Annotated in this window: 114 protein-coding genes (2 of these 114 running past the window's edge); 69 read left to right on the top strand and 45 right to left on the bottom strand. The window is 50.7% G+C overall.

Annotation, left to right across the window (positions count from 1 at the left end; all coding sequences use genetic code 11):
* From mnmE to rpmH, 6 genes are all read right to left on the bottom strand, one after another.
* Positions 1-597: the 5' end (the start) of a tRNA uridine-5-carboxymethylaminomethyl(34) synthesis GTPase MnmE gene (gene mnmE, locus SYK_RS16515; RefSeq protein WP_281761369.1), read on the bottom strand. The gene continues 795 nt to the left of window position 1, outside the view; only the first 597 of its 1,392 coding nucleotides appear in the window; the start codon lies at positions 595-597; the stop codon falls past the left edge of the window.
* Between the two features lie 100 nt (positions 598-697).
* Positions 698-1,735, bottom strand: a complete 1,038-nt coding sequence (locus SYK_RS16520) for a Jag family protein (RefSeq protein WP_281761370.1) — start codon at positions 1,733-1,735, stop codon at positions 698-700.
* 45 nt (positions 1,736-1,780) lie between these two features.
* A complete protein-coding gene (gene yidC, locus SYK_RS16525; RefSeq protein WP_281761371.1) occupies positions 1,781-3,433 on the bottom strand; it encodes a membrane protein insertase YidC in 1,653 nt (550 codons plus the stop codon).
* Entirely contained in the window at positions 3,406-3,684 is a 279-nt protein-coding gene (yidD, locus tag SYK_RS16530; RefSeq protein ID WP_353618242.1) for a membrane protein insertion efficiency factor YidD, read from the bottom strand. Before yidD ends, yidC begins: the two co-directional genes overlap by 28 nt.
* A 7-nt stretch (positions 3,685-3,691) precedes the next feature.
* On the bottom strand, positions 3,692-4,063 hold the full coding sequence (rnpA, locus tag SYK_RS16535; RefSeq protein ID WP_353618308.1) for a ribonuclease P protein component: 372 nt from the start codon (positions 4,061-4,063) through the stop codon (positions 3,692-3,694).
* Complete coding sequence (gene rpmH / locus SYK_RS16540) at positions 4,051-4,185, bottom strand: 50S ribosomal protein L34 (RefSeq protein WP_097012604.1); 135 nt, start codon at positions 4,183-4,185, stop codon at positions 4,051-4,053. Before rpmH ends, rnpA begins: the two co-directional genes overlap by 13 nt.
* A gap of 224 nt (positions 4,186-4,409) precedes the next feature.
* Between rpmH and SYK_RS16545 the strand changes: the two genes are divergently transcribed.
* On the top strand, positions 4,410-5,063 hold the full coding sequence (locus SYK_RS16545; RefSeq protein WP_281761372.1) for a lactate utilization protein: 654 nt from the start codon (positions 4,410-4,412) through the stop codon (positions 5,061-5,063).
* Between the two features lie 77 nt (positions 5,064-5,140).
* Complete coding sequence (locus SYK_RS16550) at positions 5,141-5,887, top strand: UPF0280 family protein (protein WP_281761373.1); 747 nt, start codon at positions 5,141-5,143, stop codon at positions 5,885-5,887.
* Here the strand turns inward: SYK_RS16550 and SYK_RS16555 are convergent.
* The 4 genes from SYK_RS16555 to SYK_RS16570 all read right to left on the bottom strand — a co-directional run bounded on the left by SYK_RS16555 (position 5,884) and on the right by SYK_RS16570 (position 9,366).
* Positions 5,884-6,423 carry a GNAT family N-acetyltransferase gene (locus SYK_RS16555; protein ID WP_281761374.1) on the bottom strand — a complete coding sequence of 180 codons (540 nt, stop codon included), beginning with the start codon at positions 6,421-6,423 and terminating at the stop codon, positions 5,884-5,886. The genes SYK_RS16550 and SYK_RS16555 overlap by 4 nt on opposite strands.
* Positions 6,424-6,438: 15 nt before the next feature.
* Complete coding sequence (locus tag SYK_RS16560) at positions 6,439-7,092, bottom strand: Crp/Fnr family transcriptional regulator (protein ID WP_281761375.1); 654 nt, start codon at positions 7,090-7,092, stop codon at positions 6,439-6,441.
* Between the two features lie 65 nt (positions 7,093-7,157).
* Positions 7,158-9,089 (bottom strand): sensor domain-containing diguanylate cyclase, encoded by a 1,932-nt coding sequence (locus SYK_RS16565; RefSeq protein WP_281761376.1) that lies wholly within the window; start codon positions 9,087-9,089, stop codon positions 7,158-7,160.
* The gene (locus SYK_RS16570) at positions 9,067-9,366 is read right to left on the bottom strand and encodes an MTH1187 family thiamine-binding protein (RefSeq protein WP_281761377.1); all 300 of its coding nucleotides are present in this window, start codon (positions 9,364-9,366) and stop codon (positions 9,067-9,069) included. Before SYK_RS16570 ends, SYK_RS16565 begins: the two co-directional genes overlap by 23 nt.
* A 510-nt stretch (positions 9,367-9,876) precedes the next feature.
* Here SYK_RS16570 and SYK_RS16575 point away from each other — a divergent pair.
* The 4 genes from SYK_RS16575 (at position 9,877) to SYK_RS16590 (ending at position 13,697) form a co-directional block, all read left to right on the top strand.
* A complete protein-coding gene (locus tag SYK_RS16575) occupies positions 9,877-10,863 on the top strand; it encodes a hydrogenase small subunit (protein WP_281761378.1) in 987 nt (328 codons plus the stop codon).
* Between the two features lie 67 nt (positions 10,864-10,930).
* Positions 10,931-12,649 (top strand): nickel-dependent hydrogenase large subunit, encoded by a 1,719-nt coding sequence (locus SYK_RS16580; protein ID WP_281761379.1) that lies wholly within the window; start codon positions 10,931-10,933, stop codon positions 12,647-12,649.
* 199 nt (positions 12,650-12,848) lie between these two features.
* Positions 12,849-13,340 carry a hypothetical protein gene (locus tag SYK_RS16585; RefSeq protein WP_281761380.1) on the top strand — a complete coding sequence of 164 codons (492 nt, stop codon included), beginning with the start codon at positions 12,849-12,851 and terminating at the stop codon, positions 13,338-13,340.
* Between the two features lie 24 nt (positions 13,341-13,364).
* Positions 13,365-13,697: a DMT family transporter gene (locus SYK_RS16590; protein WP_353618309.1), complete on the top strand. Its 333-nt coding sequence runs from the start codon at positions 13,365-13,367 to the stop codon at positions 13,695-13,697.
* A 73-nt stretch (positions 13,698-13,770) separates the two neighbouring features.
* On the opposite strand, the gene SYK_RS16595 is transcribed toward SYK_RS16590, so the two are convergent.
* From SYK_RS16595 to icd, 4 genes are all read right to left on the bottom strand, one after another.
* Entirely contained in the window at positions 13,771-14,028 is a 258-nt protein-coding gene (locus SYK_RS16595) for a HypC/HybG/HupF family hydrogenase formation chaperone (RefSeq protein WP_281761382.1), read from the bottom strand.
* A complete protein-coding gene (locus tag SYK_RS16600) occupies positions 13,997-14,551 on the bottom strand; it encodes a HyaD/HybD family hydrogenase maturation endopeptidase (protein WP_281761383.1) in 555 nt (184 codons plus the stop codon). The genes SYK_RS16595 and SYK_RS16600 overlap by 32 nt, the downstream gene beginning before the upstream one ends.
* Before the next feature lie 138 nt (positions 14,552-14,689).
* Entirely contained in the window at positions 14,690-15,787 is a 1,098-nt protein-coding gene (locus SYK_RS16605) for a class I SAM-dependent methyltransferase (protein WP_281761384.1), read from the bottom strand.
* A 144-nt stretch (positions 15,788-15,931) separates the two neighbouring features.
* A complete protein-coding gene (icd, locus tag SYK_RS16610; protein ID WP_281761385.1) occupies positions 15,932-17,074 on the bottom strand; it encodes an NADP-dependent isocitrate dehydrogenase in 1,143 nt (380 codons plus the stop codon).
* A gap of 174 nt (positions 17,075-17,248) precedes the next feature.
* Between icd and SYK_RS16615 the strand changes: the two genes are divergently transcribed.
* Complete coding sequence (locus SYK_RS16615) at positions 17,249-17,962, top strand: SIR2 family NAD-dependent protein deacylase (protein ID WP_281761386.1); 714 nt, start codon at positions 17,249-17,251, stop codon at positions 17,960-17,962.
* Between the two features lie 17 nt (positions 17,963-17,979).
* Here the strand turns inward: SYK_RS16615 and SYK_RS16620 are convergent, their stop codons facing one another.
* On the bottom strand, positions 17,980-19,269 hold the full coding sequence (locus SYK_RS16620) for a sensor domain-containing diguanylate cyclase (RefSeq protein ID WP_281761387.1): 1,290 nt from the start codon (positions 19,267-19,269) through the stop codon (positions 17,980-17,982).
* Between the two features lie 551 nt (positions 19,270-19,820).
* On the opposite strand from SYK_RS16620, the gene SYK_RS16625 reads away from it, so the two are divergent.
* From SYK_RS16625 to SYK_RS16640, 4 genes are all read left to right on the top strand, one after another.
* On the top strand, positions 19,821-21,164 hold the full coding sequence (locus SYK_RS16625; protein ID WP_281761388.1) for a TrpB-like pyridoxal phosphate-dependent enzyme: 1,344 nt from the start codon (positions 19,821-19,823) through the stop codon (positions 21,162-21,164).
* 121 nt (positions 21,165-21,285) lie between these two features.
* On the top strand, positions 21,286-21,753 hold the full coding sequence (locus SYK_RS16630; RefSeq protein WP_281761389.1) for an META domain-containing protein: 468 nt from the start codon (positions 21,286-21,288) through the stop codon (positions 21,751-21,753).
* A 27-nt stretch (positions 21,754-21,780) separates the two neighbouring features.
* Positions 21,781-22,200 carry an META domain-containing protein gene (locus tag SYK_RS16635; protein ID WP_281761390.1) on the top strand — a complete coding sequence of 140 codons (420 nt, stop codon included), beginning with the start codon at positions 21,781-21,783 and terminating at the stop codon, positions 22,198-22,200.
* A 47-nt stretch (positions 22,201-22,247) separates the two neighbouring features.
* A complete protein-coding gene (locus tag SYK_RS16640) occupies positions 22,248-23,459 on the top strand; it encodes a BamA/TamA family outer membrane protein (RefSeq protein ID WP_281761391.1) in 1,212 nt (403 codons plus the stop codon).
* Here the strand turns inward: SYK_RS16640 and SYK_RS16645 are convergent.
* Complete coding sequence (locus tag SYK_RS16645) at positions 23,456-24,553, bottom strand: glycoside hydrolase family 3 protein (protein WP_281761392.1); 1,098 nt, start codon at positions 24,551-24,553, stop codon at positions 23,456-23,458. The genes SYK_RS16640 and SYK_RS16645 overlap by 4 nt on opposite strands.
* A 101-nt stretch (positions 24,554-24,654) precedes the next feature.
* Here SYK_RS16645 and SYK_RS16650 point away from each other — a divergent pair, with 101 nt between their 5' ends.
* From SYK_RS16650 to SYK_RS16670, 5 genes are all read left to right on the top strand, one after another.
* Complete coding sequence (locus SYK_RS16650) at positions 24,655-25,668, top strand: rhomboid family intramembrane serine protease (RefSeq protein WP_281761393.1); 1,014 nt, start codon at positions 24,655-24,657, stop codon at positions 25,666-25,668.
* A gap of 57 nt (positions 25,669-25,725) precedes the next feature.
* A complete protein-coding gene (locus SYK_RS16655; RefSeq protein WP_281761394.1) occupies positions 25,726-26,544 on the top strand; it encodes a metal ABC transporter ATP-binding protein in 819 nt (272 codons plus the stop codon).
* A complete protein-coding gene (locus SYK_RS16660; protein ID WP_281761395.1) occupies positions 26,544-27,344 on the top strand; it encodes a metal ABC transporter permease in 801 nt (266 codons plus the stop codon). Before SYK_RS16655 ends, SYK_RS16660 begins: the two co-directional genes overlap by 1 nt.
* A 108-nt stretch (positions 27,345-27,452) precedes the next feature.
* Entirely contained in the window at positions 27,453-27,659 is a 207-nt protein-coding gene (locus SYK_RS16665; protein ID WP_281761396.1) for a DNA-binding protein, read from the top strand.
* 16 nt (positions 27,660-27,675) lie between these two features.
* Entirely contained in the window at positions 27,676-28,203 is a 528-nt protein-coding gene (locus tag SYK_RS16670) for a hypothetical protein (protein ID WP_281761397.1), read from the top strand.
* A gap of 55 nt (positions 28,204-28,258) precedes the next feature.
* Here the strand turns inward: SYK_RS16670 and SYK_RS16675 are convergent, their stop codons facing one another.
* Positions 28,259-28,570: a zinc ribbon domain-containing protein gene (locus SYK_RS16675; RefSeq protein WP_281761398.1), complete on the bottom strand. Its 312-nt coding sequence runs from the start codon at positions 28,568-28,570 to the stop codon at positions 28,259-28,261.
* A gap of 159 nt (positions 28,571-28,729) precedes the next feature.
* Here SYK_RS16675 and SYK_RS16680 point away from each other — a divergent pair, with 159 nt between their 5' ends.
* Positions 28,730-30,280: a hypothetical protein gene (locus SYK_RS16680; RefSeq protein WP_281761399.1), complete on the top strand. Its 1,551-nt coding sequence runs from the start codon at positions 28,730-28,732 to the stop codon at positions 30,278-30,280.
* Positions 30,281-30,344: 64 nt separating this feature from the next.
* Here the strand turns inward: SYK_RS16680 and purU are convergent, their stop codons facing one another.
* Positions 30,345-31,226 carry a formyltetrahydrofolate deformylase gene (purU, locus tag SYK_RS16685; protein WP_281761400.1) on the bottom strand — a complete coding sequence of 294 codons (882 nt, stop codon included), beginning with the start codon at positions 31,224-31,226 and terminating at the stop codon, positions 30,345-30,347.
* A gap of 212 nt (positions 31,227-31,438) precedes the next feature.
* Between purU and SYK_RS16690 the strand changes: the two genes are divergently transcribed.
* Positions 31,439-32,062, top strand: coding sequence for a D-sedoheptulose 7-phosphate isomerase (locus SYK_RS16690; protein WP_281761401.1), 624 nt, complete (start codon positions 31,439-31,441; stop codon positions 32,060-32,062).
* 59 nt (positions 32,063-32,121) lie between these two features.
* On the opposite strand, the gene SYK_RS16695 is transcribed toward SYK_RS16690, so the two are convergent.
* Positions 32,122-32,502: a hypothetical protein gene (locus SYK_RS16695; RefSeq protein WP_281761402.1), complete on the bottom strand. Its 381-nt coding sequence runs from the start codon at positions 32,500-32,502 to the stop codon at positions 32,122-32,124.
* A gap of 178 nt (positions 32,503-32,680) precedes the next feature.
* On the opposite strand from SYK_RS16695, the gene SYK_RS16700 reads away from it, so the two are divergent.
* Positions 32,681-33,064 carry a hypothetical protein gene (locus SYK_RS16700; RefSeq protein WP_281761403.1) on the top strand — a complete coding sequence of 128 codons (384 nt, stop codon included), beginning with the start codon at positions 32,681-32,683 and terminating at the stop codon, positions 33,062-33,064.
* Positions 33,065-33,074: 10 nt separating this feature from the next.
* Here the strand turns inward: SYK_RS16700 and SYK_RS16705 are convergent, their stop codons facing one another.
* The 3 genes from SYK_RS16705 to SYK_RS16715 form a co-directional block, all read right to left on the bottom strand.
* Positions 33,075-33,668, bottom strand: a complete 594-nt coding sequence (locus SYK_RS16705) for a hypothetical protein (RefSeq protein ID WP_281761404.1) — start codon at positions 33,666-33,668, stop codon at positions 33,075-33,077.
* 477 nt (positions 33,669-34,145) lie between these two features.
* Positions 34,146-36,203, bottom strand: a complete 2,058-nt coding sequence (locus SYK_RS16710; RefSeq protein WP_281761405.1) for a ribonucleoside triphosphate reductase — start codon at positions 36,201-36,203, stop codon at positions 34,146-34,148.
* The gene (locus SYK_RS16715) at positions 36,151-36,834 is read right to left on the bottom strand and encodes an anaerobic ribonucleoside-triphosphate reductase activating protein (RefSeq protein ID WP_281763288.1); all 684 of its coding nucleotides are present in this window, start codon (positions 36,832-36,834) and stop codon (positions 36,151-36,153) included. Before SYK_RS16715 ends, SYK_RS16710 begins: the two co-directional genes overlap by 53 nt.
* Positions 36,835-37,630: 796 nt before the next feature.
* Here SYK_RS16715 and SYK_RS16720 point away from each other — a divergent pair.
* The 4 genes from SYK_RS16720 (at position 37,631) to SYK_RS16735 (ending at position 41,634) form a co-directional block, all read left to right on the top strand.
* Positions 37,631-38,854, top strand: a complete 1,224-nt coding sequence (locus SYK_RS16720) for a metallophosphoesterase (protein WP_281761406.1) — start codon at positions 37,631-37,633, stop codon at positions 38,852-38,854.
* Between the two features lie 137 nt (positions 38,855-38,991).
* Positions 38,992-39,690, top strand: coding sequence for a FadR/GntR family transcriptional regulator (locus SYK_RS16725; RefSeq protein ID WP_281761407.1), 699 nt, complete (start codon positions 38,992-38,994; stop codon positions 39,688-39,690).
* Between the two features lies 1 nt (position 39,691).
* Positions 39,692-40,708, top strand: a complete 1,017-nt coding sequence (locus tag SYK_RS16730; RefSeq protein WP_281761408.1) for an alpha-hydroxy-acid oxidizing protein — start codon at positions 39,692-39,694, stop codon at positions 40,706-40,708.
* Between the two features lie 125 nt (positions 40,709-40,833).
* On the top strand, positions 40,834-41,634 hold the full coding sequence (locus SYK_RS16735; protein ID WP_281761409.1) for a sulfite exporter TauE/SafE family protein: 801 nt from the start codon (positions 40,834-40,836) through the stop codon (positions 41,632-41,634).
* Positions 41,635-41,689: 55 nt separating this feature from the next.
* On the opposite strand, the gene SYK_RS16740 is transcribed toward SYK_RS16735, so the two are convergent.
* The 3 genes from SYK_RS16740 to lpxB are packed head-to-tail and all read right to left on the bottom strand — an operon-like array spanning position 41,690 to position 44,957.
* Positions 41,690-42,013 carry a hypothetical protein gene (locus SYK_RS16740; protein ID WP_281761410.1) on the bottom strand — a complete coding sequence of 108 codons (324 nt, stop codon included), beginning with the start codon at positions 42,011-42,013 and terminating at the stop codon, positions 41,690-41,692.
* Positions 42,014-42,045: 32 nt separating this feature from the next.
* The gene (locus tag SYK_RS16745; RefSeq protein ID WP_281761411.1) at positions 42,046-43,776 is read right to left on the bottom strand and encodes a glycosyltransferase family A protein; all 1,731 of its coding nucleotides are present in this window, start codon (positions 43,774-43,776) and stop codon (positions 42,046-42,048) included.
* Between the two features lie 41 nt (positions 43,777-43,817).
* The gene (gene lpxB / locus SYK_RS16750; protein ID WP_281761412.1) at positions 43,818-44,957 is read right to left on the bottom strand and encodes a lipid-A-disaccharide synthase; all 1,140 of its coding nucleotides are present in this window, start codon (positions 44,955-44,957) and stop codon (positions 43,818-43,820) included.
* A gap of 131 nt (positions 44,958-45,088) precedes the next feature.
* Between lpxB and SYK_RS16755 the strand changes: the two genes are divergently transcribed.
* On the top strand, positions 45,089-46,012 hold the full coding sequence (locus SYK_RS16755; protein WP_281761413.1) for a Gfo/Idh/MocA family protein: 924 nt from the start codon (positions 45,089-45,091) through the stop codon (positions 46,010-46,012).
* A gap of 294 nt (positions 46,013-46,306) precedes the next feature.
* On the opposite strand, the gene SYK_RS16760 is transcribed toward SYK_RS16755, so the two are convergent.
* From SYK_RS16760 to SYK_RS16780, 5 genes are all read right to left on the bottom strand, one after another.
* Entirely contained in the window at positions 46,307-46,939 is a 633-nt protein-coding gene (locus SYK_RS16760) for a BON domain-containing protein (RefSeq protein ID WP_281761414.1), read from the bottom strand.
* Positions 46,940-47,005: 66 nt separating this feature from the next.
* Positions 47,006-48,628: a glycosyltransferase family 39 protein gene (locus tag SYK_RS16765; protein WP_281761415.1), complete on the bottom strand. Its 1,623-nt coding sequence runs from the start codon at positions 48,626-48,628 to the stop codon at positions 47,006-47,008.
* Entirely contained in the window at positions 48,625-49,254 is a 630-nt protein-coding gene (locus SYK_RS16770; RefSeq protein ID WP_281761416.1) for a phosphatase PAP2 family protein, read from the bottom strand. Before SYK_RS16770 ends, SYK_RS16765 begins: the two co-directional genes overlap by 4 nt.
* Positions 49,255-49,312: 58 nt before the next feature.
* Positions 49,313-49,504: a hypothetical protein gene (locus tag SYK_RS16775; protein WP_281761417.1), complete on the bottom strand. Its 192-nt coding sequence runs from the start codon at positions 49,502-49,504 to the stop codon at positions 49,313-49,315.
* Positions 49,505-49,609: 105 nt separating this feature from the next.
* Complete coding sequence (locus SYK_RS16780) at positions 49,610-51,385, bottom strand: motility associated factor glycosyltransferase family protein (RefSeq protein ID WP_281761418.1); 1,776 nt, start codon at positions 51,383-51,385, stop codon at positions 49,610-49,612.
* A gap of 138 nt (positions 51,386-51,523) precedes the next feature.
* Here SYK_RS16780 and SYK_RS16785 point away from each other — a divergent pair, with 138 nt between their 5' ends.
* Positions 51,524-53,803 (top strand): cysteine synthase, encoded by a 2,280-nt coding sequence (locus SYK_RS16785; RefSeq protein ID WP_281761419.1) that lies wholly within the window; start codon positions 51,524-51,526, stop codon positions 53,801-53,803.
* Positions 53,804-54,000: 197 nt separating this feature from the next.
* Here SYK_RS16785 and SYK_RS16790 read toward each other — a convergent pair whose 3' ends face one another.
* Positions 54,001-54,573 carry a DUF6338 family protein gene (locus SYK_RS16790; protein ID WP_281761420.1) on the bottom strand — a complete coding sequence of 191 codons (573 nt, stop codon included), beginning with the start codon at positions 54,571-54,573 and terminating at the stop codon, positions 54,001-54,003.
* Positions 54,574-55,024: 451 nt separating this feature from the next.
* Positions 55,025-56,146 carry a peptide-methionine (R)-S-oxide reductase MsrB gene (gene msrB / locus SYK_RS16795; protein WP_281761421.1) on the bottom strand — a complete coding sequence of 374 codons (1,122 nt, stop codon included), beginning with the start codon at positions 56,144-56,146 and terminating at the stop codon, positions 55,025-55,027.
* Positions 56,147-56,419: 273 nt separating this feature from the next.
* Between msrB and SYK_RS16800 the strand changes: the two genes are divergently transcribed.
* Entirely contained in the window at positions 56,420-56,968 is a 549-nt protein-coding gene (locus SYK_RS16800) for a hypothetical protein (protein WP_281761422.1), read from the top strand.
* A 355-nt stretch (positions 56,969-57,323) separates the two neighbouring features.
* Here the strand turns inward: SYK_RS16800 and SYK_RS16805 are convergent, their stop codons facing one another.
* The 4 genes from SYK_RS16805 to SYK_RS16820 are packed head-to-tail and all read right to left on the bottom strand — an operon-like array spanning position 57,324 to position 62,035.
* Positions 57,324-58,904 (bottom strand): sigma-54-dependent Fis family transcriptional regulator, encoded by a 1,581-nt coding sequence (locus SYK_RS16805; RefSeq protein ID WP_281761423.1) that lies wholly within the window; start codon positions 58,902-58,904, stop codon positions 57,324-57,326.
* An 11-nt stretch (positions 58,905-58,915) separates the two neighbouring features.
* The gene (locus tag SYK_RS16810) at positions 58,916-59,512 is read right to left on the bottom strand and encodes an indolepyruvate oxidoreductase subunit beta (RefSeq protein ID WP_281761424.1); all 597 of its coding nucleotides are present in this window, start codon (positions 59,510-59,512) and stop codon (positions 58,916-58,918) included.
* Position 59,513: 1 nt separating this feature from the next.
* Positions 59,514-61,349, bottom strand: a complete 1,836-nt coding sequence (gene iorA, locus SYK_RS16815; protein ID WP_281761425.1) for an indolepyruvate ferredoxin oxidoreductase subunit alpha — start codon at positions 61,347-61,349, stop codon at positions 59,514-59,516.
* A 32-nt stretch (positions 61,350-61,381) separates the two neighbouring features.
* Complete coding sequence (locus tag SYK_RS16820; RefSeq protein WP_281761426.1) at positions 61,382-62,035, bottom strand: tetratricopeptide repeat protein; 654 nt, start codon at positions 62,033-62,035, stop codon at positions 61,382-61,384.
* A 335-nt stretch (positions 62,036-62,370) separates the two neighbouring features.
* Here SYK_RS16820 and SYK_RS16825 point away from each other — a divergent pair, with 335 nt between their 5' ends.
* Together SYK_RS16825 and SYK_RS16830 are read left to right on the top strand one after the other, a co-directional pair.
* Positions 62,371-63,630: a glutamate-5-semialdehyde dehydrogenase gene (locus tag SYK_RS16825; RefSeq protein WP_281761427.1), complete on the top strand. Its 1,260-nt coding sequence runs from the start codon at positions 62,371-62,373 to the stop codon at positions 63,628-63,630.
* Between the two features lie 198 nt (positions 63,631-63,828).
* Entirely contained in the window at positions 63,829-64,485 is a 657-nt protein-coding gene (locus SYK_RS16830; protein ID WP_281761428.1) for a nicotinate-nicotinamide nucleotide adenylyltransferase, read from the top strand.
* A gap of 56 nt (positions 64,486-64,541) precedes the next feature.
* Here the strand turns inward: SYK_RS16830 and SYK_RS16835 are convergent, their stop codons facing one another.
* Positions 64,542-65,561: a glycosyltransferase family 9 protein gene (locus tag SYK_RS16835; protein ID WP_281761429.1), complete on the bottom strand. Its 1,020-nt coding sequence runs from the start codon at positions 65,559-65,561 to the stop codon at positions 64,542-64,544.
* A gap of 132 nt (positions 65,562-65,693) precedes the next feature.
* On the opposite strand from SYK_RS16835, the gene SYK_RS16840 reads away from it, so the two are divergent.
* From SYK_RS16840 to hisA, 20 genes are all read left to right on the top strand, one after another.
* Positions 65,694-66,752, top strand: coding sequence for a hemolysin family protein (locus tag SYK_RS16840; RefSeq protein ID WP_281761430.1), 1,059 nt, complete (start codon positions 65,694-65,696; stop codon positions 66,750-66,752).
* Between the two features lie 27 nt (positions 66,753-66,779).
* On the top strand, positions 66,780-67,208 hold the full coding sequence (locus SYK_RS16845; RefSeq protein ID WP_281761431.1) for a cytochrome c maturation protein CcmE: 429 nt from the start codon (positions 66,780-66,782) through the stop codon (positions 67,206-67,208).
* 140 nt (positions 67,209-67,348) lie between these two features.
* Positions 67,349-69,247, top strand: coding sequence for a heme lyase CcmF/NrfE family subunit (locus SYK_RS16850; RefSeq protein WP_281761432.1), 1,899 nt, complete (start codon positions 67,349-67,351; stop codon positions 69,245-69,247).
* The gene (gene ccmA, locus SYK_RS16855; protein ID WP_281761433.1) at positions 69,248-69,907 is read left to right on the top strand and encodes a heme ABC exporter ATP-binding protein CcmA; all 660 of its coding nucleotides are present in this window, start codon (positions 69,248-69,250) and stop codon (positions 69,905-69,907) included.
* On the top strand, positions 69,901-70,578 hold the full coding sequence (locus SYK_RS16860; protein ID WP_281761434.1) for a heme exporter protein CcmB: 678 nt from the start codon (positions 69,901-69,903) through the stop codon (positions 70,576-70,578). Before ccmA ends, SYK_RS16860 begins: the two co-directional genes overlap by 7 nt.
* A gap of 2 nt (positions 70,579-70,580) precedes the next feature.
* Positions 70,581-71,246, top strand: a complete 666-nt coding sequence (gene ccsA / locus SYK_RS16865) for a cytochrome c biogenesis protein CcsA (protein ID WP_281761435.1) — start codon at positions 70,581-70,583, stop codon at positions 71,244-71,246.
* Positions 71,247-71,274: 28 nt separating this feature from the next.
* Positions 71,275-71,421 carry a CcmD family protein gene (locus SYK_RS16870; RefSeq protein ID WP_281761436.1) on the top strand — a complete coding sequence of 49 codons (147 nt, stop codon included), beginning with the start codon at positions 71,275-71,277 and terminating at the stop codon, positions 71,419-71,421.
* Entirely contained in the window at positions 71,411-72,040 is a 630-nt protein-coding gene (locus tag SYK_RS16875) for a tetratricopeptide repeat protein (RefSeq protein WP_281761437.1), read from the top strand. Before SYK_RS16870 ends, SYK_RS16875 begins: the two co-directional genes overlap by 11 nt.
* A gap of 190 nt (positions 72,041-72,230) precedes the next feature.
* Complete coding sequence (locus SYK_RS16880) at positions 72,231-73,397, top strand: branched-chain amino acid ABC transporter substrate-binding protein (protein WP_281761438.1); 1,167 nt, start codon at positions 72,231-72,233, stop codon at positions 73,395-73,397.
* 82 nt (positions 73,398-73,479) lie between these two features.
* Positions 73,480-74,382 (top strand): branched-chain amino acid ABC transporter permease, encoded by a 903-nt coding sequence (locus SYK_RS16885; RefSeq protein ID WP_281761439.1) that lies wholly within the window; start codon positions 73,480-73,482, stop codon positions 74,380-74,382.
* Between the two features lie 71 nt (positions 74,383-74,453).
* Positions 74,454-75,725, top strand: coding sequence for an ABC transporter permease subunit (locus tag SYK_RS16890; RefSeq protein WP_281763289.1), 1,272 nt, complete (start codon positions 74,454-74,456; stop codon positions 75,723-75,725).
* Positions 75,718-76,512 (top strand): ABC transporter ATP-binding protein, encoded by a 795-nt coding sequence (locus tag SYK_RS16895; RefSeq protein WP_281761440.1) that lies wholly within the window; start codon positions 75,718-75,720, stop codon positions 76,510-76,512. The genes SYK_RS16890 and SYK_RS16895 overlap by 8 nt, the downstream gene beginning before the upstream one ends.
* A gap of 1 nt (position 76,513) precedes the next feature.
* On the top strand, positions 76,514-77,221 hold the full coding sequence (locus SYK_RS16900; protein WP_281763290.1) for an ABC transporter ATP-binding protein: 708 nt from the start codon (positions 76,514-76,516) through the stop codon (positions 77,219-77,221).
* A 75-nt stretch (positions 77,222-77,296) separates the two neighbouring features.
* Positions 77,297-78,751, top strand: coding sequence for an IMP dehydrogenase (gene guaB / locus SYK_RS16905; protein WP_281761441.1), 1,455 nt, complete (start codon positions 77,297-77,299; stop codon positions 78,749-78,751).
* A 367-nt stretch (positions 78,752-79,118) separates the two neighbouring features.
* A complete protein-coding gene (gene guaA / locus SYK_RS16910) occupies positions 79,119-80,663 on the top strand; it encodes a glutamine-hydrolyzing GMP synthase (RefSeq protein ID WP_281761442.1) in 1,545 nt (514 codons plus the stop codon).
* A gap of 198 nt (positions 80,664-80,861) precedes the next feature.
* Positions 80,862-81,206, top strand: coding sequence for a Sec-independent protein translocase protein TatB (gene tatB, locus SYK_RS16915; RefSeq protein ID WP_281761443.1), 345 nt, complete (start codon positions 80,862-80,864; stop codon positions 81,204-81,206).
* Between the two features lie 291 nt (positions 81,207-81,497).
* Positions 81,498-82,451, top strand: coding sequence for a twin-arginine translocase subunit TatC (gene tatC / locus SYK_RS16920; RefSeq protein ID WP_488663693.1), 954 nt, complete (start codon positions 81,498-81,500; stop codon positions 82,449-82,451).
* A 106-nt stretch (positions 82,452-82,557) separates the two neighbouring features.
* Positions 82,558-83,145 carry an imidazoleglycerol-phosphate dehydratase HisB gene (hisB, locus tag SYK_RS16925; RefSeq protein ID WP_281761445.1) on the top strand — a complete coding sequence of 196 codons (588 nt, stop codon included), beginning with the start codon at positions 82,558-82,560 and terminating at the stop codon, positions 83,143-83,145.
* Positions 83,145-83,795, top strand: a complete 651-nt coding sequence (locus SYK_RS16930; RefSeq protein ID WP_281761446.1) for a hypothetical protein — start codon at positions 83,145-83,147, stop codon at positions 83,793-83,795. Before hisB ends, SYK_RS16930 begins: the two co-directional genes overlap by 1 nt.
* Positions 83,792-84,520, top strand: a complete 729-nt coding sequence (hisA, locus tag SYK_RS16935; protein ID WP_281761447.1) for a 1-(5-phosphoribosyl)-5-[(5-phosphoribosylamino)methylideneamino]imidazole-4-carboxamide isomerase — start codon at positions 83,792-83,794, stop codon at positions 84,518-84,520. The genes SYK_RS16930 and hisA overlap by 4 nt, the downstream gene beginning before the upstream one ends.
* Before the next feature lie 257 nt (positions 84,521-84,777).
* Here the strand turns inward: hisA and SYK_RS16940 are convergent, their stop codons facing one another.
* The 4 genes from SYK_RS16940 to upp all read right to left on the bottom strand — a co-directional run bounded on the left by SYK_RS16940 (position 84,778) and on the right by upp (position 88,741).
* On the bottom strand, positions 84,778-85,617 hold the full coding sequence (locus SYK_RS16940; RefSeq protein ID WP_281761448.1) for a mechanosensitive ion channel family protein: 840 nt from the start codon (positions 85,615-85,617) through the stop codon (positions 84,778-84,780).
* A gap of 94 nt (positions 85,618-85,711) precedes the next feature.
* Positions 85,712-86,467 carry a glycosyltransferase family 2 protein gene (locus SYK_RS16945; RefSeq protein WP_281761449.1) on the bottom strand — a complete coding sequence of 252 codons (756 nt, stop codon included), beginning with the start codon at positions 86,465-86,467 and terminating at the stop codon, positions 85,712-85,714.
* Between the two features lie 147 nt (positions 86,468-86,614).
* Positions 86,615-87,985: a uracil-xanthine permease family protein gene (locus SYK_RS16950; RefSeq protein ID WP_281761450.1), complete on the bottom strand. Its 1,371-nt coding sequence runs from the start codon at positions 87,983-87,985 to the stop codon at positions 86,615-86,617.
* A 129-nt stretch (positions 87,986-88,114) separates the two neighbouring features.
* Entirely contained in the window at positions 88,115-88,741 is a 627-nt protein-coding gene (upp, locus tag SYK_RS16955; RefSeq protein ID WP_281761451.1) for a uracil phosphoribosyltransferase, read from the bottom strand.
* Between the two features lie 196 nt (positions 88,742-88,937).
* Here upp and SYK_RS16960 point away from each other — a divergent pair, with 196 nt between their 5' ends.
* Together SYK_RS16960 and SYK_RS16965 are read left to right on the top strand one after the other, a co-directional pair.
* Positions 88,938-90,596 carry a dephospho-CoA kinase gene (locus tag SYK_RS16960; protein ID WP_281761452.1) on the top strand — a complete coding sequence of 553 codons (1,659 nt, stop codon included), beginning with the start codon at positions 88,938-88,940 and terminating at the stop codon, positions 90,594-90,596.
* Positions 90,593-91,333, top strand: a complete 741-nt coding sequence (locus SYK_RS16965) for a rhomboid family intramembrane serine protease (RefSeq protein ID WP_281761453.1) — start codon at positions 90,593-90,595, stop codon at positions 91,331-91,333. The genes SYK_RS16960 and SYK_RS16965 overlap by 4 nt, the downstream gene beginning before the upstream one ends.
* Positions 91,334-91,359: 26 nt before the next feature.
* Here the strand turns inward: SYK_RS16965 and SYK_RS16970 are convergent, their stop codons facing one another.
* Entirely contained in the window at positions 91,360-91,917 is a 558-nt protein-coding gene (locus SYK_RS16970; RefSeq protein WP_281761454.1) for a BON domain-containing protein, read from the bottom strand.
* A 148-nt stretch (positions 91,918-92,065) separates the two neighbouring features.
* Here SYK_RS16970 and SYK_RS16975 point away from each other — a divergent pair, with 148 nt between their 5' ends.
* From SYK_RS16975 to SYK_RS16995, 5 genes are all read left to right on the top strand, one after another.
* A complete protein-coding gene (locus tag SYK_RS16975) occupies positions 92,066-93,031 on the top strand; it encodes a DnaJ C-terminal domain-containing protein (protein ID WP_281761455.1) in 966 nt (321 codons plus the stop codon).
* A 12-nt stretch (positions 93,032-93,043) separates the two neighbouring features.
* On the top strand, positions 93,044-93,379 hold the full coding sequence (locus SYK_RS16980; RefSeq protein ID WP_281761456.1) for a chaperone modulator CbpM: 336 nt from the start codon (positions 93,044-93,046) through the stop codon (positions 93,377-93,379).
* 31 nt (positions 93,380-93,410) lie between these two features.
* On the top strand, positions 93,411-96,008 hold the full coding sequence (gene clpB / locus SYK_RS16985; protein ID WP_281761457.1) for an ATP-dependent chaperone ClpB: 2,598 nt from the start codon (positions 93,411-93,413) through the stop codon (positions 96,006-96,008).
* A 143-nt stretch (positions 96,009-96,151) separates the two neighbouring features.
* Positions 96,152-97,309 (top strand): multidrug effflux MFS transporter, encoded by a 1,158-nt coding sequence (locus tag SYK_RS16990; protein ID WP_281761458.1) that lies wholly within the window; start codon positions 96,152-96,154, stop codon positions 97,307-97,309.
* A 97-nt stretch (positions 97,310-97,406) separates the two neighbouring features.
* Entirely contained in the window at positions 97,407-98,306 is a 900-nt protein-coding gene (locus tag SYK_RS16995; RefSeq protein WP_281761459.1) for a transporter substrate-binding domain-containing protein, read from the top strand.
* On the opposite strand, the gene SYK_RS17000 is transcribed toward SYK_RS16995, so the two are convergent.
* A complete protein-coding gene (locus tag SYK_RS17000; RefSeq protein WP_281761460.1) occupies positions 98,303-99,283 on the bottom strand; it encodes a YheT family hydrolase in 981 nt (326 codons plus the stop codon). The genes SYK_RS16995 and SYK_RS17000 overlap by 4 nt on opposite strands.
* Before the next feature lie 75 nt (positions 99,284-99,358).
* On the opposite strand from SYK_RS17000, the gene SYK_RS17005 reads away from it, so the two are divergent.
* The 7 genes from SYK_RS17005 (at position 99,359) to mnmA (ending at position 108,615) form a co-directional block, all read left to right on the top strand.
* Positions 99,359-100,621: an aminopeptidase gene (locus tag SYK_RS17005; RefSeq protein ID WP_281761461.1), complete on the top strand. Its 1,263-nt coding sequence runs from the start codon at positions 99,359-99,361 to the stop codon at positions 100,619-100,621.
* A gap of 153 nt (positions 100,622-100,774) precedes the next feature.
* Entirely contained in the window at positions 100,775-101,398 is a 624-nt protein-coding gene (locus tag SYK_RS17010; protein ID WP_281761462.1) for a nucleotide exchange factor GrpE, read from the top strand.
* A gap of 121 nt (positions 101,399-101,519) precedes the next feature.
* Positions 101,520-103,442, top strand: a complete 1,923-nt coding sequence (dnaK, locus tag SYK_RS17015; protein WP_281761463.1) for a molecular chaperone DnaK — start codon at positions 101,520-101,522, stop codon at positions 103,440-103,442.
* Between the two features lie 102 nt (positions 103,443-103,544).
* The gene (locus SYK_RS17020) at positions 103,545-105,620 is read left to right on the top strand and encodes a type 1 periplasmic-binding domain-containing protein (protein WP_281761464.1); all 2,076 of its coding nucleotides are present in this window, start codon (positions 103,545-103,547) and stop codon (positions 105,618-105,620) included.
* A gap of 25 nt (positions 105,621-105,645) precedes the next feature.
* Positions 105,646-105,930: an Asp-tRNA(Asn)/Glu-tRNA(Gln) amidotransferase subunit GatC gene (gatC, locus tag SYK_RS17025; RefSeq protein ID WP_281761465.1), complete on the top strand. Its 285-nt coding sequence runs from the start codon at positions 105,646-105,648 to the stop codon at positions 105,928-105,930.
* Positions 105,931-105,956: 26 nt separating this feature from the next.
* Positions 105,957-107,414, top strand: a complete 1,458-nt coding sequence (gene gatA, locus SYK_RS17030; protein WP_281761466.1) for an Asp-tRNA(Asn)/Glu-tRNA(Gln) amidotransferase subunit GatA — start codon at positions 105,957-105,959, stop codon at positions 107,412-107,414.
* A gap of 160 nt (positions 107,415-107,574) precedes the next feature.
* Positions 107,575-108,615 carry a tRNA 2-thiouridine(34) synthase MnmA gene (gene mnmA, locus SYK_RS17035; RefSeq protein WP_281761467.1) on the top strand — a complete coding sequence of 347 codons (1,041 nt, stop codon included), beginning with the start codon at positions 107,575-107,577 and terminating at the stop codon, positions 108,613-108,615.
* Here mnmA and SYK_RS17040 read toward each other — a convergent pair whose 3' ends face one another.
* Together SYK_RS17040 and SYK_RS17045 are read right to left on the bottom strand one after the other, a co-directional pair.
* A complete protein-coding gene (locus tag SYK_RS17040) occupies positions 108,616-109,173 on the bottom strand; it encodes a tetratricopeptide repeat protein (protein ID WP_281761468.1) in 558 nt (185 codons plus the stop codon).
* Between the two features lie 10 nt (positions 109,174-109,183).
* Positions 109,184-109,675, bottom strand: a complete 492-nt coding sequence (locus SYK_RS17045; protein ID WP_281761469.1) for a tetratricopeptide repeat protein — start codon at positions 109,673-109,675, stop codon at positions 109,184-109,186.
* Positions 109,676-109,731: 56 nt separating this feature from the next.
* On the opposite strand from SYK_RS17045, the gene SYK_RS17050 reads away from it, so the two are divergent.
* The 7 genes in view from SYK_RS17050 to SYK_RS17080 are tightly spaced (at most 44 nt apart) and all read left to right on the top strand, a layout consistent with a single transcriptional unit that may run on beyond the window.
* On the top strand, positions 109,732-111,024 hold the full coding sequence (locus SYK_RS17050; protein WP_281761470.1) for a MiaB/RimO family radical SAM methylthiotransferase: 1,293 nt from the start codon (positions 109,732-109,734) through the stop codon (positions 111,022-111,024).
* The gene (locus SYK_RS17055) at positions 111,021-111,557 is read left to right on the top strand and encodes a DUF4416 family protein (RefSeq protein ID WP_281761471.1); all 537 of its coding nucleotides are present in this window, start codon (positions 111,021-111,023) and stop codon (positions 111,555-111,557) included. Before SYK_RS17050 ends, SYK_RS17055 begins: the two co-directional genes overlap by 4 nt.
* Positions 111,558-111,601: 44 nt before the next feature.
* Complete coding sequence (locus SYK_RS17060; protein WP_281761472.1) at positions 111,602-112,483, top strand: YicC/YloC family endoribonuclease; 882 nt, start codon at positions 111,602-111,604, stop codon at positions 112,481-112,483.
* Between the two features lie 27 nt (positions 112,484-112,510).
* The gene (locus SYK_RS17065) at positions 112,511-112,765 is read left to right on the top strand and encodes a DUF370 domain-containing protein (RefSeq protein ID WP_207264358.1); all 255 of its coding nucleotides are present in this window, start codon (positions 112,511-112,513) and stop codon (positions 112,763-112,765) included.
* Positions 112,766-112,770: 5 nt separating this feature from the next.
* Positions 112,771-113,412: a guanylate kinase gene (gene gmk, locus SYK_RS17070; RefSeq protein ID WP_281761473.1), complete on the top strand. Its 642-nt coding sequence runs from the start codon at positions 112,771-112,773 to the stop codon at positions 113,410-113,412.
* The gene (gene pyrF, locus SYK_RS17075) at positions 113,405-114,109 is read left to right on the top strand and encodes an orotidine-5'-phosphate decarboxylase (protein ID WP_281761474.1); all 705 of its coding nucleotides are present in this window, start codon (positions 113,405-113,407) and stop codon (positions 114,107-114,109) included. Before gmk ends, pyrF begins: the two co-directional genes overlap by 8 nt.
* Before the next feature lie 9 nt (positions 114,110-114,118).
* On the top strand, positions 114,119-114,440 hold the start of the coding sequence (locus tag SYK_RS17080) for a tetratricopeptide repeat protein (RefSeq protein WP_281761475.1). Its footprint extends 578 nt past the window's final position; the window shows 322 of its 900 coding nt (coding positions 1-322); it begins with the start codon at positions 114,119-114,121; the stop codon falls past the right edge of the window.

Raw genomic sequence — 114,440 nt, forward strand, 5'->3', positions numbered from 1 at the left:
GATCAGTTCTTCAGGGGAAAGACATTCGATTTCGTCGTCAGGAAAGTCCACGGCTATGCAAAGTTGAGCACGCAAATATTCCAGTCGAGCCCGGAGGTCGGTAATTTTTTGACCAAGCAGGCCGGAGAGTTTGACTTGAGCCAAATGCATGGCTGCTTTGGTAGGCGCGTGGATCATTTCTGCCACAGCTTCTGCCTGAGAGAGGTCCATGCGTCCGTTCATGAAGGCGCGGTAGGTAAACTCGCCGCGTTCAGCAAGGCGGACACCTTTGTGTAGGATCTCATCCAGCACGGCGGATAGGACGGCCCGACCTCCATGACAGTTGATTTCTACGATGTCTTCACCTGTGTATGAATTGGGTCCGGGCATGAATGCACATAAGACGTCATCCAGTTCATTACCGTTTGCATCAAGCAAGTGACCATAATGAAGGTGATAGGGGATAAAATCCGTGAAGCGTTGGTTTGCGGCTCGGAATAGCGCATTGGCAACGCTTCGGCATTGGCTGCCACTGATACGGATGATGCCCACACCGCCGTCTCCGGGGGGGGTGGCAATAGCGGCAATGGTGTCGTTGGCGAGTCGTGGATCAAGCATGAGGGTGGTTATAGGCCTTTTTTGCGAAAGGCAAAAGAGAAAAGGGCCGCTTTTAAAAGCGGCCCTTTTGAGTTCGTTGTATCTTCGTAACCCAAGATCTTTAGTCGCGTGCGCGGCTTCCGTTCTTGCGGCTCTTCGGTACGATCAGGACGCGTTTCATGGGACCGTCACCCTTGGAGCGGGTGAAGACAGTCTCGTTTTCCTGAAGCGCGAGATGGACCACTCGGCGATGATAGGAAGACAAGGGCTTGGTGGACTGGGTGCGACCCAGGTTGCCAGCTTTTTCTGCCAGATGACATGCAATCTGACGGAGTTTGTCGTCCTGACGTTCGCGGTAGTCACCTGTGTCCACCTGAATGCGGACAGAGGCTTCCATTTTGCGAGAGACGAGGCGATTGACCAGATACTGGATGGAAGAGAGGGTTTGTCCCTCGCGACCGATGATCAGACCGGAATTTTCATCGTCGTCAATGAAGACTTTGACCCGGTCGGATTCAATGGTGACCTGGATGGTCGTTTCGCCGACAATGGGGTCGAGTAGCTTGACCATGACTTCCATGACAGCGGCTTCGAGCACTGTTGGATCGAAGTCGGCCATATTGGCGCGCGGACGTTCTTCGCGTTGCTCACGAGGTTCACGAGGTTTGCGTTCACGAGGCCTGCGGTCACGTTGAGGTCTGTCTTCACGGGGGGAAGCCTGTTTGGGCTTGCGTTCGCGAGGTTTGCGTGCAGGCCGAGGAGCTTCCTCGGAAGGAACCACGTTTCCGTTAATGTCGTTGTAGACTTCTTCTACAATGAGGTTGCCGTTCGGTTCCTCAGATGTTTCTACAACAGGCTTTGGTTTTGGCTTGGGTTTCGCCTTGGGTTGTGCCTTAGGTTTGGGCGCAACGTTAGGCTTTGTTTCGCGTGTGGGTTTGGCCGGCTTCTCTTCGGTGTTGAGAATGTCTGTGGCATTAACCTGAGCGCGAGGGCGGGCATGTACCTTGGCTTTCTTGACACCCATGATGCCGAAGATGCCGCTGGAACCGCCAGCCAGGATTTCGATTTCCAGCCGTTCCCGCTTGAGATTAAAGTAATCGCAAGCAGACTCTATGGCGTCGTCCAGATCCTTGCCCTGGAATTCTTTAAAGTCACTCATTGTGTGTATCCTTCTCAGCCGGGGAAAAAGCCCCCGGAGGCGATGTTAAGCGTCCAGAGTTGCCTTCTTGGTGGATCGGGCGATCATAAGCTGCTGTCCGATGGACAGGAGGTTGTTGAACAACCAGTAAACAACCAGACCTGAAGGGAACTGCAGGAACATGAAGGTGAAGATGAGCGGCATGAACAGCATGATTTTTTGCTGAGTCGGGTCACCGGCACTGGGTGTCATCTTCTGCTGCAGGAACATGGACGCACCCATGATAATGGGTGTGATGTAATACGGGTCCTTGGCGGACAGGTCAGCTAACCATGGCAGGTCGGTAAAAGGCACATGCGCGATAAAGGGTGCGTGCCTGAGTTCGACTGCGCCGAGCAGAGCCTTGTACAGACCGAAGAAAACCGGGATTTGTACGACCATGGGCAGACAACCACCCATTGGATTAACCTTGTACGTTTTATACAGGGCCATGGTTTCCTGGTTGAGACGCTGCTTGTCGTCGCCGTATTTTTCGCGGAGCTTTTGGACCATGGGTTGCAGTTTCTTCATCTGCTCCATGGAACCGTAACTCTTCTGGGACAGAGGCCAGAAGATCAGCTTGATGATAATAGTCAGAATGATGATGGCAACACCGTAGTTACCGATGTAGCCGTAGAAGAAGTTCAGACCGATGAGAAGCGGTTTTGCCAGAACATCGAACCAACCGAAGTTGACGGCATCGGCAAGTTCATTAGGCATCTTGGCGAGCATTTCGCGGTCGGTGGAGCCGATGAAATAGGACGCTTTCAGTGTCTTGGCCACGTTGGGCATGAAAGTGGCCTTGTCAGTGACAGCCATACGGAAGACGTCATCCTGAACGCCTGCGGACAGGGAGGTGTTCTCAGAGCCGGGCAGGACTGCAAACAGGAAGTAGTTGGATTCAATGGCACCCCATTTGAGGTCGCCAGGAGCGGACAGGCCTTTTTCTTTGAGGTCGTCGCGGTCATCCAGTTCTTCGCGGCCATCCTTGGTCAGGTAAGCCACTTTGGTCGGATTGTAACGATCATCCTCGGCGGACATGGATTTGGCCGCTGCTGTGTAGGAGAGAGAACCTTCGACACCGGTAGCTGTCAGATTGGTAATCGTGGTAGATTCTTCAATGAGATAGGTATCTGGGTAGAATGTCAGTATGCGTTCGATACGGAAACCGCCGGACTGGCCGGTAAAGGTCAGCGTCTTGGCTTCGTCGGTGGCGCCGATTGTCACATCATTCCCAGAGAAGGACCACTCGCCGCGTTTCCATGTATGATACTCTTTGTCGTTTTTGGTCAGGATCAGACCGAGAGGACCTTTGGCAAAAGCCTTGCGTCCGATGAGATCGACATTCGGAGAATCCGGTTCAATAGTATCTTTATAGTTTTTGAGAATGAATTGTTCGACGATACCACCCTGAGAATTGAAAACGGCGGTGTAAAGCGGAGTATCCACCGTAACCTTGGTTCCGGTGGTGGGGATGAAATCTGTGGCAGGTGCAGCCTCGGTGGCGGCAGGTTCAGCCTGCTGGGTCAGCGAAGCTGTTTTCTGTTCGGCCTCGGCGGCCTTTTGGGCCATAGTGGCCTGTTCTTCTGCTGAGGGTCCGGTGAAATACTGCCAGCCGAAGATGACGATAAAACTCAGGACCAGGGCAATCACTAAACGGATTTGCTCCTTCTTCTCCATGGGATGATTCTCGCTTTGGTTTTGAAATCTGGCCAAACGGCCGGGACGGGGTCAAAGCCCCCGCTGCAAAAAGGTTGGCAACGAAGGAGACGCCAAAGCGTGAGAAGACCCCCTTTAAATGCGCCGTGCAGAGTAACAGCTTCTTGGGCGTACTCTGAGCACGTCGGATAGAACCTGCATGCCTGTGGCAGCAAGGGGGAGATGAGCTTTTGGTATAACCAAATGAGCGCTAGAAATATTGAGCGCATCATTTCCTCTCTATGAGGCCACCATTTTCGTACGTAAACGTTCAAAAATGGGGGTGAACTCTTCTATGGTGAGAGCGAGTGTCAGCTGCTTGGCCTCAAGGTTCCGCTTGGGAACTACGACAATATCCAGAGGCAATTCAAAATCAAATTGATGCAGTCTGAAATACTCGCGCACCACCCTCTTAATACGGTTTCGCGCTACTGCATGCCCCATCTTTTTACTGACGGTGAGCCCGAGGCGAAGACCGCCATGAGGCTCACCTCGTTTGAGAATGAACAGGATGAAGCTTTTTGTATATTGCTTCTTGCCCTGTTCATAACAAACTGTGAATTCAGGGCTTTTGAGCAGTCGGCGCTCCTTGTTCCAAGCTAGACGGCTAATCTCTTACGCCCTTTGGCGCGGCGGCGACGAAGAACGGCGCGACCGTTTTTGGTGCGGGAGCGCACCAGGAAACCGTGGGTTCTTTTACGACGGCATTTGCTGGGCTGGTAAGTACGTTTCATATCTATATTCTCCTAAAGAGTGAAAAATTGCTGAAAGTCGTGTTGAACGGAAGCATATAACCGCTGCTCGGGTGGCAGTCAAGATCAAATTTTGATCCATGTACCGGCCACCGCTTTCGACTGACCGGGAATTCTGCTACAGGTTTTCTCAACGGAAGGCGAGTAAAAAATTCTCATTTTTTGAATCGTCACATATATTCATTATAATAGCACGGAGAGTTTTTATGGATAAACCGATAGAAAATTTTTGGGATATTAATCTTAGGGAATTGAAGCAGCGGTTGACCAAGAATGGATTTGATGTCTATTTGGCGGACTCGGCAGACTCTGCCAAAAGTATTGTCACCGATGAAATCCTGCCTCAGCTTAAGCCTCAAACCGTATCCTGGGGTGGTTCGTTAACTTTGGCTGCCACTGGACTGCATGAATTTTTACGGGATAGTGACGAGTATGAGTCGTTGGATACTTGGGATAAGTCCCTGTCCAATGAGGACAAAAATGAACGCCGTCGGCAGGCACTGCTGGTTGATTGTTTCTTTTGCGGGACCAATGCCATCACCGAAGATGGGCATCTCGTGAATCTGGATATGATTGGCAACAGGACAGGAGCCATTACTTTCGGTCCTAAAAATGTGGTCATTTTGGTCAGTCGGAATAAACTTGTTCCAGATCTTCAGCGGGCCATGGACCGGATCAAGGAATATGTCGCTCCGGTTAACACCATGCGGCTGGATATGAAGACTCCGTGCGTCAAGGCTGGATACTGTATGGATTGTGATTCTCCTCAACGTATTTGTAATGTATGGACTATTACTGAAAAATCTTTTCCCAAGGGACGAATCAAGGTTGTTTTGATTAATGATGATCTCGGTTTCTAAAAAAGTGTGGATAATGTGTTCGTAACCCTGTTCCTTTACTGTTCCAAATTAGGAACAGTCGTCGGGAGTCGTTGGTAATGGCGGGTCGTCATCTTTCCACAGATCGTATTTATCGTAACCTTGTCCAGCCACATTCTGGTGAGGTGCGTTTTCAGGTTGCTATGGAACAGACAGATCTGCTTGTTGTTGCAGAGTGTGATTTGCAGGAGGACATTGCAGCTTTTGTCAGGAAGGTTCGCGGAGATCTGAAGAATTGGATCATGTTTCATCCAGAGTTCGCGGAGAGCCTTGTGCCGATATCAGTCTCGGAAGATGCGCCTGATATCATTCGGGACATGGCGCAAGCCAGTGCTGTATGCGGTGTCGGCCCCATGGCTGCTGTGGCTGGCGCAATCGCTCAGGCTGTTGGAGACGCATTTGTTGGTCGTAGTCCAAATCTTCTTGTGGAAAATGGTGGTGATACGTACATGCACTCTACGCGTGAGCGTGTGGTGGCTTTGTTATCCGAGCCTGAATCCGGGGCTTCCATCGGGTTGCGGCTTGAGGCGGGCGGATTTCCGACAGCGATTTGTGCTTCTAGCGGCACCATCGGTCATTCCTTGAGCCTGGGGTTGGGGGATCTAGTGGCTGTACGTGCACGTGATGCCCGGTTTGCAGATGCCGCAGCCACGGCCTTGTGCAATGAATTACGGTCAGAGGATGATATGGATCGTGTGCTTAAACGTGCCAAGCAGTTTGCAGAGTATGGTTTGGAGGGCGTATTTGCCCAATATGATCAGAAGGTTGCTGCCTGGGGTGACCTCGAATTGGTGGCGTTGGATTAACGAAGCAATTTGCCGTAAATCCAAAGATCAGTGGTCTTGTCCCATTTTTTGACTACGCCTTTGCGGACGCCTTCCTTGATGAAGCCATTCTTGGTCAGTACACGCTCCGAGGCTGGGTTCCAGCCATATCCCGTAGCCGACAGTTGTTCAATGTCGGTTTCGTCGTGCATGTATGTCACGAGAGCACCAAGAATTTCAGTAGCGATTCCCTGCCCCCAGTATTCCACACCAAGCCAATAGCCGATGACGGCGGTGTGGCTTTGGACGTCTGTTCCGCGAATAGCTCCACATCCACCGACGAGAGTGCCGTCAAGCAGGACGGCGAATTGCCATGTCCCGTTCCCGGTGTCGGTGGTGTTGAACATAATAAAACGTTGCGCGGCCTGGCTGTCGAACGGGTAGGGGAACTTGTATGAGGTGTTCCAGGAAATATCTCGGGTATTTGCAATGGATGAGAGGCGTGAGGCGTCGTCCATGCACCATGAACGGAGAGTGCACCGTTGCGTGTGCACTGTAATGTCGGAAAAGTTAGGCATGATGTGGCCGTTTGGTTATTCCTTTTTTTGCATGACCGCGTGGAGCATTTCTCGTTCGCGGATGCGAATGATGCGGTTGTCGTTAGCGTCACGACCGAGAATAAGCAACCCTTGATCTGCAAGCCCATGGATGTATTGTTCGATTTTTTCCGTGGTGGTCACGAAGGTGTCGGCAAAGGTTTTGATCGTGGGGTTGTATTTTAATTCCATCTTTCCACAAGTCGAGAACAGGTCGAAGATGCGAACGATGCCGAGGCCGATGGAGGGGACTTTCATGGCCTTGCGGGTGGTGGTTTTGAGGCGACTGACCAGAACAGTGATTATCGAGGCGATCACTTTGGGTGAATCGTGCATGAATTCATCCAGATCATCCTTTGTCACCACAACAACTTTGGAGTCTTCAAGGGCGATGGCTGTGGCTGTGCGCACTCCATCATCAAGGAAGAGGGCCATTTCACCGAAAATCGAGATGGGGTTGAGAATTGCGAAAACTTTTTTGTGACTTTCTATTATGCCGGAAATTTCGATTTTGCCTTCAGTTAGAATATAGGCCGCATCTCCTTTGCTTCCTTCATTGAAGACTGCGTTATGCTTGAGCACATTGCGCATCAGGTAATTCCCTCGGGAAACCTGCTTCATTTGGACTGTCTGTTGTGCGATGATGGACACGGAATTGCTCCTCTTTCAATGGCGTTACGTCTTTTTTTTTAGGCTTTTGGTGTTAGGCGTGACAGTTACTCTTTAACGATCGAGTTGCGCCCGGACTCTTTGGCCCTGTAAAGAGCGGCGTCCGCACGTTTGAGAATTCTGGCAACAGTATCATTTTCTTGAATGGAAGCAACGCCTATGCTGACCGTGACGATTAATTTTGCTTCTTCTGTGGGGATAGGCTTGTTGGCCGCAATGGAACGGATGCGTTCCGCTACTTCCATAGCCCGCTCCTCATTTGTCTCAACAAGGATGGCGGCGAATTCTTCACCGCCCAGACGTGCGAAGATATCGCTTTGTCGCAGGTCGGCTCGACAACGTAGGGCAAAGGTGCGCAAGACTTCATCGCCGATAGCATGGCCGTAAGTGTCATTGACTCGTTTGAAATGATCGAGGTCAAACATGAGCACAGCCATGGAGCGATTAAAACGTTGCGTTCTGACAATTTCGTCCCGTGCGATTTGGAAAAAAGCGTGACGGTTGTATGCCCCGGTGAGTTGGTCTCGGGTGGCCATCCGTTCAAGCTTGGCCTCCAAACGACGTTTTTCGGTTACGTCGAGGACAATGGAGTAGTGCAGTTGACGGTTGGCCAGAGATACCGGCCCGGTGAAGACTTCGACGTGACGTTTGGTGCCGTCTTTGAGTGTGTGGCAATGCTTGAAGTAGTTTCGTCGTTCTGTGGTCGCCTTCTGGAGTTCGTTGAACATTTCCTTGTCCGACATGCAGTCCAGGTCGCGGATGGACATGGAGGTCAGTTCTTCATTGGAATATCCATAGTATTGGCAAGCCGCAGGGTTGACGAATTGGATGTTTGAATCCAAGGGGTCATGAAGCAGCATGACCGCTTTGTTGTCTTCAAAAAAAGCTCGATGCAGTTCATCTCGTTCTTTCAATGCCTTTCGAGCTTCCATCTGTGCTGTAACGTCTTGAAGAACACCGTTGAAGGAGTCGTCGGGGTTAATTCTGCCACTCATTTCGACCCAGATGATAGTTCCGTCTTTGCGGAGCAGTCTGGTTTGGAAATTGGAGATCTCCCCTGTGGTGTTGAGTTCAGTCCAGAGTTTTTCTCGATCTGTAATGTCGGCATAATGCAAGTTGGCATTTTCACCGTTCATTTCTTCGACGGATGCGTATCCCATGATTTCTGCGATAGTCTTATTGGCTTCTTTGATAGTGCCGTCAGGACGGACTTGATAAATGCCGACTAGCGCGTTGTCGAAAAGTTGGCGATATCGTTGTTTACTGTCGGCCAAGGCCGCTTCTTTTTGTGAGACATGTCGTATTAATGAATTGTGCGCTGAAATTACTTCGCCGATTTCATCGTTACTTTGCCATGATACCTGAGCCCATTGGCCGGTCCCTTCAGTGGCTCGGATAGCGTGCAGTAACTTTTTGAGCGGGGTGCCGATGGTGGAGTGGTAAGCATATATGCCCGCAATGGTGAAGACGAGAATACTCAGAAAGAAACGTATGGCCTGTCCTGTGATATATTGGCGGAACTGTTTGTCCGCGTCGGCGTAAGAGTAATAGACTTCCAATCTGCCGAGATCAATGCGGCTCCCATCCGGTTGTTGTTTGTATATTTCTTGTTCAATAGTCAGGATCTCGGGATCTTCTTCGGGAAGCACTCCGTATGTAAGGAAGCTGCTGTCCTTCTGGTCGAACAGTTGCGCACCCATCATAGCCGGATTACTGGTAATAGTTCCAAGAGCACTGACCAACTCTTCAGTTTGAAAATTCCACATGAGATCGTCAAGGATTCGACTGAGGGAAGTGGCGAAGACCTCAACGTCGGTATCGATTTCATTTCTGATGTCATGCTGGGTCGTGTATCCGAAGAACAACATTATAAGAAGGGCAGCCGTAAGAAGAGGAGGAAGCGTTCGCGCTAGAAATTTGATGAAGAGTGAGTTGGAATAAGAGGACATAGCGGCCTTACCGTCGTTTGTCTTGGACACTACGCACTTTGTTGGTGAGACCGTTGCTGCGTCCTTTTTTGCAGTCGGCTTTGAAGTTCAGAAAAATACGGTCAGAATCATCTTTGATTTCTTGATAACAGGCATCGACAACCGCCATGACCTCTTCCCATTCTCCTTCAATGGATGTACCCATGGGGCCGAGTTGGTATGACAGCCCGGATTGCTCAATGATGTTAAGCGCTCGTGCTACATATGGACTCAGGCTTTTGTCCCCTTTGTCCATGGGAAAAATGGAAAAATCGATGATGACGCTCATGAAAATCCTTGAAAGTAAAAGTGAAATTTTAAAATTATCAACAGTACTATAGTCTAGGTTCGTGGAGGTGTCCAAGTCAATTATATTTGGAACAACTGTGTTACGGAAAAAGAGATTTGAAACATGGATAAGTCTGTGTGAACGGTTGTGAATTGTTGCACTTATGTCCATTGAGAATATGGGATAAATTGGCTTGCTGTCGGGGTTTTGAGGCTGTTTTTGACTCTCAAAAAGAGTGCTGTCAGAGCATGTAGCGTGCCGATTCGCTTGAAAGTTTTTTACAGTTCCCTATTGATTTTGTTTGTAAACCGCGCTACGAGATTGTTAATTAATTTTTCCGGGGGGTTATAGCACGAACTCGGGAAAAGAGTGTTAAAAGTGCTACGTTTATTGAAAGCGTAGCATAAAAGATGGTTTAGGTCCGAGTTCGGGCGTGTGCCCGACGGTTATGCAAAGAGGATAACGGTGTTCTCACGTCATAACAGACTCATTTTATTACGGAGGTGTTCTATGAAATTTTCCGTAGGTCATGGCAAGGAAGGAGCCGTGGAACGGCTGGAAAAACGCGGTGTCTCTCGCCGTGATTTCATGAAGTTCTGCGGAACCGTGGCCGCAGTGATGGGCATGGGTCCGGCTTTCGCTCCGAAAGTCGCCGAAGCTCTCACAAGTGACAACAGGCCCGACGTCGTTTGGCTGCACAATGCTGAATGTACTGGTTGTTCCGAATCCATTCTGAGGACTGTCGAGCCTTATGTCGATGCCCTTATTCTGGACTACATCTCGCTGAACTACCATGAGACTCTCATGGCAGCAGCGGGCCACGCAGCTGAAAAAGCTCTGTGGGATACCGTCGCTGGCGGCAACTTTGTTGCAGTCATCGAAGGTGGCGTTCCCACCGCTCCGGCTGGAACAGCCATGGAGCCTGGTGCACACGGTAAGGTTGGCGGGCATACAATGCTCGAAAACACTACCAAGGTCGTTGAGGCCGCTGCCGCTACCATTACATACGGTACCTGTGCCGCCTACGGTGGCGTACAGAAAGCCGCTCCGAATCCGACTGCCGCAAAGGGCGTTGGTGAACTGTTCCCCGGTAAGGCCATCATTAACGTGCCTGGCTGTCCGCCGAACCCGTTCTCCCTGGTTGGTACAATCGTGCATTTCCTGACCAAGGGCATCCCGGAACTCGACGATGTCGGCCGTCCGGTACCCTTCTACGGTGAAACCGTGCATGATAACTGCCCCAGGCAGGAGTTCTTTGATAATGACCAGTTTGCACCTTCCTTCGGTTCCGAGGAAGCTCGCAAGGGCTGGTGTCTGCGTAAGCTCGGTTGTCGCGGTCCTGAGACCTACAACAACTGCGCTACAGTCAAGTTCAATCAGTATAACTGGCCTGTCCAGGCTGGCCACCCCTGCATCGGCTGTTCTCAGCCTGATTTCTGGGATGGTGCTGACTGGGATGGCGAAACTCACATGTACGCCGACCTCACCGAACTGTAAGTTCTGTGCGGCGTAACGTTTCGCTTAACTAAAGCAGACAAGTTAGAATTCTTAAGGAGGATACAATATGTCTGGTTGCTCCCCTAAAGCCGCCCCGATGGCGCACGGGAAACACGATGTCGTAGTTGACCCGGTCACTAGGATCGAAGGTCACCTTCGCGTTGAAGCCGTGGTCGAAGACGGCAAAATCGTAGACGTCCGCAGCAGCTCCCAGCTGTTCCGCGGTCTGGAGATCATCCTGAAAGGCCGTGATCCCCGCGATGCCCAGCACTTCACCCAGCGTTCTTGCGGTGTCTGCACTTACGTGCATGCACTCGCATCCATCCGCTGTGTTGACAACGCCGTTGGCGTTGATAAAGAACTGCCCCACAATGCTACTATCATCCGTAACTTGGTGATGGCTGCGCAGTTCATGCATGATCATATCGTGCATTTCTATCATCTGCATGCTCTTGACTTCGTCGATGTAACAGGTTGCCTGTCCGCCGACGTAGACAAGACCGCAGAAATCGCAGTTGCCGTTTCCAAGACTGTCCGTCAGGATCCGAAGATCGTTTCCAGCAAGGAAGACCTTCAGAAGACCAAGGACACCGTTAAGGGCATCGTCGACTCCGGTCGTCTCGGCATCTTCACCAACGCTTACTTCCTCGGTGGCCATCCGGCTTACGTCCTGCCGCCCGAAGTTAACCTGTTGGCTACCAATCACTATCTGAATGCTCTGCACCTGCAGGTCAAGGCCGCTCGTGCCATGGCTGTCTTTGGTGCAAAGAACCCGCATACCCAGTTTACTGTCATGGGCGGCGTGACCTGCTACGAAGGTCTCACCGACAAGTACATCAATGACTTCCTGGCTCTGTACTCTGACATCATGGACTTCATCCTTGATTGTTACATCCCTGACCTCATTGCTGTCGCCAGCTACTACAAAGACTGGGCTTCTATTGGTGGTACTACCAACTTCATGAGCTTCGGCGAATATCCCGCACAGGGCGGCGAAGCCGATCTGAACTCCCGCTATGTCAAGCCGGGCGTTATCATGAACCGTGACTTCACCAACGTGCAGGACTTTGATCCTTCCATGATCGAAGAACACGTCAAGCACTCCTGGTATAAGGAAGATTCTCCGAAGCATCCTTATGCAGGTGTCACTGATCCCATGTACACAAGCCTGGACGACAAGACCAAGTACTCCTGGATGAAGGCTCCTCGCTACAACGGCAAAGCCGTTGAGGTTGGCCCCCTGGCTACTTGCCTCGTTAACTACGGTAAAGGTCAGCCCGAATTCGTCAAGTACACCAACTTCGTACTTGAAAAACTCGGCGTGGGCGCAGAAGCTCTGTTCTCCACTCTCGGTCGTACCGGCGCTCGCGGCATTGAATGCCTCGTAACCGCCCTCAAGACTGGTGATTGGGTCAACGACCTGAAAGAAAACGTTGCCAAGGGCAATATCGACATCTGCAAGGATTGGGATATGCCCGCCGAAGCACAGGGTGTCGGTTACGTCAACGCTCCTCGTGGTGCTCTGAGCCATTGGATGAGCATTAAAGACAGCAAGATCGACAACTTCCAGCTCGTGGTTCCGTCCACCTGGAACCTCGGCCCCCGCTGTGACAATGACATTCCTGGTCCGACTGAAGAAGCTCTGCTGGACAACACACCGATCGCCGATCCGGAACGCCCGGTCGAGATCCTGCGTACCGTCCACTCCTATGACCCCTGCATCGCCTGTGGCGTGCATGTCATTGACAACAAGACCGGTAACGTCAAGAAGTTCCGTATCCTGTAGTCTCTACAGATTCGAACGCACTTATAAGAGAGTTCGGCTTAGGCCGGGCTCTCTTTTTGTCGTATGAATTTCATTTCTGCAATGATGTGAGTGCGTCGAAGAAAGGGACACTTGTAGTGGTGATTCTGATTGGGAGCGTGGTAGGAATTGACCGGCCGGATAAGCTGGGATACGAATTTGGGGCAGAGGGTAGAATCTTATGAGCCGTAGAATGAAAAATGCTTTGCGTTACGTTAAAGCTGCGCCCTGGCCATATATGACCGGGGTGACATCATTACTGTTGGCCATTGGCCTCAAATGGGCAGGGATTATTCATTGGACAACTGGCGATTTCCCGCAGGCCGCTGTTTTTGGCTGGTGGGGAGTGTGCTGGTTGGTGGTTGCAGTATTCGCTTTGGCCGATGGTGTCTCTCGCCATAGGGAATACAAGCGTATCAAGGGGATGTTGCTTAAATACGGTTTTAGCGAACGTATATTGGAACCATTGGCGCGTTCTCGATGCCAGCGGGATGCCGCACTTCACGCCGCTCGTGAGTCTGGACATTACGAACGTGCGAGAGACTATTTTCGTCAGCTTGGCTATCGTTGGTACCACATTCTGCCCGATACTGTCGTTCGTAATCCATTTTCTTTTATCAGCCCGACTTTTCTCCGTACTTCTTTCATGCCCGGCAAAAAAGCTCGGGTATAACTGTCATCATATTCATCGGGATTTATCATGGGATATTTTTGGTTGGCTATTGCCATTGTTTCCGAAGTTACCGCAACATTATTTCTTCCAGCGTGCAAAGGATTTACTCGGGTGTGGCCGAGCCTTGCCTGTGCCACGAGCTACGGGTTGTCTTTCTATTTTCTAAGTTTGGTGCTCAACTCGGTTCCTGTCGGCGTCACATACGCCATCTGGTCTGGTGCTGGCATTGTTCTCGTCGGTATTCTTGGAGCATATTTTTACAAGCAGATCCCTGATGTTCCAGCAATGATTGGTATGGGGCTGATTATTGCTGGTGTAGCAGTTATGAATTTGTTTTCGAAAACAATAAGTCATTAGATAAAAGTGTGAACAATAAAAAAGCCCGGACCATTTATGGTCCGGGCTTTTTCGTGTGGTATAATTCGTCGGTTTACAGCATGTCGTGCTGATATTTTTCGCCACCCATAAGCTCTACCATGTCACGCAGGATTTTTAATGTTTCCTGCGCCTCTTTGGGATCGAGCTTGCGCAGGGCAAAGCCAGCGTGAATGATGATGTAATCACCAATGGTCACTTTTTCGTCCATTAACATGATGGAAGCCTGGACAGTGGTGTTGCCTTCACCCACTTTGCAGGTGGCAACACCGTCAGATATTTCAAGAATTTCGGCTGGTATCGCGAGGCACATAGATTTTCTCCGTTGCAGGGTTCGTCATGGAACGGGACGTATATGTCCCACCGGCTTTTTTTACTTCTTGCAGGACTGCATCAATCACTTCGGGGAGCTTGGTTTCAAGCTCTGGTGACAACGCAGCAGACATGTCTTTGAAGTTAAACGGTTCAATGCCGTAAAGGATGACGTCATCCGGTGTTTCCCCCATGATACTGCAATTCGCTAACGTGTCGAGCAAGTCAGTCTGGTGCATGGAGTTCTTGAAGGCACATGCCTTGTTCAGATTTTCGCCGAGTAGGCGGAAAACTTCACCGGGCTTGCCGTCATTCAGGACGATGTCAACGATGATCAGATAGTCTGAATCCATGATCGGACCCATGAGCCGCAGTCCCAAGGTGCCACCGTCCATGACGGTAACATTGGGGGAAAACTCATACTTCTGTTCAAGTTCCTCAGCAATCCGAACGCCGAAACCTTCATCCGTGTACAGGACATTTCCGACGCCCAGAATGAGAATTTGTTTGTCATTTTTAGGCATGTTTTTCATTTAGTCGACCATATCGATTTTGGCAACACCTAATATGCTTCGACAGGGAAAGTCTGGTGAATTTTATCGTAAAAAAAAGCAGATCCCGGCTTTATGCTGGAACCTGCCAAGTGGGAAAAATGTGAAGTTTTAGCTTCGAGTGGCGTAGTAAAATGTTTTCACGACAGATCCGGGGGAGACCTGAGAACTTTCCACGTTCACTATGCGACCACCCGCCAGTTCGACGACCCGTGTGACCGCTTCGATCGGGATAGCGTGACTTTCACTCCTCGGCCTTTTGGTAGAAGATATTCCGGTTTGAGAAGCGGACTTTTTTACAGGTTGAGGTGTTACTTCTACGGAAAGAGTAATTAAGTCATTGATGGAATCAGTGAGTGGGATGTTGAAATAATTGGTCGGATTCAGGACCAGTTCATAGGTGTCGGGTGTCGGTGGCGATGCAGCTTTGTATTCAAATTCAAGAGATTTTCCCGGTTCGATAAGCGTGGCCGGGACATTGGTATAGCCGTGCATCTGTATCATTTCACCAGTGTTCTGGTTAGCCCAGTGATGCCAAATTCTGGCCGGAGCATTAGTTGTTTTGTTTACACCAATGGGATGGTTGCCAGTGTTGGTTACGCGCACTGGAATTGATACCAGACCCATGTGTTCCATGGCGATTTTGTTGACAGTGCTATCGAGCGAGCAGGCGATGCCTTCAGCCGGATAGGCGTGTGTGGCTGAGGCACTCGGGCAGTGGAAACAGGCGAGGCCCTCAGGACGAAGGATGCGGATAAATTCGGCAATGTATCTGAGCGCTACCTGAGGGTGTATGTGTTGTAATACATGTTCCGTGTATATAAGGTCGTAGCTTTCATCAGGAAAGACTCGCAGGTCATCTGTTTCATTGAGTCGATACACACAGTGTTTGCCGTGTTTGTTGAGTTGTTTGGCCTGTTTGATCATGGATGGGGCAATATCGACCCCCACACAGCAGTCAAAATGTGCGCAAAGGGCTTGTGTCAATCTTCCAACACCACAGCCGAAGTCCAGAGCGGTCAGGCGGCGTTTGGGGAGCCCGTTGTTTTCCATCCAGGTCGAAAGATGGGTGATGCATTGGATGCCTGTTCTGAAAAAATCTCTTTCATCCCACTGGTTATGTTTTTTTTCTGGTGTGGAATAAATAGACCACATAGCGTCTTCTTCACCGAAAGTATTCCAGTTTTCTTGCAATTCTTTGAGGTACACGCCTGTGTCTCCTTATGGTTCCTGTCGTGTGAGAGTGTCTTGCTGCAAAAAATGCATGTACCATGCCAACAGTTTTGTGAATGGATACAAAAAAACCGTCCGATCTTCTGATCGGACGGTTTGGGTATTACGGGAGGAATTTTACTAGAGATTGTTCAGCAGGATATCGCCGAATTCTTGACAGCCGACCTGAGTGGCGCCGTTGATTTGAGCAGCGAGATCCACAGTGACTTTTTTGTCGGTTAATGCTGCTTCCACGGCTTTGTGAATGAGCGCGGCAGCTTCATGCCAACCGATGTGTTCGAGCATCATGGCACCGGACAGGATCAGGGAGCCGGGGTTGGCCATATCCTTGCCTGCGATAGTTGGAGCCGTGCCGTGAGTGGGTTCGAATAAAGCCAGATTATCGCCCATATTAACGCCGGGGGCAAGGCCGAGGCCTCCAACCTGTGCGGCTAGTGCGTCGGAAATGTAGTCGCCGTTAAGGTTGGTAGTAGCGAGTACCGAGTACTGTTCAGGGTACATGAGCGCATTCTGGAACATGGCGTCGGCAATGCGATCCTTGAGGATAACGCCGGCCCCTTTTTCGCCTTCGCGTATGATTTTGCCTGCGTATTCTTCGTCTGCCAATTCATACCCCCAAGCGCGGAAGCCGCCCTCGGTGTATTTCATGATGTTGCCTTTATGAACGAGGGTTACAGACGGTTTGCCTTCGGCAATGGCGTAATCAAGGGCTTTTTTGACGAGACGTTTGGAACCGGCAGGGGTGATGGGCTTGATGCCTATACCTGCGGTGGGGTCAATTTTGGCGCCGAATTCTTCCACCAGAAACTCGATTAACTTCTTGGCTTCCGGGGTGGCGGACTGGTATTCAATACCGGCGTAGACATCCTCGGTGTTTTCGCGGAAAACAACCATGTCAACCAGATCGGGCCGTTTGACAGGGGATTCGATTCCTTTGAAATATTTGATGGGTCGGATGCAGGCATAAAGGTCGAAGACCTGACGCATGGTAACGTTCAGACTGCGGAACCCTTCACCAACGGGAGTGTTGAGCGGGCCTTTCATGGCGAGGTCGGCCTTGGCGAGCGTTTCCATGGTGGCCTTGGGCAGGTGCTCTCCGGTTTCGGCGTAGGCTTTTTCGCCAGCCAGCAAGAGCTGCCAGTCGAGAGCTTTGTCCGAGCCGTAAGCTTTTGCCACGGCGGCGTCGAGAACCGGGCGACCAGCTTTCCATACTTCAGGGCCGATGCCGTCCCCTTCGATGTAATATATAGTTTTTGTTGCCAAAGGGAGCCTCCTTGTTCAAGGGCGTAGCGGGGTGAGCGCGAAATGCGGAAACGGACTATGACGTTTATTCGGTGAGATTGCAAGCAGCGTCCAATGTGTGGCGGAGGCGATTGTGAGAAAATTTTATAATAAATCCAATTGTTACAAGAGGTATGTGGTATGGTGCAGGCAAGTATGGAAATGGTGAAAGCTTTGCTCGATGGAAGCAGGAATGTGGTCGTGCTGACCGGAGCGGGGATTTCGGCTGAGAGTGGGGTCCCTACATTTCGAGGCCGTGAAGGATTGTGGAAGAACCACAGACCGGAAGATCTGGCAAGGGCTGACGCCTTTTTTCAGCATCCTGAATTGGTGTGGGAATTCTACAACTGGCGGCGTGAATTACTGAGTGAGTGTGTGCCCAATCCGGCTCATTTGGCACTTGCTGAGATGGAAAGACAAATACCGAATTTTCTTCTGATAACACAGAATGTCGATGGATTGCATGCGAAGGCCGGGAGCCGGAAGCTCATGGAGATGCATGGCAGTTTGTGGCAGGTGAAATGCACGGTGTGCACCCATGTTCACGAAGATAGATCGACGTTGCCGGAATTGCCAGAGTGTCCGGTGTGCGGCCATTTACTCAGGCCTGGTGTGGTCTGGTTCGGCGAACCCCTTGTGCCGGGGGTGCTGAAAGTCGCTATTGATCAAATCAGTAAGGCAGATGTCTTTTTGTCCATAGGAACATCAGGTCTGGTGCAACCGGCCGCGTCTTTCTATCAGTTGGCCAAGGACCATGGCGCTGTGACTGTGGAGATTAATCTGGAGCCGACACCGAACACCGGGTTGATGGATTTCGCTCTGCATGGAAAGGCGGGTAAGATTTTGCCTGAGTTAGTGGTAGGGATGTAAGATCCCCACCTGTTGAGTTAATCATAGAAGATGACTCGGTTACGTCCTTCATGTTTGGCGTCATACAGACTCTTGTCCGCTCTTTGGAGCAGTTCTTCCATATTGATTTTGTGTGATCCGGTTCCGGCAACGCCAATACTGATAGTGTAAAAAATATCGCCGTTATCGGTCGTTACTTTAGATGCGGCGATACGTCTGCGTAATCGTTCTGCCACGATAATAGCCCCACCAAGATCGGAATCAGGCAGCAGGATGGCAAATTCTTCGCCTCCAAGCCGGGTGAACAAGTCTTTGTCTCGGAGAATCATGCGACAGTCTCGGGCAAAAGTTCGCAGTACGGCATCACCTGCGTCATGACCGTATGTGTCATTGACCTTTTTGAAATGATCAAGGTCGATCATGAGCAAGGCACTTCCTGCCGTTTTCCTATTCTCGTTCTCCATAATGTTTTCGGCCAGTCGGTAAAATTCACTTCTGGAAAGTGCACCGGTCAGATCATCTGTTGTTGCCAATTGAATCAGACGTGCTTCTTCGGCTTTTTGTTTTGAAATATCATCAATGACCCAGAGAACGCCTTTGTTGAGGTCTATGGGGTTTTCTGTGTCCACGGCTTGCCCTGAAAGCGAGCACCAGATGGCAGTGTTGTCCTTCCTACGCAGGCGATATTCGATATGAATCTGTGCTCCTTCGGCTAAGGAAGAAAAATGTATATCGCCAAACTCATTGAAATTTTTTTCTGAAAGATGAAGTTCTCGAACATTAAGCCCACGCATGTCATCGGGTGAATCATAACCGAACATTTCAGCCATGGTTTGATTGACCCGTCGTACATATCGTCCCCCTTTGAGGAACATGAGGCCGACTTTGGTATTCGCGAAAATGATTTCCATTTCGTGCAAGGCTATTTGGAGATCTGCGTGGGTTGTTCTTCGGAAGGTGATGTCATGAAGGCTTGCTACACGATACCGTTTGTCTTTGAAAAAGACCGTTCTGCCACGGCCTTCAGCTGGAAAAGTCGTACCATCTTTTCGCTTGCCATAGACCATGTATGGTTCAGTGACATTGTTGTGTACGTTTTCGGCCACAATTGTGTGGTATTCTTTATCCATACAGTCCAAGAGATGGATTCCTGGTACTTCTTCAGGGGAGTACCCGAGAACTGTAGTAACTTCTTTGTTAGCCGCAACGCAGCGCAGGGAGTCATCAAAAACGCCGATGGCTTCAAATGCATTGTCTGCCAGCATTCGTTGTAATTCGAGCTGTTCTTCGAGTTCTTCTATACGTGCCAGGGCTTTTTGCAAATCCATTATTGTCCTTTTGCTGTGCGGTCCGTGGGAAAGGTTTATGACTTATCTTATGAGTGGGAATCAGGTGCGTCAACCCGGGTAGATTTTTATGCAGGTGCTTTTTGAAATTCTTTCAATATTATGATTAATGGGTTTCTTTCAGATATGGAAATTTTTGGCTGTATCAGCCTCCCAAGTGATTTTATCAAAAGGAATTACTCCTCCTCAATTACAGTGTCGAGACTCATAGTTTATCCCCGCAGGGCGGGCTTTCCTTGACTTTTTACGCCCAATCGTCGTAAACATTTTTTTATGAATACACCCATCTCATATACATACTTTTGTGAACGCGGGTGGCGTAACGTCAAGCGGCCTGATTCTTAGGCGCGTGTTGAAGTCTTTCCGTCATTCCGCAGGGGTGACGGTTTGCTTGTGCACGCAGTTTGAGAATCGGATGAAGCCGCTGGATGTGACGCCAGTGGTTTTTTTTATGAATCGATTGTCATCGAAATGATGCCGGAAAGCCCGTGCATCTTTGATACAGCTCTCAAAACTGTTTGGAGGAATTTTAAATGTTGAAAAAGATCTTTTTACCTCAGGATCAGATGCCGACTCAATGGTATAACCCTATGCCGGATCTGCCCACCCCCATGGCTCCGCCACTTAACCCGGAAACCATGGAACCCCTCACACCCGACATGCTGGCCCCGATTTTTCCGGATTCGCTTATCGCTCAGGAAATGAGTCAGGATCGGTTTATCGACATTCCCGAAGAAGTTTTGGACGTGTATAAGTTGTGGCGTCCCTCTCCGTTGGTACGGGCCGACAGGCTTGAAAAAGCCATCGGTGCCAAATGTAAAATTTACTACAAAGACGAGTCAGGCTCACCGGCAGGTTCTCATAAGCCCAACACCGCTGTTCCCCAAGCATATTACAACAAGTTGGAGGGTGTTGAACGCCTTGCCACCGAGACCGGCGCAGGCCAATGGGGTACGGCCCTGTCTTTTGCCTGTTCGCAGTTCGACATGGAATGCGTGGTTTATATGGTCAAGGTGAGCTACGAAATGAAGCCGTACCGTAAGATGCTTATCAACACTTACGGCGGTACGATTTTCGCTTCGCCTTCAGAAGAGACACGCACTGGCCGCGAGATGCTGGCAAAGGACCCGGATTGTAAGGGCAGTCTCGGCCTGGCTATTTCCGAGGCTGTTGAAGATGCTGCCACTCATGACAATACCAAGTACGCGCTTGGTTCCGTACTTAACCACGTACTTATTCATCAGACGATCACCGGTTTGGAGGTCAAAAAGCAGCTTGAAATGATCGACGAAAAGGTCACGCATCTCGTTGGTTGTGTGGGCGGCGGGTCCAACTTCGGTGGATTGGTGCTTCCGTTCCTGCCCGAAAAATTGGCTGGTGATCCGGTCAAGTTTATTCCGGTAGAACCCAAGGCATGTCCGACATTGACTCGTGGTGAATATCGTTATGATTTCGGCGATATGGCGCGACTGACTCCGCTTGTTAAAATGCATACGCTTGGGCACGACTTCATGCCTGCCCCCATCCATGCTGGCGGCTTGCGGTATCATGGCGATGCTCCCATTGTTTGTAATATAGTGGAAGAAGGGTTGACTGAACCTGTCGCTTATTTCCAGACCGAATGTTTTGAGGCGGCCAAGCTCTTCTTGGAGACTGAAGGTTTCTTGCCCGCCCCAGAGACTTCTCACGCGATCAAGGGAGCCATCGAAGTGGCCAAGACAGCCGGTCCTGATGATGTCGTGGTCTTTTTGTATTCCGGTCACGGCATGCTTGATTTGGCATCCTATGATGCCTTCAATCAGGGATTGCTCACCAATTTCGAATTGCCACAGCGGGATATCGAAGAAGCTCTCAAGGCCTGCCCGAAAATTGATTAGTTTATACTTTAAGGACACCAGCCCCGGAACAGTGATGTGCCGGGGCTTTTTGCATTGTATCTTGCCACGAAAGCGGTCACCTGATAGTTCTTTTTGAGCATTGAAGATCAAGGAGAAAATCATGAACATGCACTGGAAAAAGTATTGTTGCTTCGTAACGTTGTTGCTTGGAATGTTGGTCGCATTCGGTTGCAGCTCGCACGAGGAAGCTCCGACTATGGATCAGAAAACATTAGAAAGCGAACTGGTCAACAAAGTCTGGAATTTGAAGAATTTGTTTGCCAGGGATGTTGATACAGATGAACCTTTGACCCTGAAATTCAATGCCGATGGCACAGTAGAAGGATTTGGTGGCTGTAATTTGTTCAATGGGAAATATACTCTGACTGGCGATAGCTTGTCCTTTGGCCCCATGGCGACCACGCGTAAAGCGTGCGGAGCAGCTTTGGGGGAGCAGGAATATACGTATCTGACGTTTTTGGCTACGATCAGTAAGGTCAAGGTCGAAGATGATGAGTTGAAGTTATTCAGTGCTGATCAGTCCGAGCCTATGGTTTTCACCACGGGTACCGGTGGTTTGTTCTGGTAAATCGACAAGGAGTGTGCCGTGTACGGAATGAAAACAAAATTCGTTTTGGCTTTGATTGTTGTTGGCGTCTTGTCCATGGGATGCGCCAAACAGGAAGGCGGTGAAGATATTCTGATTCAACTGACCGACAAGGTTTGGGTTGCAGAGTATATTCTCGGTGTGCCTGTTATCGACATGACACATTCTTCCATTGAGTTCGGGAAAGACGGCACGGTGAGCGGCTTGGGTGGCTGTAATTCCTACCACGGTTCATATACCCTTGAGGGCAATGTGGTTTCTTTTGGTCCTATGGCGGCAACCATGCGTGCTTGCGTGGAAGCCATCAGTGATCAGGAAATGCGTTTTTTTCAATCGTTGGCGCAACCGCAGGCCGTGAAGTTTAAGAACGGCTTATTGCTGTTGATTGCGCAGGACGGTAAAATTTCCAAATTTGCTGTACAGGATTGATGATTTACCGTCTTGTCATAGCTTTTGTCCTATGCATGGTGATGGTCATGCCGAGCATGCAGCCATCGGCTATGGCCTTCAAGATGGTGCAGGATACCTCAGACCCTCACGAAGGACCGCGGCTTCTTGTTGTTCCGTTTGGATTCAAGACCGAAGCATCTGGTGCGGGGTTGGGCATTGGCGCAACGTATAGTGGCTGGCCGCAGAAACAGGCTATTGTAGGCGGTGCCGCGTGGAAAACATTTGATAAGACCGATGCCATTTATCTCAACCTGACAGATTTTCAACTCCCCTTTGCCAAACGTTTTTTTGTTATGGTTCACGGGTTCGATTCTTCCTATGACAATATGGTGTCCTATGCTTCCGGCTCTGGCGGGTCGGGAAACAGTTCTGGTGAAAAGGATTTTTACAAGGGACACGGTTGGGACCAATGGGTTGAGGGAGAGTTGACCTATGTTTTGCCATGGGGACCGTTTGGTGATGATCTTATTCATACCTATACGACGAACCGTGGCCTTCTGACCGAAGGCAGTGTGTACAAAGGGACCTATGATCCCTCTGAAAGTGGGCGCAGCTACTTCAAGATTAAGCCATATTATCGGCATCGCTGGTATCGGGAGTCGACTCCGAGCAACGGGAGTGTTGAGACTGGTGGAGTTAGGTTTACCCTTGAATACGATAACACCGACTTCACTTATGACCCGTCCGAAGGCAGCAAGACCATGCTTCGGCTGTATCAGGGCGTAGACACGGGTAAGAGTGATGCGTGGACCGGTGTTGAATTCGATTTCAGTAAATATTGGGAATTGGGTGAATCTTCCTGGTTCTCCAAACAGGTGTTGGCGTTCAATTTCTGGACTGTAGATACACCCAGTTGGAATGAGCGCGATAATGGTTCCGTTACAGGGGCTTCACCGTATTTCATGGGGGCAGCTCTGGGTGGGTACACCCGTCAGCGCGGCTATCCATTTTATCGTTTCCACGACAAGGCTGCCATCAACTACGCCGTTGAATACCGTGTCATGCCAAAGTGGAATCCGCTCGGGACTTTCAATTGGTTCAAATGGTGGGAAGTGGTTCCCTTTGCCGAAGTCGGCAGAGTGGCCCCGTACTGGAGCCCTCTCGAATTGCATGGTGACATGAAAGTGTCCGCCGGTGTCGGACTGCGTGTCATGATTCTTAATTCCGTTTTGCGGTTGGATATGGCCGGAAGCAGCGAAGGCGCCAACGTCTGGGCCATGATCAACCAGACGTTTTAGTTCAGCGTTTTTTTCAACCGTAGTATCCGTTCATAAGACTGTTCGATTCGTTGTTGCGAAATCGTGCCCTTGTTGACCATCTGTTTGATGGCGGCGTGGGCTTTTTTAACGATGTCCGGGTCGTAACTCAGGTTGTTGCCGAAGAGTAGGATATCAGCTCCGGCCTTGATGGCCAGTCGGATGGCCTCTTTCTGCCCGAATTGTTCGGTGACGGCTTTCATGTTCATGTCGTCAGTGATGACCACACCGTCATAGCCGAGGTCAGTACGCAGGATGCCGGTGATGATCTTGTGTGACAGGGTGGCAGGGTATTTCGGGTCAAGATTTGCGTTGAAAATGTGCGCGGTCATGATCATTGTGGGGATGCCCTTGGCGATCAGTTCCCGGTAAGGGATCAATTCGGCTTTGGTCCATGTGTTGGTGACGTCGGTCACGCCTTTGTGACTATCCGTGCCTGCCGACCCGTGGCCGGGGAAATGTTTGAGACAGGAAAGGATGCCGCTTCGTTTCAGTTCTCCGGCAAAGAGTTCGGCGCAGCGTGTCACTTTTTGCGGATCAGCAGAAAAGCTTCGTTTCATTGTGCCGATGGCAGGGGAATCCGGGTTGACGTTGACATCCACCACGGGCGCGAAGTCGAGGTTGAATCCATTGGCAGACAAAGTTGAGCCGACCATGTACCCCGAGGTGCGTACTTTGAATTCACCGGATGCACAGATGTTTTGTGCTGAAGGTGTCGTATGGAATCCATATTCCCTTTTGAGGCGTTGAACTTTTCCGCCTTCCTGATCCACGGAAACAAAGAGCGGGATGGAGGCGAAAGATTGGAGTTGCCGATTGAGTTTCGTGACCTGATCCGGGGTTTTGACGTTGCGCTCAGGCTTGCCAAGTTCCACGTCATAATCAAAGAGCACGACACCGCCGAGATGTCGGTCGCGGATATCCAGAACAATGGGACTGTTTTTATCCACGGAATACCCACGGAAACCGGCCATGAGCATCTGACCGATCATTGTGTCGAGGTCCGCGCTCTGGGCGACAGAGGGAAGCAGGGTGAGAATCAGGGACAGGAAAGCAAGGGACAAGCTTCGTAACATGGAATCTCCGGTGTGTGTTTTGGCGACCATAGATTGCGCACGCCGTCCGCGCAAGCGGGAAACCGGTTTGCGCGAGGCGATTTTTTCCCTACACTAAAGCCATGCATTCCTCTCCCGCCAATTCCGGTTTTCTTGGTCGTGTGTTTCGGCCTGTCTGGATTGATCTTGTTCCATTCATTCGTGGTGGGGATGTGACTTGCTTATCCCATAACGAAGCAAAGCTCTGGACATTGATTCTTGCGTCTCGGCATGTGCCGTATAGGCTTCGTCGATTGTCTGCATCGCAAGGCGGGGGATATACTGTACAGGTACAGGAATGGTTTGCGGACCGGGCAAAGGGTGAGATTCTGCTCTATTTTGAAGAGAACAAGCCGGATTGGCGAAATGTCACCTTTGTGGACTTACGACCTGTCAGTGGTTTGGAGCCGACTATGTACGCCTTGGCTCTGCTCGTGCTTTTTTATTGGGTGTACAATCGGACATTCCCCGGTTTGGGTTTGTATCCCGCTCTGTGGATCAAGTTGGGCAGTGCGGACGCTGGGGCTATACTTTCCGGCGAGTGGTGGCGGTTGGCAACTGCGTTGACTTTGCACGGCAGCGGTCCGCATGTGGCGGGTAATGCAATTATTGGCGGAGTGTTTATTTGGTTGGCCTCCCGTCGACTCGGTGCCGGATTGACCTGGCTTTTGACCTTTGGCGCAGGGATTCTAGGCAACCTGTTTAATTCCATGGCCCTTGGCGTCCATCATAATGCCATCGGGTTTTCTACAGCCACTTTTGGAGCTGCAGGACTGCTTGCGGCTATCTCTTCATTTTATATGGGTGACAAGCGGTACACTTCAGACAGGGCGCGCGTTCGGCGTGTGTGTGATTTCATTCGGTCTGCACTCATTCCGTTTGGTGCGGGGCTTGGGTTGCTTGCCATGCTCGGAGCCGGTGAAGAAACGGACCTCGGGGCCCATTTATTCGGTTTTTTGTCCGGCCTTGGTCTTGGTTTTTGTACAGGTTTTATGACGAGCTGGATTGGTTTGCCGAGTAGGGTGACGGATGGCTGGTTGTATGTGACGGCCCTTGTCGTGCCGGTGTTTGCCTGGGTATGGGCATGGGTGACATGAGTTCTTGGGTTGTGCTAGGGTTCCCCACGTCGACAGTATATAATTCAGGAGTCATAAGTGGTTGAGCCTGTTGTTCAAATAGAGGGACTGACCTATTCCATAGGTGGTGTTCCCATTCTCGAAGATGTTGCACTGAGCATTGAGCGTGGAGATTATCTAGCCGTGCTTGGGCCAAACGGGGGCGGCAAGTCCACCTTGCTTAAACTCATGATCGGTTTACTCAAGCCGGATTCCGGTTCGATCCGTATTTTGGGGGCGTCTCCCGGTGAAGCCGGAGGCCGTATCGGCTATCTTCCGCAACATACGCATGTGGCGCAATCTTTTCCCATTACCGTGCTGGACGCGGTTTGCATGGGAACGGTTCAGCCTGGATTTGGCGGTATCGCGGGGTTGTTTCATCCCGGTGAGGCCAAGGACAAGGCGCGCCAGGCCCTTGCTCGCGTCAACATGCAGGATTTTGAATCGCGTAATTTGGCGCGGTTGTCCGGTGGACAGAAACAGCGCGTGTTCATTGCCCGTGCATTGGTGGATGGTCCAGAATTGCTTTTGCTTGATGAACCAACAGCCAGCGTGGATTCTTCCAGTAGAAGTTCTCTGCTCAAGCTGTTGGCCGAATTGAATGAGGAGATGACTGTCATTATGGTCAGTCACGATATTTCATCCTTGGCGTCAGGGGTTAAATCCGTTGCCTGCGTGAACAAGACCTTGCATTTTCATAGCGCACCCGTTCTCACCGGAGATATGTTTAAGATGTCCTATGGCGGCAGTGATAACGACTGCTGTCCCGTGGAACTGGTTACCCACGGACATGTGCCGCATCGGGTGCTCGGTCCCCATGGTCACGACCATGGTCCAGACAAAGGCGAGGAGTCATAATGGATATTCTCGGTTTTGAATTCATGCAGAACGCCCTGATTGCTGGGCTATTGGCGAGCGTCATTTGCGGTGTGATCGGTTCATTGGTTGTGGTCAATCGTATGGTGTTCATTTCCGGTGGCATAGCTCATGCCTCATATGGCGGGGTCGGGCTGGCCTTTTTGTTCGGCCTGCCGGTGTTGCCCGTGACAACGGCGTTTACGGTGTGCATGGCCATGATCATGGCGCTCGTCACGTTACGGGCTCGAGAGCGTGTGGATACGGTCATCGGTGTCATCTGGGCATCGGGTATGGCACTCGGTATCATCCTGCTCGATCTAACCCCCGGCTACAACGTCGATTTGATGAGCTATCTTTTCGGTTCCATTCTGGCTGTACCACGACAGGATCTTTGGCTCATGGCCGGACTGGCTTTAGTCGTTTTCGGGCTGGTGCTATTCTTTTATCGTGGTTTTCTCGTTATGAGTTTTGATGAGGAATTCGCCCGTTCTCGCGGCGTTCCCGTGGATTTTTTGTATTGTCTACTCATCGTTATGGTTGGGTTGTGCGTGGTCATGATCATCCGAGTGGTTGGCCTTATTTTGGTTATCGCCCTTTTGACTATTCCTCCGTTTATGGCGGAGCGGCGAACCCGTTCTCTCTCCCTGATGATGGTGTTGGCTACTATCCTGAGTGCTATTTTTACCGTAGTGGGCCTTTGGTTGTCCTATTCATTGGATATTACCTCAGGTGCGTCCATTATTGCCGTTGCGGCAGTGTGCTTTTTTGTCTCATTACTTATCCCCCAAAAAACAGGCTAACCCCTGTGCTCAAGGCAATTTTTGCCTCGGAATGGGTTTTGCAAAATAGAGTCAGCCGGTGTACAGGTTTTCTTGGCTGTGACCTTTATTGAAGCCAGAGAAAGGACAATGAAATTCAAGAATGATATTAAGCAGGAAGGGTACACCCGGTACCGGGGCGCAGTAGACGTTTCGGTGTACGAGTATTTCAATTGTGATTGCTCGTGGAAAGCCGAGTGGTATCTTAAGGACGGCCACTACCAGTGCTGTGGCTGCAAGGAAAAGTGTGAAACAAGAGATCCTGAAGGATTTCAAAAGTTTTTCGATTTTGGATAGATAACAAGGACAGACAATGCGACGCATCATATTCGCCATCATCGTGACTGTGCTCATGGGACTGACTGCCGGACCTGCTTTGGCCTCGGAATACGAGGACATGGACATCTGTCTGGGTAAGAAAGTTTTGGCGCGGGCTTTGTGTAAGGATCCGTTGGAAGTCAATTATGTGGCCAGGGTCCGTGACAACATCTATCTTTTTTCGGTGTTCTACGCCAAACAGGAAGCCCGTTTTGTGGTTGGCATCTCCAATAACAAGATTCGGATTCAGGGTAAGGAATTTTTGACACTGACAAAAACTCTTTCCTATGAATTTGATACCATGTCCAAATGCGGTGTGGTCAGATTCTCCTCGGTTGAGTGTCCGACCTCAGAGCCGATTGTTTGCTGTTCGGAAAAGACCGTGGAAGAAAAGTTGGATGAAAAGTTCTGGGACCGTCCCATTCCCGATCTGCTTGAAGAAGATTTGCGCAGGGCGTTGGAAGTGGATGCGCCGGATGAGGGCGAAGTACCGGGAGATGGTGCAAAGACGCCAAAGCAGTAAAGGAATATATTTCGTAAGTAATCAAAGCCTCCGTTTATGCGGAGGCTTTTTTTTGTCAAACCTGGCGAAACCAGATGAGCAGTCCGAGCAGCCCAACGGCCGGGTACATAGGCCACCATGTTTTGGTATAGGCGCATCCCACAGCAACGCCCGCGAGAACAAGCACATAAGCCCATGCTTCGACCATGCGCATGATCGAACGCCATGCATCTACCGGAACGCCTTCATGTTTGAAGGTTCGCAATGGTTCTGGTTGCTGTTGCCCTTGCGCCGAGGACCGGTGGGAGGACTGGAGCTTCTTTTTGCATCGGGTGCAATACAAAGTGTCGTCGGAGTTCTTTTCTCCGCATTTGGTGCATGTGATCACGTTGTTTATATTGCGTGTCGGCACGGGAAGGTCAAGTAGGGAATGGTCTGGGTAGTAGTTGGCTTGTCAAGCTTTCTTAATATAATATATTTTGCAAAAAACGTAGAGTTGGCATAGGGTTTGTCCCAATTTAACGAAGATTGAGGGCTACTGAGTATCATGACATTATCACCGACCAGCGGAAAAGAACGGCCTGATAAAGGGCAACGGCTGACCGCGTACCAGAGCAGACTTCGTGCTTTGAAAGAACGTTCCGCTTTGCGTGAGATTCTTGAACGGGAAATGTTGCTTGAAATAATTGCTCTCAATAGTAGCGCCATTAGCGAATATCCCATGCTGACCGCGCAACAGAACAGTGTTGTTGAGCTCTTATGCGGTCGAATTGGTCATCCTGGCTATGAGTTTATTCATACACATATAGCTGATTTTATTGTCATGCTTGCTCATTTTGAGAAGGCGGCCATTGCCGGCGATGCAGCACGTGCCGCTGAATTGCAGAGGCTGCTTTTGAATATCGAAGCTGTTTTGCTTAAGTGTGTACAGGGAATTGTTTACGGTTTGGCCCTGATCACGGACAATTTTGAAGAGATTGTGTTGCGATATTTTGGTCAGCAGGCCTTGAAGGAATATAGCTCACTTATCGAAAAGCATGAACTGGATGCGAGTTTCTGGATCGCCTTTGTAGAACAGTTTATCGCGAGTCGGGTGGCGGAAGCGCACAAAGAAATTCTTGAAGGCGATAAATACGAAATTTCCAAGGAACGAACCTTTTTAGTTATTCGGTTCCTGTTTGACGATATCCTTTCCAAGCTTAATCCTACGGATCAGATTATTGAAAAGACCCGCATACAGACGAGCTATGTCGCCAGTCGGGAGCAGCCTGAGGAACAGCAGCGCGCCAAGCTTATCCAGGCGATGCTTGCGAAAGGCTTGTCCGGTCTGTCTCAGTTTAAGCAACTGACAGCAGGGGAATTGCTCCAAGCTGCCCGTATCGCCTGTATCGATCCTGTAAGTAAGGATTTTGTGACGCAGTATCAGAAACGGATCGCCGAAGCGCGTGCGCAGAAAGAGAACCCCGGCGAGGCGGTGCGGCGAGATCCTGAAGAGGTCAAATTGGAGCAGGCTCAGTTCAAGTTTCTTTTGGATCAATTACTTGGTCTGGGCGTGGGGGCGGCCATCGCCGTCGGCATGACTGGTGAATATCTTTTCAAAGCCTTGGAGGCGTTTGTTCCTGGTCAGATCAAGGGAATTCAGCCTTTAAAAAAGGATTTTTCCATTCCTGTATTAGAAAAACTTCTCTTCTTTTTATTGGAAAGTCATACGATTCATTTGCTCAAGGAACGAGGCCGTGATGAAGGCGGTAAGATTCAGGTTCGGAGCGGACGGGCCAGACGTGTCTCCGCGCAAACCGTGGATGGTTTGGCGGGGATGTCCAAAATTAGAAAGAAAAAGTTGTTTGGGAATGACGTGACCCGTGAGGACACATTGCTTTTCAAGCCCAAAACCGCCAAGCAGATGGTTGATTCCATGTCCATGCTCAGCTTGGAACCGGAGTTACAACAGGCTTTGACAGGTCTGTGGAAACAGGCCGTATTTCGGGTGGACATAATGGTTTTGATCAATTTGGAACTGGTGGCCAGAACGACCACGAACACCTCTGCAAAACTCGCTGAGATACTGACGAAATATGGTGTTTCAAAGACTGCCTGATTGTTTTTCATAAGTCACAAAAAAGCCCCCGCATCGTTGATGCGGGGGCTTTTTTATGGTCATATTAGCGACGAAAGACGATGGTCTTATTACCGTCTACGATAACCCGGTCTTCAAGGTGCCATTTGACAGCACGTGCAAGGACATGCCGTTCAATGTCACCGCCCAGTCGTTTGAGGTCGTCCACATCATGGCTGTGGGTAACACGAATGACGTCCTGCTCAATAATCGGTCCCTCGTCCAGTTGTGCTGTGACATAGTGGGCTGTGGCTCCGATGAGCTTGACGCCGCGTTCATGCGCCCTGCGGTATGGGTCGGCTCCCACGAAGGCGGGCAGAAACGAGTGATGGATGTTGATAATTTTTTTGCTGTACTTGGTTACGAAGTCCGCTGTTAGGATTTGCATATAGCGAGCGAGAACGATGAGGTCCACCTGTTCGCCCATGAGTTCTATCATGGTATCCTCAGCCATCACCTTGTCGCGTAGGGTGGGGCCGACCGGTATATGATGGAAAGGCACTCCGAAGTGTTCGATAGCCCCTCTCAGGTCCGGGTGGTTGGAGATGACCATGGCGATATCGCATTCAAGGTCGCCTCGCTTCCAGCGCCATAAAAGTTCCATGAGAGCGTGGTCCACTTTGGAACACAAGATAACCATTTTCTTGGGTTCCCAAACCGGATTCAGGGTCCAGTCCATGACAAATCCGTTGGTGACTTCTTCTTCAAATTCGTGGCGTAGATCGTCTAGCCCATCCATGTCCAGTCCGGGCAGGAAGAATTCGTTACGCATGAAGAATCGGCCGCCTTCGGGATCAGTGGAATGCTGGTCCGAGTGGATGATATTGGCGTTTTTCTTGTGAAGATATCCGCTGACTGCGGCCACTATACCCGGTTGGTCTGGACAGGTGATGAGCAGTCTGACGGTGCTTTCTTTGGATTCGGTCATATCTGATGCCTTGTTTTTCCGTATGAAGTTTGGTCTTGCGCGGAAGAAGGCCGTGGCAAGCTGCCGCACAATGTTGGGCTGTAACGCAAAATGTGCCCGAATAAAAGTCTTTTCAAATGAGCAAATCTGGACTTGTCTGCACTTGATTGCTGCCTTATATGAATTCCTGTAAGATCAATACGCTTTGCAAGAATGAATAAGGGGAAATATATATGTCTGAATCAGCTTTGAGAAAAGTGATGGATCACTCTTCCGCAGGGTTGGCGGCCCGCAAGGCCTTTTTTGACACAAAAGCAGAACTGGTTGTCGAGATATCCCGTGCAATGGCTGTGTGTCTGGCTGGTGGCGGTAAAATCATGTTTTGCGGCAATGGTGGAAGTGCTGCGGACAGTCAACATTTGGCTGCAGAATTTACCAATCGGATTAAGTTGGAGCGTCCTGCACTGCCGGGTTTGGCTTTGACTACTGATACTTCGGCTTTGACGGCCATAGCCAACGATTACAGTTTTGATGAAGTTTTTTCCAAGCAGTTGCTCGCTTTGGGGCGTCCTGGCGATATGCTGGTTGGTTTTTCCACTTCCGGGACAAGCACCAACGTTATTCGCGCTATGCGAGAAGCCAAGAGAAATGGCATCGTCACTGTGGGGTTGACCGGGCAGAGTGGCGCGGAAATAGCTTCAGTGTCAGACTTTCTGGTTACCGTGCCATCCGGCGAAACTGCTATTATTCAGGAGATTCATATAGCGGCTGGGCATATGTTTTGCTTCCTTGTGGATCATTTCCTGTTTGAAGCCGTGTCCGAGTTGACTCCCTATTTGCCTGATCATGATGGTTAGTTCGTAGAGTTATACAATAAGAAAAAGCCCCTGCTTGATGCGGGGGCTTTTTCTGTGGATTAAAATGTCTCTCGTTTGACCCGTATGGTCAATCCTTTGTGGCGTAATCGTTGTGCTAGAGCTTGTGCCCGTTCCAGAGTCGGCACAGACGTGATGACGAGTTGCGCCATACTTTTTTCATCCCAGACCCAGATGTTCTCCGGCAGTATGATTCCTGTTTGGTCAATGGTTTTAAGCAGTCTCTCTCTGGATTTCTCTCTATTTTCAAAGGAGTCTCCATCCAGTCGTTCTCCACACGCCAAGACCCACCATCCTCGGGGGCGTAGCTTCGGATCGGTTGCCTGACCGAAGCTTTTGGCGGTCCATTGAGCTTGTTCATGACGGACGACGGCGGTCATGCGTATGATGCTTTTTTCTACTTCAGCGATATTACAGTTCATAGTCCATTCTTCTTGTGTTCAAGAGTCGGTTCTCTCTTTCAATAAAATACTCTGGAGTCAGGTGATTGGCAAGAACGGTTGTATGTTTACAGTATCTTTTTCACGCACTTGCCCCCGTGCGTGTCACCATGTATCTTAAGGCATGGTTTATCTTTCCAATCCAATTAAACGCACTCCCATGCAGCGATTTGTTCGATATTTTTTCGGAATAATTATTATCGGCTGCCTTGTCTGGGCGTTTTATTCCATCCCTTACGATATTTTACGTGAGGAACGAGCTCGACTGTATGGCGAGGAGTTAACCTCCGGCTTGGTACTTGCTGTCAGCAGTGACGAGACGGGTGGTATGCCTGACGCTCGGCTTATAGTCGAGTACAAATACGTCGACCCTGATGGGTTCGCTCGGATTGCATCAGCTCGACTGCCAAACAGTCTGTGGCAGAAATATAGTCCTGGTAAAACTGTCAAGGTTATTTATGTTCGTACTCGTCCAGATCTTGCCCGCGTACCGGGTGAGGTTGAACCACGCTTTCAGGTGTGGTTGCGTGAATTGATGGATTAGTCGGTGTTATTTATTCGTATTGTTTCGGGAATTTTTCACCCATGAGATATTCCATGGCTTCGCGGTCAATGGTCTCTGAGGCTATGAAGAATTCAAGGCCAAGTATCATGGGATGATAGGTCAGGCCATGTGGCAGTTCGTCGGCTTGTCCATGCAGAAAGCGTTCAGCTGGAATGGCTTCATTGACGGTCATGATGCCGTCTTTGTGCAGAGCGGACGGCATGACGTGGTCAAGGATGATGCCGCCGGGAAGTGTTGTCCAGAGGTGGTAAGACCCCATTTCTTCTTCACCAGTTTTGTTTTTGATCATTTTTTTGAAATGAGTTGGCGTGACAGGAAGCCGCATTTCATTGTTGATCGATACGTTGCCCATGGTGATGATTCCACCGGGGATATGAAATTTTTTTGACAGCATGTGGAACATGCCGAAGTTTACGGACATGGCTTTACCAGCACGTTCGGTAAAGGGGATGTGCCCGGTTTCTTCCACTGCATTCAGGATAGTCTGATCAATGGGGAAGGGCGTTTCGGCAACGGCGAATTCACCGAGGTTCAGTTTTTTTGTGCGAGAGGCCGCAGCTTTGAATTCTTTGAGGTAGCTCATAGGTTTGTGGGGTAGCAATTTTGCTTTTTGGGGGCAAGGGATACTTTACGATAGTTCTTTTTCGGTTTTTTCAATCAGCCTTTGGCTGATTAGTTATCTTTTTTTTATGGAATGTGTTGTGTGCATTCGCAGTGAAGGGGCAAGCGATATTTTTACAAAGGTTTCGCCTTTACGGCGACTTGCTTTTTCCGAGGTGGAAAAAAGGAGGCCCGCCCGATAGGGCATGGAAAGCCTTGGGTGCTTCAGCACCCAACAATGACTCTCGCCGAAGGCGCATCTTCCAATAAAAAAAGTGGCTCAAAGGCGACCATCCCCACTTCTTATTTCCCGTCGAGGTTTAAACCTCGACTTCTTCAAGCTCGCTGCTCCAAGCGTATTTCAAAATGTGCAAGGCCCCTGTCCGGGAGGGGACAGAGGCCTTACATTCCACTATCCTCAAGCCCAACTCCTCAATCAGGCTCAAGAAATACTATAAACTTAATTACACAAACAATCGCTGAACACCACGCGGTCAGTGTATTCGGCCTGCTTCCCCTTGTTCCAACGGGAAACTGGGCGATAGTAACCAACAATACGGGTGTAAACTTCGGCTTCTTCTCCGCAGGTCGGACATTCGAAGTGTTCACCCAGAATGTAACCATGTTCTTTGCAGATGGAGAAGGTTGGCGTGACCGAGACATACGGAATCTTGGTTTTGGTAAACGCTTTTAGAATGAAGTTTTTGAGCGCCGTTGGATCGGGGACAGCTTCGCCGAGGAAAGTGTGGAACACTGTGCCGCCGGTATACAGCGGTTGGAGTTGATTCTGGTGTTCCAATGCGTACAACACATCTTCAGATATACCCACGGGCAATTGCGTCGAGTTGGTGTAGTAGGGGGTGCCATTTCCCTGCGTCTGGATGTCGGCGTACAATGCCTTGTCGATCTTGGCCAGTCGGTAACTGGTGCCTTCGGCGGGCGTGGCTTCAAGATTGTACAGGGAGCCTGTTTCTTCCTGAAAACGGGAAGTAATCCGGCGCAGATGATTTAAGGTGCGGCGCATCAGTCGGACACCACCTTCGGTTTCGATACCCTTGCCGATGAGATTCAGACAGGCTTCATGACCACCGAGTAAGCCGATGGTGGAAAAGTGTCCCTTGTAGTCGTTCTTGAGATACCGTTTGGACCACGGGAACATACCTGCTTCGAGGTTGCCGGTGATAATTTTACGTTTGTATTCAAGTGAATCCTTGGCCAACTCAGCATACTCTTCAACCAGATCAAGGAAATCGTCCTCTGACTGTGCCAGATAGGCGAGTTTGGGCAGGTTCAGGGTGACAACACCTATGGAACCAGTCAGATCGCCGGCACCGAACAGACCTCCGGTCTTGGTACGCAGTTCGCGCAAATCCATTTGGAGGCGGCAGCACATGGAACGCACATCCTCGGGATTAAGGTCCGAGCTGATGAAGTTTTGGAAGTATGGGACGCCATATTTGGCGGTCAGCTTCATGAGAGATGTGCCGATTTCAGATTCCCACGGGAAATCTTCAGTGACGTTGTAGGTCGGTATCGGGAAAGAGAAAATTCGGTCATGGTGGTCGCCTTCGAGCATAACCTCGATGTAGGCTTGGTTGATCATGTTCATCTCTTTCTGGAAATCTCCGTAAGTCAACTCATCATCATACCTGCCGCCAACAATAATCGGTTCGGAAGCTATATGTTTGGGAGCCACCAGATCAAAAGAAAGGTTGGTGAACGGTGACTGACCGCCCCAGCGAGAAGTGGTGTTGAGATTGAATACGAACTTTTGCATGCACTGACGAACCTGTTTGTAGTTTAGGCCATCTTCCCTGATGTAAGGGGCGAGGTAAGTGTCGACGTTATTGAACGCCTGTGCACCAGCCCATTCATTTTGCAATGTGCCGAGGAAGTTGTTCATCTGACCGAGCGCGGTATCGAAGTGTTTGGCCGGACCTGCAGAAGCACGTCCTTCAAGGTTGAAACCTTCAAGGAGGAGGTCGCGCAGGGACCAACCCGCGCAGTATCCCGCTAGGCCGAACGAAAGATCATGTATATGGAAATAGCCGTGTTCGTGAGCGAGTCGGATTTCCTCAGGATATTTTTCCAGTGCGTACCGTGCTTGAACCGTACCGGACAGGTGAAGCATCAGGCCCTGAAATGAATGGGTCATATTGGCGTTTTCATTAACGCGCCAGTCTGCCTGATCAAGGTATGAATCAATGACATCCTTGATGTTGAGATATGCTTCTTTTTCGCTGCGGAGTTGACGACGCTGTTCGCGATAGAGAATATATTTTTTGGCTATTTCATACTGTCGAGATTCCATAAGAATCTGCTCGACCATATTTTGGACATGTTCCTGTTCAGGGATGTCCATATGGCTGAGTCTCTGTTCAACTTTTTTGGCAAGGCGTTTGGAGAGAATCGGGTCCTTAATGCCGCTGGCACTGAGGGCTTTAAAAATGGCTTGGGCGATGCGATCAGATGACCACGTCTCCAACCGGCCGTCTCTCTTCATGATTTGGCTTGGCATGCTCTTGCTTCCTCCTGGGGGGCACAAATTTCTGAATAGTCAACTCATATCCTTGCGGCAGATAACCTCGTGCAACATCAAGGTCGGCCTCAGTCAGGCCGGGAACCTGTGTGCAACGGAAATAAAAGGAGTCGGTCGTTGTTTTAGCCATTTCAAAGATGCGCTGCATGTTGGCCTGCGCTGCGATCTCGGACACGGCGTGACCGGTCAGGGAAGGGTATTTGGCCCATGGGCCTTTGACATCCACGGCAAAGGTGTCGACGAGTTTGCTGTGCAGCAGATCCTGCACGACCTCGGGGCGCATACCGTTGGTGTCCATCTTGATAGGCAAATTATATTTTTTGAGCTCCCACAACAGTTCTCCCACACTGGCAACCGTTGTCGGCTCTCCTCCGGTGACAGTCACTCCGTCGAGCCATCCTGCGCGGTCCCTGAGGTAGGACTTGATGTGGACCGGATCGATGGCAGGGAGGGATGTCATGTCCCACGCAAGCTCAAAATTGTGGCATGTAGGGCAATGCAGGTTACATCCACCTAAAAAGATGATGCACGTGGCTCGTCCTGGCCAGTCACAGAGACTCAGATTCTCAAAGCCTCGAACGTAGTTCCAAACCCCTGCGGGTTTATTCATAGCCATTTTTACTATTCCCTTGCAGCCGACAAACCGGTCTGCGTGACATAAAATTCAGTATTTACAGACACCCTTGATCAGGGCGTGAATCCCGCTCATGCACAGGCGTATTTCAATGGGGAAAATGTCGCTGGCACGTGATGGGAAAGATATCCCAACCGAGGGATTTTGTACAGGGGGTATCTGATAAATATTTGGTTACTCTGCTGAATATGCAGAGATATGGACGATTATTGCCAATTTGTTATAGTTCACAAAAGTTTTCCACAGGTATAAAATATGACAAGGATTGAAATGTTTAACTTTTTTTTAGATTAAGTTTAGAAAAAATGTTTTTCAATTTCGATGGAATCGGTTTTCGACAGGAGGGAGAGGGGGGATGGGTGGAAGAAAATGATCCCCTCAAGATCAAAGTGAATTACCACAAGGCTTGCCGGTTGGGAAGCCCCAAAAAGGCGAATTCCACAGGGAAAAGAACATTGCATTTGTGGTTTTTTCCCGGTTCGCGACAAACTCCCAAAGCCCTAAGGTCAAGTTGTTGTCAAACGATTTCTCGCTGTTTTTTCTGTTATTTTGTGGCACGAGTTTTGATTGAGAGAAATTCTGTTTTGGTTATTCCGTTCAGAGTAAAGTTGTCTTTGCTGAAAGGTCTGGTAGGTTTCAGTGTCTGTTGAGTGCCATGTGTGTATCCATTAGCCAATGGAGTCGATAATTTTGAATTGAGGACCTGAGTAGGGTGATATCTCCGCCGATCTCTTTGACAATTTGACAATTGGTGAAATGTATCCCATGTCAAATGGAAGAACTTTACGAAGCGAGTACCATTATGATGTATTGGGTCGTTATTGTCCTGACCGTCATCACCTTGATAGTGCTCTATCTTGGATGGCGACTCATTGAGCCACTGCCGGTTGGCCGCAAGCGGAAGATCACGCTGTGGTTGGCATTGGCTACGCTTTTGTTCGGCCATCGGATAACGTGGTTTCTTCAGCGTACGGAACAATACGAGTGCCTTGCCTGTGATTCCATCGACTGGGTGGGGTTCACTTTCTTTGGATTTATTTCCATCCTTATATTCTTCATGCTTGCTCGAGATATTCCTCGGCTGATCGGAGCGGTCGTATCCGGTTTTAAGAAGGCGTTCGGCAAACGAAGCAGGCGTCCCTATTTTATTGAACCCAATATTCAGCGTCGTCGTTTTCTGCTCAATGCGTCCAACGGATTGTTTTTTGCTACAGCGCTCCCCATGACGGGGTTCGCGGTGTTTACAGCGCGAAGCAAACCCCAAGTTGTGCGAAATATACTTCCTGTAGTAGATCTTCCGTCCGGTCTTGATGGGTTTACCATCTCCCAAGTTTCAGACACACATATTGGACCAACAATTCGTGGAGATTGGGCGCGTATGGTGGTGGACGAGGTGAACAAACTCGGGGCAGACGTCATTGTGCACACTGGTGATCTGGTGGATGGATCCGTGGACGGTCTTAAGGATGACATTCTGCCCATGGCTGATTTTTCTGCGCCATACGGAGTCTGGTTTTGTACTGGTAATCATGAATATTATTCTGGTGTTAACGAGTGGCTGGCCGAAACGGAACGTCTTGGTATCAAGCCATTAGTCAACGAACATGCGCTTATCGATACAGGCAAAGGCAGAGTCCTGCTGGCCGGTGTCCCTGATCTTAATGGATATCGATTCGAGCCGAGTCATGTTTCTTCTCCAGCACAAGCCCGTAAGGATGCTCCGGCACATGACGTGTCCATCTTGTTGGCGCATCAGCCCAACTCGGTATTAGATGCAGCCAAGGCTGGGTATGACGTCCAGTTATCTGGACATACTCACGGTGGGCAGTATTTCCCGTATAATTTCATGATTCACCTCTTTCAGAAATATGTGCGCGGTTTGTATCTCCATGATGATACCGTTCTTTATGTCAATACCGGCACTGGTTATTGGGGACCACCCATGCGACTCGGAACGTGCCCGGAAATAACGCTGCATACACTGCGTAAGGCCTGATTGTTACGACATATGGTTCGTCGAGAGCCATTCTCCGACATGTGATTCTTTTTTTTCAAAAAACATATGTGCACTATTGACGACCATGAAATTGTGGTCTAATTGGATTATTGGTCCAACCAATTGAGAGGGGTTTCATGGAAGTTAAACCAGTAAACAGAAAATCAATATCCGAAGAAATCGTTCGGCAGATTAAAGAGATGATTGGTCACGGGACACTGATGCCCGGTGATCGGCTTCCTGCCGAGCGGAAACTGGCGGAGGAATTCGGTGTGTCCCGGACTACTGTTCGGGAAGGGATCAAGATTCTGGCCGAGTCCGGTGTGCTGGAAAGTCGTCAAGGGGCCGGGACATTCGTCAGTGAAAGCCGTGATGACGATGGTTCTTTGTTCGACGCTGTACTTTCAGGTCAGCATGATTTGCGGGATGTGTTTGAGGTACGCAAGATGCTGGAGCCGGAGATCGCTGCCTTGGCTGCTGTCAATGGTTCACCGGATCAATTGACGCGCCTGGAAGACTCGTTGGCCGATCAGGAAAAGGCCGTTCGTCGTGGGGCGTCCGGTGCGGGATATGATCATAAATTTCATCAACTGTTGGCCGAGGCTTCGGGGAATCCCGTGCTCAAGGAAATGGTTATGGTCCTGCATGAAGGGTTTGCCAAAAGCCGGGCTGAGGAAGTGCAGTCTCCTGAACGTCAACAGGCGTCGATCAGGGCGCACCGGGCCATTGTCGAGGCGGTCAAGAACGGGCACGCTATGCAGGCTGAACGGGCTATGCGAGAACATCTTGCTTCTACGGAAAGTATTGTATTTTCCATCAATATATCAAGGAGATAAAATGAAAGAGATCAATGATAAAGCACGCGAGCTGATGAAAGGCTACTGTCGTGTATGTAAGGTCTGTGACGGCAAGGCGTGTGTCGGTGAAGTACCCGGAATGGGCGGTCTCGGGACTGGGGCATCGTTTAAAAGTAATTATGAAGCTCTGGCTGAAATTCGGTTGAACATGCGTCTTTTGCATGATGTGACTGAGCCTGACATTACCACATCGGTGTTGGGCTACGATCTTTCATTACCTGTTATGGCTGCGCCAATTGGTGGCGTGTCTTTTAACATGGGTGGCGGCATCAGTGAAGATGCGTATGCTGAGGCCGTGGTCAGCGGGAGTAAAAAAGCAGGCGTCGTTGGTTGTACGGGTGACGGCGTGCCGCCTTATGTGCATGAAGCCGGATTCGCCGCCATCGTCAAAAACGGTGGATACGGTATTCCGTTCATCAAGCCGTGGGAAGGCGATGAACTGGACGAGAAACTGGAGTTGGCCCGTACTACCGGATGTACCACTTTCGGTATGGATGTGGACGCCGCCGGGTTAATTACCTTGCGTCAGATGGGACGTCCCGTGTCTCCCAAGCCTGCTTCCGAGTTGAAGAAAATTATTGATAAGGTGCATAGCTGGGGTGCCAAGTTCATTTTGAAAGGAGTTATGACTCCTGGTGAAGCCGAGCTGGCTGCCGAAGTTGGTGCGGACGGCATTGTGGTCTCTAACCATGGTGGCCGTGTGCTTGACCATGCCCCTGGTACAGCCGAGGTCATTCATGAAGTGTCAGAGCCAGTTAAGGGCAAGCTCGCCGTCATAGTTGATGGTGGTATTCGGACCGGTATCGATGTCCTCAAGATGATCGCGCTCGGTGCAGACGCCGTCATGGTCGGTCGTCCTGTTGCCGTGGCTGCCATGGGTGGTCTGGAAGAGGGCGTTGAAAAGTATTTTGATACGCTTAAGGCTCAGCTTTCGGGAGCAATGATTCTGACTGGCTGCAAGGATATCAAATCCATTGATATAAACGTTTTGTTTTAGAAGTTTTTGATGGTTTGGGGCGAGGTGAACATTGCCTCGTCCCAGCCATTATTTCGTTGATTTTTCCGAGCCGTGCGGTGCGGTACCTGCAAAGGGATCGTTGATGCACATGATATAAGGACAGCATGATCACAACCTATTTATTGTATATCGTCCTCGGTGCGTTTGCCGGGGTTTTGGCAGGGTTGCTGGGTATCGGTGGCGGATTGGTTATCGTGCCCATGCTCAATATTGCTTTCGAGTTGCAAAATTTCCCGGATGTACACATCCAGCATGTGGCTCTTGGAACATCGTTGGCGACTATCATTTTTACATCACTTTCAAGTATGCGCGCTCATCACAAGCGCGGGGCAATCAATTATACCGCGTTTTGGCGACTTGTTCCCGGTATCATTGTCGGCACCTACCTTGGAGCTTGGGTTGCAGCACTATTGCCTACCGGATTCCTCAAAGCATTTTTCGGTTTTTTCCTGTACTATGTGGCAAGCCAGATGTTGTTGGGTATGAAGCCCAAGAGTGCGCGGGAGCTGCCGGGACAGGCTGGAACATTCGCTGTTGGTAACGGTATTGGTATTTTTTCAGCATTGGTCGGTATTGGTGGTGGTACATTGACGGTGCCGTTTTTGTCATGGTGTAATCAAACCATGCACACGGCTATTGCTACTGCTGCAGCGGTCGGTTTGCCTATCGCTTTGTCCGGGACGACCGGATTTATCATTAATGGTTGGAATGTTGAAGGTATTCCCGGTCCGCACTTCGGATACATTTATATTCCGGCATTCTTGGGCATCATTTCAATGAGCGTCCTGACCGCACCACTTGGCGCAAAGCTTGCCCATAGCCTGCCAGTTGACAAGCTCAAGCGGATCTTTGCCATCCTTCTTCTTATCGTGGGAACCAAGATGTTGTGGAGTGCGTTTATGTAGTTGGCGTTTCTTGAGACAATGAAAAAAGGCTGATTCAGATGAATCAGCCTTTTTTTTAGAGTCCGTAATTTCGTTGGTGGGCATCAACCACATTGTCTATCAGAACGATCTTTTCTTCGATCTTGCCGGGTTTGATCGTATATCGTGTGACGACCCAGTCGAGCTGGTCAATGTATTCCACATGTCCATATCCGTTTTCCGGCAATAGATCGCGGATAGCTTCGATGAAGTCGTCGATCATCAGGTAATGCCCTTCGTGATCAACGCGTAAAACATCTCCATCGTATTCTACCTGATCAAAAGGATTCGCATCCTTGATCTGTTCATATATTTTCGGCGTGATACGATGGAAATCGCCGTATACTCGTACGTCTTCCATGATGATTCTCTCCCAGTATTGGTGAGAAAGAACTATGTACTGAGGCCGAGACGGTCAACAAGGAAAGTACTCTTTTCTTCCAGATCGTTCCAAGACCATTGTTGATTATCCTGTCCCAGACGGATGAGTTCTTCATCCGTATACTTGGTATCGAGTTTGAGCTTGTTGCCCATGACCTGACCAATCTGTTTGGTGTCCTTGGATTTGGCCAGACTGGAGTGCTGGATATGCTTGACGGCAAGGCCCCCAACAAACAGGGCAGGCATGCCAGCCAAGCTTGAACGGATGTCTCTATCCAAATCATCGAACTGAGATGGAGTGTACCGCAGGTCAAACTCGCCAGCTTTTTCGATGGAATGTATGTTGATCATGTGACAGCAGCCTGACACTGACAAACAGGGGCGAGTGTAGGTGAACAATCCGGAATCGAGCGATCCTGCACAGTTGTCGAAAACCAAGACTCTGTGCGGCACCATTTCCGCTTTGGGGTCATTTGGTGGTACCGGGAAAAGGTTGTAGTCTGCTGATTGCAGCCCATACGGAGGCGCGGCGGCAGTGATACGACATCCGACAGCCCCGATGTTGTCTCGGTTCTGTGCTGGACCAAGTAACCGTAACAGCCAGTCTTTTGGCAGGATGATGTCGTCATCCAGAAATGCTGCCCATTTCGAGGCTTTGACTTCCGGCAGAGCCAGCAGCCAGTTGCGTGCGGCAGGTGCACCTACGTTGACGGGGAGTGTTTCCACCCGGAATCTGTCAGCACCGAATTCTTTTTGCGCCTTGAGCAGTACGTCGCCCGTGGCATCATCAGAGCCGTTGTCCAGAGCGACGATCTTGGCCTGTCCAATATCACTGTCCAGCAGGCTGCGCAGGGTGTCTGCCAGCAATTCTGCCTTATTCCACGAATACACGAGGATTGTGACGTTAGCGGTGTCTTCGATTTCGCCCATCGGTGGGGCCTTGAATATTTCATGAAGCTTGAGAGTTAGGTTCACATGCCATGGGATTGCTTTCCACAGCGCGGCCAATATGCCTTTTGCTTCACCCTTTTTGCCCATGCGCAGGAGAAGTTCTCCACCGGCATATGTGCGCCACAGTCCCCAGAGAGCGGGATCAAGCTTTTCAATAATAGGCAGAGCTTTTTCGGGCGAGAGACAATGAAATGCCCAATCCGCTTCCATGCGCTCCTTGAGCGGTTGCGTCGAATCGGTCCATTCAACCATGTCCAAAGCAGCCTTGGGAATTTCTGGTTTGCCCAAGTGAATGAGGTCCTGCCATACATGCTGGAGCCAGGAAAGTCCCTTGGTTGAGTTGCCCAGAGTAACGGTGAGAAAGCGCAGGATAAGTTTCCTGTCATCCTGTCGGGCGAGAGCGTGCCATGTGTCCATGGCTTCGACTTCGGCTTTGTATTCTGTATCATCGTCAGTTTCGCTGGGGGCTTCAGCCAGTTTCGGGAGTTTGGCAGTCAGCAGCAAAATACGTGTGAACGCCGGGCCGAGCTTAAGGCCCATGTTGAGGCTTTTGATACCCCATGTTCCCATGCCTGGGGTCAGCGGGTGGGCCTGTGTTCCCCAAAGGGCCATGCCCATGGTGATATTTTTACATTCTGGGTCACGTCTGGCGAGCTGAAAGAGACCTGGCAGGAGGCCGAGCAATGTTTCAGGCAGTCCCATGCCGAGATGCCAGCCGGAAAAGTGTTCAGTAAATGCGGGCAACAAGGCCCTGCTGGGTGGGAGTATTTGGGGAAAATCAAATCGGTTCATGATGCCTGCCAGTGAGTAGAAAAATTGAAAGAATGTCGAGTCTAGCGGCCAAGTTCGGCCAAGTCGTCCATGATGACTCGTGCTGCGCGCAATGGAGCGCCAGGTTCTCCGACCATGGTGCGGAGTTTGATCAGTTCGTGTTTGACGCGGTCGTATTCCGTTTGGTCGTCCAACCAGCGACTGACTGCGAGTGCGAGTGTGTCGGCGCACGCGTCTTTTTGCATATATTCCGGATAGATTTCGTGCCCCGCTATAAGGTTGGGCAAAGAAATATAGTCAACATTCACAAGCAGTCTGGCGACCATTTCAGATATGAAAGAAACCTTGTAGGCCACTAATACCGGAGTGCCGATGAGTGCTGTTTCCAAAGTGACCGTGCCGGATGCGGCCATGATACACTTACAGGACCGAAATGTCTTGTACCGAGTGTCAGGTTCAATAATTTCCATTGGAATGTCGTCGGGCCATTGCCTAAGGAGGCGTTTTTTTCCCATTCCTGGTGCACGTACTATGACGTAATGCAGGTTTGGATGGTCCTTTTGCAAAAGCTTGGCTGCCCCTGCGAATTCGGGCAACAGGGTGCTGACTTCTTTGTTGCGAGAACCGGGGAGTAAACCTATCAGGTTGTCATCCTCTGGAATGTTGTCGAGCTCTGCAAGCGGTAGAACATCCATGAGCGGATGGCCTACATAGTCCACATCCATGTCGTATTTTTTGTAGAACTGTTTTTCAAACGGCAGGATGCAGATCACCTTGCGTACATATTTGCGCAGGAAGTTGGCGCGGCCTGAGCGCCATGCCCAGATTTGCGGACTTATATAGTAATAAACCGGGATTCCGAGCTTGTACGCTATCTTGGCGATACGGAAATTGAATTCAGGACAGTCCACCAAAATGATGGCGCGAGGGCGCACCTTGATGATCTCCCGTTTTATTTCGCCAAGTAACTTGAGGATTCGCGGCAACCCTCCAAGAATTTCCGTGATACCCACCAGTGAGATGAGCTTCATGGAATAGCGCACATCCAACCCTTCGGCCTCCATGGCAGGTCCGCCCATGCCAGTAAAGGTGGCATCGGGCGTGACTTCCTTAAGTCGTTTGATGAGTTCCGCGCCGTGAAGATCGCCTGACGCTTCGCCGACGTTGAACCAGATAGGTCCGGTTGGATTTCCTGTTTGCATGCGTGTTTACTATCTCATGCTGCTATTCTGGGCAAGTGAAGCGTGTATAATCGGCCCGTCGGGGTTGCAATGGGGGGATTTGCCCTGTAGATAGCATTCGCAAACATGAAACTCTGAACGAGGATATATATATGTTGAAAGTAGGCGTTGTCGGGTTGGGTTGGATGGGCCGTGTCCATCTGCGCAACTATACTGAAATGGCTGATGTGGAAGTGGTTGGCGTTGTTGATGTCGATGAAAAGGCTCGCGAAGAAGTCGCTGCCCAGTTCGGCGTAAAGACCTTTGCCAGTCTCGACGAATTGTTGGAAAATGAACTGGACGCCATGTCCGTGTGCGTTCCCACCAGTTTGCATCACGAGACCGGGTTGAAGATCATGGACAAGAGTATCAACGTCATCATCGAGAAGCCGCTGGCTGTTTCCGCTTCCGAAGGTGAAGACCTCGTCGTCAAGGCCAAGGAAAAGGGCGTTGCTCTTATGGTTGGGCATGTCGAGCGTTTCAACCCGGCTGTCGAGCGCGTCAAGGAATTGATCGGTGACGATGTTATTTCCATTCAGATCGAACGTGTCGGACCATATCCGCCGCGCATTCAGGACGTGGGCGTTATCAAGGACCTCGGTTCTCATGACATCGACCTCATTCGTTTCCTGACCGGTTCCGAATTTAAGTCCGTATACGCAGTGTCTTCTACTTCCATTGGCGAGCATGAAGATTCCGCGCTTATCACTGCCGAGATGGAAAATGGCGTACTCGCCAATATTACCACCAACTGGGTGACCCCGTACAAGGGCCGTAAGATAAATATTGCCTGCGAATCCAAGTATATTCAGGCCAATTTGATCACGCAGGAAGTCAAGGAATACTCGGCTTTCTCCACCTACGACAAATCCTATTCCGTTCGTGAATGGCCGCTTATGTTCCGTGAGCCTGTCAAAGAGGAACTGACTCAGTTCCTGACCGCTTTGCGTAACGGGACCCCAGTGCCCATCACTGGTGAAGACGGTCTTGAAGTTCTCAAGACTTTCGATCGTATTTTTGATTGCGCCAGCTGCTAATACAGCGATTACAGTGAATAACAAAAAGCCCCCTATCTCATATGAGATAGGGGGCTTTTTGTTGTCCTACCGGGGGTTGTCTTCGGCGGGACTAGAGAACCCTTTGAAAAAAGTTTTCTGGACTCTCCAAAATGCTTTATAGCTCGCTTCGCTCGAAGTTGTGAAAAGTATTTGTAGTGGTTAATAAAAATTATATTAGGGATAACCACGCCGAAGGCGTACTAAAAAGTTTTGGAGATTCTTAAGAACCTTTTTCAAAAGGTTCTTAAGCCGCCGGAGGCATTCCGCCCATACTTATTTGCTCGCGACTTCGTCACCATCGGCGATTGGCACTTTGACAGCGATGTAATCGATTACCTGGGTGATATCACCAAGTTCCGAGGCAATGGCCACGGCCGCTGTTTTTTGTGAATAGTTCTGTGCTTTGCCGAGAAGAATAGCCTGTGACTGGATAACTTCTACTCGCAGATCGGCACCTCGCAAACGGAGAGTCTTTTTGAATTGTTCTGCGAGTTCTGCATGAAGCCGTTGGTCTTTTCGAGCTTCGCGGCGTGTGGTGAGTGGATAGAATTTGCAGGTAATGGTTTTGATACCCTGCACAGTGGATGCTGTTTTGATGGCGTAGTCTGCACGTGCTCGATCAGATATTTGCCCGACGAGATAGGCTTTGGCATCGATGACATGGGCAGAAACGGTCATGCCGTTGAGTTGCAACCGTTCGCGCAATCTGCGCTGGAGCATTTTGTCCTGATTAGCCGTCAATCCCCCGCCTTCTACATGACTACGGGGAATATATTCATCGGCCAACATGGCGGCATCATACCCGGTCATGGCTCCACCTGCGACTTGCACAGCCGGATAGACGGCGCATCCTGTGGTGGAAGCGAGCAGAAGAGCAAAGAGTATATGCAGTATTTTTTTACCCATGACTAATGAATGACTATAGTGGAATGTCTAGACTTTGTCTAATCCCGTTGTAGCCATGGGTCGTGATTATCCCTTGATGGCAATCAGATAGATCATTCCGGCAATGGACTGTCGGTCAACGATGTGAAATGCCGGGAGTTGATCCTTCCAATTGTTCCAATGCCGTTCCCTGATGGCGAGTACAACCTTGTCTTCGTCTTGTGTCCATTCGATGAATTCAGGCAGATGATTGGTTTCCCTGAAGTTGTGTTCGGCATAGTAGGTGAAGATGCCGGAGTAGATTTTGAGCGCGTAGGGTGCATAGCCTCTGTCCATGTATTCGCTCATGATTTCGGCTTGTCGTTTGGTGCTCATGCCATTGTTCAGAGATGGGGCAACCATAAGACCGATGGGATAGAGCCAGATGATCATGGCGAGTGTGGTCGTGAGGAGTGCGGCCTTGTTGCCGTATTTACGCATCAGGAAAATGGCTGCGCCACCAACGAGCAAGAGGGTCGCGGCAATGCCCATGCCCCGGATGGGAACGGGGAAGGGGAGTAGGTCTCCGGCCAATATTAATCCGACACCGAATATCGCCCAGAGTCCACCAACGAGTGCCCAGAGTCGATTGGTCCGTGCTTCGTCCATGGAGTGTATGGCTGCGCCAGTCAGAATGGCCAACGGTGCGAACATGGGTAGGATGTAGATGAGCACTTTGCCACTTAGGCTTGACAGGAAGATGAATGTTGCGGCGAACATGATCCACAGGAAGGCACGGGGACCAGCCTGTTTGCGGACAGCCCAGAGTTCCCCCCATGTCTTGATGGAAAGATATTTCTTTATGGGCGCGACAAACAGGAACAATGTCCATGGCAGCCATGCCAGTGGGAAGGCTATAAGGTAGTAATAGAAAGATTCACGGTGGTGGAACGTTTTTGTGGCGCGTTGAATAACGTGTTTGCCGAGGACAGTATTCAGGAGGAAGTCCGGGCCTTCAGCGAGCATGACGCCGGCCACCCATGCAAGCAGAACGCCGATCATGGCGAGCAGGCCAAGTCCCATCTGACGGGTAAAGAGTTTTTTCAATTCACCCCGCCATGCCAGGTAGATACCGGATGTCAGCAATGGAAAGATAAACGCGAGTGGGCCTTTGATCAGCGTGGCGACACCGGCCAGCAGAAAGGCGTAGAGCGGCCATTTGCCTTGCGTTTTTTCATTGAAAGCACGGAACAGACAAGCATGGCTGAGCAGAATGAGCGCGGCGAACATAAGGTCCATGCGTGAATAGTGGAACAGGGCCACCAGAAAGAATGTGGAGAGCAGGATCAATGTGGAGGCCAGACTGATGGAACGGTCGAAGTTGAGTGAGCGGGCCAGAAAGTATGCTCCATAGAGGAAAAACAGACCGGACAGGGCTGCGCCGAGGAAAAAGACACCGGGCATGTCCATGGGGGTGATGGTGTCCAGCAGCCAGAGAAACCAGAAATAGACGGGCGGCTTGTCGGGATAGGGCTGGCCGTTTAGAGAGAGGACCATCCACTTTCCGCCATGAACGAGATTTTGGTAGGCGTTGGCGTAACGCACTTCATCGGAAAACCAGAGGGCGCGGTTGCTGAGGCAGAACCATGTCTGGGCGAACACGGCGAATGTCATGGTCAGCCATGGATGTTTGGCAAGCCTGTCCCAGATGGCGGCAGTTGTATATGTCATTGTCTGGCCTTTTTCCTGAAAAGCGTTGAGCCTGCGATGATGGTGGTGGCAAAGCCTCCCACGCTGCCGAGCAGCCAGGCAAAGAAGACATCAGAAGGGTGATGCCAGCCGAGATAAATTCGTGAAAAGCCCACGGTTCCGAGGAACAGGCCGAAAAGTGCGGTGATCCATGTGCGGTTCAATCGTTGAACCAATGGCAGGGTCCACCCCGTGATTTCCGTGGTGTGTCCAGATGGCAGTGAATGTTGTGCGCCGCGAGTAGAAAGCGGTTCAAACCATTCCCCTTGTCCGGGACGGGGGCGGCCAATGGTCATTTTCAGGAAATGAACACACAGTCCGGCCACGATGGCCTGCACAACGAGCAGGACAAGAACAAAACGCAGTCGTTCACGATTGTGGGTCTTGATGGCCACGATGAGCATGACGGCGTAGACCGCATAGAAAAACGGGTTGCTCCAGTCCGTGATGAATTTCATGACGGCTTTGAGTACGGGGTGAGCAGCCCGGTGGGCCTTGAAATAGACGGCCACGTCAGTTTCGGCGTTGAAACCGAACCAGAGTATGGCGAGGAGTATTAAAAGGGGCGCGGAAAAGAGCGCCCACTGTGTCAGGGAATGTCTGCGCATGCGGTTTTATATGATATACAGGGTGTGGGAGCAAGCCGGTGCAATCAATGCACTGTTTCTATGATTCGTCGGACTCTGGATATTTTTCGTGCGTGTATTTGGCCCATACCTCCGGGCTGGCGTTCAGCTCGGTGAGAATTTCGGTCATGGGCTTGCCTTCCTGTTTCCAGTATTTGTAGGCATTGTCCGAACACTCGAAGGGGATAACCAAGGTTCCGTCGTCAGTGAGATAGGGTTTCTTATCGTCCATGGGCGTGGACTATTTCACTTTTCGAGGTGAACCGCAAGCCACGCCTCGGAAACGAAAAATCCCCTGACATGCAGGGGATTTCTTTTTCGATGAGTGAGCGGACTGCTATGCCGCTGATTGTTTGGCTTTGTCTCCTGCGCCGCAGACCATCCGGTCCATTTGGCGAACTTTTTTCAGGATGTTTTTGGCGATTCGTTTGAATTCGGGCAGGTCTTTTTTATCATACGTGGCTTTTGCCCGTGTCAGGCCCGCCAGATCCAGAGTCTCATTGAACAGATACGGGATATAGAGCGGGTCCTGCTTGATGAATAGCTCGATGCGCGTCAGGGCCGCATGGATTTCCGACTGGTTCCCTGCAAGGTTGCGGAACAGTTTGGTTAGATGCTTTTCGGCGTTGCGTAGGGAGGTTGTCCACATGGGAGAACGCGGCTCCAAACGGATGGGCGGAATGTTGCCCCGGCAACTCAGGAGAGCTGAACGGAGACGGTCGACGCTTCCGGGTGCCGAAGCCAAGATGCCTTCGTTGTAGACCTTGTCGATGCTTACGACTTGTGTACCCTCGATGGGGACACCGCCGCCGTATAAATTGTAGATGGGGAACTGTGCCTGTTTGAGGTCGTCTTCCAGTTCGCGTTTGGCGGTCATGTATTGGACCGTGGTCAGAATGTCCTCGCCATCCAGATTTTGTGTGGTCTGGTGGTAGGATTGTTTCGTCATGTTTGTCGTTTCGTTGTGGTGACCGCCTGAGTGGGATCTCCCATTCAACCATGCGTAGTCCTGACCGGCCAGCAGCAGGTGGTTTACACCGCAGGCGCGGAGGAAGCGGGACAGGGTCACGGAAACGTTACCACCTGCATCCATAACCATGTCGCGTTCTTTGAGTACGTATGTCCCGAGTCCGCCGATAGTCCACAGCGGAAGTGTGGGACCGGGGTACCGTTTGAGCACCATGGGATCTATTTTGGTGGAGTAAACGAGCGGCACATCCTGCACGAAGTCAGGGTCTAGCCGTTCGAAAATCTTGAGCATTGATTTGTCGTAGTCAATGGCCGCGCACATATGTGGTTTGATGCCGAGGCGTTGGAGTGTCGGCACTGTCTGGAGCGCGCAGGTGTAGAAGACGTGCCCCTGCTTTTCCTTAAGCTTGGGAGCCATTGCTTCGAGGCTTGGACCGGCTCCGAGGATGACCGCACCCACGCCTGCGCCTTTGCCTTCAATGGATTTGAGGCTGCCGTCCTGCATGGCGCGTTGAAAATTGTTGATTTCGTTGCCGACCATGACATCCTGTCGAAAACGCAGGGTGGATAGTTCCAGCGAAAAGTTTTCCAGCCGGTTCTTGATGATCCGTGACCATTTGGCGTATTCCGGGCCGAGCTGACGGCTGGGGATGTCGCTTTTCAAGTGAATTTGCCCGTAGACGAATTGGAGATCGAGGTTGCGGACAACTTCGGCAAGGAATCGTTCGTCTGGTATCATGAGATGAAATTTCTTGTTCTCGAAGAACGGGCGGTAATCGGTCTGACCGAGACAGGCGAGCACCATCTCTGCACGAGGTTCCATGAGCATGACCTTATGGGAATCCGGCGTATTTTTGAGCAGATGGTTGATACCGTATCCGAGGTTGGCGCCGACCACGAGAGTCGCCGAGGTCCGGGCTTTTTCCGGGTGCAGCCAGTCGGCGTACAATCCGTCCGGCGGCAGGGATTCGAACATCCCTTTGCCGTCTTCCATGCGCCAGTCGTGGATACCGAACTGGTTGATGAAAAGATTGTTCATCAGCATTTCTTCGTGAAAATCACTGGTGGACAGCCATTGAAACGCCGGGTTTCCCGTGCGTTGCAGGTATTCGATGTTGTCCTTTAGAAAGGGATATGCGCTCATGCTTTCCTCGTTGTGCTCAAAAAATGACGGTGCTGGCTCTGATTTGCATGTAGTATGCCAGTTGCACTGGAAATCAATTTCCCCTACCGTGCGGACAAGAATTGCCAAATCAGCCCAGGGAATTATGAGGGGGCTATCATGAATAATAATTTACTTGCATTAATCGGAAATACACCGCTGGTGGAGATACGCCACCTGAACCCTAATCCAAACGTCAGGATTTTGGCGAAACTGGAGTGCCAGAACCCCGGAGGTTCGGTAAAAGACCGCGTGGCCGCCGCCATGATTCAGGCCGCCGAGGATTCTGGCGAATTGACGCCTGAAAAAACCATCATTGAACCGACGTCCGGCAATACCGGTGTTGGGCTTGCCATGGTCGCAGCCATCAAGGGGTATCGTATAAAATTGCTCATGCCGGAGACTGCTTCCGAAGAGCGCAAGATGATCATGGCCGCATACGGGGCCGAGCTTGAATTGACTCCAGGCCATCTTGCTACGGACGGGGCCATTGAGCAGGCATATCGCTATGCGCGTGAGGAACCGGATAAGTATGTCCTCATGGATCAGTACAACAATCCGGCGTGTATTACCGCGCATTATAACGGTACTGGCTTGGAAATCTGGGAACAGACCGAAGGTGCGGTTACGCATTGTGTAATTTGTCTTGGTACGTCTGGTACAGCCATGGGCATAGCCAAGCGACTGCATGAGATGGGTGACGTCCATGTTGCGGCAGTTGAGCCGTATGCTGGTCATAAGATTCAGGGCCTCAAGAATATGCTTGAATCCTACCCGCCCGGAATTTATGACAAGAAGAGCCTTGATGAAGTCCTGCATGTTGAAGATGATGTAGCCTTCGACTATTGCCGTAGACTGGCGCGGGAAGAGGGTATCTTCGCAGGCATGAGTTCAGGTGCGGCTCTTGGCGGGGCCATCCAGTTGGCCGAGCGCATGGAATCAGGCACCGTGGTTGCCATCTTCCCGGATTCCGGTGAGCGATATCTTTCTACGCCGCTGTACAGGCACCAGCCCGGTAGTGGCGTGACTATTTACGACATGGCTTCTGGCTCCGACAAAATGCTCAACGGCTCGAACGGTCTTGGCTTGTATACCATGGGGCCGAGCCTTGATGACACGGATTCCATTGATTCATGGCGTCGCCTTTCGTTGCTTGATGTTTTTATTCGGCACATGACCGCGTCCGGTGTGGCTGTGAATGCTGCCGCCGGTTTGACGGATATGGATGATCGCACACTGGCTGCAGCTCGTGAAGGTGGACTTAGTCGTGAAGCGTTCGCCGCCGATAGGTTGACTGCGGTGCTTGATCGCGCCCGTGATATGGGTTTGACCGAATCCATCAGTTTTCCGCTGTCGTCCGGCAGTAATGATACGTCCTTGTCCCTGTGTCGTAAGCTGCTCGGCAAGGGATTGGCGTATGAGAAGCTGAGAAGCGTGTATTTCGATGTGTTCCGCGATAAGCGATACGGCGAGATCGCAGACGTTGATATGGATAAGGTTTCCGGCGGTCATACCGTGGACCTGAACTCCTACGTCAAGGATAACCCGCTTGATTTCACGTTGTTGAAACGGGCCACCCTGTATGATTTGAAACGGGGTGAGGTCGTGGAAACCCAGTGGGGCAATGTGCGTCCGAGCTGGTTCTTGCAACACGCAGCCACCGCGCTGGATGTGCTACCGCGTATTGATGTCATGATCGGTTCGGAAAAACATCGCTTTCCACATCTGGAAAATCTGCGCGCCATCTGGTCAACGGCTGGCCGGGAACTTCAAGCATGGATGGTCTGTCAGCAGTCGTCGGATAGCGACGGCGGCAGACTGGATGCCGTGGCCGAAAAACTCGGCGGCTACCGTGCGGCCCGCTGTTGGTTGCTCTCGGTGGCGAACCGCAAACCACTGTGCGCATCCGACGAAAATCTTTCCATGTGGGCGCGCAACTGGCGCAAGGTGCAGGAAGGCACAGCCGTCCTGACCCTCGCCCTCGACGCAAAAGGTGACTCGGTCTCCCGTGATGTGGAGCAGGCCGTCTTCGACCTCAAAGCTGGCTTCAAAACAGCCATGGACGATGGCCTTAAGTTCCACCACTTCTGGCCCGCGCTCTTCAAGTTCGTCAAAAGAATCAACGGCTGGGACGCAGACAACTCCCTCACCGGAGCCGCCGCCAAAGCCTGCCACGATGAACTTATGAATATCGATTCCATCCTCGGCATCCTCGACCCCACCCAAATGCCCGTCCCCCTCAGCGACCTCCCCGCCGAGGTCCAAGGCATGGTGGCAGACCGCCAAAAAGCCCGCGAAGCCAAAGACTTCGCCCAGTCCGATGCTCTCCGAGACACAATCGAAAAAGCCGGATTCAGAGTAGAAGACACCGCCGGAATACCAAGAGTGTTTAAGGCATAAGATTGAATTAAGAAATATGATTGAAAAGAGCAGGGTCGCCCTGCTCTTTTTTTGCTCGTTATTTTTTTTTGGGCGGAGGTGGCGGCGGGGTTCTTCGATCTGTTTCCGGAACGTAGCCATCTTTTTGAATTCTATCTCCTGGGAGATCCTTTCTCGATGGTGGAGGAGTGGAGGGAAAACCTCGATCTTTTTTGTTTTTACTCATTTTTTTCTCCTTCTATGTTAAAGAATTCAAGATAAGAATATTCTCCTTTGGCAATTAAGATTCCTTTGGTATTATCTTTTACTGGTCCAAGGTCTCCGTCTTTGTCGATACTATATGAATATTGGATGTATATTTCGTCTTTGTTTGGATAGCAGCCTGCACAAGAGTCGCCACCGAAATAGCCTCCAACTGTTTCTCCATTTTTGAGTTTTATAATAACGAAACATTCTTCTCTTTTTTCAAAAAAGAAATCCCAAGGGCTGGATGCAGGCTCAATGATATATTTTTGAATTTTCTTAATTTTACGTATTTTATAAAAAATCAATGAAAGAATACTCGGACAAAATATGAAATAAAGTAAATTTGATGTTAGATTAGAGTTAAAACTCAGCACTTTTTGAAATAAAATAAAGTTTAGAAAACCATAGAATGCAGCTTCAAGGGGCAATTGAGTCCAATTTATAGATCGTGGATTGAGGAGGCCATAAAATAAGATTGCTGTGATTCCGGGAAAAACAACTAAAATGAATAATTTAAGCGAATCGATATCATTAAAGAAAGCCATTTAAGAGTCCTTTGAAATGTTTTTAGATGTTTTCCTATATAATATTTTATTCTCCTTATCCAGAGAAGGAGTGAAGGTGATTTCATTGTGGGAGGGGTAGCCCTTTCAAACCACCAACGGCTTAGAAGCTGACGAATCGGAAAGCTGCGGCTTTTCGAATCATCGGAGCCGTTTCGGCGACTTGATTCGGGAGCAGCCCGATTCGATCAGATTCTTGCCGGGGATGGTTGGGCGGATAAGCTAGCGCAAGCGCCTTTTCTTTCGTCTATTTCTTTTGGCGCAGCAAAAGAAATGGACTCCGCCGGAAGGGCAATAAAAAAACTTGGAGGAACGCCAGTGACGGCTTTCTCTTTTCTTCCTTCTTCCCTCTTCCTCTTCATTCTCACAAAAAAAGGGGAGCCTCCCTCAAAGAAAGCTCCCCACAAGACGGACGTTAAACCCGCCCTATCCCTTATTCAAATAACTTCATAAACTCCCCATAGCCTTCATCCTTCAAATCCTCCTTCGCAATAAACCTGAGCGAAGCGGAATTAATACAATACCGCTGACCGGTCGGCTGCGGCCCATCATCAAATAAATGTCCCAAATGCGAATCTCCGGCCTTGCTGCGAACTTCAGTCCTCACCATGCCAAGGGTCGAATCCTTGTTCTCGATGATGCTTTCCTTCTGGATGGGACGGGTAAAGCTCGGCCATCCAGTGCCGGACTCAAACTTGTCTTTGGACGAGAATAAAGGCTCACCCGTGACTACATCCACATAAATCCCGTCACGCTTGTTGTCCCAAAACTCGTTGTCAAAAGGCCGCTCCGTGCCGTTCTCCTGCGTGACCTTGTATTGTAGGGGAGTCAGCGAATCCTTGATCGTGCCGTCTTCCGGCCTGACGTATGTACCGGGCAACGGACATGGCTGTGGAGTTGCCCCCTTGGACTTGATCTTGGCCTCATCACCCCATGTTTCCTTGACGTAACTGTCACGACCAGAAAACTTACGGTAGGTCTTGTACCTGATCGGACAGGTGCGAGAATAATTCTGATGGTAGTCCTCGGCGGCATAAAATGTGGTGAACGGCAGAACGGGCGTTACAACCAGACCGCCGAGCCGTTCGGATTCGTCGAGAGCCTTTTTCGATGCCTCGGCTGCTTCGCGCTGTTCATCTGAATGATAGAAAATCGTCGACGTGTAATGGAACCCGCGATCACCGAAAGACCCACTGTCGTCGGTGGGATCAAAGTACTTCCAATAATGGTCGATAATTTCACGATAGCTGACCTGTGTCGGGTCGAAATACACCTGCACCGCCTCGCGATGGCCGGTCATGCCACTGGATACTTGTTCGTAAGTCGGGTTCTTTTCTTCGCCGCCAGCATAGCCGGAGACAACCTTTAGAACGCCGGGAACTTTTTCGAGATCAGATTCAGTGCACCAGAAACATCCGCTCGCAAGGGTGGCAATTTCCGCGTGTTGTGTGTCAGTCATGGCTTTTTCTCCCGGAGAAGTGAACACGATGGATGAAAGCCCGATAACCAGAAGCAACGCTCCCAGCCCGAGCAGTGTGGTTTTTTTCATGGTCATGCTGTGTATCTCCGATATTAATAATAGTAACTTTTATTATCAATAAATAGGTATGCAACCGGGGAGTGTCAATAGCCGGTGAAAAGCGTGAAACAGAGCTTTGGATGGGAAAGAAATCATCGCAAAGTGTTATTTTTGCGAAAAAATGGTAGATTTTTGGCCGGAATTGTTGCACATGCCATTGCTTCGTATGGCAGGCCCGTGCATAATACATTTCAATTGGCCTTTAGTACGAATCCAAATTTCGCACACAATACCTTTTAAGGAGATACCATGCCCAATCAGAACTTCACCCTTTTTAGCGGCGGCGCCCAGGGCGCAGAGAATCAGTTCGGCAAACTGGCCGAGTATTATGGCCTGTCCGAAGTCAACTATACTTTCGAAGGCCACAAGATTGAACGTACTCGCGGCGTGCGCGTGCTGACCGATGAAGAACTGACCCAGAAAGATGTCAGCCTGACCTATGTCGCCAAGCTGCTCAATCGCAAATTTACCAACGCTGAAAAGATGCGCAAGGTCTTGCAGACCATCATGCATCAGGTTGAGTCCAGCCATCAGATTTTTGTTATTGGTACCATTCAGGAAGATGGCACCGTCAAAGGCGGCACCGGTTGGGGCGCTGAGTTCGCCAAGATCTGCAACAAGGAACTGTTTGTGTTCGGTCAGGTCAAGAACGCTTGGTTCAAATGGGAAAAAGGCGCATGGATTGTTGTGGAAGCTCCGGTCATCACCGACAGCCATTTCACCGGAACCGGTACTCGTTTTCTCGAAGAGAATGGTAAAAAAGCTCTCGAAGATTTGTTCTCCCGTTCCTTCAAGTAAACGATAGCTCTATCGATCGACAAAGGCGGCCTGAATTATCAGGTCGCCTTTTTTTTATGCCTCCGGCGGCCAGAGGGGGAACCTCTTGGAAGAGGTTCCCCCTCTGGACTCCCCCTCCAGAACTTTTTATTGCGCCTTTGGCGAGAGCGCTCTAGAGCGGAATGTGTTTCTGGGGTGATAGGATAAAAGATTTATATTTGAATGAAAATTCGAGCGGAGCGAGCTATAAAAAGTTTAGGAAAAGAGAGGGATGGGGGTCTGGGGGAAGGGAGAGAAAGACCCTTCTCAAAGGGTTTTCTCTCCCTTCCCCCAGCTGCCGGAGGCAAAAAAAACGGGGCCCGTGGACCCCGTTTTTTTATATGTCGTTTCTGCGTTTCGACTTTGATTTTGACTGCGAATATTTCTTCACGTCGATGTTGTACTTCTTCACCTTGTAGTTGACGATTCGGTACGAGACGCGGAGATCGCGGGCAGACTGCAACATGTTGCCGCCGGTCTGCTTGAGCGAATCAATGAGCAGTTCCTGCTCGAACTTGGCAACGGCCTCACCAAAGGAGAGGTTGGTGCCGGTAGCCGAGCTTTCCGCCGACTGGAGAGTGGGCGGCAGGTGGTAAGTACGGATAACCTGTTCTTCGCAGAGTAGGACCGCACGTTCCATGCAGTTCTTGAGTTCGCGTACGTTTCCTGGCCAGTGATACATGACAAGAAGTTCAATAGCCGGAGTAGAGATGCGCTTCACTTCTTTGCTGTACTCCTCCGTGAATTCGGCCAGGAAATGCTCTGCCAGAGGCAGGATGTCCTCGCGTCGTTCCTTGAGGGGCGGAATGAAGATAGGGAATACGTTGATGCGGTAGTACAGATCTTCACGGAAGAGGCCCTTTTCCAACAATTCTTCGAGCGGCTGGTGGGTGGCGCAGATGAGGCGCACGTCAACTGTGATGGTCTGTTCCGATCCGACACGCTGGATTTCTTTTTCCTGAATGGCGCGAAGGACTTTGGCCTGAGCGTCGAGGGACAGCTCACCGATTTCGTCGAGGAACAGGGTTCCCTGATCCGCGACTTCAAAGAGACCGCGTTTGGTTTGGAATGCTCCGGTGAACGCACCTTTCTGGTGGCCGAACAGCTCGGACTCAATGAGTTCCGAGGGCAGGGCCGCGCAGTTGAGCTTGATCAACGGCTTGTCAGCGCGAGGGCTGGCCTTGTGAATGGCATCGGCCAGCAATTCCTTGCCTGTACCGGATTCGCCGCGCAAGAGAGCGGTCGCCCGACTGGGAGCGACCTGACTTGATTGGCGAAGGACCATGCGCATTGCCTTTGATGCGGCCACGAAATCCTTGGGCGGTGCTGTGTCCAGCCCGCTGTTCATCATGCCTTGCGAGAGCATGTGGTTTTGGGTGGCCATCTCTTCCTGCAACTGGGCAACGTGGCCCGCGATGATGCCCGCGACAACTTCCAAGAACTGGCAGTGTGCGGCCATATCGTCGGCAGGGATAAGGGGCACGTCCACGGACAATGCGCCAATGACCTCGGAATGATCGGAATGTCGGTTAAGAACCGGCACGCAGATGAAACCGAGCTTCTTGAGTTCTTCTTCGCTGCGTCCGAAAGCCTTGTTCAGGAACTCGGAATCGTCGGACAGGCGATGGATGGTGATGGATTCACCGGAATCGAACACCCGGCCGATAATACCTCGGCCGGGGGAATAAGTAACGTCCTCAACCTGGGTGGGGCTGTACGTGAGCGAGAGTTTCAGGTTCTCGGTCTTGGGGTCCATGATAACCATGAACGCCCGAACGTATTCCATGTCCCGGGCCAGGATTTTCAGGAGCGCGTTTAAAGACTCCTCAAGCGGGATATCCCGCTTCAGCGATTTCTGGACCAGTTTAAGCGTGGTCAGATGGCTGAGGTCGGAGGTGTCTCGATTGGTGGATGTCATTGTTTCCTTTTCTAGGCGTTAAGGGTCTTAACGCCAAGCTCCAATGCTTTGAGGTTCACGGCCTGAATCTTTGCCGGGAGGTTCGCCTTGATGGCGGCTTCCAGCGCTTCAGGACCGAAAGGCAACTTGCCTGCCGCGCACAAAGCGCCGAGCATGGCAACGTTGCCGGATTGGACGGCACCGGCTTCGAGGCCGATGGTCTGGTTTGCCATGTAGTATGCTTGGTCAGTGCAGGCGGCGACAGCCTTTTTAATGTCGTCGATGGTCGGACATTCCTGATTGCCCATGGCCACGGCCAGAGGCGGAATGAATTCGGTAGATGAGACCACGAGGCCACCTTTTCTCAGGTAGGGCAAGGCTCGCATGGTTTCCATGGGCTCGAATCCGAGCAGGATATCGGCTTCGCCATGCCCAAGTTTGGGCGACTTGCAACCGATAAGCACTGTGGATTCGACCACGCCACCGCGCTGGGCCATACCGTGAATCTCGCCGGAAGTGACGGGCAATCCCTGGCTGAGTATGGTCTGAGCGAGAAGGGTCGTAGCGGTCAGGGTTCCCTGTCCACCTACGCCGGTCATGAATATGCGAATTTTCTTGGTATCGGTCATGTTAGCTGCCTCTCTTCTTGGCTTTGATATGTCCGCAGACCTGCAAGCAGAGCATACAGCCGTTGCACAGCATTGGGTTGACTGCGGCCTTGCCGCCTTCCTTGTACATGGCAGGGCAAGCAAGCTTGTCCAGACAATCGAATCGGCCAGTGCAGGATTCGGCGACGTAAGCCACTTGCGGGGCAACTTTCTTGTAGACTCGGCGAGTGAAGAGGGGACACGGCTCTTTGGCGATGAGCACGCGTACTCCAGACAGTGCCTTCAATTCTTCGAGGGCGGCCAGAGTCTTTTTTTGATTGAACGGATTGACCGTGCGCACTTCGGTGACGCCCAGACCGCGAACAGCAGACTCGATGTCTAGCGGATGGTCGTTTTCGCCGAGGATAGTGCGATCAACGCCGGGGTTTGGTTGATGACCGGTCATGGCAGTGGTGCGGTTATCCAGAACGACCAAGAGAATGTCGTGCTGATTGAAGACCGCATTGGCCACGCCGCTCAGGCCGGAATGGAAGAACGTGGAGTCGCCGATGAAAGCGACCACGGTCTGACCGGATGCTTTGGCAACGCCTCCGCCTGCGGAGATGGAAGATCCCATGCAAACGAGGAAGTCGGCCGCTTGAAGCGGGGGCAGAATTCCGAGTGTGTAACAGCCGATATCGGAAGAGTAGACGGCTTCGTCGCCGAAAACTTTTTTGGCCGCGAAGTATGTGCCGCGATGCGGGCAACCGGCACAAAGGTTCGGCGGACGGCCCGGCAGTTCGGGCAGATCACAGTCACAGGCCTCGGCCAGTGCTTCGCCAAGAATTGTGCGAATGACATTTTCCACCATGGTGACGGAAAATTCGCCGAATTTAGGCAACACGTCTTTGCCGAGAATTTCGATGGATATTTCGTTTTTCTGGGCCAGTACGCGGAATTCGTTTTCTACCAGTGGTTCCAGTTCTTCGACTACCAGGACTTTTTTTACGGACTTGATGAAGTCCAGACATTTTTTCTCAGGCAGAGGATAGGGGAAACCAAGTTGGAGGACGGAGACCTTGTCGGCAAGGCCTGCGTTTTCCAGAGCGTCGGCAACGTATGCGCTGGAAATACCAGAGCAGACAATGCCCAACTCGCCAGAGCCGGTCACAGTGTTGTATACGGATTTTTCGGCTTCTTCTCGGAGGTCCTCAATGCGATCCAGCAGTGCCAGATGCATGGGACGGGAGAATGCCGGGATGGGAACAAATTTCGATGGGTTGCGTTTGAAGCCTTCGGGCTTGCCCGGATCAGGAGCGGGGCCGAATTCAACCGCACCGCGAAGATGGTTGACGCGAGTGGTGGTCCGAAGCAGCAGCGGTGCGCCGTGTTTTTTCGACAGAAGCAGGCCGTCGCGGGTCATGTCTTTGGCTTCCTGAGCTGTGGACGGCTCCAGGATAGGCATGCCAGCGATGCGTGCGTAGATGCGATTGTCCTGTTCATTTTGGCTGGAATGACAGCCCGGATCATCGGCGGACAGCAAAACTATGCCGCCGGGAGCACCAGTGTAGCAGAGTGTCATGAGCGGATCAGCTGCTACGTTTACGCCAACGTGCTTCATTGTGCACAGAGTCATGGCTCCGGCCAGAGTTGCGCCACCGGCGACCTCAAGGGCCACCTTCTCGTTGACGGAGTACTCGAAATAGTATTTGCCGTCCGGGGAAATGCGATAGAATGTATCGGGAACTTCCGAGGACGGAGTGCCTGGGTAGCAGGAAACCACCTGAATGCCAGCTTCAATGGCACCACGGACAATGGCTTCGTTACCAAGCAGCAGGTGGGTTTCACCGGGAGTGTCGCCCAAGAGCGGATTTGCCATATTATCTCTCCATATATGCGCTGAGTGCGCGGTTATTTGGATTCAAGCTGGGAAATCTTGTAGTCGATGAACGGTTTGTCAGCGACGTCTTTTTCAGCGATTTTTTTGTATGCGTCCAACGCTTCAACAGTGTCACCGGCTGTTTCCGCTGCCAGAGCGAGCTGGCGATAGACGGGCACGGTGTATGCGGCGGAAGCGATGCCGACTAATTCTTTCATTTCGGTCAGAGCGTCAGCACTTTTACCTTCAAGAAGGAGGGCTTTGGCCTTGCCCATCCGAGCGGTGAACTGCATGTCGTCATTGGTTTCACCAACGAGCATGCCCCAGTAAGTCACGGCTTTGGCGTATTCGCCAAAAGTCATGCTGGCTTGGGCAATTTCCAGAACAACAGCAGGCTTCACGGAAGCGGGAACAGTGCTGAGCAGGGTTTCCAGTTTTTCAATCTGGTCCTTATTTCGGGTTTCAACGAGAATGACGCCGAGTTCGGCCTGCGCCGTTGCTTTGGCCTTGGCGGCATAAGCATTGTACCCCGCATAGATTGCGGTCACGCCAATGATGACGCTGACTGCGAGAATGAGCTGCTTTTGATACTTGAAGGCGGCTTCGAGGATGGGGTGCATGGACTGCGGTGCCCGGGACTCGATGTCAGAAAGCACTTCTTGTTGTGTGGTCTTGTTGTCAGCCATTGTTTTTTTGTTCCTCCATGAAGGGAATTTGCTTACGCGAAGGCCGGGAAGCTAGGCCCGCCAACGCAAAGGGCTTGATAAGCAAAATTGTAAAAAAGGTCAAAGCCTATTTTGAAAACAGGGCTGAAAATCGGGTAAATTGCTATTTTTGGGCGGTGTTTTGTGATGTGAAATGACAAAAAGTGTAAAATGAACAGTGTGTGATGGCCAAAAGTGTTCAGGCTGTTGTCATTGTCGGGTTTGACTTTATCCTATAGTGAGGGTTAGCAAAAAAGATCCGTCGGAGAAGGAATTTTATTCGGCGATGATTCAGAACTGAATTTCAAGGAGTATATATGGATATTCGTGAACAAATGGTGGAAATGGGCAAACGTGCCAAAGCGGCGTCCCGAGGGCTGGCAAATGCCTCTGGCAAGGCTAAACAGGATGCTTTGCTGATTCTGGCTGACCTGTTGCAATCCGAGACTGAAGCCATCGCCGTTGCCAACAAGAAGGACCTTGATGCCGCCGTCGAAAGAGGATTGGACAAGGCCCGTGTACAGCGTTTGACCATTAATGAGAAGGTGCTTAATTCCATGATTCAGGGCTGCCGAGAGGTGGCTGCCATGGCTGATCCCGTGGGTGAAATTGAGTCCATGACCAAGCGCCCCAACGGTATGTTGGTTGGACGTATGCGTGTTCCTCTCGGTGTGGTCGCTATGATTTACGAATCCCGTCCCAATGCGACTGTGGATGCCGGTATTCTTTGCCTCAAGGCAGGGAACGCTGTCATACTGCGCGGTGGGTCCGAGGCGTTTCATTCCAATAAATTTTTGGCTGATCTCATGCACATTGCCTTGGAACAGGCCGGTCTGCCTCAGGACGCGGTGCAGGTGCCGCCCACCACGGACCGTGAAGCCGTGGCCGAGATGCTCAAGCTTGATGAATATATTGATGTGGTTATTCCGCGCGGTGGAGAAGGTCTCATTCGTGCCGTGACCAGTCAGGCCACCATGCCTGTTCTCAAACATTACAAGGGCGTGTGTCAGATGTTTGCGGACGCTTCCTGCGATATCAATAAGGCAGTGCCTATCATTGAGAATTCCAAGATGCAGTACCCCAGCGGTTGCAATGCGTTGGAATGCCTGCTTGTTCATAAAGATGTGGCTGACGTTTTGTTGCCCAAGGTAGCTCAGGCCATCGGCTCCAAGGGTGTGAAGTTCAAGGCGTGCGAAAAGTCTCTGCCGCTCTTGGGGGAATTTGCTGAATCCGCTGTTGGCGATGATTGGGGTTTTGAGTTCTTGGATCTGATTCTGGCCGTGAAGGTCGTGGATGATCTGGATGAGGCCATGGACTATATCGCGGAATATGGTTCCAATCATACCGAATCAATTTTGTCAGAGAACTATGAACACTGCATGCGTTTCATTCGTGAAGTGGACGCCTCGTTGGTCGTGGCCAATGCAAGTACCCGATTCAATGACGGTGGTCAGCTTGGTCTTGGTGCCGAGATCGGTATTTCTACCTCCAAGCTTCATGCGTATGGCCCAATGGGTATCAAGGAATTGACGAGTGCTAAGTTTGTGCTCATGGGTGAAGGTCAGATTCGCGAATAAGGTTTTTTTAAGAAGATTGTTTCAAGGCCGTCCTTTATTAGGGCGGCCTTTTTGCTTGGAAGGTAGAGTTGGAGTATGTACAAATATGAATAGGTATGAGGAAAAGTATGTTTTTCGTGACCGGACACTTGTGTTCTGTGTCACTCTTGCATCTTGGCCTGAACATGTTTATCTTTGCGTGAATCAAGGGGATTGTTTGTGAAAATTGGTATTCTCGGCGGGAGTTTCAATCCGATCCACACTGGGCACGTTCGTATGGCTGTTGAAGTCTGCGAACAGCTTGAATTGGACCGAGTGGATTTGGTTCCGGCCAAAGAGCCACCGCATAAGAACGGTGCTGACATGCTGCCTTTCAAGCTGCGTCTTGATATGGTCGACCGGGCTATCGGTGATATTCCCGGATTGGGGGCTAACCCTATTGAGGGCCGGCGTTCCGGGCCTTCCTTTACCTGTGACACGCTGACTTGTTATCGTTCAGAACAGCCGGAAACCGAATTTCATTTTATTCTTGGCGCATCCACGTTTTTGGAACTGCCTGACTGGCGGCGAGGATTGGATATACCCAATATGGCATCTTTGGTGGTGGTCAACCGATGGGAGGCTGCTGGCGAGGTGACTGGATTTATCAATACGCATTGGCCCAATGCCGTTCAGGAAGAGCTTGGACTGTGGCAGTTCCCTGAAGGCCACTCCATTCGACTTTTGGGTATTCCCCGGCTGGATATTAAAGGTGGACACCTTCGCCGGTGTTGGTTGGAGAGACGGTGTTTGAGTCTGCTTGTGCCTCCGGGGGTGGAAGCGTTGCTGGAAGAGCGGGCGGATGAGATCGAACAGTATTGGGGCATTCGTTCGTAAAAAATGCTGACACAAGCTGTGTGTGCCTTGACGGAGATGTGATTCGTTAAGAGTGTTTAATGGGTGTCGTTGAGCATGGCGTGAATGTTTTGCATGACGCTTTCCGGTGTTGTGCTAGTCATGCATTCAAATCCGAAAGGACAGGGTTTGGCACCATGCAGAGAGCATGGTCGGCAGTCGAGCGGCTGTTCGATGACTCGGTCTTTGAGACCTGCCGGATAGAATCCCCAGGCACGTGCTGTGGGGCCGAAGATAGCGGCCACGGGTGTGTCTACACCACACGCCAGATGCATGGGGCCGGAGTCGCCGGTCACGAGTATTTGAGCTTGGGCGAGCAGTGCGCTGGTTTCCCGCAGATCTGTCTGATTTGTCAGATCGTGGTTATTCTCGGCCAGAATTTTTTCAGTGTTTCGGCCAATGACGAACCATCCTAGATTATTTGCATTTAACAATTTCATAAGCCGTAGCCAGTGCTCTTTGGGCCATTGTTTGGCCGGGTGCGTGGCGTAGGGGTGCAGGCCAATGAGTGGCCCGGACAGTCCAATAGCATCGAGACGGGTGGATGCGGCGGTGCGTTCTTCATTTGTCAGGTAAATGCGTGGTACCAGATCGTGTGCTGCTGGCGGTGTGCTGTCGAGGGCCATGCTGTACCGTTGTGGGACTGTAGTTTTTTCAAGCTGCACCCGGAAACGCTCAGCGCGTGTGCGATCATAGAGCCGTCGGTTCAAGCCGAATTTTGGATAGCGAATGACAGGGCCTTTCCATCGCGCGGAAAGAATGCGCGAACGCAGGGTGCCGTGTAGGTCTATGAGAGTCTGTCCTTTGAAATAGCTGGACAGTTCGCCTGCGACAGTGAACCATGGCCCGGTCTTGAGTTGGTCATTGGAGAATTCCACAACCTCTTTGATGGCGGGGTGATTCTCCAGCAAGGGGGCGTTCCCTTTACGGGTCAGAAAAATAAAAGTATCCCCCCGCGTTTCATGCCAATGTGACAGTACGCCGGTGGTTAGCGCTACATCACCCATGTGGCCGAGGCGGAAAACAAGTTTCGGTGTGGTGTCGGAAGACAATTGCATGTCCGTTCAGTTCGCCTCAATCGCCTTGGAAGTCAAGTGTGTTGCGTGTTGCACCACCTGAATCCATCTGTTATATTATTCCTTTCAAACACTATGATTTTTGGACTGTTTTTCAGAAAGTGATCAAAAAAAATGCTTGAACTTGTACTCGCCGTTGGCGTGGCTGTCTTTGTCTCCATGTTCTGCTCGGTAGCAGAAGCCGCACTGTATTCCATGAGCTGGGCCGATATTGAAAAGCTCAAGGATAGCGGAAGCAAGTCGGCGGCATTGCTTCATAAACTTCGTTTCAATGTGGACGAACCAATCACCGCCATTTTGACGCTTAACACCTGTGCACATACTGCTGGTGCAGCTGTGGCCGGTTGGGCGTGGGCCAATTTATATGGTAAAGAGACGCTTTGGCTCTTTACAGTCGCCTTTACAGTAATTATTCTCATCTTCACAGAGATCCTGCCAAAGACGCTTGGCGTGGTGTATTCTGATCGTATTGCACCGCCGCTGGCTCGCCCATTGCTGGGGTTGGTCTGGATATTTAAACCCGTGATTGCGGTCATGAGTGTTTTGTCCAAGGCTATGCATAAGAAGAATGCAGGGCCTGATCACACGGAAGATGACATCAGGGCTATTGTCAGCCTGACCCGTCGGTCTGGAGTGATCAAGCCGTATGAGGAGCAGTCCATCCGTAATATCCTGTCGCTGGATTCCAAGACAGTTGAGCGGATAATGACCCCTCGTACAGTGGTTTTTTCATTGTCTGCAGATATGACTGTCGCCGAGGCTCGGGAGTCACATCCCACATGGCCGCACAGTCGTATACCTGTGTTTGATGATGATCCGGAGGAAATTGTAGGCGTTGTCTATCGGCGGTTGGTGCTTGAGGCGCTGGCCGACGACAGGGACGACCTGAAATTGTCGGATATCATGCGTCCGGTTCGTTTTGTGCTCGAAACAGTTACCTTGGACAAGTTGTTGGTACAGTTTCTGGGAAGCCGTATGCATTTGTGTGTGGTCCTTGATGAGTACGGAGGAGTGGCCGGTGTGGTGACGCTCGAAGATGTACTCGAAGAAATTTTGGGTAGTGAAATAGTTGACGAGACCGATCAGGTGGTGGATATGCGTGAACTCGCACGAATGCAGCGGGATGAACTCACCGGCAGTCGGCCCAAGTCAACTGAGAAAGAGAAGAAATAAAGTCGCGAGAACGCGCAAGGGATCATAATGGCGAAAAGTTCCAATAAAGTCGTATACGGAGTTGCCTTGGCATTGTTTCTGGGTGGTCTCGGGTATCTTATCTTTTCCGGTCTGACTGAAGATTCGGTATACTTCCTTAATGTGTCCGAGGCGTTGGCTGAAGATCGGACACAGATTGGACAGGCTCGTCTGTTTGGTAAGGTATCACCAAAAAATCTGGAAATCGTGGATGGCAAGCTCGGGGCCAGTTTTGACCTCCTCGACAAGGTCGAGCATGCCAAGTCCCTGCGAGTCCGATATAAAGGCGCTTTGCCGGATACCTTCAAGGAAGATGTTGAAGTCATAGTAGAAGGGACTTTTTCGTCTGATGGCGAAGTCTTTGTCGCACGGACTTTGGTGACAAAGTGTCCTTCCAAGTATGAAGAGCAAAGTAAGAAAATGGAAAAAAGTAGTTAGCGTGCCGGTTGGTGAAATCTTTTTCACATGGTTGCTTCGTTTGTTTTATCCTACTATCGCCGTGTGACTTTGGTCATGAATTCGCGAATTCGGGCTTGTGCGTCCGGACATTCGCATGTTGATATCGTAAGGAGAGTTTCATGCATCTGACCGGATATGTCGGTTTGCTTTTTTCACTGCTCGCGTTTCTTTTTCTCGCAGGATTTGCCGGGGTCGCAGCGTGGCGACAGAATAAAGACTCCTTGGTCTTCATCGAACGCGGGCAACTTCTGGCTTCCGGGGGTGTGATTTTTTCAACGTTGATTCTGATGGTCGGTTTGACCTCCAGAGATTATTCGTTCCGCTATGTCTATGACAATGTGGATAACGCGCTATCCTTCGTTTATACCCTCACGGCTTTGTGGGGCGGACGCGAGGGATCGTTACTTTTCTGGGAATTGATTATCGCTGTTTCCGGTATGATTTTGGTGACCACGCCGAGTTACAAGTCCTTCAGTGACGACACCAAATTGTATTTCTGGATGTTCTTTTTGGCTATTCAGGGGTTCTTTTTGCTCCTGCTCACAGGCTGGTCCAATCCATTCATTGAGATTATCCCGGCACCGACTGATGGGCGCGGTTTGAATCCGCTTTTGCGTAACCCTGGCATGATCTTCCATCCGCCATTGTTGTTTCTTGGTTTCGCCTTGTATGCCATTCCGGCGTGTGCGGCGTTGGCTGCTTCCATCGCGGGTGAAGAGAAATCCTGGATTACCGTGACTCGTAACTGGAACATTCTGTCCTGGGTATTCCTGACCGCAGGTATCGTGCTCGGTGCATGGTGGTCTTATATGGAATTGGGCTGGGGTGGTTATTGGGCATGGGATCCGGTTGAAAACGCTTCGTTGATCCCATGGTTTGCAGGGACCGCCGTGCTGCATACGTCCATCATCGAATCTCGTCGTAACGCCTTGCAGCGCACCAACGTCTTTCTCATGTCCTTGACGTTTATCTTGTGTATTTTTTCGACCTACTTGACCCGGTCCGGTGTTATTGACTCTCTGCATTCATTTGGGGAATCCGGTGTCGCCAAGCCGTTGTTTTGGTCCATGATGATCGGGCTGTTTGTGACGTTCATGGTCACTTTTTTGTCCAAGCGTCTGACCCATCGTAGCTTGTCCGATTTCTTGAGTCGACAGGGTATGCTGGTTATCGCGGCTTGGTTCCTGCTTGCTTTGGGCATGGTTGTCACTTTGGGAACCATGTGGCCGGTTATCAGTCAGGTTTGGACCGACAAGCCGCTTGGTCTTGATGCCCATTTTTATAATCGGGTCTGCCTGCCGTTCATGTCGTGTCTTGTGCTTATCTTCTGCTACTGTCCGTGGCTTGGTTGGAAGGGAGGCATCCGCAACCTGAAGGGCTTCATCGGTGTCTCTGCCGTGTTGGCTGTCAGTTTTGTCGGGTTCTACCTGTCAGGCATGACGAATGTTCTGGCTGCTTTGACCGCAGCCGCCTCTGTCGCTGCAATTTTCGGCATGGTCATGCTGTTTGTTCTTTATCCGTCCATGCGGAGAACGCGTCAGTCCTGGGGAGCCTACGGCATCCATCTCGGTTTGGTACTCATCGCTCTTGGTATTGCTTTTTCCGGTCCGTACAAGATTGAACAGGAAGTTGTTTTGGCCAAGGGCGAGTCCATGATTATTGACGACTATACGCTTACCTTTACTGATCTGGTGCAGGATGGCGATGTCGGTGATATCAAGTTGCGCGCTACTGCCACGCTTGAGGTTTTCGAAGACGGCAAACTCATGGGTATCATGATGCCGGACAAACGTATTTATCGGAATTTCGAGCGGCAGCAGTTCGCCGAGGTGTCCACTCTTCCCAGCCTCGGAGACGAACTGTACGCCACGTTGCTCGGTTTGACCGAGGACGACAAGGCCAGCTTCAAGGTCAGCGTTAACCCGCTCATCAACTGGATCTGGATTGGTGGGACGCTCATGAGCATTCTCGCTTTCCTGTTGCTTCGGCGTATGCCTCGACCCGGCGAGGGCCGATAGATGGCGAACGCGCCCCTGCTCTCTGTGAAGCGGGTTGCCAAGTTTTTTGGCAGCAAACTCGTGTTCAAGGAAGTTTCCTGCGATGTTGTACCGGGTGAAATCCTGCTCGTGGCTGGACATAACGGCGCAGGCAAATCAACGCTCATGCGCATCATGGCCGGGTTGTCCAAACCGTCAGCCGGAGAAGTCTCTTTGAACGTGGAACCGGAAGATTCCGCCTATCTTGGACATGCCACTTTCATTTATCCGGGTTTGTCGGCCTTGGAAAATTTGAAATTCTGGGGTTCCATGTATGGGCTGTCGCCGTCCCGTGAAAAACTTATTGAGTTGCTTAAACGGGTTGGATTGGAACGTGCGGCTGAAGAGAAAGCCGGTTCCTTTTCGCGAGGCATGGCCCAGCGGCTCAATTTGGCGCGTATCTATCTTGTGGAGCCGAAACTCATTTTCCTTGATGAGCCCGGTACAGGGCTCGACCCTCGCTCCTTGGCAAAACTTAGGAGTGAGATAACCGGATTGCGCGACAAGGGCGTCAGTGTGATCTGGATCAGTCATCAAGTGGCTGATGATACGAAACTTGCCGATAAGGTCCTCGCGTTGGGTGGCAGAAAAGTGGAATATTTTGGTCCGGCATCCGAGTACGTGGTGGAGGCAACATGTTGAAACGTGCCGGAATACTCGCTTCCAAAGACCTCAAATTGTCCATGTCGGGCGGGCAGGGGTTAGTACAGGCCGTCTTGCTTGGTCTGTTGCTTATCTTTTTGTTTTCCTTGTCCAAACCGTTAGGCGGCGGCATTTCTCCGCAGGCGGCAGGGGCCATTTTCTGGCTTGCTTCTGCCTTTGGACTGGTGCTTGTCTTCAACGATCTTTTTGCTATCGAGGAAGCCAACGGCGCACGTATCGGTATCCTGTCTTCACCCGTGCCCGTGCATGCGGTATGGATTGGCAAAGGTGTGGCCGGGTTGAGTTTGCTCTTGATTTCCCAGCTTGTATTTCTTCCGGCCACGGCCGCGTTCCTTGGTCAAACGGTGCATGGTCCCGTGTGGCTGCTTGCCGTGACTTTGGTCGGCGCGGATATCGGTCTGGTGGTTATCGGTGCGCTTCTTGGGGCGTTATCTCAGGGGCAGGCCGCACGCGAATCCTTATTGTCTGTCATCGTTTTCCCGTTGTTGTTGCCCGTGTTGTTGTCTGGGATCACCTTGTTCGGTATGTGTTTTTCGCCGGAACCGATAGAAGGTCCTGACAAGTGGCTCGGTTTGATTTTTGCCTTTGATTGTTTGTTTTCCGGGGCCGGATTGTTCCTGTTCCCGTTCGTCTATAGTGGGGAAGAGTAACTATGAAAGTGAAAGTGCTCGCACTGTTGGCAGGTCTGGCCCTGCTCGTGCATCAGTCCATGATTTGGTTTTACGCACCAGTGGCCCAATCCGGTCCGGTGCAGAAAATTTTCTATATGCACTTGCCTTGTTCGTGGTGGGCGCTGGTTTCTTTTTTCGTGGTCTTCGTGTCGTCCATTCTCTACCTGTTCAACCGTAAGGATGTGTATGACCGGGTGGCCGGAGCCGCTGCGGAACTGGGTGTTCTGTTTGCCACGCTTGCCTTGGTGACCGGTTCGGTCTGGGCACGAGCAGAGTGGGGACATTGGTGGCTCTGGGATCCGAAGCTGACCACCGCGCTTATCATGTGGTATGTGTACGCTGGCTATTTGGTGCTCAGAAATACACCGATGGGACGGGACCGAAAGGCCTTGGTTTGTGCCGTGCTTGGTATCGTCGCATTTCTGGATGTACCGCTTGTCTTTTTCGCAGCCAAATTATGGGGCAGTGCTCATCCCGATGGATTGGCCCGTGAGGGTTCGGGGATGGCAGTCCGCATGTGGTACACGGTACTCGCCGGTTTGGTCGCCTTTGGTTTCATGTGGGGAGCCATGCTGCTTACACGCATTAAACAACTGGGCCAGCATGCAAAGCTCGAAGCCATGCTTATCTGGGATGATGAAAATTAGAATTTCTTAATTCATATAAGGATTTAAAATGTCTGCAACCACTTATATCTTTATCGCAAATGTCGCTGTCTGGCTTGGTGTTGCCGGATATCTCGTATTCCTGGCGTCCAAGTCCGCAGGATTGGAAAAGCGCGTGCAGCAGCTCGAACTTTTGGGGGACGATAATGACAGCTAATGTGACCACATTTGGCCGTAAAGCCGTTATTCTGACTGTGGTTTTGGCTATTGGTGCCATGTTTGTGACCAGTTTTGTCTATCGCATGGAAAATCCGAACCTGTTCGTGAAGGCACAACAGCCGCAACATACAGCCAACGACGGTCATGATCACGATGGCGATGGTGTGCCTGATAATGAAGGGCAGGCAGCCATGGGTGGTGTCTCAAATGGTGCCATGTCCAAGGTCAAGGAATTCATGGCTCGCGTCGATGCCAATCCTAACGATGCCGAAGCGCTTGTTGGTCTTGGGAATTCTTTTCTCATGATGCGAGCTTGGGATCGTGCTCTGCAACCGCTTTTGAAGGCTCGTTCACTTCAGCCCGACAACACTACTGTCCTGAAGGGGATTGGTATTGCCTATTTTAACAAGGAAGATTTCACCAAGGCCGCAGAATCCTATGAAGCCATTCTGAAAATTGATAATAAAGACACGCTTGCACTCTTTAATTTGGGTGTCATTAACAAACATTATTTTAAAAAGCCCGACGAAGCGGGAACATACTTTTCTCGGGTTCTAGAACTGGAAAAGGATGATCAGGAGATGATAAAGCTGGCTCGTGAGGAACTTGGTAAGTAAAAGACCTGCGAAAACAGGTCGTTGAGTCGCTGAATGTTTAAGGGGATGTGATTGACAATATTTGTAAAATACATACAATGACTTACTTGTACTCAGAAAACTGCGGGGAGCTGTTTTCTGAGTCGGTTTGTAAGTTCTTTGTATACACCAAAGTGGTAGTGAACCTTATACTTTTTTAGGAGAGAGAAGCATGAGAGTCAAACTGAGTCTGATCGCTCTGTGCCTGGTCATGGTGGCCATGTTGGCAGCGTGTAGCGGTGAAGCTGAGAAAGCTGATGAAAAAGCTGATGTTGAAACTGGTGAAGTGGCTCCTGCTGCAAAGCTCGTTCTCGGTGTTGCTGGCGCCCATTCCGGTGATTTGGCCTCCTATGGCCTGCCCACTGTTAATGCAGCCAAGCTTGTTGCAGCCAAGATAAATGCAGCCGGTGGCGTCAATGGCGCTATGGTTGAAGTTGTTGCACAGGATGATCAGTGCAAGCCTGAATTGGCTACCAACGCAGCCACGAAGATGTTGTCCGACGACGTGAAGATCGTGCTCGGTCACATTTGTTCCGGCGCGACCAAGGCCGCTATGCCCATCTATCTTGATGGCAAGATCGTGGTTATGTCTCCTTCCGCAACCAATCCGCCGTTGACCCAGTCTGGCGAATATCCGAACTTTTTCCGTACCATCGCTCCTGATGACGCGCAGGCTGCCCTCGAAGTTGAATTCGCTAAAAGCCTCGGTCTCAAAAATATTGCCATCATTCACGACAAAGGTGATTATGGTAAGGGTTTTGCCTCTTTCTGCAAGCAGTTCATCGAAGCTGATGCTGACATTCAGGTCGCTTTGTTTGAAGGCGTAACCCCCGGTGCTGTCGACTATTCCGCCGTTGTTCAGAAGATCAAGGGCTCCGGCGCTGATGGTGTCATTTTCGGTGGTTACCATCCCGAAGCTTCCAAGGTCGTTACCGGCATGCGTAAGAAGGGCCTTGAAGTTCCTTTCCTGTCTGACGATGGTGTGAAGGACGATACTTTCATCAAGGTCGCTGGCAAATACGCTGAAGGCGTGTATGCTACCGGTCCCATGGATTTCTCTTCCAATCCGCTCTATCAAGAAGCTATTGCCGCTCATAAGGCAGAATTCGGTGCCGATCCCGGCCCGTTCTTCCCGGAAGCATACTCCGCCGCTTTGGCTTTGCTCAAGGCTGTTGAGAATGCAGGTAGCACCAATTACGACAAGGTTATCGAAGCCCTTCATACCAAGAAGGTCGATACACCGGTTGGTAATATCAAGTTCGATGCCAGGGGCGATGCCGAAGGCGTTGGTTTTGCCATCTACCAGGTGCAAGACGGCAAGTACGTTGAAATTAAGTAGTAGCTGATAGCAAAACACATTAAACCAGGGGACGGGCACAAGCTTGTCCCCTGGGTTTATTTAATGAACAGGATTTCACGTAATGGAATATTTTCTTGAGCTGTTTTTGGGTGGACTGACCCGGGGCAGCATTTATGCTCTTATCGCTCTGGGCTACACCATGGTCTACGGCATTATCGAGCTTATCAACTTCGCTCATGGCGAGATTTACATGATCGGTGCGTTTACCGGGTTGATCGTCGCTGGATTATTGACGATGCTCGGTTTTCCCGGCATTGCCATCCTGGCTATTGCGGTGGTCTGCGCGGTCGTTTGGGCTGCGGCATATGGGTACACCATTGAAAAGGTCGCCTATAAGCCGTTGCGCGGTGCGCCTCGTCTTTCCCCGCTGATCTCTGCCATCGGTATGTCAATTTTCTTACAGAACTACGTTATGCTTGCCCAGACATCGGACTTTCTTCCGTTCCCTGAACTCATTCCCGAGTTCGGGTTCATGAAGTCCATGGGTTCCATCATGAGTTCTTCCGAACTGGTCATCATCCTTGCCACGGTATCTTCGTGTGTGGGACTGACGCTGTTCATCAAATTCACCAAGTTGGGCAAGGCCATGCGCGCCACGGCCCAAAATCGGAAAATGGCCATGCTCGTCGGCATCAATGTCGATATGGTTATTTCCGCGACCTTTATCATTGGGTCCAGTCTGGCTGCGGTTGGCGGTGTACTCATTGCCTCCCATATCGGTCAGATTAACTACTACATCGGCTTTATCGCGGGTATCAAGGCGTTTACCGCCGCAGTGCTCGGCGGCATCGGGTCCATTCCCGGCGCCATGCTTGGAGCCCTTGTACTTGGCCTGACCGAAGCCTTCGCAACCGGGTATGTCTCTTCAGACTACGAGGATGTGTTTGCGTTCTGTCTGTTGGTGCTGATCCTGATTTTCAGGCCATCAGGCATCATGGGCAAGGAAAAGACCCAGAAGGTCTAACTATTGATTCTCAAGCAGCATGATGTCGTACATCATGCGAGGAATATACTGTGAGTAACGCAAGTAATACCATGGCCCAGCAGAGCTTCATCAGCTTCTTCTTGTCCGCCGGGTGCGATAATTTCGCTCAGGCTTTGAAGAGGTCGTTCGTCGCTGCTCTCTGGTTCGCCTTTCTGACATTCCCGATCATGGTTATCAGGGTCGACACCATTGAGAAAACGGTGGCATGGCACTGGGATCGTATGGCGTATATTGCCTTGGTTGTCTTTTTTGGTTCCTTTGTCTGGCGTTGGTTATTGGCCCGTAAGGAACTCAAGAAAGATGAGAGCAAAGAGGAATCCCGTATGGAATCCCTGCTCACCAAGGTGCAGTCCAATATTGTATTAAAATTAATAGCCCTCGGCGCTATCGCTTTGGTCGCTGCCGCATTTCCGCAGGTCTTCAATCTGTATCAGACCAATATTATGGTTTCCTGTCTCGTGTATATTGTACTCGGTTTGGGACTCAATATTGTTGTCGGTCTAGCCGGTTTGCTTGATCTTGGATACGTGGCCTTCTACGCAGTAGGCGCGTATGCCTATGCCTTGTGCAACATGCACTGGGGTATCGGTTTTTGGTTCATGCTGCCTATAGGCGCAATACTTGGCGCACTCCTTGGCGTCATTCTCGGTTTCCCCGTCCTGCGTTTGCGTGGTGATTATCTGGCTATCGTCACTCTTGGTTTTGGTGAGATTATTCGGCTGGTGCTGGAAAACTGGGGTGATGTCACCATGGGACCTTCCGGTATCTCCGGCATTGATCGTCCGGCACTGTTCGGCATGAAAATCGGTGTTATCGCTTCGACTCAATATATGTATTATATCATGCTCGGTTTGTTGGTCTTTACCATTTTCTGTGTCAACAGATTGCAGAATTCGCGTATCGGCAGAGCGTGGCTCGCATTGCGAGAAGATGAAATCGCGTGTCAGGCAATGGGCATCGACAAGATGAAGACCAAGCTCATGGCTTTTGCTCTGGGTGCCACTTGGGCCGGCATGGCCGGTGTGGTTTTTGCGGCCAAGACAAGCTTTATTAACCCGGCGTCATTCACTTTCTGGGAGTCGGCCATTATCCTGTCTATCGTTGTTATCGGTGGCATGGGGTCCATTCGTGGTGTTGTCGCCGGTGCCATTATTCTGATTTTGCTGCCGGAGTATCTCCGAGATTTCGCCGAATTCAGAATGCTCCTGTTCGGAGCAATCATGGTTTTGGTCATGGTGTTCAGGCCGCAGGGATTGATCAGTGCAAAGCGCAAAATCTATAAATACACAGCTTCCAAAACTGCGAGTGCAGGCAATGAATAATCCAGTCTTGAACGTCAAAACGGTGTGTAAGGACTTCGGGGGCATTCGTGCTTTGGACGAAGTCGATCTCGTCGTGAACGATAAGGAAATCGTGGCTCTGATCGGCCCGAACGGCGCAGGGAAGACTACGTTCTTCAACTGCATTACCGGTATCTATACCCCAACTTCTGGCGATGTGATCATTGACCCGGATGCGTCTGGTCATCATGTGCGGATCAACGGTAAGAAGCCGAACATTGTTACTGAATATGGCATGGCTCGTACCTTCCAGAATATCCGGCTGTTTCATTCCATGACCGCTTTGGAAAATGTTATGATCGGCACTCATTGCCGTACCAAGGCGTCGATCTGGGGTGCTGTCTCCCGTAACAAGGCCGCCCGGGAAGAAGAGCAGGCCGTTATTGAAAAGGCATACCACCTGTTGGAACTGGTTGGTCTGAGCGAATTTGCCGATGAACTGTCATCTAACATGCCGTACGGTAAACAACGCAGGCTTGAAATTGCCCGTGCATTGGCCACGGACCCATTTCTGCTCTTGCTGGATGAGCCGGCTGCGGGTATGAACCCGCAAGAAACGTTGGATTTGGAACAGCTCATCATGGATATTCGTGAGCAGTTCAACATCTCTATTATGCTTATTGAGCACGACATGAAAATGGTTATGTCCATGTCCGATCGCATTTACGTCCTTGATTACGGACGCATGATCGCAACGGGCACGCCGCAGGAAATCGCCGAGAATCCGACGGTCATCAAAGCTTACCTCGGGGAGGATCACGATGACTAAGATGCTCGAATTGAAAAATGTTAATAGTTTTTATGGAAATATTCAGGCTTTATATGATGTGAACCTGCATATCAATCAAGGGGAGATTATTACCTTGATCGGGGCCAACGGTGCAGGCAAGTCAACCACGCTCATGACCGTGTGTGGTGTAGTGCAGGCCCGTGAAGGCAAGGTGTTGTATGAAGGAGATGATATCTCTCGTGAAGCACCGAACAAGATTGTGGCTCAGGGAATTTGTCAAGTGCCGGAAGGGCGTTTGATCTTCCCGGAACTGACGGTTCAGGAAAATCTCGACATGGGCGCGTTCATGCGGAATGACAAGAACGCGATTAAACGGGATATGGATTATTGTTATGATTTGTTTCCCATTTTGGCAGAACGACGACGACAGCAGGGTGGAACCCTGTCAGGTGGGGAGCAACAGATGCTTGCCATCGGGCGTGCTCTTATGGCAAAGCCTCGTCTCCTGCTTCTGGATGAACCATCGATGGGGCTAGCGCCCTTGGTCGTCCGGCAGATCTTCGAAATTATCAAGAAGGTCAATGCGGAAAATAATACCACCATCTTTTTGGTGGAGCAGAACGCCAACCTCGCGCTCAAGATAGGGCACCGAGGGTACGTCATGGAAAATGGGCGAGTCGTTCTCACAGACACCTGCGACAAGCTCCTTGCGGATGAGCAGGTGAAAAAGGCCTACTTAGGCTTATAACGAAAAGACAAGGCCGGACGGGAACGTCCGGCCTTAAATTTAGATACATCCAACCATCGCTCTGGAGGTACATATATGAGCAAGATTCTCGACAAGGCACTGACCTTTGATGACGTTCTCCTGGTACCGGGCTATTCCAACATCCTGCCCGACGCCGTCGACGTGTCAACCTACCTGACCCCCGAGATCAAACTGAACATCCCGCTTCTTTCTGCTGCCATGGACACGGTCACCGAGTCCCGCATGGCCATTTCCATGGCCCGGCACGGCGGCGCGGGTGTCATTCACAAGAACATGTCCGTCCGTGAGCAGGCTCGTGAAATCGATCGAGTCAAGAAGTCCGAGTCCGGCATGATCTCTGATCCCATCACTGTTCATCCTGATGATGATCTGGGCAAGGTCAAGGCTATTATGGCCGAATACCGTATTTCCGGTTTACCAGTGGTTAAAGGCGACCATCTGGTAGGTATTATAACCAACCGTGACATCCGGTTTGTCAAAGATGACAATCCGTTGGTGTCAGAACTCATGACCTCACGCGATCTCGTTACCGTGCCTGAAGGCATCGACAACGAAGAAGCCAAGCGCAAGTTGCATCAGCATCGCATTGAGAAATTGCTGGTGGTGGACAAAGACAATCGTCTCAAGGGTCTTATCACCATCAAGGACATCAATAAGCACAAGAAGTACCCTGATGCAGTCAAGGATTCCAGAGGGCGCCTGCTCGTTGGTGCGGCTATAGGCATCGGTAATGACTGCCTGAGTCGTTCTGAAGCTCTACTTCATGCTGGAGCCGATTTCTTGGTGCTTGATTCCGCGCACGGGCATTCAGAAAACATTCTTAAGTCTACACGGGAACTTCGTGCGGCTTATCCTCAGGTGCAGCTTATTGGTGGTAACATCGCCACTTATGAAGGAGCCAAGTCTCTTATCGAAGCTGGCGTTGACACTGTTAAGGTCGGTATTGGCCCCGGTTCTATTTGCACCACCCGTGTTGTAGCCGGTGTCGGCGTTCCGCAGATTACGGCGATCATGGAAGCCACTCGTGCAGCTCGTGAAGCCGATAAGTGCATCATCGCTGACGGTGGTATCAAGTTCTCCGGTGACGTGGTCAAGGCCTTAGCCTGCGGTGCCAACTCCTGCATGATGGGTTCGGTGCTCGCTGGTACTGACGAATCTCCGGGTGAGACCATTTTGTACCAAGGTCGTACCTACAAACAGTATCGCGGCATGGGTTCCATCGACGCCATGAAGAAGGGCAGCTCCGATCGCTACTTCCAGGAGAAATCCAAGAAGCTCGTGCCTGAAGGCATTGTTGGTCGTGTGGCCTTTCGTGGTAAGGTGGGCGAATCTTTGTATCAGTTCATCGGCGGCCTGCGGTCGGGTATGGGCTACACGGGTTCTGCTACTCTTGACGATCTGTACGAAAAGTCTCAGATGGTCCAGATTTCCCCGGCAGGTCTCAGAGAATCTCATGTGCATGATGTGACCATTACCAAGGAATCCCCGAACTACAGGGGTGACGGCTAAACTGTTTTTGTGGCAGGATTGAACCCATCCTGCCACTTCAAACTTTTTGGGGCGTGTTCGCGCAAGTGGTGCGCACGGGAGAATACGCCTTGTGAAGTCCGGGAGAAATCATAGGAATGGAAGGACGAATCCATCCGTGCCGTTCCGCCGTTTTCTCCCGGGCAGTCGCAATTCGGCCCTACAGGGCGTGACCCTCGATATTTTGTTCCGCTTACCCTGCCCTGCCATGTCAGGATAAAGCGGCAGAGTCTCCTCTTCCATTGTCATTTTTCAAAGCGTACAACCGCGTTATTGAGATTGAGGGCAAAATCGGAGGGAAGGCATCTTCTACTTTTCATTTTTGGCATAGTGAATTAGAGAGACATACATGCACGAAAACAGAGTACTCATCCTTGATTTTGGCAGCCAGTTCACCCAGCTCATTGCGCGGCGCGTCCGCGAGGCCGGGGTGTACTCCGAGATTCATCCCTGTAATGTTGATCCTGAACGGGTCAAGGCATTCAAACCGTCCGCACTTATCCTGTCGGGTGGCCCTTCCAGTGTACTGGAAGGTGGATGTCCTGATTTGAACATGGAATACATGGAGATGGGCATCCCGGTGCTTGGCATTTGCTACGGCATGCAGCTGTTGTCCCATAACTTGGGCGGTAGAGTCGTTGCTTCCACGGACCGTGAATACGGCCGGGCACAATTTACCGCACTGAACGATTGTGTTCTCTTCGACGGTGTTGAAGAGAAGGAAGACCTGACGGTCTGGATGTCCCACGGTGACCGCGTTGAGGCTATTCCAGAGGGCTTTGTGCCCATGGGTAAGACCGATTCCATCGAGTTCGCTGCAATGGGCAACGTGGAAAAGAAAATTTACGCTTTGCAGTTCCACCCAGAAGTGGCTCATACCACCGACGGCGGAACTATTATTCAGAACTTCCTGTTCAAGGTTGCTGGTCTGGAAGCATCCTGGTCCATGGCCGGGTTTGTTGAGACCGCCATCGAAGATTTGAAGAAGCAGGTCGGTGACGATAAGGTCGTTCTTGGTCTGTCTGGCGGTATTGATTCAACTGTGGCCGCAGTTATGCTGCACAGGGCTATCGGCAAGAATTTGCACTGCATTTTTGTGGATAATGGTCTGCTTCGTATGGGTGAAAAGGAAGAAGTCATTGCTTTTCTGGCCGAGCATTTCGACCTGAACGTCAAGCTGGTGGACGCAGCAGACGAATTCTTGTCCGACTTGGTGGGCGTGGAAGATCCCGAGAAGAAGCGCAAGCTCATCGGCTACAAGTTTATCGAAGTTTTTGATCGCGAAGCCAAGGCCATTGATGGCGTGAAATTCTTGGGACAGGGCACTCTGTATCCAGATGTTATCGAATCCGAGTCCTTCAAAGGTCCTTCGGCGGTCATCAAGTCCCACCATAACGTGGGCGGCCTGCCGGAAAAGATGAATTTGAAACTGGTAGAACCACTTCGGGAGTTGTTCAAGGACGAAGTTCGTCGCGCCGCGTATGAACTTGGTCTGCCTGAACACATCATCTGGCGTCAGCCGTTCCCCGGTCCGGGCCTGTCCATTCGTATTATTGGCGAAGTGACCGAAGAGCGTTTGGAAATCCTGCGTTTGGCTGATCGGATCGTGCAGAATGAAATGGTCGCGTCCGATTGGTACCGCAAAGTTTGGCAGGGATTTGCCGTGTTGCTTCCCCTGAAAACCGTTGGTGTCATGGGCGATGACCGTACATATGAGAATGTTATTGCTTTGCGCATCGTAGATTCTCTTGATGCCATGACTGCTGATTGGTCCAGACTGCCGTCCGAAGTTTTGGCGCGCATGTCCAACCGGATTATCAATGAGGTCAAAGGTGTTAATCGTGTGGTTCTGGACATTTCGTCCAAGCCGCCGTCCACTATTGAATGGGAATAATTGCGATTGAATCATGAAATAGCCACAGTCTTGTGGCTATTTCATGTTGACAATATTTGAAGAATTGATGTTGATTCCATAAGTTCGAGGACGGCAGCGTGTGTCTGCCGGGACAATCCGAGGCCGTTATTGTGTTTCGGCCAAGCGATAATCGGGATGCTCCGTTTCGCGTAAGAGTTCAGAATCAAGGAAAGATACATGTTTGGAATAGGCGGACCTGAATTACTGATTATCTGCTTGGTGGCACTTGTTGTCATCGGCCCTAAAAAATTGCCTGAAATGCTCCGTTCTCTGGGCAAGGGCGTGGCCGAATTCAAACGCGTTGGCAATGACGTCAAGTCCACGCTGGATGATGAGGTCAACAAGGCTGAAGCTGAATCGCGTAAGCGTGAAGTGGACGAAGAGTTGGCTCGTCGTAAGGCTGAAAAGGCCAAGCTGGAAGCTGAAACCGCCAAAGCTGAAGCCGAGACCGCCAAGGCCGAGTTGGAAAAAGCTCAGGTTGAAGCCTCTACCTCTGAATCATCCGAAAAAACAAAGGCTTAGATTCACATGAGTTCCGAGAAAGACGATGTGAAAGCCCCTGGTAACGGGGAATCTGAGGCCGAGTCTCTGACTGATTCCAACGATGACCCTTCTCTCGAAGAGGACGACACTGCCGTTGTTACCGATGAAGAATTGGAACAGGCAGGGAAAAAGTTGGATGAAGCTGCGAGTGATAGCGGTGATGCTGAAACATCCTCGGATGAGGATGGGGCGGAATCCGAAGAATCGGATGCCGATGAGGACGAATCCGACGAATTAAGCGACGAAGAGACAGAGGAAGAACCTGGACAGATGTCCTTGTTGGACCATCTGGGTGAATTGCGTGTTCGTTTGACCCGTGCTTTTATCGCTATCGCCATTGGTATGGTAGCCTGTTATAGTTTTGCCGAGCAGATGTTCGACATTCTCATGAAGCCGATGATCAAGGTCTTTCAGGATCAGGCGGCTGCCAACCCAATACTGACGCCGGAATTTTATCAGGACTTTGGTCGAGCCCTGACTCAAGTACTTGCTGACAAGGGTTTTGCTCATTCGGATCAGATGCAGTTGTTTATGGATTCTTTGCAGCAGGCATTGATGCAGGTAACCCAGCAAGGACATTTCCAGTACACTTATCCTGCTGAAGCCTTTTTTTCTCATATTAAAATTTCTATTGTTGCCGGTTTGTTTTTGGTCAGTCCGTATGTTTTTGCCCAGATATGGGGTTTTATTGCTCCGGGCTTATACTCGAACGAACGCAAGTGGATGATTCCCATGGCCGTCATCTCGGCCCTTTTCTTCACTTCTGGTGCATTGTTTGGGTATTTTGTTGTCTTCCCGTTTGGTTTTGAATTCTTTGCTGGGTTCTCTACCGAGGGAATTCAGTTTACTCCCAAGCTGAATGAATATTTAAGTTTCTGTCTGAAACTTCTTTTTGCGTTTGGTTTTGTGTTTGAATTACCACTCTTTATTTTCTTCCTAGCCCGTATGGGGATGGTCTCTTCGGCAGGACTGCGTAAAAAACGTAAGTATGCCATTTTGATAGGGTTTGTTTTGGCTGCTGTTCTTACGCCGCCTGATCCGTTCACCCAGTGCCTTATGGCTGGTCCGTTGATTATCCTGTATGAGGTTGGCATCTGGGTGGCGTATTTCTTCGGTAAGAAGGAAAAACGGCATCTCAAGAAGCAGGCCGAAGCCGAAGCTGCTGTTCAAGCAGAGTTGGATGAGGTCGCAGCCGAAGCCGATCAGGAAGCCGAAAAAGTATAGCGAAACATGATCGGGCAGGGGAGACCCTGCCCGGTTTATTTTTCTAGAGTTTTCCTATACAGTCCGGGCTGACGCAGAGTATATCATTGCATAAGGAGTAATGGTCATGGGCAAACGCCAGGCCACGGTGGCTCGCACCACCAAGGAAACGGACATCACGCTGACATTGACCCTGGACGGTGAGGGAACAGTGAATGTGGATACCGGCATAGGTTTTGCCGACCACATGCTGACCCTGTGCGCGTTCTGGGCAAAGTTTGATCTGGACCTGACATGCAAAGGCGATCTTGAGATCGACAGCCATCACAGCCTTGAGGATATCGGGTTGTGTTTGGGTCAGGCTTTCGCCGAAGCATTGGGTGATAAAAAGGGTATCAATCGTGTAGCTTCGGCAAAGGTTCCCATGGATGAAGCCTTAGCTGAGGTGGTCATTGACCTCTCAGGTCGGCCGTACATCGTGTATGATGATGCGCTTTTGCCCGACATTATTGCCGGAGACGAAAAAGACGTCTGGCGTGAATTTCTCAAATCCTTTGCATTCAAGGCAGGCATGAACCTGCATGTTAAATACGAATATGGCCAGAATGGTCACCATCTTCTGGAAGCTGCTTTCAAGGCCATGGGGATTGCCCTGGCTCAAGGAGTAGCAGTCGGTCGTACCGGCATTTCCAGCACTAAAGGGAGTCTCGACTGATGAAACGCATCGCACTATCTTTCGGATTGGTCGTTGTCTGTCTGAGCCTGCTGGTTTTGGCTGGTTGTGGCACTAAGCGGACGGCCGCAGTGCCTCGTCCTGAAGGAAAATTGGCAGTGGCTGGTTTTACCAACCCTGTTTACAACTGGGAACTTCTGGCCGGATACCTTGATGAAGAGGGGCACCCTGCACCTGATGGTACTCTGGAAACGTTGAATATGGTGCTTGCTGATACATTGAATAAGCACCAGGTTTTTGATTATATTACTCCTGCCGCTGTGAAACAGTGCGAGGATGTGGTGGTTTTTGAAGATTCCGGTTTGCCCAAGTTGTCGGCATGGAAATACTGGCTTGGCGTTGGCAAGTGCATTCAGGCGGATTTCCTGCTTGTGCCTCAGTTGACTACATGGGTTGAACGTGATGGTAGTTCCGCAGGCGTGAAACGTCCTGCCACTGTGGCCATCGATTTTTATCTGATCGATATCCAACAGGAACGTATGATTCGTTCCCGGTACGAAGAGACTCAGGAAGCACTTTTGGATAACCTGTTTACAGCAGGGAAATTCGCTGACCGTGGTGGTAAGTGGGTGACCGCAACCCGACTTGCTTCGGATGGCATAGAAGAAAAACTCATGGAACTTGGATTATGATTCTTTTTCCCGCCGTTGATATAAAGAATGGTGAGTGTGTTCGTCTTGCACAGGGCAAGGAGGATCAGGTTACTGTCTTTGGTACTGATCCTGTCGCACAGGCTCGCTACTGGGCTGAAATCGGTGCTCGGTTTTTACATGTTGTTGATCTCGACGGCGCTTTTTCCGGGGTGCCCAAGAATTTTGAGCTGATCAAATCGATCTGTTCGGCCATTGATATTCCCGTGCAGCTTGGTGGCGGTATCCGTGATATTGCGACTGCCAAAAAGTATATTGAGGCTGGTGTACACAGGTTGATAATCGGCACCATGGCCCTTGAAGACCCCGTTCTTTTCTCTGATCTGTGCAAGGCTTTGCCCGGACGTATCGGCGTATCTCTGGACGCCGTGGGTGGAGAACTCAAGACTAAGGGCTGGGTTGAGGACACAGGGCTGACCATTGATGACGTTCTGCCTCGACTTGAAGCTGATGGTATTCGTTTCATCGTCTACACAGATATTTCTCGTGACGGTATGCAGACAGGCGTCAATCTTGAAGGATTGGCTTCTCTGTGTTCCAAAACATCTATACCTGTCATTGCGGCCGGTGGTGTTCATACGCTGGACGACATCAAGAATCTCTACCCTCTGTGCAGGAAAGGCCTTGAGGGTGCTATTTCAGGTCGAGCCATTTATGTAGGCACTTTGGATGTCAAAGAGGCTCACGCATGGATTGACGGGCAGTAGAAGAGAGGGGATGCCGCTATGCGGCGATGTCGGGTGATTTTGTCTCCGACGGCTTAAGGCCGAAGGCCTTAAGCATCTTATGTCGCCTTCGGCGAGGTCTTTTGTTGAAAATATAAAAAGAAACCTCTGGATTAATTCCAGAGGTTTCTTTTTATGAATAACTTTTCGCCGGAGGCGACAGAGGGATTCCAAAGGGGGCTTGCCCCTTTGGCCGTCAGAGACGAAATCACCTGTCAATTCCGCCAACGGCGGCGCCTTTATCCTTCCGAATTTTTGTCCACAGTATACATGTAGACATCCTGCTGCGGGTAAGGAATAGAAATGCCTTCCTGATCGAAGACAAGTTTTACTTTTTCTGTGATGGCGAAGTACACACCCCAGTAATCTTCTGTTTTGCACCAAGGTCGTACAATAAAGTTGACCGAGGAATCTGCCAACTCGGAAACTTCGACCTGTGGGGCAGGGGTGGTAAGAATGCGTGGTTCGTCTGCCAGAATTTGTTTCAAAATCTTTTTCGCTTTGAGCAGGTCGTCGTTGTAGCCGATGCCCATAACCAAGTCGACACGGCGAGTCGGGTTGGCTGTGACATTGGTGATGGTTCCACCGAGTACGGCGGAGTTGGGCACGGTGATGACCTTGTTGTCAGGGGTGGTCAAGACCGTATTGAAGATATTGATTGTCGTGACAGTACCGGATTCACCACCAGCCGTAACGTAATCACCTTTTTTGAAGAAATTCATCATGATCAGGATGACGCCGGCAGCAAAGTTGGACAGGGAGTCCTTGAGAGCGAGACCGACGGCCAAACCTGCGGCACCGAGAACAGCGAGGAAGGACGTTACGTTTATTCCAGCCTGTCCGAGTGCAGCAATAACCACGGCTGCGAGCAGGGCATAGTAGATGATGTTGCGCATGAATGAGCCAAGCGTCTCATCCATTTTTGCTTTGAGCATAACTTTGCGGGTCATGTCTGCAATATAGCGTGCGATCATCCGACCTACGATAAAAAGTATTAGGGCAACAATGAGTTTTACACCATACGTGGTGACATAATACATCGCAGTATCAAAAAGAACTTGGGGGTCGAATCTTTCCATGTTTCCTCCAGAGAAAAAAAGTCATTATGATTTGGTAGTCATTATCATAAAGCCAAACGGTTAGGAACTCCCTACTGGGTAAATGGGAAACTTTTTATTCGCCCCATTTCCCTTTTTCATTCACTCGAATGTATTTTTGGAACGTGTAATAGTATCCGGCAAGCGCATTGCAGAATCCAGCAGCGCCGTCCAGAAAACCGAGCTTTAGAAAATAGAGTTTTATAAAGCGGACTGTGGCGTGAAGTAGTGCATTGAGCATGCCGCCGCGTTTACCTTTTTCACGAAGGGAAATCGCTCCTTCCTCAGCATAGTAGTTAATCTTTTCCATATGTTGCTGGAAGGAGTCATAGGGGTAATGCAGGATGTCACCAGATAGCTTTATGGTCTCTCCGCGAGGCTTGAAGTGATAGTGCGCACCTGAGGCCGAGACTTCCATTTGACCTGTGCGAAATACACGGAAAAGGTAATCTGGATACCACCCTGAATGTTTCATGAACCGATTGAAATAGAAGGAGCTTCGTGAAGTATAGTAACCAGAAACGTGCTCCTTTTTGGAGAGTTTTTTGATGATATTGTCGTGCAATTCGTCTGTCAGAAATTCGTCCTGATCCAATGAGACAACCCAGGTGGTAGTGATTTCCGACAAGGCGAGTTTGAATTGAGCAACGGGTCCGGGCCAAGGATTGACGATAACCCGAGCGCCACATGCTTCCGCTATTTCTCGGGTGCGATCAGATGAGTCTGAATCTACAACGAGTAATTCATCGCAAAAATCAAGCGATTTGAGACATTTCTCAAGCAGCCGTTCACCATTATATGTCAGGACCAATCCGGTCACAGTTTCACGCATTGCATCTCCCTTGATTGCTCGCGAATCTTACGCATTTATTCCGAACGGGTCCAATGAAACCTCGTATCTTATTGTGTCATTCATTCTGTTGCCAAAAATAAAAAAAGCCCCTCTTCGACGAAGAGGGGCCTTTTTTTCGTTTGAGTATTAGAGATCGGTGCGGTGATCCGGGGCTGCGGGATTGATTTCGTCGGGCAGCGGTGCATCGCAGTCCTTACAGGGCAGGACGAGGTTCAGAATAACGCCGACAATACCGGCCAGACCGATGCCGCCGAGTTTGACGATGACGAGGTCAAAACTCATTCCGCCGATACCGAACACGAGAATCATGGCCACGATGGCGAGATTACGTGGAAGCATCAGGTCGGTTCTGGCACGAACAAGCGTGTTGATGCCGATGACGGTGATGGCACCGAAGAGCAGGATCATGATGCCGCCCATAACAGGGACGGGGATGGTGCCAAGGAATGCGCCGAGCTTGCCGACAAAGGCCAGCAGGATAGCGGTAATGGCGGCCCAAGTCATGATGGCCGGGTTGAAGGCATGGGTCAGTGCAACTGCGCCGGAAACTTCGGAGTAAGTGGTGTTCGGAGGTCCGCCCAGACATGCAGCCAGGGAAGTGGCAACACCATCGCCGAGCAAGGTGTTTTGGATGCCGGGATCCTTGACGTAATCTTTGCCGGAGATGCCACCTATAGCGAGAACATCACCAAAGTGTTCGATGGCCGGTGCAATGGCGACCGGGATGATGAACAGGATGGCTTCGAGATTCCAGGTGGGAAATGTGAAGTTCGGGATTGCCAGAACCGGAGCGTCTGCTATTTTTTGGAAACTGACCAGTGCGGGTGCGGTCCAGTTCTGGAGAGTGCCAGGATCGAAAGCGGCCTGTTGAGCTGCTGAGAAGCCGGTTGCGTCCAGAATCAGGGATGTGACGTACCCGACTGTGATACCGAGCAGGATCGGGATGAGCTTGATCCAACCTTTACCAAGCAGGGAAGCCAGGATTGTAGTCAGAAGGGCTGCACCGGCAATGATTATTGCGGTGATATTAGGTACCAGCCAGGCTCCACCATCACCTGAACGTCCCATAGCCATGTGTACGGCAACCGGGGCAAGGATCAGGCCGATAACCATGATGACCGGGCCAGTGACGATCGGGGGCAGAACACGGCGAAGCATTTCGGAACCGTAAATACGGATCAGGAAGCTGAGTATGACGTAGAGCAGGCCCGCGCCGATTAATCCACACATGGTGGCGGGGATGCCCCAAGTCTGCACGCCATAGATGATGGGGGCGATGAAGGCAAAGGATGATGCCAGAAAAACAGGCACCTTGCCTTTGGTGATGACTTGGAAAACCAGGGTGCCTGCGCCAGCGGTAAATAAGGCTACGTTGGCGTCAAGACCGGTCAACAGTGGTACCAGTACCAGTGCGCCGAACGCGACAAAAAGCATTTGCGCGCCGAGCAACGCGTCTTTGGGTCTGAAATTATACTCGGTGGAATGAATGTTACTCATAATGTGCCAACTCCTCCTCTCGGGCGTTATCGTGAGAGTCCTTTACAGTACAGACTTCACGGAGCGCCATTAATGGTTGCCCCCCTAAAAACTCCAAAAAAAGACACGCTGTGAAGCGTGTCTTCATACCTACTTGGTACCGAATATCTTGTCTCCCGCGTCTCCAAGACCGGGGATAATGTATCCGATGTCGTTGAGTCGCTCATCAAGAGCGGCTGTGTAAATATCCACTTCGGGATGGTCCTTGAGAATGCGATCAACGCCTTCAGGCGCGGCACACAGGAACAGGCCTCGGATAGATTTACAGCCAGCGTCTTTGAGCAGACGGATGGTTGCCTCCAGAGTACCGCCAGTGGCCAACATGGGATCAAGGATGAGCGCGGTGCGTTCTTCGATCTTGTTGGCGAGCTTGACGTAGTACTGGACAGGCTCAAGGGTCTCTTCGTCGCGATAAAAACCGACAACGGATGCTTTAGCGCCGGGAATCATATCAAACACGCCGTCCATCATACCTAAACCTGCGCGCAGGATAGGCACGACAGTGACCATTTTGCCCTTGATGCAGTCGACTTCGACGTCACCGGCCCATCCCTTGATGGTTTTCTTTTCGGTTGCGAAGTCTTTTGTGGCTTCGTACGTCAGAAGACGGGTGATCTCGTTTGACAGCGTGCGAAAATGGCTGGTGGAAATGTCATAAGAACGAAGCAGGCCGACTTTGTGTCGGATAAGCGGGTGATCTACCAGATGTAAGGCCACAGGCTCTCCTTGTGTGCTGGTGTTTTATAAAATATAGTAATGAAAGTTGCGATTGCGCAAAATTTCCCCTTTCTAAGCTGATGAACGGCGTGGGTCAAGACCCAATTTGGGCTACGTTTAATGTATAAAATCAATTTGAATTTTACTTTCCAATGATTCCCGGTATATCGTCCATTTCATGGTTGAAGAGAAAAAAATGAACATATGGAAGAGGAACGTGGACTTCTCGGACAGAGGAGTGCGTCTGGATAAATTCTGGGGGCGCGAGCTGGCTGACGAAGGAGTCTCACGCGGACGGGTCAAATCCTGGATTGAATCCGGCATGGCTATCGTCGATGGGCAGAGTGTAACCAAAGGTAAACAAAAGCTTTTAGGTGGAGAGCAGGTCTCCATTGGGGCTGAAGACATACTGATGGGGGAGAATGCCCCTGAACCGGTCGCCGGTGATCTGTCGGTATTGTTTGAAGACGAGCACATGCTCGTGGTGGAAAAACGCGCCGGGGTCACAACTCATCCCGCGCCAGCGGAAAAGGGACCGACTCTGGTTAATTATCTGCTGCATCAGTGGCCGGATATTGCGGCCGATGTGTCAGGCATGGACGAACAACGTCCTGGCATCGTGCATCGACTGGATAAGGATACGTCAGGTATCATGGCGGTTGCTCGTACTGAAGCTGCCCGGTTGAAACTGGCATCTGATTTTGCCGAGCGCAAAGTACACAAGGTATATCTTGCCATTGTTCACGGTTGTCCATCCCAACCTTATGGCACTATTGATGCGCCTATGGGACGCCATCCAAGTCAGAAAACACGCATGGCCGTTGTCGACAAGGGTGGACGTGATGCTCGAAGTGAATATCGAGTTCTTTGGACTGGTCCTCGCGGGTTGGCTTCGCTGGTGGCCGTGCGTATTCATACAGGACGAACCCATCAGATTCGTGTGCATATGGCGCATCTTGGTCATCCGCTTTTGGGTGATTCGGTCTATGGCTCACGGGAAAATGTTGATTGGTCACGTCGGCCTGATTCGTTGGCCACGTTGGCTCCGCGTCAAATGCTCCATGCTTTTTATCTTTCAGTCACGCACCCTGTGACAGGTGAGAAGATTACTCGATGGCAGGCACCCCCCACAGATTTCCAGACTTTGCTGTCCGGTTTGACACGTGAGTGTCTGCGAGTAGGGATTGTTGGTATGCCTGGTTGTGGTAAATCCACAATGCTTGGGGCTTTGCGTGGTTTGGAGCTGCCCTGTTTTAGTGCTGATGATAGTGTTGCTGTCCTTTACGGACCGGATGGTGATGGCGCATCCATGATTCGGCAAAGGTTTGGTGGTCAATATTCGCTTGAAGACGGGAGCGTGGACAAAACTGCCTTGTTTCAAGCCATGCAGACTTCAGAGACCATGCGCCGAGAGGTCATGGACCTGATTCATCCCATGGTGCGTCATGAGTGCGAAGAGTTCTTTAAAGAGCATCGTGACGAAGTGGCTGCATTTGCCGAAGTACCGCTGCTGTTGGAGTCGGGATGGCACAAGGGTGGCCGTGTGGATATGGTGGCCGGAGTCTCGTGTCCTGAAGAAAAGCGGACAGGCGAGTTGCGTGAAAAACGTGGGCTCGATGTTGAAACTCTGGCTGTGTTCGATTCGTGGCAATGGTCGGAGAAAGACAAGCTTGCGGCATGCGATCTGGTGCTGAGCAATGCTGGCGGCGTGGAAGATTTGCAGATTGAGGCTGGCAGGTTGCGAGATTTTGCCTGCGACAAGGCTGAGCGTCGTAACCGAGAATTCGAGGACTGGATGGAAGGGTTGTGGCCCAATTTGGCCGATGAGTTTTCGGCTGAGGGGGCTGATGCATGATCCCCATTCGTGACAATGTGCCGAGGCTTACCACCCCCTACGGGGTGGGCCTCATCATTGTCATCAATGTGGTAGTTTTTCTGTACACCCTGACGGTGGGGACGCGTGAGCTCGCTTATCTGTACCATTTGTTCGGAGTTGTACCAGCCCGGTTCTTTTCACCGGACTGGGCTGCATGGGCTGGGTATCCAGACAGTTTGGGGTGGCCGCTTTTTTCCTATATGTTTTTGCATGGCGGCTGGCTGCATATTATTATGAATATGTGGATGCTTTGGCTGTTTGGAGACAATATTGAAGATGTCACGGGCCATGGCCGGTTCGTGCTGTTCTATTTGTTGTGTGGTCTTGCGGCAGTGAGTTTGCACATGGTGTTTGAGTCGGATTCGACAATTCCCATTGTGGGCGCATCCGGGGCTGTGGCTGGTGTCATGGGGGCCTATGTCTTTTTGTACCCTCATGGTCGAGTTACTGTTTTGGTGCCCATCATTATTATTCCACTTTTTTTTCAGGTGCCGTCATTTCTTTTTCTTGGCATCTGGTTTCTCTCTCAGGTGGCATCTGGCATTACGTCTGCCGCGCAGCAGGCCGCGCATGGCGTGGCCTGGTGGGCTCATGTCGGCGGTTTTATTGCCGGCGCGATTCTTATTCGCTGGTTCAAGCGTCCGGGAAGTTGCAAGTATTGTTATAACCCGGACACCAAGGATTACGATCCGGAATCATTGGATCACGACCTTTGAACGTCGTTGTATTAACGCTTTTGGGGCTATTGGCTCGGGATCATGAATGATGTCACCTTGCGAACACCCTCAACTCCTTTGGCAATTTTGATGGCCAGTTGAGCTTCTTTTTTGTTTCGAATCATGCCGAGCAAAACAACTTCTCCGTTCATGGTTTCCTGTTCGATCTGTGTGGCTGAGAGGTCTCCTTCAGCGATCAGTGCCGCACGTACGCTGGCAGCGATTTCCAGATCGTTCGTAGTCGTGTCGGATTCTTTGACGAAGTACTTGGTTACTTTTTTTACACCATCCGTGGCCTTGGCAGTTTTGTATGCAAAAGACTGAAATGCAGTATCATTGATAGCTCCTACGAGATAGACGTGTTTCAAGAAACAGTAGGCATGAATTTGGAGAGCCTTTTTGCCGTCTTTGTCGGCCATGGCTTTTTTGATGGAAAGAGAAATTTCTTTGTCTGCGGTTTGGTCGCCGACACTGCGTTCATCACGTGCACTGCCGTATATAGCTCCCCATGGAGTCCAGGCTATGGTAGATATGGCGAGGCAAACGATAAGCAGGGTAGAGAGTATCAATTTGGGGTTTTTCATGATTCCTCCTAAAACGACTGTGGAAAACTTTGTGGAAAACTTGTATGAAGATTCCACTTATACACTTGACACAGAGTGAGAGCATATTAACTTAGAAAAGCATCGACGAAAATATTTTTTTTGTTTTCAGGAAAGGAACACGATTCGAATGGAATATAGAGATTATTACAAACTCCTCGGAGTTTCTCGCTCATCGTCCAAGGATGAAATTAGTAAGGCCTTTAAAAAATTGGCTCGCAAGTATCATCCTGACCTTAATCCGAACAACCCGGAAGCGGAAGCTAAGTTTAAGGAGATCAACGAAGCCTACGAAGTTCTCAAAGATGCGAAGAAGCGCAAACTGTATGATCAGTTCGGCTCCAACTGGGAGCATGGGCAGAATTTTCAGCCGCCGCCCGGATACGAGAATATGCAGTATGGTGGTGGCGGTGGATTTGGCGGCGGGGCCGGATTCTCAGATTTTTTCGAGACCATTTTTGGTGGTGGTGGCGGCCCGGGTGGCGCAAGTTTTCGCGGAGGTTTTCAGCAAGGCGGTGGCTATCAACAGCGTCCACGACGCGGTTCCGATTCCGAGGCATCCTATGAGATGACGTTGGAAGAGGCTTTTCGCGGTGGCAAGAAGTCCATCACTGTGCAGGAGCAGGTCACCGGTCCGGAAGGCTTCCCGCATATGAACACCAAGACTCTTGAGATCAACGTGCCGCCGGGTATCAAAGATGGGCAGAAGATCCGTCTGGCCGGACAGGGCAACCCCGGTATGGGCGGTGGGCCCAAGGGAGATCTGTATCTCAAGATCAGGCTTATGTCTCATCACATGTTCAAGGTGTCTGATGCAGACGTTATTCTCGATCTGCCTCTGGCGCCTTGGGAAGCCGCACTGGGTGCAAACCTGCGTATCCCTACTCTTGACGGTGCAGTGGAAATGAAAATTCCGCCAGGCATTGGTTCCGGCAAGAAATTGCGAATCAAGGGCAAAGGATTGGGAGCCGGTGCAAAGAAAGGTGATCAGTTCGTGCGTATTATGATTCAGGTCCCCGAGCGACTCTCCAACGAAGAACGTGAGTTATTGGAGAAGCTGCAAGAAGTGTCCGATTTCACACCGAGAAATTTCTGAGGAAATTGAACTATGACCACACGAAAGCTTCAGGAAATGTTGTTGCAACTGCCCGGTTTGAATTTGCCGGAACGCAGTGAGTATGTGGCTTGGGCGCAGCTTGTGCAGTTGACCAGTATTCAACCTGCTCAGGTTTCAGAACTAGTTGACCTTGGTTGGATCAGTCCCAAGAAGACGAACGCGGAGGAGTATTTGTTCCGACTGCGTGATGTCTATCGCATTCATAAGCTCATGCGGCTGGTCAATGATCTGGATATGTCGTTTAACTCCGGCTCCATAATTGTGGACTTGCTGGAGCGGGTGGAAGAATTAGAAAAAGAAGTCATAGAGTTGAAGAGGCTTGTATAACGGAGCTTTTTCACCTCTAAGGAGGTAAAATATGGATCCGAATACTTTTACGAAAAAAACACAGGACGCTGTTTCCGAGGCTCAGAATCTGGCCATTCGAAGCGGACATCAGCAAATCGATTGCGAGCATCTCATGCACGCTCTTGTTACGCAGGAGCAGGGGTTGGTTCCCCAAATCCTGCGTAAACTCGGAGTGGCCCCTGATGCCTACCTTGGCGCCATTGACGCCGAAATAGCTAAAATGCCCCGTGTGACCGGTTCCGGCGCACGCCCCGACCAGATCGTTGTCACCCCGCGTATGCAGAAAGCATTGGTGGCGGCTGACGACATGCGCAAACGTATGAAGGACGAGTTTGTTTCCGTGGAACACGTATTCGTTGTTCTTATGGACGAATCAACTTCTTCTGGCGTGGGCCGTGTGAATAAGCAATTCGGTTTGGACAAGAATAAGGTCCTTGGTGCGCTTGAGGAAGTGCGTGGTAAACAGCGCGTTACGTCCGACAATCCCGAAGCCACATACGATTCGCTCAAGAAGTACGGACGTGACCTTGTTGAAGAGGCCCGGTCCGGCAAACTCGATCCGGTCATTGGTCGGGATAGCGAGATTCGTCGAGTTATCCGTATCCTTTCCCGTCGCACCAAGAATAACCCGGTGCTCATCGGTGAGGCCGGTGTCGGAAAGACCGCCATTGCCGAGGGATTGGCCCAGCGTATCGTCAAGGGCGATGTGCCCGAGGGGCTCAAGGACAAGACCGTCTTTTCGCTGGACATGGGGTCGCTCATTGCCGGTGCAAAGTATCGCGGTGAGTTCGAGGAACGGCTCAAGGCCGTGCTTAAGGAAGTGCAGGAATCCGCTGGACAGATCCTTATGTTCATTGATGAATTGCACACCATTGTGGGCGCGGGCAAGACTGATGGTGCCATGGACGCGGGGAATATCCTGAAGCCCATGCTGGCTCGTGGAGAACTCCATTGTATTGGTGCGACCACCATTGACGAGTATCGTAAGTACATTGAGAAGGACCCGGCTCTTGAACGCCGTTTCCAGACTGTGCTTGTGGAAGAGCCGAACGTGGAAGACACCATCTCCATCCTGCGCGGACTGCGCGAGCGATTTGAAGTGCACCATGGTGTGCGCATTGCAGATGGGGCGATAGTGGAAGCTGCCGTGTTGTCCAATCGTTATATAATGGACCGTCAATTGCCGGATAAGGCTATTGACCTTATTGATGAGGCCGCAGCGTTGATCCGTACAGAGATTGACTCCCAGCCTTATGAGTTGGACAAGGCCAATCGTCAGGTCATGCAGCTCGAAATCGAGCGTGAAGCATTGAAACGGGAGTCGGACAAGGCTTCTCGTGAACGATTGGTGGAATTGGAAAAGAAGTTGGCTGAGATCAAAGAAAATCAATCGGTTCTTTTGGCCCAATGGGAAAATGAGAAAGGGAGCATCGAACGCCTGCGTTCCTTGAAAGAAGATATAGAAATAACGCGTCGTGAAGTTGACGAAGCCAAGCGTGTGCTTGACTACAACCGTGCCGCTGAATTGGAATATGGTCGGCTGGCAACATTGGAAAAAGATCTTAACGCGCGAAACGAGGCCTTGGAATCCGGGGACACGCCGCGCATGGTCAGGGAAGAAGTCGGCCCGGATGATGTGGCTCAAGTCATAGCCCGATGGACCGGTATTCCGGTGTCCCGCCTGATGGAAGGAGAACGTGAGAAGCTGCTCAAGCTCGGCGATATGCTGCATGAGCGGGTTATTGGTCAGGACGACGCTGTTCAAGCAGTGGCTGATGCTGTTCTGCGTGCTCGTGCAGGTCTCAAGGACCCGAGTAAACCAATCGGTTCGTTTATTTTCCTCGGTCCCACGGGTGTTGGTAAGACAGAACTGTGCAAGACGCTTGCGTCCGCCCTGTTCGATTCCGAGGACAATATGGTTCGTATCGACATGTCCGAATATATGGAAAAGCACACCGTGGCCCGACTCATCGGTGCGCCTCCGGGTTATATCGGGTATGACGAAGGTGGTCAGTTGACTGAGGCTGTCAGGCGCAAGCCATACTCGGTCATTTTGTTTGACGAAATCGAAAAGGCGCACCATGACGTGTTCAATGTGCTCCTTCAGATTCTCGATGACGGACGACTGACTGATTCTCATGGTCGGACCGTGGATTTCAAGAATACTATCGTCATTATGACGAGTAATCTTGGTGCAGAGTATATGCTGGATGGCATTGATCAGACCGGCGAGTTCCGGGAAGGCGTGGAAGCGCAGGTCATGGACGTTCTGCGTCATCATTTCCGACCTGAGTTTCTCAATCGTGTGGATGAGACCGTGTTGTTTCGACCACTTACGCCGATCCAGCTTGCAGGTATTATTGATCTGCTGGTGGCAGGATTGCGTTCCCGGTTAGAAGATCGAAAGATCGAGTTGGTGCTTACGGAAAAGGCCAAGGCGTTTATCGCTGAATCTGCGTATGAACCGAGCTTTGGTGCGCGTCCCCTTCATCGTTACCTGCAGGCACATTTGGAAACACCACTTGCAAAGCTGCTTATCAGCGGAGAATTGGCGGATGGCGCCTCTGTGACTGTGGACGAAAAAGATGGTAGACTGATGTTCGTATAAATATAGAGTACAACGAAAGTATAAGGTCGGCACCCGAGATGGGTGTCGGTCTTTTTTTATGATAAACGATACAAAGCGTTTCTTGACTAATGTAGTCGACTTCTGAAAGGTTGCACTCTCAACTTTTTGGAATCAAGGATTGTATGCCAAATTTGATTTTGCTTTCATTACTGGCGGCCTTTCCGCCGCTTGCCATTGATATGTATCTGCCGGCCATGCCAACTTTGCAGGTTGTGTGGAGTGTGCCTTTCGGAGTCATCAACTTGTCGTTGGTTGTTTTCATTGTGATTTTCAGTGCGTGTCTGTTGATTCACGGGCCGTTGTCAGATCGATTTGGACGGCGTCCTGTCCTTATTTCAGGTATTCTTCTTTTTATTCTTGGCAGTCTTTTGTGTGCAGCGTCCGACTCCATTGCATTTTTGCTCTTTTCCCGAGCCATTCAAGGAGCTGGAGCGGCCGCTGCGGCATCCCTCTCTTTGGCATTGTCCAAGGATTTGTACGATGGTGTGGAACGACAGAAAATTCTGGCTTATATCGGCGTTATCATGGCTTTTTGTCCCATGTTGGCCCCGACATTGGGCGGCATTATGTTGCGGTTTGGCTCTTGGCAATGGATTTTTATTGTTCAGTCGATCATGGCGCTTGTTGCACTGTATGGTGTCCTTCGATTGAAAGAGCCACTGACAGAATTCACGCATGGCGGTGTGCTTGCCGTGGCTGGGCGATATGTTGCGGTCTTCAAGAATGGGCGGTTCACAGTGCTGGCGTTAGCTTTCGCCATCATGGTTCTGCCTCATTTCGGTTTTATTGGTGGTTCAGCAGATATCTATATCAACGGCTTCGCTATGTCGGAACATATTTTTGGACTGTATTTCGGTGCCAATGCTGTAGGATTTATGCTCGGATCATTTGCTTGTACGCGATTGGGTGGTTCTTTGAAGCCTATGCATATCCTGTATTTTTCATTGTGTGCAATTTTTGGGGCCGGGATACTCATGCTCTTCTTGGGTGGGACTTCACCGCTGGCGGTTGCCATACCCATGTTTTGTATCACGTTTTCTGTGGGATTTTCTCGTCCTGTCAGCAATTCCATGATTCTGGATCAGGTGGATTCTGATGTGGGAGCAGCCTCTGGTGTGATGACCTTTGAGATGTTTTTCGTGGGAGCCATGTCCATGGAGTTTATCTCCCTTGATTGGCCCAACAAGCCTATGGTGCTTGGTTTGCTTGCTTTAACCGGTGCGGCCATTCCGTTGGGGACACTGTTTATTATGCGTGTTATTGGAAGACGTCGGACTTGAGTCTGATTCAAGACCATAGCTACCCTGCGTCATTTCATTACAATATCTTTGCGAAAAATCATGGTGTTGCACTATGCGCTGCCGTATATTGTTTCTCATGAATGGTGGCTGTTTATTTTTTTATCGTTGGATTTTTTGCTCTGCATTAGCAGTGGTATGCCTTTTGGCCTTTCTCTTTTGTTATCCATCCTCATCAGTAGCCGAGGATGATCCTTTTGGGGCATATCGATCCAAGGGTATTATTGTTGCCCAGGAATCTGATATGCCGCCTATGTCCTTCGTCGGTCCCAGTGGTCGTCCCAAAGGGTTTATTATTGACCTTTGGCGGAAATGGTCTTCAGAAACGGGTGTCCCGGTACATTTTCATCTTGTGGAGTGGGCTGAGACCTTGAATGCTGTGCGTGAAGGGAAGGCAGATGTACACGGTGGCCTTTTTTACACCGCTGGGAGAGATCGTTATCTGGATTATTCATCCCCGTTTTTTGTCTCTCGTGGAGTTGTCCTTGTCGTAAACGGTTCAGCAATAACAGACATTAGTCAACTGAGAGGCAAGAACGTCGGTGTGATCGATAAGAGCTTTTACGACGCTCTTTTGCGGGAAAAGTACCCTGCATTGAAACCGTATCCAATCGAGAATACGACTCGATTGGTTGAAGCCGCAGTCAATGGAGAAGTCGAGGTGGTGATGGGAGATTACCCGACTGTCATGCATCAAATAGGCTCTATGGGAAAGGTTAGATTCTTTAGAGTGATAGAGTTTGTTTCGGACCAGTACTACAGAGCTGCTGTTGCGCAAGGCAATGAAGTATTACTGACGATGATTGAAAAAGGGTTGGAGCGAATTGATAAGGAAGAACGAAAAGTACTTTTTGAGCGGTGGGTTGTCGGAGGCCATACTCCATCCAGAAGTTGGCTTGCCTCAACGATTGTTATTAGTGTTTTAAGTCTTGGCCTTGCTCTTCTTGTTCCCTTTGTTTTTGATAGATTTCGTCGTTAGTTTTCGTTTTGAGTTAAGAATTGAGCGGCTCGTTTTTCGGACCAATAGACATTATTCCCGCCATTGAGCACAAACCCCACATGTCCTCCATGTTCTGGCATTTCCAGAAACAGATTTGAGTTGGCTTCGGCCTCGCGGAGTGGATAACATTCTGGTCCGAGGAAGGGATCGTCCTGTGCATTGGCGAGCAGGGTTGGGATACGGATATCCTTGAGGAATTGAAGGCTGCTTGAACGGGTGTAATATTCGGCAGCATCTTTGAACCCATTGGATGGTGCAGTGAATCGGTCATCGAAATCCCGGAGTGTTTTGATGCCGTGTAGTTGTGCCGAGTCGATTTCGTTCGGGAATCGTTCCCCTTTTTCACGAATGGTCCGGCGCAGTCCACGCATGAAATATTCAAAATAAATATGCCGGGAAGGCAGGGCAATCATCCGCTCCGTCGCATCTAGATCGCAGGGGACGGAAAATGTTGCTGCGGAAATTATTTGTGGCGGAATACGGTCAGGGGATTCTCCCAGATACTTGAGAATCTGGTTGCCGCCCATGGAGAATCCTATGAGGCTGACCTCGTCATATCGACCAGTGGAAAGGCAGTGCGTGATGACCGCGTGCAGATCATCGGTTTCACCTGAGTGATAGGAACGCGGTAATCTATTTGGCTCATTACCGCATCCGCGTTGGCACCAACAGGCCGCGTCAAAGCCGAGGCCCGTGAAAATATGAGCCATGCCGAGCACATATTTTTTGCGGGCATGTCCCTCTAGGCCGTGGCTGACGATGACCAATTTGCGAGTTTCGCCGATACGGGATCGGTGCCAGTCGAAATCCAGAAAGTCGGTGTCCGGCAGTTCAATACGTTCCCGCATGGGCGCCGTGAGCGGCGTCAGTCTGAACAGAGGGGGATACAGCGTGGCGATGTTGCCGAAACGAAATGGAAAGGGCGGTTGATAATCCGGGGTTGGCAGTATTGGCATGAGGATTGGTGTACGACCACACCAGATTGATGTCAAAAGCAATGTCCAGGATTGAAAACGGTTGCTTGAATGAGAATGGCTTTGTATTCTGACGGCCTGTGCCTGCGGGCGTGTCCAAAGCAAGGAGTTGTTGTGCCGTTGTTTGATCAGGTTGATATGGAGAATTACGCGGAAGTTCTTCTCTGGGGTTTGGCTGAGACTAGAGAAAAACCGTTCAAGAATAAGGATATCGTGTTGATTCGGTACGATATTCCCGGTCTTGCTTTGGCCGAAGCTATTTATTCCAGAGTCATGGACATGCACCTTATGCCCGTGACCATGGCCATGCCCACGCCATATATGAATATGGAGCGATATCTTAATTCTAGTTACGGTCAACTTTTATTTCAACAACCGGGGTTGGGCGAACTGTATTCTCAGGTTGCCGGGATTATCACTGTCATGGCCCCCGAAGACCTGACGCATCTCCAGACCGTAGACCCGCGCACTATTGCTGAGGCCCGGCGGTCAGATGCTTCTAACCGACGCATACTGCAACGTCGCAAGCAGTCCGGTGCGCTTGGCTGGACCACTTGTATTTATCCTACCGAAGCCTTGGCCGCAGCTTCCGGTATGACGCTGGAGGACTATGCCACCGCTTTGAAACGGGCCTGCTGGCTGAATATGCCCAGCCCGGTCAAGGAGTGGAAGCGACTTCAACGCGAAGTCGGCGAAGTTTGCGACTGGCTCGATTCTTTGGATATAGCTTCTTTGCGCGTAGAGTCCGAAGATATCAATCTCAAAGTGCCTGTTGGCAATAACCGGCGATTTGTAGGTGTGAGCGGAGGCAATATTCCGGGGTATGAAATTTATTTCGCGCCCGATGCCCGCAAGGTGGAAGGCACATATTACGCTGATCAGCCATCGTTGCGGTATGGACATTTGGTGCTTGGTGCATCTTTGGACTTTTCGGATGGTATCGCTGCCCGAGTGGAAGCGGAACGAGGTCAGGTGTTTTTACAAAATCAGATGTATTCCGATTCTGGCGCTCGTCGGGTAGGAGAATTTTCCCTGACTGACAAGCGTTTTTCCCGTGTGGATAGATTCATGGCGCATACTTTGCTCGATGAAAATTATGGTGGAGACAACGGGAATTGTCACATAGCCCTTGGTGGTTCTGTTTTGGAAAGTTTTACAGGTCCTCCTGAAATGCTTACCCCGGAACTGGAATACGAGCTCGGTTTCAACTCTTCGGATATGCACTGGGATTTGGTGAATACCCAGCCTAAACGTGTCACTGCACGGCTTAAGGGCGGAGAGTCTTCATTGATTTATGAGAATGGGTCTTTCTGTTTTTAAGGGATAAGCCTTTTGTCTGCCCGTTCAGTCTGCGCTCTGTCATATTCTTATATAAAAGACCATTGACAACCTTTTCCACATGCTTATTTTCCCATCACGCCTCGCTTTTGTCGGGGCCTTTTCATGATAGATCACGCTTTTTAAGGATTATACATGACCAAAGATAAAAACAACGAAGTCCCTATCACTGGCCTTTATGATGATGAGGGTAAGATTTTTAACGAAGCACAGGGTGAAAACCTTGATGCCACCGATGAGGTTGGCGAGGAAGAGGCTACGGAAGTCTCTCTGAGTCAGGAAGAACTGCACGCACTGTGTCTTGAATCCGTTTGTCCCGAATGTGATGTGTTTAAGGAAGCTGAAGGAATTCGCCTTCGCGCCTTGGCAGATGCTGAAAACGTCAAAAAACGTTTATTTCGGGAAAATGAGGAAATGAAGAAGTATGCAGGCGAGTCTGTTCTGGCTGACCTGCTGCCTGTTCTAGATAACCTTGATCTCGCATTGGCTCACACCGGGAACTTGGATGACGCCTGCAAGAATTTTGTCATCGGCGTGGACATGACCCGCAAGCTGTTTCTCGATGCAGTGAAAGGGCATGGACTGGTCGTAGTGCCTGTCGCTGTCGGTAATGATTTTGACCCCGAAGTTCATGAAGCTGTGGGGACTGTGCAGGAACCTGAGCTTGCCGACAACCAGATTGCCCAGATTATTCAGGGTGGTTACCTGCTGAAAGGACGTCTTATTCGTCCGGCCAAGGTTATGGTCAACAAGGCATAAGCACTATTTTTTTGACGCTGACGCTCTTTACAAGGCCGAATGCGTACTTATTGAACAGAGTAACGAAAAACAAACGTCGATAACGACTATCTCAATAGAAGATTTGAGGAGGACATACATAATGGGTAAGATCATAGGAATCGATCTTGGAACTACCAACTCCTGCGTTTACGTCATGGAAGGTAAAGATCCAAAATGCGTCACCAACCCCGAGGGTGGGCGTACTACGCCGTCCGTCGTGGCTTTTACTGACAAAGAACGTCTGGTGGGCGACATCGCCAAACGTCAGTCTGTCACCAACCCTGAAAAGACCGTGTTTGCCATCAAGCGCATGATGGGCCGTCAGGCTAATGCTCCTGAAGTTAAAAAATGGCAGAAACACTGTCCGTACGACATTGTGGCCGGTAACGGTAACGATGCCTGGGTTGAGATCGACGGCAAGAAATATTCTCCGCCGGAAGTTTCAGCTATTATCCTTCAGAAGCTGAAGAAGGATGCCGAAATCTATCTGGGCGAAGATGTGACTGAAGCGGTCATCACCGTGCCCGCATATTTCAATGACTCTCAGCGTCAGGCGACCAAAGACGCAGGCAAGATTGCCGGTCTTGAGGTCAAGCGCATCATCAACGAACCTACCGCCGCATCATTGGCTTATGGTTTCGACAAGAAAGCCAACGAAAAAATCGCGGTTTTTGACCTCGGTGGTGGTACTTTTGATATTTCCATTCTGGAAGTCGGCGACAACGTCGTGGAAGTTCGTGCCACCAATGGTGACACCTTTCTTGGCGGTGAAGATTTCGACCATCGTATCATTGAATACTTGGTGGACGAGTTCAAGAAAGAAAACGGCATTGATTTGTCTCAGGACCGTATGGCCTTGCAGCGCCTCAAGGAAGCTTCGGAAAAAGCCAAGCACGAGCTGTCTTCTTCCATTGAAACCGAGGTCAATCTGCCCTTTATCACCGCTGATCAGAATGGTCCCAAGCATATGATGGTCAAGATCAGCCGCAGCAAGCTGGAAAAGCTCGTTGAGGATCTGGTTGATAGGACTGTCGCACCGTGCAAGAAGGCACTGAAAGATGCCGGTCTGTCCGCATCTGATATCGACGAAGTTATTCTCGTCGGTGGTATGACCCGTATGCCTCTGGTGCAGGAAAAGGTGAAGTCTTTCTTCGGCAAGGAGCCTAACCGCTCTGTGAACCCGGACGAAGTCGTTGCCATGGGTGCTGCCATTCAGGGCGGTATTTTGGCCGGTGACGTCAAAGACGTACTGCTTCTCGACGTGACTCCGTTGTCCCTCGGCATTGAGACCATGGGCGGCGTGATGACACACCTGATCGAGCGTAACACCACCATCCCGACCAAGAAATCTCAGGTGTTTACCACCGCGGCTGAGAATCAGCCGTCCGTGTCCATCCGAGTTTTCCAGGGCGAACGTCCCATGTCTGCGGATAACAAGCTGCTTGGCAACTTCGAGTTGTCCGGTTTGCCGCCGGCACCGCGTGGTGTACCCCAGATTGAAGTTTCCTTTGACATTGATGCCAACGGCATCGTGCATGTCAACGCCAAAGACATGGGTACCGGACGTGAACAGTCCATCCAGATCACTGCTTCTTCCGGTCTGTCCGATGAAGAAATTGATCAGATGGTCAAGGATGCTGAGTCTCATGCCGATGAAGATAAGAAAAAGCAGGAACTCATTGAGGTGCGCAATCAGGCCGATACGCTGATTTACACTTCCGAGAAGTCCATGCGTGATCTTGGCGATAAGGTTGATACCGAGTTGAAGGCTGACATTGAATCCAAGGTCGAGGCCCTGAAGAAGGCCCTTGAGACCGATGATGCTGATGAGATCAAGGCCAAGGCCGATGAATTGTCACAAAGCTCTCACAAGCTGGCCGAACAGTTGTACGCTCAGCAGAATACCGAAGGCGCAGGTCCCGACATGGGTGCCGGTGCAGCCGGTGCAGCTGGTGGTGACGCCGGTGCAGCTCCCAAGGATGACGACGACGTGGTCGATGCCGACTACACCGAAGTCAAGTAGCTTGCCTTAGAAGCTCAAGCAAAGTATAGATTACCCGGCCCGTCATTCACGGGCCGGGTTTTTTTTATTAGGCTGCTTAATCCGGCTTTTATGGAACATACGATGCACCGAACATATTTTTCCGATATTCCGCGATTCTTTGTCGTTCTCATTCTGTTGACGGTTTTCGCATGGGGCTGTGCTCCCATGCAGCAGTCAGTCAAGAGTGTGGACATGCTTTCTACGCCCAATCTCCTTATGGAGGCTGATGCAGCATGGGAGGCAAAACAGTATGAAAGTACCGAGCTGTATTATGCCGCCGCATTGGATCGGCAGGATCTTGTGCGCAGTGAGTTGCCGTTGGTCTACGGTCGACTTGCTGAATCCGCTTACAGAAATGGACACTACCATCAGGCGCGTATCGCTTTGGAGAAGTGGGCCAATCAGGATACGTCAGCTTTGGAGCTTGCGTCTTGGGAGACGATTTATCTTAACACTATGGCTGCACTCGGCAAGACTGAACGGCTGCACAATCATCTTAAGTGGCTACAGGACAGTACGAAAACGCCGTGGACGACCAAGCAGGTCGTGGCGTTGTGGTACAGTGATTATTTCAGAAAGATGGACGACCCAGAGCGTTCTCTTGATGTGTTGAGCGAATATTACCAACAGGCACCGGAACCGTCTGCCAAGGCCGGATTTGAACAGGCATTCAGGCAACAACTTGCGGAGTCTTCGGAAAGTGAAATCGAAATTCTGTCCAAGATTGTGGATACGACGAATCAGTGGCAGTTTCCATACGCCCTTGTTTCTTTTGAACAGGGAGTGCGAATCGCCGTTGATGCCGACACATGGTCTTCAGCCTGGCGCACCATGCGTAATCTGACGACCAAGAGTTCCTTGGTTGATACGATGTCTCTGGAGAGCGTGTTGGTTGACTTGGAAGCTCGTTACGGTGTGCCGCGTATTGGATTGGCGTTGGCTCTGCCCATTACCGGGCCGTACGCCAAGGTTGGCGTAAAAATTCTGCGTGGAGCAGGGTTGGCGCAGTGGCGTCTGGCGCAAAACGGTATCGAAGTTGATGTGCGGGTTATCAATACGGAAATTTCTGGTTGGCAGACTCGACTTGCTGAACTCCCCAGCCATTATTCGGTTGTGGGTGGTCCTTTGCGAGTGAGTGCCTTCAAACAGTTGTACGAAGGTGAGAACTCGGATCAGAGTGTGCTCAAGGAACGGGCCGTTTTTACCTTCATGTCTTCTCTTGGAGAGTTGACCGAAGGGCGTGACGCTTGGCGTTTCTTTGCCAGTCGAAATGACGAAGTTCGCAGTCTCGTATCCATGGCTGTCGATGAACTGGGCATTACTGATTTGGCAGTTTTTTATCCCGAAGAAAAATTTGGTCGGACTATGGCCGAAACTTTTTATCGTGAAGCAACTCCGCTGGGTGGTCGCATTAAGGGGATGCAGTCATATCCGCCGAAGAACCTCAAGAAGTGGAGCAAGCGCGTCGGCAAGCTGCTGAATGTGCCCGCCGACTTTAGCGAGAACAAGGATGTGCCTCTCGAGATGCCCGATTTTGGTGCTGTGTTCATCCCGGACGGCTGGAGACAGGCGCAAACTTTGCTTCCCAATTTCTTTTTCTATGAGGGAGACCAACTCGTCTTTCTCGGACCTGGACTGTGGAGTCGAGCCTTGGATACAGCCAAGGGTATTGACGAGCATTATTATCGGCTTGCCGTGTGTCCCGGTGCATGGTGGGAACAATCCGATGGAGGACGTGCCCTTCAGACTGCGTTGACCGAAGAAGGTCTGGGACAGGCTGATTTTTGGGTTGCCCTCGGATATGATTTCATACGGTTTGCTGGTCGGTTGGGTTCTTTACCCTCCACTTGGACGGGCAGAGATGTCAATTCTCGTATTCATGCCGCTCAGGATATGGATTTCAGTATAGCCCGGTTAACCTGGGATGATTCCGGTGTAGCCAGTCAGGATTTGTATCTGTTCAGTCCAGTACGAAATGGCAAAAGGCTTATCAACGCCGAGAAGATTTCCAGTCGAATCAGTCAGGCTTCGGCTCGGCGTGAAAAACGTATGGGCGCTTACGAAAAGCGGATGAAAGAACAGGGCTACAAGCTGTCCGAAGACGGGCAGTGGATTACTATTGAAGAAAAGACCCCGGATATGCCGCCCGAACAATAGGGCTTTTGGATATAAGGAGAAACACATGAAAATCAGTCCCGAAGAAGTGGCCAAGGTTGCGCGGCTTTCCCGCCTCGACTTGCCTCAGGACAAGCTTGAGTTGTTCGCCGGACAGCTCGGAGATATTCTCAGTTACATGGATAAGCTCGGAGAGCTGGACACGGATGCCGTGGAACCCATGTATAGCCCGGTCAAGCACACTACCGTTCTGCGTAAGGACGAAGTGCGAAAGGACTTCACCCGTGACGAAGTGCTTTCCAATGCGCCGGAGCAGGACGGACAGTTCTTCATTGTCCCACGAATCGTATAAACTACTTGATATATTCAGGATCGATTATGTCTGATCTCTATACAAAGACACTCTCCGAAGTGGCTGAACAGCTGCAATCCGGGGAATTGAAGGCTGTTGAGGCCGTCAGGAATTGCCTTGATCGCATTGAGGCTACCGAACCCAAGGTCAAGGCCCTTATAACCGTTACCGGTGACGAGGCATTGCAATTGGCTGAAGCCATGGACAGTGAAGGTCCGGACGCGAGTAAGCCGTTGTGGGGCGTTCCCATCGTGCTTAAGGATCTCCTTGCCACCAAAGGAATTCGGACCACCTGCGCTTCTAAAATACTCGATAATTTTGTACCGTTTTATGACGCTACTGCTGTCGCCAAGTTACGCGAGGCCGGAGCTATTATTATTGGTAAGGCCAACATGGATGAATTCGCTATGGGGTCTTCCACCGAAAATTCCGCATTTTTTCAGACCGGCAACCCGTGGGATACTGATCGTGTTCCCGGCGGATCGTCTGGTGGTTCCGGTGCGACCGTTGCCGCTGGCCAGTGTTATGCCGCGCTCGGTACGGATACCGGTGGCTCCATCCGTTTGCCTGCCTCTTTTTGTGGCATTGTTGGACTCAAACCGACCTATGGCCGCATTTCCCGGTTCGGTCTGATCGCGTACGGTTCTTCGCTTGACCAGATTGGTCCCATGACCCGTAGTGTCGAAGACGCTGCCCGCATGTTGCAGGTTATGGCCGGACATGATCCCAAAGATTCCACTTCCGTGGACGTGGATGTTCCTGATTATCTGGCTGCATTGGGGCGTGAGAATCTTGACGGCGTGACTATCGGTTTGCCCGAGGAGTACTGGGGCGAAGGATTGGACGCTGAAGTTGAAGAAGCGTGCAAGGCTGCTGTCGCCAAGATGGAAGCACTGGGTGCCAAAACTGTGCCCGTGAAGTTGTCGCTGACAGATTACGCCATTGCTACCTATTACATCATTGCCATGGCAGAGGCTTCAAGCAATCTGTCGCGTTTTGATGGCGTGCGGTTTGGTCACCGTAACAAGAATGCTTCGGAACTTATCGATATGTATACCTCCAGCCGGACCGAAGGGTTTGGTGACGAGGTTCAGCGTCGTATAATTATGGGAACATACGTGCTTTCCAGTGGGTATTATGACGCATATTACAACAAAGCAGCCAAGGTTCGTCGCCTCTTGCGTGAGGATTTCGACAAGGCGTTTGAGCAGTGCGATCTTATTGCCGGTCCGGTGTGCCCGACGACGGCTTTCAAAGCTGGCGAAAAGGCCGACCCGTTGCAGATGTATTTGATGGATATTTTCACTATTTCCGCTAATTTGGCAGGTCTGCCCGGTATGAGTCTGCCTGTTGGACTCGGCAAGGACTCCGGCATGCCGGTGGGACTTCAGTTTATGGGGCCGGCATTTTGTGAAGCGGACATGCTATCCGTCACAGAATGCCTCGAACGGAACATTGACCCCATGCCCATGGCTGAGTTGTAAGAATATATATTACTGTTGAAATAACCGGTTGTGAACGTTGCTTTACAACCGGCTTTTTCATTTGAATTACCTGTGATAAAAATACCCTGAAGGTTCATTTTATTTTTTAATGTGTCTTTCTTTAAAATTAAAGGAAAAGCGTGAGAGTGGAGATATCTTTATGACAATAGCCGTTGCCGTCTCAGGAGGCATGGACAGTCTGCTTGCCATGGTTCTGCTCAAGGAACAGGGGCATGATCTTATGGCTGTACACGGCCATTTCTTGCCGCCAACCTCTGCTTGGGAAAAGGTGGAGAAGGGCTTGACCGCTGTGTGTGAAAGTCTTGATATCCCTTTTCATGCCCTTGATTTGCATGAAGAATTCGAGAGGCGGGTGGTAGCACCATTTGAAGCAGACTATCGGGCTGGCTTGACGCCTAATCCGTGCGCACTGTGTAATTCGCGTATGAAGTTCGGGGTACTTTTCAATGCCGTCCGTTCTTTGGGTGCGGACAGACTCGCAACTGGACATTATGTGCAGCTGGAAAAACGGGGCGATTTGGGGCGTATGCTTGTGCGCGGTGTGGACCTGACCAAGGACCAGAGTTATTTCCTTTCGCTTGTTCCGATTGAGTTGTTGCGTCTTTCTCTGTTTCCATTGGCGGAAACCTTGAAGAAGGATGTTCTCGCCATTCTCGCAAATCAAGGCCTGAAACCGCCTGTTCCAGGTGAAAGTCAAGAAATCTGTTTTGTGCCCAATGATGATTATCAAGCCTTTCTTTCAGACCGTGGTGCCATGCCCGGTTCTGGTTCTGCAGAACTTCTGGATGGCACTGTGGTCGGTGAGCATAAGGGATTGTGGCGACACACACAGGGCCAACGGCGTGGCCTGGGTATTCCGTGGCAGGAAGCTTTATATGTGCTGGGCAAGAATGTGGCTCGTAATGTGCTCGTTGTTGGTCCCAAGTCGGAATTGATGTCCAACGGTGGTGTGGCTGGTCAGGTGAATCTTATGACCCCTGTTGAGACGTGGCCTGAAATTGTTATAGTCCAGACGCGATATCGCCAGCAGGCCATGCCGTGTCGTGTGACTTTGGTGGACGGCAAATTGCATTTTGTGTTTTTGGAGCCATACACACGGCCTACACCGGGGCAAGTGGCGGCTGTTTACGATGCAAACGGCGTTGTGCTCGGCGGTGGTGTCATAGAAAAGTCGCTTTGATCACCAACGCGACGGGCGTAAATCCATGCGTTCTCGTATCTCCCTTTGGTATCCGTCGCTTCGATTTTTGTTCATGACTTCGTGGATTTTTTGGGCTGTGAGTTCCGGTTTTTCTTCCAGATATGCCGCAGACCGTTGTACTTCACTTGTCATTCGGTAGTTGTCCGGGTCGCGGTAGGATTTGAGCAGGGTGAACCCTTCTTCCCGTTTTCCCTGATAAATGCGTGTCAGGCCGAGATAATATGTCGCGTCCGGGTGGTTTGGATATGTTTGCAAGTTGGCTTCAAAGGTTTGGCTCGCTGCGTTATAGTCGCCGTCATTCATGGCGATGACTGCCTTTTTATTGCTGGCATAAATGTCGCTTGGGCCGTTGGGCAGAAAGTCTTTGTATGAGGTGAAAGAAACTCCCGCACCGGTTTGTGCTCCCACGCCGACTCCGGTTCTTCCGCCGCCAGCACCAACACCAATGCGAGAGGTGCCGGTATGCATCCCCACGCCAACGCTGGTATTACAAGAACAAAGCAGGGCAAGCAGTGCGATATAGAATAGATAACGCATGGTTTTCTCCCTATTTGAAGTCAGCCTGTTTATCCATGGCCATGCCTTCAGTCCAGGCCTGAGCCATTTTGTCGATCAGATATTCGGTTGTGGCATCGGTGTTTCCTGAGAGTTGATGAGCCATACTTGTGACAGAACGGGTCACTTCGGGCTTGCCTGGATAGCGGAAGTTGGTCAGTATGCCGAACCCGGCCGTACGGTCGCCCTGTGCAAGGGTGGTCAGTCCCAGATAGAAGACGGCATGAGGGTATCCCGGTTCAACCTGAGTGGCTGCCGTGAAGTTCGTCTGAGCCTTGTCGTAATCGGCCAGATTGTAGTACGCACGACCAAGGTTGGTAAGCAGGATGACGGAATCGGGGTTTTGTTTCAGGGCATCTTTATAATAAGTTGCCGCATCCTGATAATTCTTGACCGTCATGGACATGTTACCGGCGTGTTTTGGTGAAGGAGCACAGGCCATGATCGTGAAGGCTATTGTCATGAGAAGGAAGAGTCTGTTCATCGGTTAATCCCGGCAAAAAAGTTTATGTATTATTCAAACGAGTGCCAGAGCATATCATGATTACCTTTTATACCGCTACCCTGGGTTGCAAGATCAACCAATATGAAACTCGGTCCATCGGCGAAGCATGGGCCGGAGGAGATGCCCGTGAAGTGGACACCCCGCAGGAGGCCAATCTTATTTTGGTCAATTCCTGCGCCGTGACCGCTAATGCCGTGGCAGACCTGCGTCAGTCAGTCCGCCGTTTTCATCGTGACAACCCTAATGCTGAGATTATTATTACTGGCTGTGCGGCCCAGATTATACCTGAAGAATTGGGTAAACTGCCCGGCGTGGTCCGCGTGGTGTCTCAGGAAGATAAGCCGCAACTGCTCAACGGACCGGAAGGTACGGGCGAGCTGAATTCGGACAAGCCCGGGTTCGCGCCGTTTTCCATCAAAGGATATGGCCGTGCTCGTGCTGTCGTTAAAGTTCAGGATGGCTGTTCACATAACTGCACCTATTGTATCATCCCGACCACGCGTGGCAAATCCATAAGCCGTCCGGTGCATGAAATTGTGGATGAAGTCTCCCGTCTGCTTGTCGCTGGTTTCCGTGAATTTATTTTGAGCGGTATTAACCTTCGTCATTTTGGGCGTGGGTTGGATGAGGAAATTGATTTTTGGGATTTGATATCCCGTCTTGAAGCCGAGTTCGGTCTGGATTGGGCTGGACGGGCGCGGTTCCGCATTTCATCTGTGGAGCCGGGGCAACTCACGGATAAGGCTCTTGCCGTTTTGAACCGATCCTCCATGGTTTGTCCGCAATTGCATCTTTCTTTGCAAAGCGGAGATTCTGACGTGCTTCGTGCCATGGGGCGCGGACATTATGACCCCTTTTCCGCAGTGACATTCTTGGAACGACTGGGTGAGCATTGGCCTGTCATAGGACTTGGCGCGGACTTTATTACCGGATTTCCTGGTGAAACTGACGCGCAATTTGAGAATACCATGGAACTGTGCCGTGCTTTGCCAATGACTTACGGGCATATTTTCCCGTATTCCGAGAGGCCGGGAACACGGGCTGCCGACATGCTTGATTCTGTGGATGTCCCTATACGCAAGGCACGTGCTGCGCGATTGCGGGAACTGGTGAATGGTAAGAAAAAGGCCTTTTTGAGCACCTTGCTTGATCAACCGCATCTTGATGTGCTCGTTCAGGATGACAAGGGGCGCGGAGTCAGTGAGTATTATGCGGCTTGTCGTTTGACAACTTTGCCAACAGGTGTCAAACCGCGTTCTCTGGTTCGGACGCGACCTGTGAAGCTGGAGAAAAGTGTGATTCTGGTTGAACCGTTGGAGAACGTATGAGCACGCCGAAAATTCCTGAACCGGGACTGTTGATCATATCCATATTGAGCGCGAACTGGGATGCGTTCTGGCCGGATCTGCTCAAGGCGCTGGAAGAACGTTTCGGCCCTGCGGATGACATCTGTGAGCCGTTCGCGTTTGATCAGACCGGGTACTACGATGCTGAATTGGGTACCCCCATCACTCGCCGTATTGTCTCCTTTGAGAAGTTGCATCCGCTCGATGATTTGGCGGATATCAAACTGTTCACAAATGTATTGGAAAAGCGGTATGCTGATGGTGATAATCGGGTGTTTAATCTTGATCCCGGCTTCATCACATTGCAGAGTCTTGTTTTGGCAACGGGTAAGAAATTTTCGCACCGTATTTACCTCAAAGAGGGAATATGGGCAGACTTGACTCTGATCTGGCAGAAAAAACAATGGGTTGTCTTCCCATGGACATTTCCTGATTATGCCGGAGAGGATATGAAATCTCGGCTGACAAAGTTGCGTCAGTCGTATAAAAACACGCTGAGCAAGCCGCAAACGTAAAAGTGTCGACAACACGCGGCTTCCAACCATAAAGGAAGTAAATTATGCCAGTAAGTATGACCGGTTTTGGTCGGTTTGAAACTAACGAAGATGCCTGGACTCATGTCTGGGAAATCAAGAGTGTGAACGGTCGGTATCTGGACGTCAAATGGCGCATGCCTGGTTACCTTCGTTCCCTCGAGAACGGCTGGGAAAAGATCGTTCGTACCTACGCTTCACGCGGAAGGGTGGACGTGTCCTTGAATCTTGAAGTATTGGATTCCGGCATTCTCGGTATGACTTTCAACGAGACCATGGCTCAGGCCATGTTTGAACAGATGGAAAAGCTCGCCCAGTCTCGTGGTGAAAAATTTGAGCCGGATTATAATCGAGTGCTGTCCATGTCCTCTTTGTGGCGTGACAACGGTTCCGAGCCTGATCCCGGTTTGTCCGAGAGTCTGACCAACGGCCTTGAAGCCGCACTGAAGGATTGGGTTGATTCCCGTTCCGTGGAAGGTGAGGCCATGGGTGATGATCTCACGACTCGTCTGGACACTTTGCGCGACCTCGCTCAGAAAGTGGCGATTCGTATTCCTGACATCCTTGAAGCCAAAAAATCTACACTCAGGCAGCGCATTATCGACATGCTCGATTCGGCCAATGCGGAGTTCTCCGAAGATCGGATGCTTCAGGAAGTGGCATACCTTACTGATAAGTTGGATGTTTCCGAAGAGTTGACCCGGCTGGATGCTCATCTGGACCGTTTGAGCGAAGTCATGGCCGCCAAGGGTAATGTGGGTAAGAAGCTCGACTTTTTGGTGCAGGAAACTTTCCGCGAGATTAACACTTGCGGCAACAAGGCTCAGGATACTGAGGTCAGCCGATTGGTCGTTGATTTCAAGGCTGAGTTGGAACGGTGTCGCGAACAGGTCCAGAATATCGAATAGATACTTTCTTAAAAGCGGAAGGAAGCTATGCAGAAACAGGGCTTACTCAACGTCGGTTTCGGTAATTTCGTGGTTCTTGATAGGGTCATTTCTATCGTCAATCCCTCCAGTGCCCCCATGCGGCGTTTGAGGGAAGATGCTCGTGCTGATGGACGGCTTATTGATGCTACGCAAGGACGTAAAACCAGGGCTATTATTGTGACTGATTCCAATCATGTGGTCCTGTCAGCCATTCAGGCGGAAACCATTGGTCAGCGGTTCAGTGCTGATGAAGGGGAATAGAATAGGTGAAGCAAGAAGATCATAAATTCAGGCTGGGACAAGTCCTTGTGGTTTGTGCGCCCAGCGGCACCGGCAAGTCCACGCTGATATCCATGCTTCGGGAAGAATTTCCTGATTTCGGGTTTTCTGTGTCTTATACCACCCGTGCTCCGCGTGGTGAGGAACAGAACGGGCGTGAATACAATTTCATTTCTCGTGAAGTCTTTGTGGCCATGCGTAGTCGGGGAGACTTTTGCGAATGGGCTGAAGTCCACGGTAATTTTTATGGCACGGCCACCAAGCCAGTGGAAAAGATGCTCGATTCCGGGCGGGATGTGCTGTTTGATATTGACGTACAGGGCGCCAAGCAGCTCAAAAAGACGTTCTACAAGGGAACGTTTGTCTTTCTGTTGCCCCCGTCTCGCGAAGAGCTTGTACGCAGGCTTGAAGGTCGTGGCACAGATTCCGCCGATTCCATCGAACGTCGATTGAATAATGCTATTGGTGAGCTTTCTCAGGCCAAGTGGTTTGATTACTGGGTCGTCAATGACTTTTTGGACGAGGCGTATCAGGAGTTGAAGGCTGTATATCTGGCGGGTAAGTGCAAGCCTCCGTTGCGTCCTGGTATTCTGGGTAATATTCAAAAGACGTGGGAAGACGATGGCTGATCTGGTTGTTGCTCTTGATTACAAGGATGCTGAATCCGCTTTTGCCATGGCACGGTCTCTCAAGGGGGCTGCGCCGTGGATGAAAGTCGGTTTGGAATTGTTCGTAGCCGAAGGGCCGAAGGTCGTTTCCGGTCTCAAGGAGATGGGCTTTAAGGTCTTTTTGGACCTGAAATTTTTTGATATTCCCAATACTGTGCAGGGTGCGGTCCGTTCGGCGGTTCGTTCCGGGGCAGACATGGTTAACATTCACGCCCTTGGCGGTGAGCGTATGGCCAAAGCCGCTATGGATGGATGTGCTGAAGGCGTTGATCCTGGACAGAAACCACCTATGGTGCTTGCTGTGACCATGCTGACCAGCATGGGGGCGGGTGATCTGCCTCTTGACATCGCGCCCGATCCCTCGGAGATGGCCCTTGACCTGGCTGTGAAAGCCGAGCAATATGGCTTAAATGGAGTGGTTTGCTCCGGCCTTGAGGCCGAGCGTATCAAGGTCGCATGCGGGAATGATTTTATTTGTCTGACGCCGGGCATTCGGCCAGCTTCGGCGGATGCCGGTGACCAGCGACGGGTTGTGACTCCCGCGCAGGCCGTTCAGAATGGTTCTGATTACCTTGTGGTGGGGCGGCCCATCACACAGGCAACCGATCCACGGGAAGCCGCTTTGGCTATTGTCGAGGAGATGGAACAGGTCAAGTAGGAGCGTTTGATGTCCGATCAGGAATCAAAAGTAAGGACCGAGCAGGAGATCGTTCGTGATGGTGCGGAAAAGATAAAAGGTATCTTTTCCACTCAGACCGTGGCGAAGGTTGGCACTGGGACTACGCAACGAAAGACCATTCAGAAAACTTACTGGGATGTCGAAGAGCTAGATGAAACCACGATTTCAGTTCAGCCTTTAAATAGGAATTATGTTCCCTCCGGCCCCAAGCGACAGATAGAGCGCGACGATTTTCTTACCAAATTTAATCCTGAACCCGAATTTTACGTGAGTACGGTATACCCTGCCATCAAGGAGATGGACGGGGCCA

This window comes from Pseudodesulfovibrio nedwellii (assembly GCF_027923765.1).
Classification (GTDB): Bacteria; Desulfobacterota; Desulfovibrionia; order Desulfovibrionales; family Desulfovibrionaceae; genus Pseudodesulfovibrio; species Pseudodesulfovibrio nedwellii.

Bases quoted from the DNA above. Each gene is read 5' to 3' on its own strand.
- SYK_RS16645 (WP_281761392.1), bottom strand. From the start codon at position 24,553: ATGTTACGAAGCTTGTCCCTTGCTTTCCTGTCCCTGATTCTCACCCTG.
- SYK_RS16745 (WP_281761411.1), bottom strand. From the start codon at position 43,776: ATGAACCGATTTGATTTTCCCCAAATACTCCCACCCAGCAGGGCCTTG.
- SYK_RS16580 (WP_281761379.1), top strand. From the start codon at position 10,931: ATGTCTGGTTGCTCCCCTAAAGCCGCCCCGATGGCGCACGGGAAACAC.
- SYK_RS16835 (WP_281761429.1), bottom strand. From the start codon at position 65,561: ATGCAATTGTCTTCCGACACCACACCGAAACTTGTTTTCCGCCTCGGC.
- ccmA (WP_281761433.1), top strand. From the start codon at position 69,248: ATGGCGAACGCGCCCCTGCTCTCTGTGAAGCGGGTTGCCAAGTTTTTT.
- SYK_RS17020 (WP_281761464.1), top strand. From the start codon at position 103,545: ATGCACCGAACATATTTTTCCGATATTCCGCGATTCTTTGTCGTTCTC.
- SYK_RS16845 (WP_281761431.1), top strand. From the start codon at position 66,780: ATGGCGAAAAGTTCCAATAAAGTCGTATACGGAGTTGCCTTGGCATTG.
- SYK_RS16980 (WP_281761456.1), top strand. From the start codon at position 93,044: ATGACCACACGAAAGCTTCAGGAAATGTTGTTGCAACTGCCCGGTTTG.
- SYK_RS16775 (WP_281761417.1), bottom strand. From the start codon at position 49,504: ATGGACGATAAGAAACCCTATCTCACTGACGACGGAACCTTGGTTATC.
- SYK_RS16555 (WP_281761374.1), bottom strand. From the start codon at position 6,423: ATGCCTAACTTTTCCGACATTACAGTGCACACGCAACGGTGCACTCTC.
- SYK_RS16670 (WP_281761397.1), top strand. From the start codon at position 27,676: ATGCGACGCATCATATTCGCCATCATCGTGACTGTGCTCATGGGACTG.
- SYK_RS16735 (WP_281761409.1), top strand. From the start codon at position 40,834: ATGATCACAACCTATTTATTGTATATCGTCCTCGGTGCGTTTGCCGGG.
- SYK_RS16720 (WP_281761406.1), top strand. From the start codon at position 37,631: ATGGAAGAACTTTACGAAGCGAGTACCATTATGATGTATTGGGTCGTT.
- SYK_RS16690 (WP_281761401.1), top strand. From the start codon at position 31,439: ATGTCTGAATCAGCTTTGAGAAAAGTGATGGATCACTCTTCCGCAGGG.
- guaB (WP_281761441.1), top strand. From the start codon at position 77,297: ATGAGCAAGATTCTCGACAAGGCACTGACCTTTGATGACGTTCTCCTG.
- SYK_RS16870 (WP_281761436.1), top strand. From the start codon at position 71,275: ATGTCTGCAACCACTTATATCTTTATCGCAAATGTCGCTGTCTGGCTT.
- gatA (WP_281761466.1), top strand. From the start codon at position 105,957: ATGTCTGATCTCTATACAAAGACACTCTCCGAAGTGGCTGAACAGCTG.
- SYK_RS16810 (WP_281761424.1), bottom strand. From the start codon at position 59,512: ATGACCGATACCAAGAAAATTCGCATATTCATGACCGGCGTAGGTGGA.
- SYK_RS17050 (WP_281761470.1), top strand. From the start codon at position 109,732: ATGATTACCTTTTATACCGCTACCCTGGGTTGCAAGATCAACCAATAT.
- SYK_RS16520 (WP_281761370.1), bottom strand. From the start codon at position 1,735: ATGAGTGACTTTAAAGAATTCCAGGGCAAGGATCTGGACGACGCCATA.
- rpmH (WP_097012604.1), bottom strand. From the start codon at position 4,185: ATGAAACGTACTTACCAGCCCAGCAAATGCCGTCGTAAAAGAACCCAC.
- pyrF (WP_281761474.1), top strand. From the start codon at position 113,405: ATGGCTGATCTGGTTGTTGCTCTTGATTACAAGGATGCTGAATCCGCT.
- SYK_RS16825 (WP_281761427.1), top strand. From the start codon at position 62,371: ATGGATATTCGTGAACAAATGGTGGAAATGGGCAAACGTGCCAAAGCG.
- SYK_RS16770 (WP_281761416.1), bottom strand. From the start codon at position 49,254: ATGCGCAGACATTCCCTGACACAGTGGGCGCTCTTTTCCGCGCCCCTT.
- SYK_RS16895 (WP_281761440.1), top strand. From the start codon at position 75,718: ATGAATAATCCAGTCTTGAACGTCAAAACGGTGTGTAAGGACTTCGGG.
- SYK_RS16710 (WP_281761405.1), bottom strand. From the start codon at position 36,203: ATGCCAAGCCAAATCATGAAGAGAGACGGCCGGTTGGAGACGTGGTCA.
- SYK_RS16940 (WP_281761448.1), bottom strand. From the start codon at position 85,617: ATGGAAAGATTCGACCCCCAAGTTCTTTTTGATACTGCGATGTATTAT.
- SYK_RS16840 (WP_281761430.1), top strand. From the start codon at position 65,694: ATGCTTGAACTTGTACTCGCCGTTGGCGTGGCTGTCTTTGTCTCCATG.
- SYK_RS16650 (WP_281761393.1), top strand. From the start codon at position 24,655: ATGCATTCCTCTCCCGCCAATTCCGGTTTTCTTGGTCGTGTGTTTCGG.
- SYK_RS16550 (WP_281761373.1), top strand. From the start codon at position 5,141: ATGGCGGGTCGTCATCTTTCCACAGATCGTATTTATCGTAACCTTGTC.
- SYK_RS16785 (WP_281761419.1), top strand. From the start codon at position 51,524: ATGAATAATAATTTACTTGCATTAATCGGAAATACACCGCTGGTGGAG.
- purU (WP_281761400.1), bottom strand. From the start codon at position 31,226: ATGACCGAATCCAAAGAAAGCACCGTCAGACTGCTCATCACCTGTCCA.
- yidD (WP_353618242.1), bottom strand. From the start codon at position 3,684: ATGATGCGCTCAATATTTCTAGCGCTCATTTGGTTATACCAAAAGCTC.
- SYK_RS16630 (WP_281761389.1), top strand. From the start codon at position 21,286: ATGAACATGCACTGGAAAAAGTATTGTTGCTTCGTAACGTTGTTGCTT.
- SYK_RS17005 (WP_281761461.1), top strand. From the start codon at position 99,359: ATGGCTTTGTATTCTGACGGCCTGTGCCTGCGGGCGTGTCCAAAGCAA.
- SYK_RS16860 (WP_281761434.1), top strand. From the start codon at position 69,901: ATGTTGAAACGTGCCGGAATACTCGCTTCCAAAGACCTCAAATTGTCC.
- SYK_RS17045 (WP_281761469.1), bottom strand. From the start codon at position 109,675: ATGAACAGACTCTTCCTTCTCATGACAATAGCCTTCACGATCATGGCC.
- guaA (WP_281761442.1), top strand. From the start codon at position 79,119: ATGCACGAAAACAGAGTACTCATCCTTGATTTTGGCAGCCAGTTCACC.
- SYK_RS16890 (WP_281763289.1), top strand. From the start codon at position 74,454: ATGGCCCAGCAGAGCTTCATCAGCTTCTTCTTGTCCGCCGGGTGCGAT.
- SYK_RS17000 (WP_281761460.1), bottom strand. From the start codon at position 99,283: ATGCCAATACTGCCAACCCCGGATTATCAACCGCCCTTTCCATTTCGT.
- SYK_RS17055 (WP_281761471.1), top strand. From the start codon at position 111,021: ATGAGCACGCCGAAAATTCCTGAACCGGGACTGTTGATCATATCCATA.
- SYK_RS16705 (WP_281761404.1), bottom strand. From the start codon at position 33,668: ATGAGCTACCTCAAAGAATTCAAAGCTGCGGCCTCTCGCACAAAAAAA.
- SYK_RS16545 (WP_281761372.1), top strand. From the start codon at position 4,410: ATGGATAAACCGATAGAAAATTTTTGGGATATTAATCTTAGGGAATTG.
- SYK_RS16730 (WP_281761408.1), top strand. From the start codon at position 39,692: ATGAAAGAGATCAATGATAAAGCACGCGAGCTGATGAAAGGCTACTGT.
- SYK_RS16740 (WP_281761410.1), bottom strand. From the start codon at position 42,013: ATGGAAGACGTACGAGTATACGGCGATTTCCATCGTATCACGCCGAAA.
- SYK_RS16665 (WP_281761396.1), top strand. From the start codon at position 27,453: ATGAAATTCAAGAATGATATTAAGCAGGAAGGGTACACCCGGTACCGG.
- SYK_RS16615 (WP_281761386.1), top strand. From the start codon at position 17,249: ATGGAAATGGTGAAAGCTTTGCTCGATGGAAGCAGGAATGTGGTCGTG.
- iorA (WP_281761425.1), bottom strand. From the start codon at position 61,349: ATGGCAAATCCGCTCTTGGGCGACACTCCCGGTGAAACCCACCTGCTG.
- dnaK (WP_281761463.1), top strand. From the start codon at position 101,520: ATGGGTAAGATCATAGGAATCGATCTTGGAACTACCAACTCCTGCGTT.
- SYK_RS16850 (WP_281761432.1), top strand. From the start codon at position 67,349: ATGCATCTGACCGGATATGTCGGTTTGCTTTTTTCACTGCTCGCGTTT.
- SYK_RS16715 (WP_281763288.1), bottom strand. From the start codon at position 36,834: ATGAATAAACCCGCAGGGGTTTGGAACTACGTTCGAGGCTTTGAGAAT.
- SYK_RS16725 (WP_281761407.1), top strand. From the start codon at position 38,992: ATGGAAGTTAAACCAGTAAACAGAAAATCAATATCCGAAGAAATCGTT.
- SYK_RS16960 (WP_281761452.1), top strand. From the start codon at position 88,938: ATGAACATATGGAAGAGGAACGTGGACTTCTCGGACAGAGGAGTGCGT.
- SYK_RS16975 (WP_281761455.1), top strand. From the start codon at position 92,066: ATGGAATATAGAGATTATTACAAACTCCTCGGAGTTTCTCGCTCATCG.
- SYK_RS16965 (WP_281761453.1), top strand. From the start codon at position 90,593: ATGATCCCCATTCGTGACAATGTGCCGAGGCTTACCACCCCCTACGGG.
- SYK_RS16970 (WP_281761454.1), bottom strand. From the start codon at position 91,917: ATGAAAAACCCCAAATTGATACTCTCTACCCTGCTTATCGTTTGCCTC.
- SYK_RS16875 (WP_281761437.1), top strand. From the start codon at position 71,411: ATGACAGCTAATGTGACCACATTTGGCCGTAAAGCCGTTATTCTGACT.
- gatC (WP_281761465.1), top strand. From the start codon at position 105,646: ATGAAAATCAGTCCCGAAGAAGTGGCCAAGGTTGCGCGGCTTTCCCGC.
- hisA (WP_281761447.1), top strand. From the start codon at position 83,792: ATGATTCTTTTTCCCGCCGTTGATATAAAGAATGGTGAGTGTGTTCGT.
- mnmA (WP_281761467.1), top strand. From the start codon at position 107,575: ATGACAATAGCCGTTGCCGTCTCAGGAGGCATGGACAGTCTGCTTGCC.
- clpB (WP_281761457.1), top strand. From the start codon at position 93,411: ATGGATCCGAATACTTTTACGAAAAAAACACAGGACGCTGTTTCCGAG.
- SYK_RS16570 (WP_281761377.1), bottom strand. From the start codon at position 9,366: ATGAGCGTCATCATCGATTTTTCCATTTTTCCCATGGACAAAGGGGAC.
- tatB (WP_281761443.1), top strand. From the start codon at position 80,862: ATGTTTGGAATAGGCGGACCTGAATTACTGATTATCTGCTTGGTGGCA.
- SYK_RS16585 (WP_281761380.1), top strand. From the start codon at position 12,849: ATGAGCCGTAGAATGAAAAATGCTTTGCGTTACGTTAAAGCTGCGCCC.
- SYK_RS16575 (WP_281761378.1), top strand. From the start codon at position 9,877: ATGAAATTTTCCGTAGGTCATGGCAAGGAAGGAGCCGTGGAACGGCTG.
- SYK_RS16755 (WP_281761413.1), top strand. From the start codon at position 45,089: ATGTTGAAAGTAGGCGTTGTCGGGTTGGGTTGGATGGGCCGTGTCCAT.
- SYK_RS16680 (WP_281761399.1), top strand. From the start codon at position 28,730: ATGACATTATCACCGACCAGCGGAAAAGAACGGCCTGATAAAGGGCAA.
- tatC (WP_488663693.1), top strand. From the start codon at position 81,498: ATGTCCTTGTTGGACCATCTGGGTGAATTGCGTGTTCGTTTGACCCGT.
- SYK_RS16660 (WP_281761395.1), top strand. From the start codon at position 26,544: ATGGATATTCTCGGTTTTGAATTCATGCAGAACGCCCTGATTGCTGGG.
- hisB (WP_281761445.1), top strand. From the start codon at position 82,558: ATGGGCAAACGCCAGGCCACGGTGGCTCGCACCACCAAGGAAACGGAC.
- SYK_RS16995 (WP_281761459.1), top strand. From the start codon at position 97,407: ATGAATGGTGGCTGTTTATTTTTTTATCGTTGGATTTTTTGCTCTGCA.
- yidC (WP_281761371.1), bottom strand. From the start codon at position 3,433: ATGGAGAAGAAGGAGCAAATCCGTTTAGTGATTGCCCTGGTCCTGAGT.
- SYK_RS16800 (WP_281761422.1), top strand. From the start codon at position 56,420: ATGCCCAATCAGAACTTCACCCTTTTTAGCGGCGGCGCCCAGGGCGCA.
- SYK_RS16930 (WP_281761446.1), top strand. From the start codon at position 83,145: ATGAAACGCATCGCACTATCTTTCGGATTGGTCGTTGTCTGTCTGAGC.
- SYK_RS16880 (WP_281761438.1), top strand. From the start codon at position 72,231: ATGAGAGTCAAACTGAGTCTGATCGCTCTGTGCCTGGTCATGGTGGCC.
- SYK_RS16990 (WP_281761458.1), top strand. From the start codon at position 96,152: ATGCCAAATTTGATTTTGCTTTCATTACTGGCGGCCTTTCCGCCGCTT.
- SYK_RS17060 (WP_281761472.1), top strand. From the start codon at position 111,602: ATGCCAGTAAGTATGACCGGTTTTGGTCGGTTTGAAACTAACGAAGAT.
- SYK_RS16695 (WP_281761402.1), bottom strand. From the start codon at position 32,502: ATGAACTGTAATATCGCTGAAGTAGAAAAAAGCATCATACGCATGACC.
- SYK_RS17065 (WP_207264358.1), top strand. From the start codon at position 112,511: ATGCAGAAACAGGGCTTACTCAACGTCGGTTTCGGTAATTTCGTGGTT.
- SYK_RS16950 (WP_281761450.1), bottom strand. From the start codon at position 87,985: ATGAGTAACATTCATTCCACCGAGTATAATTTCAGACCCAAAGACGCG.
- SYK_RS16700 (WP_281761403.1), top strand. From the start codon at position 32,681: ATGCAGCGATTTGTTCGATATTTTTTCGGAATAATTATTATCGGCTGC.
- SYK_RS16640 (WP_281761391.1), top strand. From the start codon at position 22,248: ATGCCGAGCATGCAGCCATCGGCTATGGCCTTCAAGATGGTGCAGGAT.
- SYK_RS17010 (WP_281761462.1), top strand. From the start codon at position 100,775: ATGACCAAAGATAAAAACAACGAAGTCCCTATCACTGGCCTTTATGAT.
- ccsA (WP_281761435.1), top strand. From the start codon at position 70,581: ATGAAAGTGAAAGTGCTCGCACTGTTGGCAGGTCTGGCCCTGCTCGTG.
- SYK_RS16790 (WP_281761420.1), bottom strand. From the start codon at position 54,573: ATGGCTTTCTTTAATGATATCGATTCGCTTAAATTATTCATTTTAGTT.
- msrB (WP_281761421.1), bottom strand. From the start codon at position 56,146: ATGACCATGAAAAAAACCACACTGCTCGGGCTGGGAGCGTTGCTTCTG.
- SYK_RS16945 (WP_281761449.1), bottom strand. From the start codon at position 86,467: ATGCGTGAAACTGTGACCGGATTGGTCCTGACATATAATGGTGAACGG.
- SYK_RS17040 (WP_281761468.1), bottom strand. From the start codon at position 109,173: ATGCGTTATCTATTCTATATCGCACTGCTTGCCCTGCTTTGTTCTTGT.
- SYK_RS16600 (WP_281761383.1), bottom strand. From the start codon at position 14,551: ATGCCTAAAAATGACAAACAAATTCTCATTCTGGGCGTCGGAAATGTC.
- SYK_RS16595 (WP_281761382.1), bottom strand. From the start codon at position 14,028: ATGTGCCTCGCGATACCAGCCGAAATTCTTGAAATATCTGACGGTGTT.
- SYK_RS16635 (WP_281761390.1), top strand. From the start codon at position 21,781: ATGAAAACAAAATTCGTTTTGGCTTTGATTGTTGTTGGCGTCTTGTCC.
- SYK_RS16625 (WP_281761388.1), top strand. From the start codon at position 19,821: ATGTTGAAAAAGATCTTTTTACCTCAGGATCAGATGCCGACTCAATGG.
- lpxB (WP_281761412.1), bottom strand. From the start codon at position 44,957: ATGCAAACAGGAAATCCAACCGGACCTATCTGGTTCAACGTCGGCGAA.
- SYK_RS16805 (WP_281761423.1), bottom strand. From the start codon at position 58,904: ATGACATCCACCAATCGAGACACCTCCGACCTCAGCCATCTGACCACG.
- SYK_RS16820 (WP_281761426.1), bottom strand. From the start codon at position 62,035: ATGGCTGACAACAAGACCACACAACAAGAAGTGCTTTCTGACATCGAG.
- SYK_RS16885 (WP_281761439.1), top strand. From the start codon at position 73,480: ATGGAATATTTTCTTGAGCTGTTTTTGGGTGGACTGACCCGGGGCAGC.
- SYK_RS16780 (WP_281761418.1), bottom strand. From the start codon at position 51,385: ATGAGCGCATATCCCTTTCTAAAGGACAACATCGAATACCTGCAACGC.
- SYK_RS16900 (WP_281763290.1), top strand. From the start codon at position 76,514: ATGCTCGAATTGAAAAATGTTAATAGTTTTTATGGAAATATTCAGGCT.
- SYK_RS16620 (WP_281761387.1), bottom strand. From the start codon at position 19,269: ATGGATTTGCAAAAAGCCCTGGCACGTATAGAAGAACTCGAAGAACAG.
- SYK_RS16760 (WP_281761414.1), bottom strand. From the start codon at position 46,939: ATGGGTAAAAAAATACTGCATATACTCTTTGCTCTTCTGCTCGCTTCC.
- SYK_RS16765 (WP_281761415.1), bottom strand. From the start codon at position 48,628: ATGACATATACAACTGCCGCCATCTGGGACAGGCTTGCCAAACATCCA.